The sequence below is a fragment of the Phycicoccus mangrovi genome (genome assembly GCF_018729305.1).
GTDB lineage: Bacteria > Actinomycetota > Actinomycetes > Actinomycetales > Dermatophilaceae > Phycicoccus > Phycicoccus jejuensis.
Genome location: NZ_JAHHWP010000016.1, coordinates 56,429 through 170,185 on the forward strand (window position 1 = coordinate 56,429; position 113,757 = coordinate 170,185).

Below are 113,757 nucleotides of genomic sequence, written 5' to 3' on the forward strand. Positions count from 1 at the left end.
CTTCTTGAGGGCGGGGCGCTGGGGGCGCGGGGCGTCGGACGCGACGCGCAGGCGCGGGTTGATGCCGTGCGGCTTGCTCGAGCCGTGGGCGGGGGTGCGCTCGGGGGCGAGGGTCATGGGGTGGTCCTTCCGTGGAGGGGTCGGGAGGGCGGTCGGGTGGTCAGAGGTCGAGCTCGCAGGAGCCGGCGACGGCGTTGACGCACGTCTGGACCGGCAGCGGCTCGTCGGACTCGTGGACGGTGACCTCGCCGGTGCGCAGGTCACGGATCGCGCCGGAGCGCATCGGCACGACGCAGCCGAAGCAGATACCCATCCGGCAGCCGCTCGGCATGAGGACGCCGGCGTCCTCGCCGGCGTCGAGGATGGCGGTGGCGCCGTCGGCCTCCACGATGCGGCTGCTGCGGGCGAAGGTGACGGTGCCGCCCTCGCCGGGCTCGACGACGCTCGGGCGGAAGCGCTCGACGTGGAGGCGCTCGGGCACACCGGCGTTCGCCCAGTGCTTCTCGACGGCGTCGAGCAGCGCGGTCGGGCCGCACAGCCAGGTCTCGCGCTCGCGCCAGTCCGGGACGAGGGTGTCGAGGCGGGCGAGGTCGAGGACGCCGTGGACGTCGTCGAGGTTGAGGCTGAGGGCGAGCCGGCCGGCGGCGTGGTGCCCGGCGAGCTCGCGGTGGAAGATCACGTCGCGCTCGGAGGGGGCGCAGTGGACGTGCGCGACGTCGGCGAGCTCGCCGAGGTGGTTGCGCAGCATCCCCATGACCGGCGTGATGCCGCTGCCGGCGGTGAGGAAGAGGACCTTCGCGGGGGCGGGCGTCGGCAGCGTGAAGTCACCGGTCGCCTGGTCGAGCATCACGAGGGTGCCCGGGGTCGCGTGGCGCACGAGGTGGCTGCTGACCTTGCCCTCGGGGATCGCCTTGGTCGTGATGGCGATGCATCCCGCGGGGAGGCCGGCCGCGGCGGTGCCGTCGGCGCGGTGGGTCAGGCTGTAGGCGCGCCAGTGGCGGACGCCGTCGATGTCGACGCCGATCCGGATGTACTGGCCGGGCACGTGCCCGCGCCAGCCACGGCCCGGGCGGATGACGACCGTCGCGGCGTCGTCGGTCTCGGGACGGACCTCGACGATGCGCCCGCGCAGGTCGGCGCCGGCCCGCATCGGGTCGAGGAGGTCGAGGTAGTCGGCGGGGACGAGCGGGGTGGCGAGGGCCTCGGCGACCCGACGGGCGCCGCGGGCGAGGCCGCCCAGGGGTCCGTCGGTGTGTGCCCCGAGGCGCGGCCGCGTGGCCCCGCGGGGGGTCGCTCGGTCGGCGGTGGAGGTGCTCACTACGCCAGCGTAACCTACGCATCCGTAAGTTACGACACCGTAGGGTCACTTCTCAGGAAGCGATCAGCCACGACCCCCCGACCTGCACTTCTTGCGAGTTGCGCCGCTCGACACGCCCGCCAGCGGCGCGTCGAGCGGCGGAACTCGCAATCAGTCGAGATGAGGGGAGCGTCAGATGGTGGCGCGCGGCGTCGCATCGGGTCGAGGTGAAACAGGACCCTCCCGTGGTCGGGTGTCACCTCGAACCCCCATGCCGCTCGCCGGTCGAGGTGAAGAGGGACCTTCTCGTGGTCGGGTTCCACCTCGACCGGACGCGCGCGACCCCCGTCGGCCGGGCCGACGGGGGTCGTCGTGGTGCCTGTCGTCAGGGTGTTGCGTGTGGTCGGCGCTGCGGGTCAGTGGTCGCCGGCCATGAGGCGGCCGATCTCCGTCCGGTCCGCGTCCTTCGCGTCCATCTCGGCGACGACCGCGCCGCCGTGGACGACGGCGATCCGGTCCGAGAGCGAGAGGATCTCGTCGAGCTCGGCCGAGACGAGGAGGACCGCGGCGCCCGCGTCCCGGGCCTCGACGATCCGCCGGTGGATGAACTCGATCGACCCGACGTCGACGCCGCGGGTGGGCTGGGCCGCCATGAGCAGCTTCGGCTCGAAGGACATCTCGCGCGCGACGACGACCTTCTGCTTGTTGCCGCCCGAGAGCGACCCCGCGCTCTGCCCGACGCCGCTGGAGCGGATGTCGAACTCCTCGCGCAGCCGCTCGGCGTTCTCGCGGACGGCGTCGAACTGGCGCACCCCGCCCTTGGCGTACGGCGCCTGGTCGAACTCGTTGAGGACGAGGTTGTCGGCGATCGAGTACGACCCGACGATGCCGTGCTTCTCGCGGTCCTCCGGGACGTGGCCGACGCCCGCGTGGTGGGTCTGGTGCGGGTTCGCCTTCGTGAGGTCGAGTGAGCCCAGCGCCATCCGTCCGGAGACGACCTTGCGCATCCCGGCGAGGGCCTCGACGAGCTCGCGCTGTCCGTTGCCCTCGACGCCGGCGACCCCGACGATCTCGCCGGCCCGCACCGAGAGGGTGAAGCCGTTGACGGCGCCGAGCCCGCGGTCGTCGCGGACGTGGAGGTCCTCGACCTCGAGCACGGTCTCGCCGGGTGTGGCCGCCGCCTTGTCGATGGACAGGACGACCTCGCGGCCGACCATCATCGTCGCGAGCCCGCGGGCGTCGGTGTCCTTCGTTGCGACCTCGCCGACGACCTGGCCCTGGCGCAGGACGTAGACGCGGTCGGCGACGGCGAGCACCTCGCGCAGCTTGTGCGTGATGAAGACGATGGAGGTGCCGGAGTCGGCGAGCTCCTTCATGACGCCGAGCAGCTCGTCGGTCTCCTGCGGCGTGAGCACCGCGGTCGGCTCGTCGAGGATGAGCAGGTCGACCTTGCGCGAGAGCGCCTTGAGGATCTCGACGCGCTGCTGGGTGCCGACCGGCAGGTCCTCGACGGCGGCGTCGGGGTCGACGGCGAGGCCGTGGCGCTCCGAGAGCTCGCGAACCATCCGCCGCGCCGCCTCGAGGTCGAGCACCCCGCCGCCGCGGGTCGTCTCGTGGCCGAGGACCATGTTCTCGGCGACCGTCATGACGGGCACGAGCTGGAAGTGCTGGTGCACCATCCCGATGCCGCGCGCGATGGCGTCCTTCGGGTCCTTGATCGGCGTCGTGTCGCCCTTGACCGCGACTGTGCCCGTGTCGGGCGTGATGAGGCCGAAGATCTGGTTGACGAGGGTCGACTTGCCGGCGCCGTTCTCGCCGAGCAGCGCGACGATCTCGCCGCGCCGGACGCGGAGGCTGATGTCGCGGTTGGCGCGGACCGACCCGAAGGACTTCGAGAGTCCCTCGATGTCGAGCAGCACCTCGCCGACGTTGCCCTCGCCGAAGCCGGACTGCTCCGGCGGCAGGTCGAGGATCGCCTCGTTCGTCACGTGGGCGGCCAGGTGCTCGCGCGAGGTGTCGTGCCCGACCGGCCGCGGGGTGCCCTCCGTGGGCGTGGGGTCGCTCATCACTGGTCCTTCTTGACGTAGGGCTGCCCGGCCGCCGCCGGCCCGCGGACCCGGCCCGCGGCCAGCGCCAGGACGACGAGCGTCGCGACGTAGGGGAGGGTGCCGAGGATCTGCGGCGCGGTGATGGCGCCGACGATCCCGTGGAAGAAGCCGGTGCCCTCGCCCTGGCCGAGCCCGGACTGCTGGAGCTGGCTGGCGATCGCGTTGACGAAGCCGAAGAACAGGGCCATGACGAAGGCCCGCAGCGGCCGCCACGCGCCCATGATCATGATCGCGAGGGCGAGGAAGCCGCGCCCGGCGGTGATGCCGCGCTCGAACGAGCTCGAGGCGTCCATCGACAGGTAGACCCCGGCGAGGCCGGCGAGCGAGCCGGCGAGCGTGACGTTGACGATCCGCAGCCGCTCGACGTTGATGCCGGCGGTGTCGGCGGCCGACGGGTACTCGCCGACCGCGCGGGTGCGCAGGCCCCAGCGGGTGTGGAACAGCGAGAGGTGCACGAGCACCGCGGCGGCGATGGCGACGAGGGCGATGGCGCTGCGGCCGCTGAAGAACGTCTCGCCGATGAGCGGGATGCTGCCGAGCACCGGCACGTCGACGTTGGGGATGACGCCCGGCAGGGTCTGCCCCGACTTGAGGTAGAAGGACGTGATGCCGGTGGCGATGATGTTGAGCACGACACCCGCGATGATCTGGTCCATCCGCCAGCGCACGGTCGTCCAGGCGAGGAAGCCACCGGCGATGAGGCCGGTGCCGATGCCCGCGAGGATGCCGACGATCATCGAGCCGCTGTAGGCCGCCCCGAAGAAGCCGGCGAACGCGGCGAGGAGCATCTGCCCCTCGATGCCGATGTTGACGACGCCGGAGCGCTCGCCGATGACACCGACGAGGGCGGCGAGGACGAGGGGGATGGCGTAGCCCCACGCGGCGCCGAACATCGACGGCGCGATGTCGTTCTTCGCGTAGTAGAAGACGTACGAGGCGACGAGGACGGCGGCTGCGATGGCCAGCGTCGTGCGGTTCTTCTGCACCCAGGCCATGCTCAGCTCCCCCAGCTCGTCGAGGCGACGCTCACCTTGGCGGCGCGGCTGCGGAAGAGCCACTTGCCGAGGACGGGGATCGACACCATGAGGAGGATGACGGCGAGGAGGACGTCGACGATCTCGGGCGTGATGCCGCTCGGGAGGTCGGGCGTCTGGGTCGCGAACTGCAGGCCGGCGGCGCCGGTGCGCAGGATGCCGACGAGGAACGCGGCCGGGATCGTCGCGAGCGGGTTGGCCCGGGCGAGTAGCGCGATGGTGATGCCGTCGAAGCCGAGCGTGCCGACGATGGCCGGCTCGAACCGGAAGAGCGTGCCCTCGGCCTCGAGCGCCCCACCGAGCCCGGCGAGGCCGGCGCCGAGCGCGAGCGAGAGGACGGTGATGGCCGGGATCGAGATGCCCGCGTAGCCGGCCGCGCTCTTGTTCGCGCCGACGGTGTTGAGCTTGAAGCCCAGGGTGGTGCGGGTGAGCATCCACCAGCACGCGACGGCGAGGACGACGGCGACGAGGAACCCGACCGGGACGCCGCCGACGGCGCCGATCTGGCTCGACTCGGGGATCGCCTCGGTCTGCGGGATGCCACTGGTCTTCGAGGACTCCGCCTGCAGCGGGCCGACGACGAGCCAGAAGGTGACGCCCGCGACGATGTAGTTGAGCATGATCGTCGAGATGACCTCGTGCACCCCGCGCCAGGCCTTGAGGACGCCGACGAGGACCCCGACGAGCGCCCCGGCCACGAGCCCGGCGAGCATGCCGAGGAGCGCGCCGAGCCAGCCCGCCCCGCCCGCGGCGTAGGCGACCCACGCGCCCGCGATGGCGCCGGTGGCGAACTGCCCCTGGCCGCCGATGTTGAACAGCCCGACCCGCAGCGGCAGGACGACCGCGAGCCCCGTGAGGACGAGCGGCGCCGTCTTCTGGAGCGTGCGCGTGTACGCGTCGTTCTGGAACGCCTCCTTGAACAGCGTCGTGTACGCGTACCAGGGGTCGACGCCCTGGTAGCGGATGAGCGCCGCGCCCACGAGGAGCGAGATGAGGAGGGCGACGACGATGACGACGCCGCTCTGGTGGCTGACGAGGAACGCGAGAGCCCCGCCCCGGTCGCGCTGCTGCGGATCCTCGGCGGGCGGCGGCGGAGTCTTCTCCGCCGTGCGGGTGTCGGACATGGGTCTCCAATGACTCGGGGTGCCCACAGTGTGGCCCGAGGGCCCGGTGGGCGGAAGTGCGGGGGTGCCCGACGCTCGGGCGCGCTCTGGGCAGGTTCTTCCGAGGGCGACCCGGCCGGGGGCGGGGGCGGCGCCGACGGCGACCGACGTGCCGAGGGGGCGGGCATCCGGTCGGGATGCCCGCCCCCTCGGGCGGGTGGTCAGCGGCGCTGACCGGTGACCGCGTCGGTCAGAGGGTGACGCCGGTCTGCAGCGTGCCGGCCTCCATCTGCTTGACGATGTCGGCGACCTTGGTCTTGACGTCCTCGGGGATCGTGGCGTCGAAGTCGTGGAACGACGACAGGCCCGCCTGGCCGAGGGTCTGGATGCCGGAGAACTCGCCGTCCTTGGCCGTCTTGATGGTGTCGGTGACGCCCTTCGAGATGAGCTTCTCGGCCGAGGTGATCAGGCACGGCTGCGCGGCCGGGACGGTGTCCCACTGGTCGGTGTCGACGCCGATGCAGAACTTGTCGGTGCCCGCGCCGGAGGCCTTCGCGACCTCCTGGAGCGCGCCGTTGCCGGTGTTGCCGCCGGCGCCGAAGATGATGTCCGCGTTCTGCGCGAGCATCTTGCGGGCCTCGCCGCCGCCCCACACCGGGTCGTTGAAGGCGTTGTCGCCGGCGGGGTGGTAGACGGTGGTGACCGAGACCGACGGGTTGGCGGCCTTGGCGCCCGCCTCGAAGCCCTTGGCGTACTTCTGGACCGGCGGGATCTCGAGGCCGAGGACCTGGCCGAGCTTGTTCGTCTTGGTCATCAGGCCCGCGAGGTAGCCCGCGCCGTAGCCGGCCTGGTCCTCGGGGAAGATCAGACCGGTGAGGTTCTTCTCGGTCGTGCCCTCGGGGTAGCCCTGGTCGACACCGATGAACTTGGTGTCGGGGGAGGCCTTGGCCGCGGCGACCGTGGCGTCCGTCATGAGGAAGCCGACCGTGACGACGACGTCGTACTTCTTGTTGGTGAACTGGGCCATGTTGGCCGCGTAGTCCTTGGCGTCCTGCGTCTCGATGTACTTGTAGAAGCCGTTGGTCTCGGCCTGAGCAGCCTTCGCGCCCTCGTGCGCCGACTGGTTGAACGACTTGTCGTCGACCTTGCCGGTGTCGGTGACCAGGCCGATGCAGAACACGTCGGCGCTCGCGCAGTTCGAGTCGTCGGTCGGGGCGCCGGCCGCGGCCGAGCCGGAGGCCGAGCTGCCGGACCCGGAGGTGCCGGTGCTGCCGCCACAGCCCGCGAGGGCCAGGGCGAGCGCCGCGGGGACCGCGACGAGGTAACGCGAAGACTTCATGGAGGATCTCCTCGAGAGGGCTGGACAGACGAGCAGATGCTACGGCCAGAAACGCCTCTCACCGCACGCCGCCGGGCTTCGTTGCGGGGTCGTTACCAGAGGTCCCGGTTCCTCACCACCCGGGCGCGGCGGACCACCCGGCGTCGACGGTGACGGTGGTGCCGGTGATGCCGGACGCGCCGGGTGAGGCGAGGAAGGCGACGGTGGCGGCGACCTCGTCGGGGCCCACGGGCCGCCCGAGCGCCGAGGCCGCCCGCCAGCGTTCGACGCCCTCGGGCCACGCCTCGGCGAGGCCCTCGCGGTCGACCAGGCCCGGCGCGACCCCGACGACGCGCACGCCGCGCGGCCCGACCTCGTGCGCGGCCGAACCGACGAGGTGGTGCAGCGCGGCCTTCGCGACGGCGTAGGGGGTGTGGGTCGGCATCGCCCGCAGCCCCTCGATCGAGCCGACGACGACGACCGCCCCGCCGGCGCCCATCCCGGCCGCCGCCTGGCGCAGCAGCACGGCGGTCGGGCGCAGGCCGGCCCGGTGGTAGCCGTCCCACGCGGCGGCGTCGAGGTCGTCCCACGCGAGGTGGTGCTGGGGGAAGGCGTTGAGCACGACGACGTCGGGGGCACCGAGGCCCTCGGTGCAGCGCGCGAGGAGGTCGGCGCAGGCGGCGTCGAGGTCGGCGGGGGCCTCGAGGTCGAGGTCGGCGTGGAGGGCCAGCGCCCGACGGCCCAGCTCCCCGACGTCGGCGACGACGGCGCGCGCTCCGGCCTCGTCGCCCCGGTAGTGGACCGCGACGTCGTGCCCGGCCCCCGCGAGGGCCCGGGCGACGGCCGCGCCGAGCCCGCCGCTCGCGCCGGTGACGAGCGCGGTCACCGCATCCGCCCGACCGGCTGCTCGCGGGTCAGGGTGCGGATCTCCTCACCGAACTGCGGGTACTGCTCCACGAGGTCCTCGCGGCGGCCGAGCTCGAAGTGCTCGGGACGGAAGGCCGGCGCGCACCAGCAGGACAGGAGCGTCCACCAGCCGAGGGTCGTCGCGCCCATCCACGTGTTCTTGCGGACGAGGACCTGCGAGTGCTCGCCCCCGACGTAGTTGAGGACGCCGGAACCACCGGGCCGCAGCCGCAGCAGGGCGGCGGGCGCCCCGCCGAGCCACTGCCAGCCCTCGTCGATCGTGAGCCGGTGCATCGCCGAGAACCCGTCGGGCCGGTTGGTCAGCAGCACGGTGATCGCGTTGAGGCCCTGGGTCCGGGGGCCGGCGACGTACCAGGCGCCCTCCTCCGGGATCGGGACCATGCCGAGCCGGTCGATGACCTCCTCGGCGCTCTCGTCCGGTGGCTCGACCTGGGGGATGCCCGCCGCCGCGCTCACGAGGCCTCCGCGGCCGCCCGGGCGCTCGCCCCGACCTCGCGGGCGCGCGCGAGAAGGGCAGGAGTGTCGACGCGGGTGCTGCGCCCGCCGCGCACGACGACCTCGCCGTCGACGAGGACGTCGGTGACGTCGGCGCGCCCGGCCGCGAAGACGAGGAGCGCGTGCACGTCGTGCACCGGTGTGAGGTGCGGCTTCTCGAGGTCGAGGAGGACGAGGTCGGCGCGCTTGCCGACCTCGACGGACCCGACCACGTCGCCGAGGCCGAGGGCCCGGGCCCCGTCGACCGTCGCCGCGCGCAGCACCGCGTGGGCGCTCGCGACGTCGGGACGGCCGCTCGTCAGCCGGGCCAGGAGCGCGGCCTGGCGCATCGCCTGCCACATGTCGAGGTCGTTCGAGCTCGAGCAGCCGTCGGTGCCGATGCCGAGGCGGACCCCGCTCTCGCGCACCTCCTCCCACGACAGCGCCCCGCTCGCGAGCTTCTGGTTCGAGCCCGCGCAGTGCGCGACGGCGGCGCCCGCGGCGGCCAGGCGCTCGCGGTCGCCCTCAGAGAGGTGCACCCCGTGGCCGACGACGAGCGGGAGGTCGCCGTCGAGCCAGCCGGCGCCGGCGAGGACCTCCGTGGGGGTCGCGCCGTAGCGGGCCGCGACGTCGTCGTTCTCGGCGGCGTTCTCCGAGACGTGGGTCGTCAGCAGGGCGGGCCCGGCGCCGCGCACGTCGCGCAGCGTGGCGAGCACCTCGGCGAGGTTCTCGGGGGAGCAGGTGTACGTCGCGTGCGGCATCGCCGAGACGGGCACGGCCGGGCCGCCGAGCGCCGCCATCGCCGCCGGCCAGGCCCGCATCAGGGCGATGCGCTCCTCCCAGGCGAGGCCGTCGGGGCCGGGGCCGTCCATGAACACCGGGCCGATGACGTGCCGGCTGCCCGCCGCGACCGCGCCCCGGTGCGCGGCCTCGTGGTGGAAGTACATGTCGAGCTGGGTCGTGCAGCCGCCGAGCAGCGACTCGAGCGCCCCGAGCGTCGCGCCGAGCTCGACGGTCGGCGGGTCCATCACCGCGCCCTCGGCCGCCCAGACGCGGGTGAGGAAGCCCTGGAGGTCGACGTCCTCGGCGAGGCCGCGCAGCAGCGTCATCGGCAGGTGGGTGTGGAGGTTGACCAGGCCCGGCATCAGCAGCCGGCCGCGGGCGTCGAGGACCTCGTCGCCGTCGACCGGGCCGTCGGCCACCGGCCGGACCTCGGTGACCGTGCCGTCCTCGACGACGACGGTCGTGTCCCGCAGGACGGTGTCGGTGTCGTCGACCGTGACGACGTACGCGGCGCCGTCGATGACCAGCCGGCTCATCCGGCGTCCTCCTCGCTGAACGTGGCCCGGGTGTGGACGAGCTCGTCGAGGACGGCGAGCACGGCGTCGCGGCTGCGGGCCAGCACCGCGTCGATCTCGGCCATGGTGATCGGCTCGTCGGCGTCGCCGACCCCCGTCGCGGGGTTGACGACGAGCGAGACCGCGGCGTAGCGCAGCCCGGCCTCGCGGGCGAGGGTGACCTCGGGGACGCCGGTCATCCCGGCCACGTCGCCGCCGGCCAGGCGCGCGAGCCGGATCTCGGCGGCGGTCTCGAAGCGCGGCCCCTCGAAGGCGGCGTAGACCCCGCCGTCGCGCATCGGTCGGCCCACCGCGGCGGCGGCGTCGAGCAGCTCGCGGCGCAGCGCCGGGTGGTACGGCGCCGAGACGTCGACGTGGACGACGCCCTCGGGCCCGGAGCCGTCGAAGAAGGTGAGCGGCCGCTGCTTCGTGAGGTCGAGGAAGTCGTCGAGGCAGACGAGGTCGCCGGGGGCGAGGTCGGGGTCGATCGAGCCGGTGACGTTGACGGCGACGACGTCCTCGACACCGAGGTCGGCGAGCGCGCGGATGTTCGCGCGGTAGTTGACGAGGTGCGGCGGCACCGAGTGGCCCGGGCCGTGCCGGGTGAGGAACACGACCGGCAGCCCGTGCCAGCGGCCGCGGGTGACCCGCGCCGGGCCCCACCGGGTGTCGACGGTCTCCTCGGTGCGGTCCTCGAGGGCCTCGAGGTCGTAGAAGCCGGTCCCGGCGACGACGGCGAGGGGCGGGCGGCTCATGCTCCCGAACGCTACCGCCCGGTCACGGACGGCGGCCACGCGAGCGGTCCGGGCGGTGGCAGGATGCCGCTCCATGGGTGAGGTGGCGCTGGCGGCGACCGGTCCGGTGTCGCTCGCGGCGGGCCGGGTCCTCGCCGACGCCGGGGGCAACGCCGTCGACGTCGCCGTCGCCGCGGCGCTCGCCGCGATGGCCACCGAGCCCGGCATCGTCTCGCTCGGCGGCGGGGCCTTCGTGTCGGTCTGGGGCGCCGACGGCGAGCCCGTCCTCGTCGACGGCACGGTCGAGATGCCGGGCCGCGGCCTCCCCCGCGAGGCCTTCGGGCAGGGCGTGCGCGAGGTCCACACCGAGTACGGGGGCGGCGTGACGATGTTCGCCGGGCACGGGTCGGTGGCGACCCCCGGCGCGGCGGCGGCGTGCGAGGACGTCGTGACCCGCTTCGGGCGGGCGGGATGGTCCGACGTCGTGGCCCCGGCGGCCGCCGCCTGCCGCGACGGGTACCCGATGGGGGGCGCCGCCGCCCGGTACCTCGGGTTCGTGGCGGGCAGCCTCTTCGGCACCGACCCGGAGGCGCACCGGGTCGTGACCCGCGACGACGGCTCGCCGCTGCGTGCGGGCGACGTCGCGACGAACCCGTTGCTGGCCGACGTCCTCGACCTCGTCGGGAGGGACGGCGCCTCGGTCCTCACGACGGGCGAGGTGGGTCGGGCGATGGTCGCCGACATGGCCGCGCACGACGGCCTCGTGACCGCCGACGACCTCGCGGCCTACCGGGTCCTCGAGCGCGACCCGGTCCGCCGGACGGTCGGCGACTGGGACCTCGCCGCGAACCCGCCTCCGTCGGTGGGCGGCCCGATGCTCGCGGTGATGCTCGGCGAGCTCGCGCGCCGCGGCTCCTACGACTGGGACGACGTGCTCGCCGTCCAGCTCGCCGTGCTGCGGTACCGGCTCGAGGTCCATGACGTCTCGCCCGACCTCGACGCCGCGGGGCACGCGCTCCTGGCCTCGGTCGACCGCCACGGCCTCGCCGGCCTGCCGACCTCCGCCTCGACCGCGCACGTCTCGGCCGTCGACGCCGACGGGCTCGCCTGCGCCGTCACGGTGTCCGCGGGCTACGGCGCCGGCATCACGGTGCCGGGCACCGGGATGCTCCTCAACAACGCGCTGGGGGAGCCGGAGCTCAACCGGCTCGGCCTCCACGCCCTGGCGCCCGGCACCCGGCTCGCGTCCAACATGGCGCCGACGACCGGCCGCACCGCCGACGGCCGCGTCATCGCCGTCGGGTCCCCCGGCGCCGACCGCATCACGACCGCCCTCATGCAGGTGCTCGGCCAGGGGTGCCTCCACGGCGCCGACCTGACGACCGCCATCGAGGCGCCGCGGCTGCACGTCCGCTTCGACGCCGGCGGCCGACCCGTCGTCGAGCACGAGTCCGACCCGGCCATCACCGCGGCCGTCCACCGGGCCGGCCTGGCCGCCACCGACCACGGCGCCCTCTCGATGTACTTCGGCGGGGTCGGCGCCGCGTACCGCTCCGAGGACGGCGTGCTGAGCGCCGCCGGCGACCCCCGGCGGGAGGCCGCGGTCGCCGTCCTCGGCGGCTCCTGAGGGGCCCGGGGACCCGTCGCGGGCCGGCGCGGTCGTGACCGGCAGGTCAGCAGTTGGCAAAGAAGTCCACGGGTTTCCCGGGACCTATTCCCAACGCGCGGAATCCGTGGTTGCCTTTCGCCACCGTTGCTCAGACGCAGGCAGAGTGCGTCGCGGGGAAGAACAGGACACCGATGAGACATCCCCTCTCTCACAGGTCGGGGCGCGTCGCGCTCGCCGGCCTGGCCGCCGCAGCCCTCACCACCGGGTCGCTCGGTGCGGCGGGCGCCGTCGCGAAGGGCCCCGGTGACCCGGGGACCCTGCGCGAGAAGGCCCCCCAGGCCACGCTCCAGAAGACCGAGGTCAAGGAGACCCCCTCGGCCTCCACGACCGAGAAGAAGCTCGGCCAGCACGACGTGCAGCTGCTCGAGAAGGCGCAGGCGGCCGGGACCAAGCGGGTCACGGTCATCCTCGCGGTCGACAAGGGCACGACCAAGCAGGTCGCCGCCTCGATCCGCGCGCAGGGCGGGTTCGTCGGCATGACCAACGACAAGGTCGGCTACGTGCGGGCGAGCGTGCCCACCAAGGCCGTCCCCGGTGTCGCCGCGCTGACCAAGGTCCGCGCCGTCGACCTCGACGAGTCGGTCAAGGTCCCCACGCCGGGGACCGAGGGCAAGGCCGGTGTCGCCAAGGCGGTCGCCGCCCCGGGCCGGTCCACGCCGGACGCCAACCCCTACATGCCGACGCGCGAGACGGGGTCCACGACGTTCAAGAAGGCCAACCCGAAGTGGGACGGCCGCGGCGTGACCATCGGTGTCCTCGACTCGGGTGTCGACCTCGACCACCCGGCGCTGGCCACGACGTCCACCGGTGAGCGCAAGATCGTCGACTGGGTGACGGCCACCGACCCGATCTTCGACGGGGACGCCACCTGGCGCCCGATGCTCACCGAGGTCGAGGCCGACCCGACGTTCGAGGTGCAGGGCATCACCGGCACCTGGACCGCCCCCAAGAGCGGGACGTTCATGTTCAGCCGGTTCTCCGAGTCGATCACCGCGGGCAGCGAGCCCGAGGGCGACGTCAACCGTGACGGCGACACCAGCGACCGCTTCGGGATCCTCTACGACGCCGACACCCACGACATCTGGGTCGACAGCAACCAGGACACCGAGTTCTCCGACGACGAGCTGATGCGCCCGTACAACGAGAAGTACGACGTGGGCCACTTCGGCACCGACGACCCCGACACGGACGTCGTCGAGAGCATGCCCTTCGTCGTCGAGTACCGCGAGGACGTCGACATGAGCCCGTACGGCGGGCCCTACGTCGGCACGACCGCGGACTTCGTCAACATCGGCATCGTCGAGGACGCGCACGGCTCGCACGTCGCGGGCATCGCGGCCGGCCACAGCCTCTTCGGCGGCGCGATGGACGGCCAGGCCCCCGGCGCGAAGATCGTCTCCTCGCGCGCCTGCACCTGGGGTGGCGGCTGCACCAACGCGGCCCTCACCGACGGCATGGTCGACCTCGTCGCCAACCGCGGCGTCGACGTCGTCAACATGTCGATCGGCGGCCTCCCGGCGCTCAACGACGGGGCGAACGCCCGCGCGGAGCTCTACAACCGCCTCATCGACGTCTACGGCGTCCAGCTGTTCATCTCCGCCGGCAACTCCGGTGCGGGCATCAACACGGTCGGTGACCCCTCGGTCGCGACCGACGTCGTGAGCGTCGCCTCGTCGGTCTCGAAGGAGACCTGGCTGGCGAACTACGGCTCGGAGGTCTCGAGCAAGCTCGCGCTGCACAACTACTCCTCGCGCGGTCCGCGTGAGGACGGCGGCTTCAAGCCGAACATCATGGCCCCGGGCTCGGCGATCTCGACCGTGCCGCAGTGGCTCAAGCAGCCCGACCTCGCCGAGGCCGGCTACGAGCTGCCCATCGGGTACGCGATGTTCAACGGCACGTCGATGGCCTCCCCGCAGGCCGCCGGCGCGGCGGCCCTCCTGCTCTCGGCCGGCTTCCAGACGCGGACGCCGATCACCCCGAAGCAGCTGCGTGAGTCGATGTACACCTCGGCCGACTACCAGAAGTCGCTCGAGGCCGTCGGCCAGGGCACGGGCCAGACCGACGTCCCCGGGGCGTGGAACCTGCTCAAGGGTCGGCCGGGCGTCCGTGGTGAGTACTCCACCTCGGCCAACGTCTGCACCGCCCTGTCGGACTTCCTCGTGACCCCCGACCGTGGCACCGGCCTCTACATCGACTGCCCCGCCGGCAAGGGTGGCCTCACGGTCAACAAGGCCCTGACCCGGACGATCAAGGTCACGCGGACGACGGGCTCCGGCTCGAAGATCAAGCACAACGTCCGGATCATCGGCAACGACGGCACCTTCTCGGCGCAGTCGAGCGTGACGATGAACCGCGGCACCGAGGCCCGCATCCCGGTGACGGTCAAGGCCCGCACCACCGGTCTGCACTCGGCGATCCTCGAGATCGACGACCCGACGACGAAGCTCGTCGACCACCGGATCATGCTCGCCGTCGTGGCGTCGCAGGACGTCGCGAAGCCGTCGTACTCCGTGGTCACCCGGGGCGCGGTGCAGCGCAACCTGTTCAAGCGCGTGTTCGTCACCGTCCCGGAGGGCGCCAAGGCGCTCCAGGTGAACCTGTCGGGCATCGCCACGAAGAGCCAGGTCCGCTGGATCGCGTTCAACCCGTACGGCGTCCCGGTCGACACCACGTCGACGCCGTTCTGCTACACGAACTACAGCGACCCGGCGGCCTGCAAGCCGCAGTCCCGGGCCTACGCCAACCCGATCCCGGGCGTGTGGGAGCTGCTCGTCGAGTCGCGGCGCACCTCGCCGTTCCTCGACAACCCGTTCGTGCTGACCGCGGCCGTCCAGGGCCTCACGGTCGACCCGGCGACCCAGACCGTCGACGCCCCCGTCGGTGAGTCGACCCCGGTCTCCTGGACGGTGAAGAACGACTTCGGCACCGCCTCGGTCACCCCGCGCGGCGGCTCGCTCGGCTCGGCCCACGCCGAGCGCGCGACCATCGCCGACGGTGACCAGGCCACGTACGAGGTCGTCGTGCCCGAGGGCGCAACCCGCCTCGACGCGGCGATCGGGAACACCTCGGACCTCAGCGCCGACCTGGACCTCACGGTCTACGACGCCGACGGCAACCAGGTGGCGCAGTCGGCCGACGGTGACTCCGAGGAGGCGGTCTCGATCGCCAACCCGGCACCGGGCACGTACACCGTCGTCATCGACGGCTACTCGGTCCCGGCGGGCTCGACGGAGTACGACTACCGTGACGTGTTCTTCAGCCCGGCCCTCGGCACGCTCGACGTGCCGTCGGGCGCGCTCACCCTCGCGGGTGGCGCCTCGGTCACGGTCAACGGGGCCATCTCGCCCGACGCCGCGGCCGAGAACGGCCGTCAGCTGTTCGGGGAGATGAACCTGCTCTCCTCGGAGGGTGCGGTCCTCGGGACGGGCTCGGTGCTCGTCTCGGCTCCGGCGCAGAGCTGACGCACGCGTCGCACGGAGGGCCCCGCGGGTACGTCCCGCGGGGCCCTTCCGCGTGCGGTGAACGCTGCGCCGCCCGGTGGGGGGCGGCGTGCGAGAGTGCCGGGGTGAGCGCGACGACCGAGGGCCCCTCCCCGTCCGAGCACCGTGAGGTCCTGCGCCTGGCCGTCCCGGCGTTCCTCGCGCTCGTCGCCGAGCCGCTCTTCCTCCTCGTCGACTCCGCGATCGTCGGACGGCTGGGGGTGGAGCCGCTGGCCGGGCTCGGCGTCGCGAGCGCGGTGCTGCTGACCGCCGCCAACGTGTTCGTCTTCCTCGCCTACGGCACGACGAGCGTCGTCGCGCGCCGGCTCGGTGCCGGCTCCCGGGAGGGTGCGGTCTCGGCCGGGCTCGACGGCACCTGGCTCGCGGTCGGGCTCGGGGTGCCGACGGCGGGTCTCGTCGCCCTCTTCGCCCGGGAGCTGTCGGGTGCCTTCGGGGCCTCCGCGGCCGTCGTCGACGAGGCCACCACCTACCTCGCCGTCTCGGCGGCGGGGCTCCCCGCCATGCTCGTCGTCCTCGCGACGACCGGCGTGCTGCGGGGCCTGCAGGACACCCGCACACCCCTGGTCGTCGCGGTCGGGGGGTTCGGCACCAACGCCCTGCTCAACCTCTGGTTCGTCCACGGGCTCGGGTGGGGCATCGCCGGGTCCGCCTGGGGCACCGTCGTCGCGCAGTGGGGCATGGCCCTCGTGCTCGGGACGGTGCTCGTCCGCGAGGCCCGGCGCGCCCGCTTGCCGCTGCGGGCCCATCCCGGGCGGGTGCTCGCCGCGGCGCGCGGAGGCGTTCCCCTGCTCGTCCGGACCCTGGCGCTGCGCGCCGTGCTGCTGCTCACGACGTGGGTCGGCGCCGGCTTCGGGGACGTGCCGCTCGCGGCCTACCAGGTCACCGCGACGCTCTGGTCCTTCCTCGTCTTCGCCCTCGACGCCCTCGCCATCGCGGCGCAGGCCATCACCGGTCGCACGCTCGGCGCGGGGGACGTGGCGCGGACGCGGGCGGCGACCCGGCTCATGGTCCGCTGGGGCGTGCTCGGCGGCGTCGTGCTCGGGCTGCTCGTCCTCGCGGTCCGGCCGTGGGTCGGGGCCTGGTTCACGCCGGACCCCGCGGTCCAGGCGGCGGTGGCGGCGGGCCTGACCGTGGTCGCGCTCCAGCAGCCGCTGTCGGGGTTCGTCTTCGTCGTCGACGGCGTGCTCATCGGGGCCGGGGACGGCCGGTGGCTCGCGGCCGCGATGGTCGGGACGCTCGTGGCCTACGTGCCGGTCGCGCTCGGCGTGCGGGCGGCGGCGGACTGGCTCCTCGAGGGGGGCAGCGTCCTCGGGCAGGAGCACGCGCTCATCTGGCTGTGGCTGGCCTTCACGGCGTTCATGGCCGTGCGCGGCACGCTGCTGTGGCTGCGCGTGCGCACCGACCGGTGGATGGTCACCGGCGCGGCCCGCTGACCCCCCTCCCGGACCCCTCTCGCGAACGCGTGTGGAACCGCCGGGGACGCCCGGCGGTTCCACACGCGTTCGCGGCCGGGGGGCGCGGCGGAGGAGGGGTGCGGCTGCGGTCGGTCAGGCGAGGCCGAGCGCGCGCGCCTCCTCCCACAGCTCGTCGCGGACGTCGGGGTGGGCGGCGTCGCGGATGATGTGCCGGCACTGCCCGCGCTGGTCGTACCCGAAGAGCTCGGCGGCGCCCTGCTCGGTGACGATCGCGGTCTGCTGCACGCTCGTCACGGGCTCGTCGAGGAGCGGGACGACGGTGGAGCAGTTCGCCTTCGGGTGCCACGAGCGCAGCGCGATGAAGGACTGGCCGCCCGGCGAGTGCAGCGCCCCGACGACGAAGTCGGTCTGCCCGCCGAAGCCCGAGTGGATGCGCGCGTCGATGCGCGAGGCGTTGGCCTGGCCGAAGAGGTCGACCTCGAGCGCGGAGTTGACCGAGGTCATCCGGCGCTGGTGGGCGATGAGCCCGGGGTCGTTGGTCGTCTCGGTCCGGGTCATCCGCACCCGCGGGTTGCCGTCGACCCAGTCGTAGAGGTCCTGCGAGCCGAAGAGGAACGACGTCGTCAGCGGGTGGTCCGCGTCGAGCGCACCGGCCCGGTCGAGGGCGACGACCCCGTCGGAGAACATCTCGGTCCACACGCGCAGCTCGCGTCGGTCGGTCAGCGCGGCGATCGTCGCGTCCGGGATGCCGCCGATGCCGGCCTGGATGGTCGCGCCGTCGGGCACGCGCGCCGCGATGCGCTCGCCGATGAGCCGGCTGTCGTCGTCGGGGAGGAGCGGCTGGTGGGTGGGCAGGGGTGCCGAGACCTCGACGGCGAGGTCGACGGCCTCGACCGGGAGCAGGGCGTCGCCGCCGGTGTACGGCATCCGGTCGTTGACGACCGCCACGACGAGTCCCGACCGGGCCCGGCAGGCGTCGATGGCCGCCGGGAGGACGTTGACCTCGATGCCGAGCGAGAGCATCCCGTCGCGCGACGGGGCGCAGTGGACGACGACGACGTCGGGGGCGAGCGGCCCGCCGTAGAGCACGGGGACGAGCGAGAGCCGGCTCGGGACGTACGAGAGGTTCGAGTGTCGGCGCATCCCCCCGCCGACGAAGCAGGTCTCGGCGGTGACCCCGGGCCGGTCCGGGATCCCCGGTGGCGCGTTGAGGGCATGGAGGACGTACTCCTGGCGTCCCTCGTCGAGGACCCGGACGGCCTCCCAGGGCACGGCCACGTTGCCGGAGACGACGACGCGGGGGACCCCCGGGAGGGCGGCGAGGTGACGGCCGAGCTGGTCGAGCGTGACTGTCCGCACGACACCCATCATGGCCCGTCCGGGGCGCGCGCACACGGCAGGTGAGGCTGTCCTGACCCCTTCCGGCGACGCCGGTGCGGGCCTAGCGTGGACGCCATGTGCCGCAACATCCGCCAGCTCCACAACTTCGAGCCGCCGGCGACGAGCGAGGAGGTGCGCGCCGCCGCGCTCCAGTACGTGCGCAAGGTGAGCGGGTCGACGCGGCCGTCCCAGGCCAACGAGGAGGCCTTCGCCCGGGCCGTCGACGAGGTCGCGCACGCCACCGCGCACCTGCTCGACGCGCTCGTCACGCAGGCCCCGCCCAAGGACCGCGAGGTCGAGGCGGCCAAGGCCCGCGCACGGGCGGCCGAGCGCTACGGCCGCACCGGCTGACACCGGTGTCCGGCGGGGTCGGGCCCGCCGCGACGTGATGCAGATGCCTCCCGTCGCCTGTGGACCGTGACACGCCCGAAACTTTCTGTCGCGCACAGGGGGTGGATGGCGAAGCCGCAGGTCAGAGGCTCGCGACGAGGGTCGTCGAGGTGTCGTCCACAGGGTTCTCCACCGACGGTGCACAACTCCGCCCGGCGTTTTCCCCAGCGTGTCCACACCCTGTCCACAGCCGTTCGGCGCCGGGGTTGGAGGTCGCCGCCCGCAGGTCCTACGGTGACTCGGACGTCCCGGTGTCGGTGCCTTCTGGTGGGGTGTGGACCAGGTCGACGGGCGTCGCGCAGGCGGTCCGCTCGGGGTCGCACGGACCGGTCCAGGAAGGGGCGCACGGGTGAGCATCGCGGAGCTGAGCGAGGCCTTCTCCCCTCCGAGCGACCGCCCGGACGAGCGGGTCCCCCCGCAGGACCTCCACGCCGAGCAGTCGGTCCTCGGCTCGATGCTCCTCGACAAGGACGCCATCGCCGACTGCCTCGAGGAGGTCAAGGCGCACGACTTCTACCGGCCGGCCCACGAGGCGATCTTCGACGCCGTCCTCGACCTGTTCGGCCGCGGCGAGCCGGCCGACGCCATCACCGTCGCCGACGAGCTCTCCAAGCGCGGGGACCTGACCCGCGTCGGCGGGCAGGCCTACCTCCACCAGCTGATTCAGTCGGTGCCGACCGCCGCCAACGCCGGCTACTACGCCGAGATCGTCCACGAGCGGGCGGTGCTGCGCCGCCTCGTCGAGGCCGGCACGCGCATCGTCCAGATGGGGTACGCGCAGGGCGAGGGCGACATCGACGACATCGTCAACCGGGCCCAGGCCGAGGTCTACTCCGTCGCCGAGAAGCGCGGCGGCGAGGACTACCACGCGCTCGGCGAGCTGCTCAACGAGACGATGGAGGAGATCGAGGCCGCCTCGGGCCGCACCGACGACCTCATCGGCGTCCCCACCGGGTTCATCGAGCTCGACGAGCTGACCCACGGCCTGCACCCCGGCCAGATGATCGTCGTCGCGGCGCGACCGGCCGTCGGCAAGTCGACGCTCGGCATCGACATCGTGCGGGCGGCGGCGATCAAGCACGGGATGGCCGCGGCCGTCTTCTCGCTCGAGATGAGCCGCACCGAGATCACGATGCGCATCCTGTCGGCCGAGGCGACCATCCAGCTCCAGGACCTGCGCCGCGGCCTGAAGAACCAGGAGCAGTGGACCAAGCTCGCGCGGATCATGGGCAAGATCTCCGACGCGCCGTTGTTCATCGACGACAGCCCGAACATGTCGCTCATGGAGATCCGGGCCAAGGCGCGCCGGCTCAAGCAGCAGCACAACCTCAAGCTCATCGTCATCGACTACCTCCAGCTGATGACGAGCGGCAAGAAGGTCGAGTCGCGCCAGCAGGAGGTCGCGGAGTTCTCGCGAGCGCTCAAGCTCCTCGCCAAGGAGCTCGAGGTGCCGGTCATCGCGGTCTCCCAGCTGAACCGTGGCCCCGAGCAGCGCACCGACAAGCGCCCGCAGATGTCGGACCTGCGTGAGTCGGGCTCGATCGAGCAGGACGCCGACGTCGTCATCCTCCTGCACCGTGACCGCTCGGACCCCGAGCGCGAGGGCGAGGCCGACGTCATCGTCGCCAAGCACCGCAACGGGCCGACCGCCGACATCGTCCTGGCCTTCCAGGGGCACTACTCGCGCTTCAACAACATGGCGCGCGACGGCGGCTTCTGACCCCCTGACCCGACGTGGGGTGGTTGGCTCTCACGTCGTCTGGTTGCTCGACTTCTTGCCCATCCGCCACCTGTGGGGGCGGGTTCCAGGGGCAACAAGGTGGCCGATGGGCAATCAGTCCCTGTCTCGCACGAAGTGGGGTGGGTGCGGGTCGGGGGCGTCGCGCGGACGGGGGAGCGGGCCGGCGTGGGACAGTGGGGCCCATGTCCCTGCGCCACGTCGACCGCGCCGTGGCGGGGTACACGGCCGCCCGCCCGCGGCTCGTCCCCGCGACCGAGCAGTTCGTCGCCGACGTCGCCGCGACGATCGACGAGGCCGGCATCAACTACCTCAGCGTCACCGGCCGCACGAAGTCGGTCGCGTCCTTCGCCGCCAAGGCCCGCGGGGTGCTCGCCGCCGACGGCGCGGCCGACCCGCTCGTCGCGGTGACCGACCAGGTCGGCGTCCGCGTCATCACCTACGTGCAGCGCGACATCGACGCCGTCGCCGACCTGCTCGCCGAGCACTTCACCGTCCTCGACGACCGCGACCTCGGGGTCGAGACCGCCGCCGCCGGCCGCTTCGGGTACGCGAGCCGCCACCTCCTCGTGACGCGCTCCACCGAGCCCGGGGCCGGCTACGAGCCGCTGCGGTGCGCGTCCGTCCAGCTGCGGACCGTGCTGCAGCACGCGTGGGCCGAGTTCGAGCACGACATCCGCTACAAGGGGACGGTCCCGCCCGAGCAGGTGCCCGACCTCGACCGCCGCTTCACGCTCGCGGCCGGCCTCCTCGAGCTCGCCGACCGCGAGTTCCAGACCATCCGCGACCGGCTCCAGGCGGGCTTCGGCACGAGCGGGGTCGACGCGGGCGACGAGCTCGACCCGCGGATCAGCGCCCAAGAGCTCGCGACCTTCCTCGCCGGCCGGTACTCGAGCGCCGGGTGGTCGCGCACCGACCACTACGAGTGGATCGCCGGCCTGCTCCTCGAGCTCGGCATCGCCTCCCTCGACGAGCTGAGCGAGGTCCTGCGCGACATCGACAGCGCCGCCGTGACGGCCGCGATGGACTACCGCTACCCGCCCGGGGCCGTCCGCCGGCTCGACGACGACCTCCTCGCGCGCTTCGGGGAGCGCTACCTCGCGCTCCACGGCAACGCCCACCGGCAGGACGCCCTCGCGGCGCGGGCCGCCCGCCTCAGCGGGTGATGCGCTGCACCGTGCCGTCGGTGCGGCTGGCGACCCACAGCGTGCGCGAGCCCGGTGCGACGGCCACGGTGTTCGGCTGCTGGACGGTCGGGTACCGGGCGGCCTCGCGCGGCGCCGACCCCGTGACGTCGACGCCGACGACCTCGTTGCGCGCGGTCAGGGTCACCCACACGAGGCCGCCCTTCGCGTCGGCGGCGAGGCCGTAGGGGCTGCCGGCGAGGGCCAGCGACCCGACCTGCCGCAGCGGGTCGACCGAGAACAGCAGCAGCGCGTCGCCCCGGGTGTCGGCGACGGCGACCAGCCCCGGCCGGGCGAGGATGCCGTGCGTCGGTCCCTCCCCGGCCGGCACCCGAGCGACGCGGGTCATCCGGTCGAGGTCGTAGCTCGTGAGCGACCAGTCGGCGACGTCGACGGCCAGGGCCGTGCGCCCGTCCGCGACGACGCCGCCCGGCTGGCGCAGGTCGTCGAAGGTGTGGACGACCCGGCCGTCACGCACGACGCTCATCGAGCCGCTGAACTCGTCGCCGACGAGGATGTCGCCGCCCTCGGCGCCTGTCGCGTCGTGGGGGACGTGGCCGACGGGGGTCGTGCGGGTGCGTCCGGTGTCGGTGTCGACCTCGACGAGCTCGTCGGCGGCCTCGTTGGCCACGAGCACCGTCCCGCCGCCCGCGGTGAGGCCGAGGTGGCGCACCGTGCCGGGCACGTCCACCGTGCGACGGACGGCGAGGGTGGTGGGGTCCAGCAGGACCAGCCGGTCGGGACGGCGGACACCCACGGCGAGGAGGCCGCTCGCGGGGTCGAGGACGATCCCCTCGGGGGAGTAGCCGACCGGCACGACCCGGCCGGCGGGCTCGACCGTCGGCGTCGGGGCCACGGCCGGCTCGGCGCCGGGGCCGCCGCCCGCGTGGTGGTCGCCGGCCGGGGCCGCCGGCTCGTCGCCGGAGCACGCGGCCAGGGCGGAGGCGGCGCCCACCAACCCCGCGCCGAGGACGAGGCGGCGGCCGACGGGGCGAGGAGGGGTCACCGGCCCGAGTCTGCCCGAGCCCGGCCCCCGGACGGCTCCGCACATCGACCGGGCCCGTCGTGCGTGCAGGCCCGCCGGGCCGGGTAGCCCTCCGGTGTCCCGTCCCCGACCCCACCGGAGGCCCTCCGTGCCCACCGCTCCCCGCGCCGTGCTCCTCGACGTCGACGGCACCCTCGTCGACACCTCCTACGCGCACACGACGTGCTGGTGGCAGGCCCTGCGCGAGCACGGGCACGTCGTGCCGATGCACCGCATCCACCGGGCCATCGGCCTCGGGTCGGACCGCATCGTCGGCCACCTCCTCGACGGGGACGACGAGGCCGTCGCCGACGAGGTGGTCGCCTCGCACGCGGCGCTGTTCGCGGCGTGGCACGAGCGGCTCGTCCCGCTGCCCGGCGCCCGCGACCTCGTGCGGCACTGCCACGAGGCGGGGATGGTCGTCGTCCTGTCGACGTCCGCGGGCCGGACCGACCTCGACGCCCTCCGGAGCGCGCTCGACGCCGACGACTGGGTCGACGAGAGCACGACGAGCTCCGACGCCGAGCGCAGCAAGCCCGACACGGACATCCTCGACGTCGCCCTCGAGCGCATCGGGCTCGGCGCCGGGGAGGCGGTGTTCGTCGGCGACTCCGTCTGGGACGCCGAGGCGGCCCGTCGCGCCGGGATGCCGTGCGTCGGCGTCGAGTGCGGCGGGACGAGCGCGGCCGAGCTGCGGGAGGCCGGCTGCGTCGAGACGTACGCGGACCCGGCCGACCTGCTGCGGCACTGGGAGGGGTCAGCCCTCGCCGGCGTCACCGGGGGATGACCACCCGGCCGCCCGCAGCCGTTCGAGGCCGTCGAGCAGCAGGTCGAGGGCGAAGCGGAACTCGAACTCGTCGTCGCACGAGGTCGCCCGCGGTCGGCGGGCCTGCGCATCGAGGGCCACGGCGAGGATGCCCGGGTAGTCGGCCGGGTCCGGGGCCGGCGCGGCCCGGCGGGTCGGTGCGGCGACGGACTCGTCGAAGAGCTCGGGGCTGAACCCCCAGATGCGGCTGCCGAGCGCGTGCATCCCGTGGTGAGCGAGGTCCGGGGTGAACCCGCCGTCGAGCAGGTGGCGCGTCACGGCGTCCATGTGGCGCAGGACGGCGGGCGTCCGCCGGCTGCGGGTCTCGAGGACCCGGCGCAGCCACGGGTGACGCTGCACGGCGGCGCGGGCCGAGAGGACGGTGGCGCGCACCGCGTCGGGCCAGTCGTCGGGCGTCCGCGGCCGCGGCGCGACCACCACCTCCCCGAGGACCTCCTCGACGACCCCGTCGAGGAGGTCCTCCTTGTCGGCCACGTGCTTGTAGAGCGCCATCGGCACGACCCCGAGCCGCTCCGCGAGGCGACGCATGCTCACCGCCTCGATGCCCTCGGCGTCCGCGAGCGCGACCGCGTCGGTGAGCACGCGCGGACGCGACAGCGGTGTGCGCTCGGTGCCGGGCACGGGGGTCTCCTCCGGGGGGCTTGACGAGGTGTACGCCGTAAACCTACCGTGGTGACCCTGAGGTGTACGCCGTACACCGCCGACGTCGGGGAGACCGATGACCACACGACAGCCCGGCGCCCGGACCGCCGGCGCCCTCTTCCTCCTGACCCACGTGACGTCCGTCGGGGCCCTCCTCCTCTACGGGCCGGGCGGCGTCGACCCCGGGCACGACCTCGCAGACCGCGGCGCGGTGCTGGCCGGCGCCGCCCTCGAGACGGTGCTCGCCGTGGCCGTCGTCGGCACCGCGCTCGCGCTCCACGGGCTCCTGCGCGACCGCGCCCCGGTGGCGTCGACCGCCTACGTGGCCCTGCGCGCGCTGGAGGCGGCCGTCATCCTCGCCGGGGTGCTCGCCGTCCTCGCGGCCGTGGCCGTGCCGGGGTCGGACGGCTCCCCGGCCGGTGGGGAGGGTGCGCGGGCCGCCCTCACCGGGCTGCACGCGTGGGCGTTCGTCGTCGGCCCGGGGCTCGTCTGCCCGGTCAACACGGTCGTCCTCGCGCTGGTCCTGCACCGCGAGCGGATGGTCGCGCGCTGGATCCCGCTGCTCGGGCTGGTCGGTGGCCCGCTCATCGGCGTGGTCAACCTCGCGGTGCTGGCCGGGGTCACCGGGCCGGTGGCCGTGGCCGCGCTCCCGATCTTCGCGTGGGAGGTCTCGCTCGCCGTCCACCTGCTGGTCCGCGGCGTCCGGACGGGGGTGCCCTCGGCGGCGGTGCTCCCGCGCGAGGTGGCGGCGACCGGCTAGGCCAGGCGGGTGACCCACTCGCGCAGCAGCCAGGCGAAGCGCTCGGGGTGGTCCATCGAGGGCAGGTGCGCGGCGTCCGGCCAGTCGACGCGGCCGACGTCCGGCGCGCCCGCGACGACCCGCTCCGCGGCGTCCTGGACCGTCGCGAGGTCGTGCCCGCCGACGAGGACCAGCACCGGCACCTCCAGCCGCGACAGGCGCTCGACCGCGGGCGGGTCCGGCTCGTCGACCTCGAGGTCCCCGAGCAGCGCCTCGACCTCGAAGGCGCGCCGCTGCATCGTCGCGACGGCCCGGCGCGTGCCCGGGTCGACGTCGGCCTCGGTGCGCCCGGGGCCGACGAGCCACGTCTCGACGTTCAGCGCGACGGCGCCGTCCAGGTCGCCGGCCCCGAGACACGCGCGCTCGGCCTCGACGAAGGCCCGCAGGTCCTCGGTCATCGTCACGAGGAGGCTGCCGCCCGGCGGGGCGAGGACGAGCGAGCGCACGAGGTCGGGCCGCTCGAGGGCGACCTCGGCCGCGACGCCGGCGCCGAACGACGCGCCGACGAGGTGGCACGAGCCGACGGCCAGCTCGTCGAGGAGCGCCGCGACGTCGCCGCGGTGGCACACGCTGCCGGCGGGTGCGGTGTCCGTGGCGCCGAAGCCGCGCAGGTCGAGCCGCACGACATCGAAAGCGTCGGTCAGGGTGTCCCACACCGGGTCCCACATCCGCCGGTCGGCGACCCCGGCGTGCAGGAGCACGACGGTGGGTGCCTCGGGCCGGCCGGCGCGCTCGTACGCGACGGACCGGTCGCTCAGCGGCACGCGGGACCCGGGACGGACGTCATGCGGCCAGTCAACGCCGCAGGACGCCGGCGCGACAAGCGAATAACGGGGATGTGCGGCTCAGGCGGCCCGCCACGGCATCCCGGCGAGGACCTCCTCGAGCACCCCGACGCCGTGGTCGACGTCCTCGGGGGTCGTGTAGGGCGCGACGGAGAGCCGCAGCACCGGGCCCTCGTCGGTCGAGGCGCACCAGAGGTCGACGCCGCGGGCGTGCATCCGGCGCAGGGCCTCCTCGGGGTCGACCGGGGGGAGGCCGACCGCGACCATCGCGGGGGCGCGCGGCGCCGGGGCGAGGACGCTCGTGCCGGGCAGCCCGAGCAGGAGGGTCTCGGCGTGCCCGGTCAGCTTCTCCCAGTGGTCGACCAGCCCGTCGTCGAGCAGGTCGCGGTGGTAGGCGAGGGCGGTCGGGGCGACGAGGTGGGCCACGACGTCGTCCGTCCCGCCCCAGGCGAACCGTTCCGGCAGCGACCCCGACTGCGAGTACCAGCTGGTGACGACCGGGCGCAGGTCGTCGGCGGCGTCGTCGGGCACGACGAGGAACCCCGCGCCCTTGGGCAGGTGGAGCCACTTGTGGAGGGTCAGGCAGACGAAGACCCCCGGCCGCCGCACCGGCATCGTCAGCTGGCCGGCGGTGTGGGCGCCGTCGACGACGGTGGCGACGCCGCGCGGCGAGAGCTCGGCGGAGAGCCGGTCGACCTCGTTGACCTGCGACCACGGCGAGGTGACGTGGCTGACGACCACCGCCCGCGTCCGCGGGCTGCAGGCGTCGAGCAGCCGCTCGACGAGCCCCTCGTGCCGACCGTCGACCACCTCGACGTCGACCCCCCGGGCAGCGAGCACACCCATGAGCGCGACGGTCGCCTCGTACTCGCGACTCGTGACGACCACCTGCTCGCCGGGGCGCAGCGCGAGGTGGTCGACCACCGTCTGCATCGCCGTCGTGGCGTTGCGGACGAACACGCCGCGGTCCTCGGGCACGCCGAGGTGCGCGCAGACGGCGCGGCGGCTGGCGTCCAGCTGCGGGAAGAGCCGGTGGTGGTAGAAGCCGGGGTAGTCGGCCTCGGCGTCGGCCCGCACTGCGCAGGCGGCGGCGAGCACCGTCGCGGGCGTGGCCCCGAACGAGCCGTGGTTGAGGAAGGTCCGGCCGCGCGCCAGCGCGTAGTCGTCCCGTCGGTCCATGACCGACATCCTCGCCCGTCCGACCCCCTCCCGCGCGTCCGAGCACCACGGATTCCACACCGGGACCGGGCGGAATACCCACGGCCCGCCGACCGCTGGACCCTGCATGACCGTTCCCAGCATCACGCTCAACGACGGCACGACCATCCTCCAGCTCGGCTTCGGGGTGTTCCAGATCGAGCCGTCGGACACCGCAGAGGCCGTCACGCGCGCCCTCGAGATCGGCTACCGCCACATCGACACCGCGGAGATGTACGGCAACGAGGCCGAGGTCGGCGAGGCCATCCGCACCTCCGGCATCCCGCGCGACGAGATCTACGTGACCTCCAAGCTCAACAACGGCTTCCACCGCCCGGACGACGCGAAGCGCGCCTTCGGCGAGACGATGGAGAAGCTCGGGCTCGACAAGATCGACCTCTTCCTCATCCACTGGCCGCTGCCGACGCTCTACGACGGCGACTACGTCTCGACGTGGCGCACGATGGCCTCGTTCGTCGAGGACGGGCGCGCCGCCTCCGTCGGCGTCTCGAACTTCCAGCCCGCGCACCTCGAGCGCATCGTCGCCGAGACCGGTGTGGTGCCGGCCGTCAACCAGGTCGAGGTCCACCCGTACTTCACGAACGAGGCCGTCCGCGCGGCCGACGCGGAGCACGGCATCGCGACCGAGGCGTGGTCGCCGATCGCCCAGGGCAAGGTCCTCGGCGACCCGGTCATCACGGAGATCGCGCAGGCCAAGGGCGTCTCCCCGGCGCAGGTCACGCTGCGTTGGCACATCGAGCGCGGTGACATCGTCTTCCCGAAGTCGGTGACCCCCGAGCGCATCCGCGAGAACTTCGAGATCTTCGGCTTCTCGCTGACCCCGGACGAGGTCTCGCGCATCTCGGCGCTGGACAAGGGCGAGGAGGGCCGCACCGGCCCCAACCCGGACGAGTTCGACTACGTCCCCGAGTGACCGCTCGCTGACCGCCCGAGGGCCCGGCTCCACCACGGAGCCGGGCCCTCGCGCATCCCCGGTCGTTTCCCCGCCGTCACCTGCGTCACCTGCGTCACCTGCGTATCGGGTGACCCGATACGACCGCGCTGAACCCGAGAACCGTTCCGGGGTGAAGCGCACCCGTATCGGGTGACCCGATACGCGTGAGGCCTGGGGCGGCGGCGCGCGTCAGGGGGAGGCGAGCAGGTCCCCGTGGAGGACGGTGAAGCAGCCGTCGGGTGCGTCGGCCCAGGCCCGCCAGTCCGCTGCGACGGCCTCGAGCTCGCCTGCGGTGCAGCGCTCCTCGCGCACCAGCTGCTCCGCCAGCCGCGACCCCGTCATCCGGTCCGCCCACGAGCCGCCCCACCAGTCGCGGTCCTCCGGGGTCGCGAAGCACCACGTCGAGGCCGTGACGCGTGGCGCCGGGAAGCCCGCCTCCAGGGCCCAGCCGAGCAGGCGCCGACCGGCGTCGGGCTCGCCGCCGTTCGCCCGGGCGACGTCGCGGTAGAGGTCGAGCCAGCGGTCGAGCCCGGGGGGCCGCGGCCACCAGGCGAAGGCGGCGTAGTCGGCGTCCCGAGCGGCGACGACCCCGCCGGGCCGGCAGACGCGCCGCATCTCGCCCAGGGCTTGCACGGGGTCGCCGACGTGCTGGAGCACCTGGTGGGCGTGGACGACGTCGAAGGAGCCGTCCGGGAAGGGCAGGTCGTGCACGTCGCCCACGACGAGGTCGGCCCCGACGCCACGCCGGCGCAGCTCCGCAGCGGTGAGGGCCAGGGAGGCGTCGTCCGCCTCGAGCGCCGTCACCCGGCCGGGGGCGACGAGCGCGGCGAGGTCGGCGGTGATGGTGCCCGGCCCCGAGCCGACGTCGAGCAGGCGCAGGCCCGGCCTCAGGTGCGGCAGGAGGTGCGCGGCCGAGTTCTCGGCCGTCCGCCACCGGTGCGAGCGCAGGACGGGCTCGGCGTGGCCGTGCGTGTAGGGGACCATCACCCCACCGTCGCGCCCGACGCGAGGGTGGGCAAGGGGGTGGTCGTGCCGTGGGCGGGCGGTGTCCGCGGGGTGGTCGGCGCGGCGGTCAGTACCAGTGGGGGGAGCGCGCCTGCCAGGCCCCCCAGGCCGCGCACGGCGAGCCGTACGCCCGCTGGATGTACTCCATCCCCCAGCGGACCTGCGTCGTCGGGTTGGTCAGCCAGTCCGACCCGGCGCTCGCCATCTTCCAGCTCGGGAGTGCCTGGGGGATGCCGTACGCGCCCGACGAGGGGTTGGTCGCGCTCCAGCTCCAGCCCGACTCGCCGTTCCAGAGGTCGACGAGGCAGCCGAACTGGTCGCCGCCCCAGCCGTGGGCACCGAGGAGGGAGCGGGCCGTGCGCTGGGCGCTCGCCGGCGAGCCGCCACCGCCGCCGACCACCGGGGTCGAGGCGCCGCCCTGCGCGGCGTGGTCGCGGGCGGCCCGGGCCTCGCGTTCGGCCCGGCGGCGGGCCTCGGCCTCGGCCCGGGCACGGGCCCGGGCGAGGGCTCGCAGGCCCGAGGCGCGCTGCGTCGCGAGCCGCGCGGCCCGGGCCCGCAGGGCGGCGACCCGGGCGTCGAGGGCCTCGGCGCGGGCGGCGAGGGCGGCGGCCTCTCGGGCCGCGTCGGCCTCGGCGCGCTCGGCCGCCTGCCGGGCCTCCTGCGCCTGCCGGGTGGCGGTGGCCTGGTCAGCGCGCGCCGCCTCGAGGTGCGCCGACTCCGCGGCGCCGGCGGCCGCCGCGCCCGCCGCGCGGGAGAGCGCCGCGCTCGTGCGCCGCCCCTGGAGGTCGAGCACCACCTGCGCGTCGGCCATCGACTCCGGCGACCCGGTGAGGGCCAGCTCGAGCGCGTTGACCTCGCCCGAGCTCGTCCAGGCCCGGACGGCGGCGTCCGCGACGTCGCGGTGGGCGGCCACCTGCTCGGCCCGGGCGTTGTCGAGCTCGTCGGCCGCCTTCGTCGCGAGGGCCTTCGCGCGGGCGAGCTCCTGCTCGGCGGCCCGCTGGGCGTCGACCGCCCGGGCAACCCCGAGCTGGAGGGCCGTGAGCCGATGGGCCACCGTGGCCTGCTCGGACGCCAGGCGCGTCGCCTGCCGGTCGGCGGTCGCCGCGGCGTCGCGCGCCGCCCGCACCTCGCCGGCCCCCGGGACGACCGGGCGGTCGGCGTGCGCGGCGGGTGCACCGGCCAGCCCGAGGACGAGGGCCGCGGCGAGCACGTGGGTTGTCGTGCGGGCACGCGCGAGGACGGTCACTCCCGCAGTGTCACACCGGCCTCACAGGCCACGGAAGCACCACCGGCCACGTCGTCCTCAGCGTGTGGACAGGTGCCGGGGGCGGTCACCGCGGCCGGACCTGGACGTCGTGCTCACCGGTCCGGGCCTCGATGTCGTGCTCGGTCGCCGCCATGACCCGGTCGGCGAGCACGCGCAGGGCCCGGGCCACCGCCACCGCGTCGCCGATGTGCGGGTCGGCCGGGTCGCGCGGCGAGCGGTGGCTGCGCCCGAGCGCCGTGAGGGCCTCCGGGGCGTCCGCGAGCAGCGCGACCGTCGCCGTCGTGTCGTCCCCGGTCTCGAAGAGGGTGACCCGCACGCTCCAGCGCCGCAGCGTGCCGGCGTCGGGGCCCGGGTCCGCCTCGGCGGGCGGGGCCTCGTCCTCCGTGAGGCGCAGGACCGAGCCGGCGCCGGGGTAGAGCGTGCTCGTGTGCCCGTCGTCCCACCGGACCGTCCACGGCGGCTCGCCGTCCGGCCCGCAGCCGAGGACCTCTCCGGCCCGGGCGGGCTGGTCGACCCGCTCTCCGGTGAGGACGATGTGGTGTCCGGGGTGCGCTCTCACGGCCGCCTCCTCGGTCGGTCGTCACCGGGACGGGCCGGGTGCCGGGGTGGTGGCGACGGTCCCCGGCACCCGAGCCCATCGTCCTCCTCCCGGCCCCGCCGCGGAAGACGTCCCGGCAGCGCCGCGGGCTACACCGCAGTAGATGTCGCTGTGGCAGCACGTACTGCGGTGTAGCCCGGGTTGCCCCGGGAGGCCCGGGGCCGGCTCGGTCAGACGGGACCCAGTGACAGACCGTCGCCGAACCGGAACAGGGCGTCGTCCCCGAAGCCGGGGACGTCCTCGGGGTGGCGCCGCACGGCGTCCATCGACGCCGGGACGTCGAAGGGCAGCCGGCCGACCGGCGGGATCGCCCCGGTCAGGGCGGCGAGGAGCGCGGCGCTGCTGCTGCCGTAGGTCCCGGTGAGCGCGGCGCACAGCGGGACGAGCGGCGTGAGCACCGCCGGGCGGTCGAGGGAGACGTCGACGACGAGCGGGCACTGCGCCGCGACGCGGGAGAGGCGGCTCACGAGGCCCGGCGGGAAGTCGAGCGAGCCCTGGTGGAACCACGCCTCGAGGAAGAGGTCGTCCCGGGCCTCGAACGGGGCCTGGAGCCGGACGAGCGCGACGTCGGCCTCCTCGGGGGAGGCGGCGACCGCGAGACCGGCCGCGCCGAGGTCGTCCGCACCCACGCCCTCGGCGTACACGCGCGTGCCCGGACGCAGCGGCAGGGTCGGCGCCGCAGCGCCGTCGACACCGGCGGCCGGCTCGTTGACGAGGACGGTGACCGAGCGGGCCTGCGCCTCGAAGCCCGCCGTGCGGAACTCGTCCTTGCCGAGCACGGTGGTCGCGGCGTCCTCGTCGACGAACGGGTCGTCGAACAGCCCGAGCCGGAACTTGACGCGCAGCAGCCGGCGGGCCGACTCGTCGACGCGCGACTCGGGGACGCGGCCGGAGCGCACGAGGTCGAGCAGCACCTCGACGCACTCCTCGCCGCCGAACTGGTCGGCGCCGGCGTGCAGCAGCAGCTCCATCCGGCCGGCGGGGTCGAGGTGCTCGACGCCCCAGGCGCGAGCGGGGAGGACCTGGTCGCCGACGTGGTTGTCGTTGACCAGCTCCCAGTCGGTGAGCACGACGCCGTCGAACCCGAGGCGCTCGCGCAGGAGGCCGGTGACCACCTGCCGGTTGTAGCCGAACCCGACCTCCTCGACCGGCTCGCCGTCGATCTCGAGGCCGACGGGCATCCCGTAGTACGGCATGATCGCCGCGGTCCCGGCCTCGATGGCGCGGGGGAACGGGTCGAGGTGGTCGGCGAACCGCCCTCCCTCGTAGACCTGCTCGCGGCCGTAGGGGAAGTGGGCGTCCTCGCCGTCCTTCTGCGGGCCGCCGCCGGGGAAGTGCTTCGTCACGCAGGCGACGGTGCCGGCGCCGAGCTCCGGGCCGCCCTGGAACCCCTCGAGGTAGGCGACGCCGAGGTCGCCGGCCAGGCGGGGGTCCTGCCCGAAGGTGCCGGCCTGCCGGGCCCAGCGCGGCTCGGTCGCGAGGTCGAGCGTCGGGTGCAGGGCCTCGCGGATGCCGACCGCCGCGTACTCCTGCCGCGCGATGTCGGCGAAGCGCCGGACGAGCGCGGGGTCGCGCAGCGCGGCGAGCCCGAGAGGCTCGGGCCACTGCGAGAAGGACCCCGCCGCGAACGAGACGCCGGCGTTCTCGATGAACGCGTGGCGCGGGTCGGTGCTGACCGTCACGGGGATGCCGTGCGGGGTGCGCTCGGCCATCCGCTGGAGGTTGTTGCTCCAGCGGGCGGCCTGCCGGGCGTCCTTCAGCGCGTGGACGTTGAAGTGCGAGAGGTGCTTCCGCAGCACGACCTCGCTCGTCGGCGACTTGCTGATGGCGCCTGGCGCCTCGAGCAGGTCGCCGTCGGGCCCGGCCTCGATGACCGTGTGGAACATCAAACCGGCCTTCTCCTCGAGGGAGAGCCGGCCGAGCAGGTCCTCGACGCGCTCGTCGACCGGGAGGCGCGGGTCCTCGTAGGGGTCGAGGACGCCGTTGCCGTTGAGGTCGCGCCAGGCCGGGGTGTCGTCGGTGGCCGCGTGGTGGACCGCCGGGGTGTCGGTCGAGGTGCTCACGCGAGACCCGCCCCGAACTCCTCGATCCCGATGACGGGACGCAGCCGTTTCTCGACCGCCTTGGTGGAGAACGCCTTCCGGACGACGTCGCGGCACAGGACGTTGCCGACCGCCCCCATGACCATCGCCTGGTCGAGGGAGAGGTAGCGGCGGGCGATCGTCCCGGAGCGCACCGCGACGGCGTCGAAGAAACCGCCGCGCCCGTACGCGCCGAGCTCCTTCTCGATGCCCGAGAGGTTGGCGAACGCCTCGCGCGGCTCGTGCATCATCGCGAGGAACGCGGCGTGCGGGGTGACGACGCCGTCGCCGAAGGTCGGGTTCGGGTTGGTCGCCTCGCGGCACGTGCCGAAGCCCGGGTCGTAGTTCGTGCTCTCCTGGTCGGAGCAGTAGCCGTCGGGGTTGAGGCCCAGGGCGTCGACGCCGTACTCGCGGTAGCCGCCCGCCGGGTTGGACGAGGGGGAGAAGCCCCAGTAGCCGTACTTCGCCTCGAGCAGGCCGTGCTCGCGCTGGGCACGGACGTGCAGCGGGTGGTTGCGGCCCCAGGAGCGGGGCGCCCACCGGGCCTCGGGGACGAAGACGTCGGGCATGAGCTCCTCGAACATCGACCCGCCCCAGCCGGGGACGACGTGCATCCCGCGGTAGGTGTAGGCGCCCTCGTAGACGTCGAGCCCGAGGTAGGTCCGGGTCTCGCCGACCGGCTGCATCTCGTGCCACGACCAGTCGCACGTGGCCGGGAAGGTGCGCCACGACGCGAACCAGTGCTTCGCCGGGACCTGCCCGGTGAGGATGCCGAGGTAGCTCGTGATGCGCGTCTCGGACACCGCGGTGTCGTAGTGGTGGTTGGTCAGCCAGACGTCGTCGCCGACGCCGAGGTGGTTCCCCTTGGTCACGCCGGAGGTGTCGGCCGGCTCGGTGACGTAGAAGCCGCCGTGCATGAGCCCGCCGGGGCGCGGGCCCGCCGGGTCGTAGAAGACGTCCCAGCGCATCCGCGAGAAGAGACGGTCGGCGTCGCGACGGGCGCCGGGCACGGCCTCGCGGACGACCATGAGGGCGGCGCCGAGCCAGCCGCTGTCGACGCTGGACACGAACGGCTGCACGGGGTCCCCCGAGTCCGGCCAGGTCGTGAGGACGGCCCCGGAGGTCTCGTCGTACCAGTTGAAGTACATGCCGCTCGGTTCGTGGTGCTCCATCCGCAGCAGTGTCGAGAGCGTCCGCCGCACCCGGCGGGTCGCCTCACCGGGCGTGATGATGCCCAGCTCGCGCGCGACGACCGCGCTCCACAGGTAGCCGCCGATGTTCGTCGGGGACGTGTACCCGCTGCGGTCACGCGCGGCGAGGGACTCCGTGATGTTGTCCGCGGGCAGGCCGGTGCGCTCGTCGGTCATCGCGACGAGGGAGCGCCACGTGTCGGCGGCCCAGCGACGCACCGCGCGCGGGTCCCAGGCGTGGTGGTGATCCGGTCCGTGCACGAGCGACGGTGCGCCGGAACGCGTCACGGCAGCGGCGGGCTGTGCCGCGGCGCCGCTGACGACGAGGCCACCGAGGGCGGCCGCGCCGCCGACGAGCAGCTGGCGGCGCGAGGCCGGGACGGAGGCGGAGGCGGGACGGGGGGTCATCGGGATCTCTCCTGACGGGGGTCGGTGGGTGGCGCCGGACGGTCCGGTCGTCACTTGATGCCGGTGGTCGCGATGCCCTCGATGAACCGGCGCTGGAAGACCATGAAGACGAGCAGCACCGGGAGGACGACGACGGTGGCGCCGGCGAGGAGCAGCCCGTACTGCGTGCTGTTCTGGCCGGTGCTGTAGAGCGCGAGGGCGACGGGCAGCGTGTAGGTGTCCTCGGTCTGCGCCACGACGAGCGGCCAGAGGAAGTTGTTCCAGCTGCCGAGGAAGGTGAGGATGCCGAGCGTCGCGAGGGCCGGCCCGCACAGGGGCAGGATGATCCGCGCGAAGATCCGCAGCTCGCCGGCGCCGTCGACACGGCCGGCGTCGATGAGGTCCTTGGGCAGCCCGAGGATGAACTGGCGCATGAGGAACACGCCGAACGGGCTGACGAGGAACGGCAGGAAGAGGCCCGGGAGGGTGTCGACGAGGCCGGCGTTCGCGACGAGCACGAACAGCGGCACGAAGGTGACGACGCCGGGGATCATCAGGGTCGTCATGACGATGACGAACAGCGCTCTCTTGCCGCGGAACTCGAGCATCGCCAGGGCGTAGCCGAGCATCGAGCAGAAGAGCAGGTTGCCCGCGGTGACGACGACGGCGACGACGACCGAGTTGGTGAAGTACCCACCGAAGTCGAGCCGGCTGAACAGCTGGGTGTAGTTGTCGAGCGAGGCGGTCTGCGGCCACCAGGTCGGCGGCGACTGGCGCAGCTCGCCCTCGGACTTGAACGAGCCGAGGACCATCCAGACGAACGGGGCGACGACGGCGACGAGGGCCACGGTGAGGGCCCCGTAGAGCCACCAGTTGGTGCGCTTGGCGGTGAGCATCGGGGTCAGCGCTCCTCTCGCAGGAGGCGGAACTGGATCGCGGTGACGACCGCGACGAGGACGAAGATGATGTAGCTGATCGCCGCCGCGTAGCCGTAGTTGCCGAACCCGAACTGCTTGTACGTGTACATCGACATCGAGATCGTCGAGTTCAGGGGTCCGCCGTTGGTCATGACGAACGGCTCCTCGAAGAACTGCAGGTAGCCGATGCCCGTCGTCACCGAGACGAAGAGGATCGTCGGACGCATGAGCGGCAGCGTGATGTGCCGGAACCGCTGCCACGCCGAGGCGCCGTCGATGGCGGCGGCCTCGTGCAGGTGCCACGGCACGGCCTGGAGGCCGGCGAGGAAGATGATCATCCCCGTCCCGAAGTTGCGCCAGGTCGCCATGAGGATGAGCGAGGGCATCGACCAGCTCGGGTCGCCGAGCCAGTTGGGGCCGTCGATGCCCACCCACCCGAGCACGGTGTTGATCAGTCCGTAGTCGGTCTGCAGCAGGAAGCGCCACACGACGGCGACGGCGACGATCGAGGTGATGACCGGTGTGTAGAAGCCGAGCCGGAAGACCGAGCGCAGCCGGTGGATGCCGCGGTTCAGCGCGACGGCCGCGGCGAGGGCGACGGTGAGGGTCAGCGGCACGCCGACGAGGACGAAGTACGCGGTGTTGCGCATCGACTGGAGGAACAGCGGGTCCGAGAGCGCCTTGGTGTAGTTCTCGAGGCCCGTGACGTCGACGGCGAACGGGGTGCGCAGGTCGCGCGAGCGGGTGTCGGTGATGCTCATGAAGAGCGACTGGAGCACCGGCCACGCGGTGAACGCGAGGAAGAGCAGGCTGAACGGGAGGGCGAGGATCCACGCGGCCCGCCCCTCGCGCCGGGCGGCGGCGCGGGTGCGCCGGCCGCCGCCCGGGGCGGTGGACTCGCCGGCGGGGGCCGGCGGGGCGGTCGTCGTGGTCATGTCACTGACCGGTGCCGATCGAGTCGGCCTGCTGCTGGACGGTCTTGAGCGCCGCGGCGGGGTCGGCGCCGGTCTTGGTGACCTTCTCGAGCTCGGAGTCGAGGGACGCGACGACCTGCTCCCACGTGGGGAACGACGGCGGCGCCTTGGCGGTCGTCAGCTGGTCGCCGAAGACGGCGAGCTTGTCGTCGCCCGAGAGGGCCGAGTCGTCCCATGCGGACTGGACCGAGGGGAGGTCGGTGGACATCCCGTACCACTTCGCCTGGGTTTCGGGATCGGCGAGGAACTGGACGAACTTCCACGCGGTGTCGCGCTGCTTGCTGTTCTTGAAGACGACGAAGTCCGAACCGCCGACGAACGAGGACGAGCCGGCGCTGCCCGCGGGGATCTTCGCGACGGCGTACTTGTCCTTGAAGCCCTCGCCGCCGACCTTCTCGACCGCGGACATCATCCAGGGGCCGGAGATGAACATCGGCACCTTGCCGCTCACGAAGTCGGGCTCGGTCGTCGGCTGGGCCGGGGCGGCCTTGTCGGAGATGCCGTCGGTGAAGAACGACTGGTAGTACTGCACGGCCTTGAGCAGCTGCGGGGTGTCGAAGCTGTACTTGCCGTCGGCGTCGAGCGAGGCGCCCTCGCCCCAGGCGAACGGCATGACCGTCTGCCACGAGCCGGTGCCGCCGGCCTGGAGGCCGATGCCCCACGTGGCGCCGGCCTTGTCCTGCATGGCCTTCGCCATCTCCTTGAGGCCGTCCCACGTGGTGGGGGCCTCGGTGTAGCCGGCCTTCTTCGCGAGGTCGGTGCGGTAGTAGACCAGGCGGGTCTCGACGTACCAGGGGATGCCGTAGCTCGTGCCGCCGACCTTCGTCGTCTCCTGCGCGCCGGGGAAGAAGCCCGCGGAGTCGATGTTGCCGGGCAGCGGGTCGAGCGCACCGAGGCCGGCGAACTCGCCCATCCACGTCGTGCCGACCATCGCGGCGTCCGGGGTGCTGTTCGCGGTGATGGCGGTGGTGAACTTGTCGTGCGCCGCGTCCCAGGGGATGGCGGTGACGTTCACCTTGGCGCCGGGGTTCTGGGCCTCGAAGTCCTTGGCGAGGTCGGGCAGCTTCTCGCCCTCGGCGCCCATCGCCCAGACGGTGATGGTGCCCGTGGCCTTGCCGGACGCGACGTCGGTGCCGGTCGTCGCGGCTCCGGCCCCGCTCTCGCTGCGGCCGCACGCGCTGAGGGCCAGCGCGGCGGTGGCCACGAGGACCAGGGCGGTCGTCGGGCGTCGTCTCATGTCGAACTCACTTCCTTGTGGGGTGGACGGGGCGAGGTGTGGCTCAGGGGGCCGTCGGGGACGGCTCGGGGCATCCGCAGGACCCGCGCAGGACGACGCGGGTGGCGAGCAGGCCGGGGTCACCCGGCTCGGCGCCGGTGATGCGCTCGTGCAGGCGGCGGGCGGCGAGGGCGCCGAGCTCGCGGACCGGCTGGCGGACCGTGGTCAGGCCGGGCCGGACGTAGCGGGCGGCCATGACGTCGTCCCAGCCGGTGACCGCGAGGTCCTCGGGGACGCGGACGCCGCCCGCGACGAGGCGGGTGGTCAGGGCGAGGGCGACCTCGTCGTTGGCGCAGACGACGGCGTCGGCGGTGACCTCGCCGGCGAGGAGGCGCTCGGCCGCCGCGGCGCCGTCGCTCTCGCGCAGGCCGCCGCCGAGCGGGGCGGGCACCTCGAGGCCACGCTCGAGCAGGGCGGTGGCGTACCCCTCGAAGCGCTGCCGGACGTCGGGGGCGACGGCGGGGTCGCCGGCGAACACCGGGCGGGTGCGGCCGTGCGCGTCGAGGAGGTGGGTGGTCAGCTCGTGGGAGCTCGCGACGTTCTCGGCCGCGAGGCGCTCGAACCCGGTCGTCGCCCCGCCGGCCACGACGAGCACCGGCTTCTGGCGGGCGGCCCGCTCGAGGACGTCGTCGGGGATGATCCCGCCGAGGACGGCGACGCCGTCGACGCCGGCGGCCAGGCGGGTGAAGCGCGGGGCGTCGAGGGGGCGGTCGGGCTCGACGAGGGCGAGGACGACGCTGAGGTCGAGCTCGGCCGCTGCCTGCTCGAAGCCCATGAGCAGCTCGGAGAAGTAGGGGCCGTGCAGCTCGGGCAGGACGAGGCCGACCGCCTCGTGGTGGCGCACGGCGAGCGAGCGGGCGGCGGCCAGCGGTACGTAGTCGAGCCGGTCGATGGCGTCGAGGACCTTGGCGCGGGTGCGCTCGGCGACGGCGGTGCTGCCCTGGATGACGCGGGAGACGGTGGCGATGGAGACGCCCGCGGCCTCGGCGACCGAGTAGATCGTCGTGCCCGCGTGTTCCGGCGTGCTCGTGCTGCGGCTCACCCGCGCCACCTCCTTGTAAGCGCTTACAATTGCGTGTGAGCGCTTACATTGCCACGGCCCCGCGCGGGCCGGCAACCCCTGGCGCGGGTGACAACGGTGTCGACGTGGGCGTCGACGACGGCCGCACAGGGCGCTGACCTGCGACGACGTGGCCAGTCCGACCGTTCGTCGATTTCCCCGCCGACGGGCGCGTCCATCAACTGACGAAGGTGTCAGTTTCTGTACACCGTCGGCCTCGTGGACGTGGACGAGCTGACGGGTGTGTCGACTCCTGCACCCGGTGCGGCCGTCAGGCGTGCAGGAATCGACCAAAGCGTCGATTCGTGCCCGCCGGGGCATCCGGCCGGGTCTCGACGTCGACGTCGGCGCCCGCCACACTGGCCCGCATGGGCACCCCGTACGTCGTCACCCGCTCGACCACGACGAGCGCCTCACCGGCCGCCGTCCACGCGCTGCTCGAGGACTTCCACGCCTGGCCGCGGTGGTCGCCGTGGGAGGAGCTGGACCCGGCGATGCGCCGCACGTACTCCGGCGCCGAGCGCGGCCCCGGCGCCCGCTACGCGTGGGAGGGCAACCGCAAGGCGGGTCGCGGCACGATGGAGGTCGTCATCTCCACCCCCGAGCAGGTCGACGTCGACCTCGCCTTCGAGAAGCCCTTCCCGTCGCGCTCGCGCGTCGAGTTCGTGCTCACTCCGCAGGCCACGGGCGGGACGGGCGTCGAGTGGCGGATGCGCGGCGAGCTCTCGCCGGTCATGCGCGTGTTCTCGCTCGTGAAGTCGATGGACTCGCTCGTCGGCCCCGACATGGAGCGCGGTCTCGCCCGGCTGCGCACCGCCGTGGAGGCGCCCGCCGGCTGAGCCGTCGTCAGGCGCGCCGGCGGGAGCGTCGGGTCAGCAGGGCGTCGACGCCCCAGAGGATGCTGGCCACGACGAGCCCGAAGACGAGGATGAGGACGAGCGTCGTCGCGACCGGGCCGTAGCCGAGCGTGACGACGTTGGTGAAGTCGTACGGGTAGGCGCCGACGACCGCCCCGCGCCCGAGCATCCACGCGACCCACGCGAGCGGCACGACGAGCGCGAAGGGGACGAGCCGACCGGTCACCCAGCCCCGCGGGCCGGCGACGAGCCAGACGAGGACCGTCAGCGCGGGCGTCACGACGTGGAGGATCGGGTCGGTCAGCCGCGACCAGCCGACGACGTCGGCGGTGGGGGCCAGGAGCACCTGGTAGACGATGGCCGTCACGGTGATCATCAACAGCGCGTCGAGCCGGATCACCCTGTCGAGGAAGCCCGTCCGGGTGGGGCGCAGGACGAGCAGGGTCGCCGACACCGCGACGACGACGTTGGACCAGATCGTGAAGTAGCTGAGGGTGTCGGCCAGCCGCGAGATGACGCCGGCCGCCCCGTCGGGGTGCAGCCCGTAGAGACCGCGCGGCGGCACCGACTCGGCGTACCCGCCGGCGCCGGAGATCACGAGGGTGAGCACGAGCCCCAGCCACGCGACGCCGGCGTTGAGGCCGAAGGCGGTGCGCGCCGCTCGGGACGGGGCGGGGGCTGCGACGTCGACCACGGGGCGAGTATGCCCGCAGGACAGGGCGATGCCCGCGCGGCGCGCGCCGTCAGAGCCGGTGGCGCCGGCCGCGACCCGGGAGCGCGTGCGTGGCCGCGGCGGCGAGGTCCCCGGCGACGACGCACCAGAGGAGCGGCACGGTCGGTGCGCCTCCGGGCACGAGCGCCAGGACGACGGCCGCCGCGCCGGCGCATCCCGCGACCCATCTCGTGGCCGGACGGCCGATCCGGCTGCGCGACAGGGCGACCGCGTGCGCAAGCAGCCCGATGCCCAGCACCCCGGCGCCTGCCGTCCACGCGCGCTGGGCGCCGAGGAGGTCCCCGGGGCCGAGCAGGCCCACGGCCGTGACGGTCAGCACCAGGGCGTAGGCCAGGCGACCCAGCAGTGCGGCACCCGCGGCGGGTCGTGCGGCGGTCCGGGTGCGCCGCCAGGCGGCGCGTGCGGCCACGGTCTGCAGGCCGGCGACGAGGACGAGGGACGCGGCGACGTCGACCGTCGCGGTCCCGGTCCGTCCGGCCGCCAGCAGCGCGGGGACCGTGAGGGCGGTCGCGGCCACGACCGGACCGAGCACCGTGAGACCCGTCGGCACCGCGCCCTGCGGCCCGGCGAGCGTGTCGTCCCGCGTCACGGACCGGCGGGGCGCGGCGGCGAGGCCCTCGACGGGGCGGGCGTCGCGCGCTGCGGTCGTCGTCATGGGTCGAGCGTGGCCCTGGTGCGGCCGGGCGTCTGTCGGGGGCGACCCTGACCCGACCCGGAGCGGAAAGCCCGCACGTGCGGGGTCGTCGTGGTGCGGGAGGGGACGGGATCGCGGAAAGCCCGCACGTGCGCGGTCGTCGCGGTGCGGGAGGGCACGGGATCGCGGGAAGCCCGCACGTGCGGGGTCGTCGTGGTGCGGGAGGGGACGGGATCGCGGAAAGCCCGCACGTGCCGGGTCGGCGCTGCGGTGGTCCCGGTCGCTCGCCGCCGGTTATGGTCACGGTGACTTCCCGAGGAGGCTCCGGTGACCCACGGCCCCGGCCTGCTGACCGACCGCTACGAGCTGACGATGCTCACGGCGTTCGTCCGCGACGGCAGCGTCGACCATCCCGCGGTGTTCGAGGCGTTCGCCCGACGCCTGCCCGAGGGACGCCGCTACGGCGTCGTCGCGGGCCTCGGGCGGCTGGCCGCGCTGGTCGAGGACTTCCGGTTCGACGCCGCGGAGGTCGCCTGGCTCGAGGCCGCGGGGGTCGTCGACGAGGCGACCTCCGCCTGGCTGCGCGACTTCCGGTTCACCGGTGAGGTCGACGCCTACCCCGAGGGCGACCTCTACTTCCCGGGCAGCCCGGTGCTCAGCGTCCGCGGCACGCTCGGCGAGTGCGTGATGCTCGAGACCCTCGTGCTGAGTGTCCTCAACCACGACACCGCCGTCGCCAGCGCGGCTGCGCGGATGGTCCTCGCGGCGCAGGGCCGGCCCCTCGTCGAGATGGGGAGCCGCCGCACCCACGAGGAGGCCGCCGTCGCCGCCGCCCGGGCCGCGTACCTCGCGGGGTTCGCCTCGACGAGCAACCTCGCCGCCGGCCACCGCCACGGCGTGCCGACCGTCGGGACGGCGGCCCACGCGTTCACGCTGGCGCACGCGACCGAGGCCGAGGCCTTCGCGAGCCAGGTCGCGGTCCAGGGCGTCGGCACGACGCTCCTCGTCGACACCTACGACGTGGAGCAGGGCATCCGTACCGCGGTCGAGGTCGCGGGGACGGGGCTCGGGGCCGTGCGCATCGACTCCGGCGACCTCGCCGAGACCTCGGCGGCGGCGCGGGCGCTGCTCGACGACCTCGGGGCCCGCGACACCCGCATCATCGCGACGAGCGACCTCGACGAGTTCGTCCTCACCGCCCTCGCCGACGCGCCGATCGACGGCTACGGCGTGGGCACGCGCGTCGTCACCGGCTCCGGCCACCCGACCGCGAGCCTGGTCTACAAGCTCGTCGCCGTGGCGTCGGAACCTGGTGGGGCGCTGCGACCGGTCGCGAAGAAGAGCCACGACAAGATCTCGGTCGGTGGCGGCAAGACCGCCTGGCGCGCCCACGACGAGCACGGGGTGCTGCGCCGCGAGTGGTACCGCACCGACGACGTCCAGGAGCCCGGCGCGTCCCGCGTCCAGGTGCCCGTCCTGCGCGGCGGGCGCCCGGTCGGGGTCCCCGACCTCGACGCCGTCCGCGAGCACTGCGCCGCGGCGCTCGCCACGCTGCCCCCGCACGCCCGGTCGGTGGCCGCCGGCCGCCCGTACCTCACCGTCGAGCAGGAAGGGGAGACCGATGGCTGACGCGCTCGTCGTCGTCGACGTCCAGACCGACTTCGTGGAGGGCGGGTCCCTCGGGGTCGAGGGGGGCCACGAGGTCGCCCGCCGCATCACCGAGCACCTCGCCGCACACCGTGACGACTACGCCGCCGTCGTCGCCTCCCGCGACTGGCACGAGCCGCACGGCACCAACGGTGGTCACTTCGCGGAGCCGGGCACCGAGCCGGACTTCGTGACGACCTGGCCGGCGCACTGCGTCTCGAGCGGCCCGGGCGCCGCCTACGCCGACGGGTTCGACACCTCCGCCGTCACCCACCACGTCCGCAAGGGCCGGGGGAGCGCCGCCTACAGCGCCTTCGAGGGCACGACCGAGGACGGGCGTCCGCTCGCCGCGCTGCTGCGCGACCTCGGCGTCACGCACCTCGACGTCACCGGCATCGCCACCGACCACTGCGTCCGCGCCACCGTCCTCGACGCGCGCCGGGAGGGCTTCTCGGTCCGGCTCCTGCCGGGGATGCACGCCGGCGTCGCCGCCGCGACGAGCGAGCGGGCCCTGGCCGAGATGGCGGCGGCCGGCGCGGAGGTGGCGCGGTGAGCGAGCACCCGCCCTTCGCCGTCACCGTCGACCTCGGCGTCTTCACCATCCGCGACGGGGTGTTCTCGGTGCTGCTCGTCGAGCGCGGGTCCGAGCCGTTCGCGGGGTCGTGGGCGCTGCCCGGCGGGTTCGTCGAGGCCGACGAGGACGCCGAGACCGCCGCATGGCGCGAGCTGCGGGAGGAGACGGGGGTCGAGCGCTTCGAGGGGCACCTCGAGCAGCTGCGCACCTACTCCGCGCCCGACCGCGACCCGCGGATGCGCGTGGTGTCGGTCGCCCACGTGGCCTTCGCTCCCGACCTGCCCGCGCCGAGCCCGGGCTCGGACGCCGCGAACGCCCGCTGGTGGTCGGTCGACGACGTCCTCGACGGTGGGCCGGACGCCCCGACCCTCGCGTTCGACCACGCCGAGATCCTCCACGACGCCCGCGAGCGCGTCCGCTCCAAGCTCGAGTACACCACCCTCGCACGCGAGTTCGTGGCCGAGCCGTTCACGCTGCCCGAGCTGCGCCGCGTCTACACCGCGGTGTGGGGCGCGCCCCCGGATCTCGGCAACTTCCGTCGCAAGGTCCTCGGCACCGACGGCTTCGTCGTCCCCACCGAGGCCCACGGCGTCTCGGCCGCGGGCGGGCGGCCGGCCCTGCTCTACCGCCGGGGCACCGCGACCGACATCCAGCCCCCGATGCTGCGCACGGCGACCCGCGGGGAGCGCTGACCCGCCGATGAGCCACCACCACGCGCTGCCGGACGCCGCGGCGCACGGAGCGCTGCCCGACGAGGCGACCGACCGCCTGCCGCCGACGCCCCTCGTGACGCGGGTCGTCGTCGTCGCCCTCGTCCTGCTCACGGCGGCAGCGACCGTGTTCGGCCTGGTCACCCTCTGGCCGCGCGGCGAGCTGCCGACCGACCCTCAGCTCGACTACGCGGTGCAGGGCGCGACCTTCCCGCAGGGAAGCGTCGTCTCGTTGACGGCCCCCTGCCCCGCCGTCGCCCCAGACTCGACGGACGACGTGCCGACCGGCGACCCCGACTGCGGGCAGCTGACGGTGCGACTCGACGACGGCTCGGAGCAGACGGTGCGCATCCAGCCGGAGGTCAGCCGCTCGGGGCTGCGGGCCGGCGACACGGTGACGCTGCTGAAGCTGCCGGACGCCGCGCTCGACTCGGCGCAGGAACAGGGGGCGATCCTCGACAGCGCGTACTCGTACGCCGGGGTCGAGCGCCAGCCGCCGCTGCTCGTCCTCGCCGCGGTCTTCGTCGTCCTCGTGCTGCTCGTCGCGCGCTGGCGGGGCCTCGCCGCGCTGGTCAGCCTCGGGGTCGGCGGGGCGATCCTCCTGTTCTTCGTGGCTCCGTCGCTGCTCGACGGCGCGAACCCGGTCGCGGTGGGGCTCACCGCCTCCGGCGCGACCATGCTCGTCGTCCTCTACCTGACGCACGGCCTGAGCCTGCGCACCTCGACGGCGCTGCTCGGGACCGTGCTCGGTCTCGGGCTGACCGCCGTCGCGGGCGTCCTCGGTTCCGACGCCGCCCGGCTGACCGGCGTCGGCGACGAGAACAGCGGTCTGCTGCAGGCGCTCGCGACCGACGTCAGGCTGCACGACCTCGTCGCGTGCGGCGTCCTCATCGCGGCGTTCGGCGTGCTCAACGACGTGACGATCAGCCAGACCTCGGCCGTCTGGGAGCTGCGCGCCGCCGACCCCCGGCGCAGCCGCCGGGCGCTGTTCGCCTCGGCGATGCGCATCGGTCGCGACCACCTCGCCTCGACCGTCTACACCATCGTGTTCGCCTACGCCGGAGCCGCGCTGCCGATCCTCCTGCTCATCGCGCTCTCCGGGCAGGGCGCCGACAAGCTGTTCCTCTCCGAGGACATCACGGCCGAGGTCGTCCGCACGCTGGCCAGCGCCGTCGGTCTGGTCCTGGCCATCCCCGCGACGACCGCGGTCGCCGTCGTCGTCGCCCCACCGCCGCGGGAGGACGCACCGGCCCCCGCGGGGGCCGAGGTCGCCGCGCCCGCCTGAGCCCGCACTGGTCGACGGGCCGGGCGGTGTGGTGGGATCGAGGTCCGGTCCGCGGGCACGACGGCGCGGCCGGGCCGCCCGTCCACCACCTGCGAGGAGCACGATGATCGACGCCAGCACGCTGGGGGTGCACTCCGAGGTCGGGCGCCTGCGCAAGGTCCTCGTCTGCCGGCCGGGCCTCGCGCACCGGCGGCTCACCCCGACCAACAGCGCCGACCTGCTCTTCGACGACGTCATGTGGGTCGGGCAGGCCGAGCGCGACCACGCCGACTTCGTCCAGAAGCTGCGCGGCCTCGGGGTCGAGGTGGTCGAGCTCCACGACGTCCTCGCCGAGACGATGGCCATCCCCGGCGCGCGCGACTGGCTGCTCGACCGCAAGATCGTGCCGAACCACGTCGGCCTCGGGCTCGTCGACTCCACGCGGGCCTTCCTCGAGACCCTCGAGCCGGCGCGGCTCGCGGAGTTCCTCATCGGCGGCCTCGCGATCCCCGACCTGCCCGACGACTTCCGCACCCCGTTCGTCATGCTGGCCCGCGAGCAGACCGGCGCGCGCGAGTACCTGCTGCCCCCGCTGCCCAACACCCTCTACACGCGGGACACGACGTGCTGGGTGTACGGCGGGCTGACGCTCAACCCGCTCTACTGGCCGGCCCGCCAGAACGAGACGATCATCTACAAGGCGATCTACCGCTTCCACCCCGACTTCGCCGGGGCGACGGTGTGGTGGGGCGACCCCGAGACCGACTGGGGCGAGGCGACCCTCGAGGGCGGTGACGTCATGCCGGTCGGCAACGGCGTCGTCCTCGTCGGGATGAGCGAGCGCACCTCGCGCCAGGCGATCACCCAGGTGGCGGCTTCCCTCTTCGCGCAGGGCGCGGCCGAGAAGGTCGTCGTCGCCGGCCTGCCGCAGCTGCGCGCCGCGATGCACCTCGACACCGTCTTCACGTTCGCCGACCGCGACGTCGTCACGCTCTACCCGAACGTCATGGACGGGGCGCACACCTTCGTCCTCCACCCCTCCGACACCGACCCCGGCGTGGAGGTCGAGGACCGCGGCGAGGGCACGTTCACCAAGGTCGTCGCCGAGGCGCTCGACCTCGACGGCCTGCGCGTCATCGAGACCGGCGGTGACGTGTACGCCTCCGAGCGACAGCAGTGGGACAGCGGCAACAACGCCGTCGCGGTCGAGCCGGGTGTCGTCTTCACCTACGACCGGAACACGACGACGAACGCCCTGCTGCGCGACGCCGGCATCGAGGTCGTCGAGATCGTCGGCTCGGAGCTGGGCCGGGGCCGCGGTGGCGGCCACTGCATGACCTGCCCGCTCGTGCGCGACCCCGTCGACTACTGACCGGTGCAGTCCCCGCCGCGTGACCTCCCGGACGCCGACGTCCTCGACGTCGTGCGGCGGGGCTGGGACGCGACGGCCCTCTCGCTCACCCACCTCCCGGTCGGCTACGGCAGCCACCACTGGGCGGCGACGGCGGCCGCGGGGCGGCGCTGGTTCGTCACGGCCGACGCGACCCCCGACGACGGTGCCGTCGAGGCGCTGGCGGCCGCGTACGGGGTGCCTGCGGCGGCCCGCGCCCACGGCGTCGACGGAGCACACGGCCCGGTCGCCGCGGCCGACGGGGCGCTGCTGCACCGTCACGGCGCGTGGTCGGTGTCCGTGCAGCCCTGGCTCGACGGTGGGGCCGGCGGGTTCTCCGACCGGTGGCCCGACGCCACCGCCGAGGCGGTCGTCCGCCTGCTCGCCGACCTCCACATGCTCCACGCCGCGAGCACCCCGGCGCGGCCCGAGGACCCCGCCCTGCCCGGGGTCGACGGGCTCGTGGCGGCGCTGGACCGCTGCGAGCGCGACGAGCCGCTCACCGGAGGGCCGCTGGCCGGGGTCGTCACCGGGCTCCTGCGCCGGCACGCCGCGGCCGTGCGCGAGGCGCTGCGCGAGGACGCCGCGGACCTGCCCGGCCCCGGCGCCACGGTGCTGACCCACGGCGAGCCGCACCCGGGCAACGTCGTCGTCACCGCCGACGGCCCGGTGCTCGTCGACTGGGACACCGCCCGCCGCGCCGAGCCCGAGCGAGACCTGTGGCTCGTCGCCGCCCGCACGGACCTCGACGTCGTCGCCCTCTACGCCGACCTCACGGGCCGCACGCCCTCCCGGGACCGGATGCGCCGGCGCGAGCGCCGCTGGGCCCTCGCCGACGTCGCCGCGTACGTCGTCGACCTCGCGGCCGCGCCCGCCGAGGACGCCGACACCGCGTGGCAGCTGCGCTCGCTGCGGGGCACCCTCGAGGAGCTCGGACGCTGACGTCGGCGCAGGTCGACGTCAGCGCAGGTCACCGGGCACCCCCGGCGCCCCGCCCCGTAGGCTCGGGCACCAGTGCTCGACCACCGGAGGGACCCCCCGATGAGCCCCGACCGCACGTTCCACCCGTCCGCGGGCCGCACCCTCGGTGTCGAGTGGGAGCTCGGCCTCGTCGACCCCGACACCCTCGACCTCGTCTCGCGCGCACCCGAGCTCATCGCGGCCCTCGACGACGGCGGGTCGCGCAGCGGGTCGGCCTCCGCCGGACGCTCGTCCGTCACGAACGAGCTGCTGACCAACACCCTCGAGATCGTCACCGGCATCTGCGACAACGCGGCCGCGGCCGCGGAGGACCTGCAGCACGGGCTCGACCAGGTCCGTCGCGCGGCCGACGAGCGCGGCCTCGCGCTGTTCGGCGGCGGCGCGCACCCCTTCAGCCGGTGGGAGGACCAGGAGGTCTCCTCCGGCGAGCGTTACGCGACGCTCATCGACCGCACCCAGTGGTGGGGCCGGCAGATGGTCATCTACGGCGTGCACGTCCACGTCGGCATCACGTCGGCCGCCAAGGTGTGGCCGCTCGTCAACGCACTGCTCACCTACCACCCGCACCTCACGGCGCTCTCCGCGTCGTCACCGTTCACCGGCGGCGTCGACACCGGGTACGCGAGCAACCGGACGATGCTCTTCCAGCAGCTGCCGACCGCCGGCCTGCCCTTCCAGTTCGAGTCCTGGGCGCAGTACCGCACCTACCTCCACGACGTGTTCACGACGGGGGTCGTCGACGACGTCAGCGAGCTGCGCTGGGACATCCGGCCCTCGCTCGGCCTCGGGACCATCGAGGTGCGGGCGTGCGACGGGCTGTCGAGCCCGGCCGACGTCGCGGCGGTCGCGGCGCTCGTGCACTGCCTCGTCGTGCACCTGGAGGAGCAGCTCGACGTCGGCCGGCTCCCCGCACCGCTGCCGCCCTGGCACGTGCAGGAGAACAAGTGGCGCGCAGCGCGGTACGGGCTCGAGGCCATCGTCATCGTGGATGCGGACAGCCGCGAGGTGCCGGTGGTCGACGACGTGCTCGAGCTCCTCGAGCGGTTGCAGCCGGTGGCGCGTCGGCTCGGCTGCGTCGACGAGCTCGCGGGTGTCGAGCGACTGGCGCGCGGCGGCGGGGGCTACACGCGGATGCGCGAGGCCGTGGCCGCGGCGGACGGCGATCTGCGGGCCGCCGTCCGCGCGGCGCTCGTCAGCGGCTGACGGCGTCGAGCTCGTCGGCGACCGGGGTGTCGCCGGTGTTGAACTCGACGACGGCGTGCGCCGTGCCCGGGCGCGCGAGCACCTCGGCGATGACGAGGGCGACGTCGGCGCGCGGCACCGACCCCTTGCCCGCACCGGTGCGCGAGGTCTCGATGCGGCCGGTTGACGGGTCGTCGGTCAGGGCGCTGGGGCGGACGAGGGTCCACGCGAGGCCCGAGGCCTGCAGGTGCTCGTCGGCCGCGGTCTTGGCGTCCGCGTAGGCGAAGAAGGCGTCGTCCTCCGGCACACCGTGGTCCGGCCCGGCGCCGTAGTAGGACACCATGACGTACCGCTCGACGCCGGCCTCGAGGGCGGCGTCCATCGAGCGGATGGCGGCGTCGCGGTCGACGGCGTAGGTGCGCTCGGGGTCGCCGCCGCCGGCGCCGGCGGACCAGACGACGGCGTCGTGGCCGCGGACGAGGTCGGCGAGCTCGGCGGTCGACATCGACTGGACGTCGGCGACCTTCGCGGTCGCGCCGTCGGCCTCGACGTCGGCCGTGTGCTCGGGGTTGCGGATCACCGCGGTGACCTCGTGGGAGCGCTCGGTGAGGAGGGGGGTCAGGTGGCGAGCGACCTTGCCGTGGCCGCCGATCGTGAGGATGCGCATGTCCGGGCCAACACCGGCGTCGTGGCCGCTGTTCCGGACCTTCGACAGTCCGGAGGGGCGTGGGGGGACGGTCAGGCGAGGGCGGCGACGGCGGCCACGAGCCCGGCGAGCGCCGTCACGGAGCGCGCGGCGTCGACGGCGCGCAGCCGCCGGGCGAGCGCCGGGGTGCGCCCCTCGCGCCCGAGCGCCCCGTGGGTCGGCGCGGCGAGGAGCGCGGTGAGGAGCAGCACGACCCCCTGGAGGGCGACCGCCAGCAGCACCGCGGGCGTGCGCGGCCCAGCGGCGACGGCCCACACGACGGCACCGAGCACGGCGGCGTACGTCGGGACGACGAGGACGAGCACGCGGCGCGAGTGCCGGTCGTGGGCGGCGGCGAAGCGGTCGACCGGCTGCTCGAGGAGGGTCGGGTAGGCGAGCGTGCTGACGGCCAGCTGGAACGCCGCGTGCCACGCGGCCACGGCGGCGAGGGCGACGAGCGGGGTCACCGGCCGGCGGTCCGCAGCCGGCGGGGCACCCCGAACGCGGTCCGCGTCCCGGCCGAGTGCAGGACGCTGTCCGGCGGGCGCGCGGCGAGGTCGTCGAACCCGGCGGCGCCGAGCAGCTCGTCGTCGAGATCGAGCAGCTCGGCCCGGCGCAGCGGCCACGGTGGGTGCTCGTTGGGGACCCACGCCGTCCGCCCGGCGACGCGCGTGTGCAGGCCGAAGCGCGCGGTGACGAACTCGGACACCGGGTCCGGCTCGGGCAGCTCCTCGCCGACACGGACCCGCATCGTCGAGCGGGCGCCGCGCGGGCCGGGCAGCCGGCGCGTCGAGGTGTAGCGGACCTCGTCGCCGGAGCGCTCCATCCGCATCCGGGCCCACGTGTACGGCGTGCCGAAGACGACGCGGGCACCGACGGCGACGAGGGTGCGCTCGCACTCCAGCGACCCGAAGACCACGCCGTGCCGTCCCTCGTCGTCGCGCGAGTAGAAGCGGACGTTGGTCTCGAGGAAGTCGCCGAGCCACGGCACGGCCGGCCCGCGGCCGAAGCCGGCCCGGTGCATCCGGAAGGGGATGAGGCCGACGTACGTCACGCCGTCGAGGACGTCGGGGTGGGCGCCGGCCGGCAGCAGGGGGGCCACGCGCTCGGGCTCGACCGCCCAGTGGACGAACGTGATGTCGCGCCACTGCTGGCGCATCGTCCGTGGGCCCGTCAGCGGAGGAGCCTCGACCCGTGCCTGCATGCTCCGAGTGTCGGTCGGCTGCAGGCGCACCGGGCGGCTCGGGGGCGCCGGTCGCGGGTCGCCGTCGAAGGAACCGGCCGGCCGTCAGTGCAGGCGGGAGCGCCGACGACGCAGCTCGCGGACGACCGCCGCCTGGCGCCGGACGACGCGCAGGTCGCGCTCCGAGAGGCCGTGGTGCGCTCGGCCGCGCAGGGCGTCCTCGGTCGAGGCGAGCTCCGCGATGAGGTCGCGGACCGACGCGGTCGTGGGGGCGGTGGTCGGGAGCGGAGCCGTCGTCGTCGTCATGGCTCCACCCTCCGGCGGGTGCCTCGGGATGGCCTCGGCCCCGCCTGTGGGGTCGCTGTCAGGGCGTCCCGGGCGTCACCGGACCCGCCGCGGGCACCCCTCAGGCCGAGGTGCGGTCCTCGTCGGCCACGGTGTGCCGCTCGCGGTGGCGGGCGTCGAGGTACTCGGCGAGGCGCCGGTCGGCGTCGTCCCCGAAGAGGATCCGGGCGACCTCGCGCAGCCCCTCGGACCCCTCGATGTCCTCGTCGCGCACGACGAGGTCGATCTTGGAGCGACGGCGCATGAAGTCGTCGAGGGTCACGACCATCTCGTGCTGCGCGGCCGTGTAGAGCTCGGCGCGCAGGTAGTCGGCCGAGCCCATGACGTCCTCGCCCATCGACGGGTCGGCGCGGATGGCCTCGAGCAGGTCGAAGGCGCGCCGGCCGTAGCGGCGCCACAGCCGGTCGGTCAGCGGCTCGGTGTCGGGCTTGGTCCGCAGCGCGTCCAGGCGCATCAGCCGGGCCTGCCGGTAGAACTCGGCGCGGGTCTGTGCGGCGGGCTCGCCGTACCAGTTGCCGAGGTCCTTCTCGAGCGGGATGCCGAGGCGCACGACCTCCTCCGCGACCTCCTCGCCGACGTTGAGGCAGTCCGTCAGCTTGCCGCCGAGGACGGTGACGACGCGCTGGTGGTCGTCGCGCTCGATCTCGTGCTTGCGCGACAGCGAGGTCCAGTCGGCCTGGTCCTGGTCGCCCGCGCCACGGCTGACGACGAGCGGGCGCACACCGCAGCGCTCGGCGATGACGTCGTCGGCGGTCAGCGGCTGCGCGAGGTCGAGGCGCTTGTTGATCTGCTCGAGGAGGAACTCACGGTCCTCGTCGGTCACCTCGGTGTACGGGCTGTCGACGCGGGTGTCGGTCGTGCCGATGACCGAGCGGCGGCCCATCGGGATGACGTAGAAGAGGCGTTGGGTGTCGTCGAAGAAGGCCAGCACGCGGTCGTGCGTGGTCGTCGTCAGGCGGGGGACGACGAGGTGGATGCCCTTGGAGTAGACGATGCGGTGCTCGGTGCGCAGGTCCCAGGACTCGTTGATCTCGTCGACGAACGGCCCGGCGGCGTTGACGACGACGCGCGCGGCGGTCGTCACCTCGCGGCCGGTGTCGGTGTCGCGCAGGCGGCAGACCCAGCGGTCGCCGATCCGCTCGGCCGAGACGAGCTCGACATAGTTGGCCACGGAGGCGCCGGCCTCGAGGGCGGAGCGGACGAAGGAGAAGACGAACCGGCTGTCGTTGTCGACGAGGAAGGCGTCGCGGTACTCGATGGCCCCGCGGACGTCGGTCGTGTCGATGGCCGGCTCCTGCTCCTTGACGTCGTCGGCGTCGTAGAGGTGCGGGCGCTTGGTGCCGAAGAGGCCGATGCCCCAGTACGCGGTGGCCCCCAGCCCGGCGAACCACGGCGCATACGGGGAGCCGTGGTCGAGCGCGGCGAGGAAGCCGATCTCGCGGATGTTGTCGGGGTAGGCCTTCATCAGCCGGTTGCGGCTGCGGCACAGGCCGAAGACGAGCGGCAGCTCGTAGTTCTCGAGGTACTTGAAGCCGCCCCACACGAGGTTGGACGACTCCTGGCTGACGAAGCCGCCGAAGTCGCCCCGGTCGATGAGCGCGACGGAGGCCCCACGGCCGGCCAGCGCCGCCGCGGAGACGGCGCCGTTGATGCCGGCGCCGACGACGAGGACGTCGAACAGGCCGCCGTCGATCCGCTCGATGTTCGCCGATCGCAGGCTCATGACCCCAGCCTAGGCGTCCCGCGGGGCGCACCGGCGCGGAGGTGGCGGGGCTGGACAAGCGCCCCCTCCCCGCCCGCCCCCACGACTTCTTGCGAGTTCTGCCGCTCGACACGCCGTCGGGCGGTGTGTCGAGCGGCGGAACTCGCAATCAGTGGGTGGTGCGGGGGTCAGCCGGCGCGGGGGTCGTCGAGGACGTCGCGCCAGGAGTGCTGCGGCTCGTAGCCGAGGAGGCGCTTGGCCTTGTCGATGCAGAAGAAGGTCTCGTGCTCGCCCATCTCGCGGCGGACCTCGACCCCGTCGTAGAACTGCTCGACGAGCTCGGCCGTCGTCGCGGCGACGGAGTGGTCGGCGTTGGCGATGTTGAAGACCTCGAACCCGAGGCCGTCGGTGGCCAGGCAGCGGTCGATCGCCTGCGCGAGGTCACGGACGTCGATGTAGGCGAAGATGTTGCGCCGCCGCTGGGCGGGGTCCTCGAGGAAGCCGGGGAAGCGCTCCGCGTACTCGTGCGGCTCGATGACGTTGTTGATCCGCAGCCCGTAGACGTCGGCCCCGGTGCGGCGCTGCAGCGAGCGTGCCGTCGTCTCGTTGACGACCTTGGAGGTCGCGTAGGCGTCCTCGGGCACCGTCGGGTGCTCCTCGTCGACCGGCAGATACTCGGGCTTGCGCTCGCCGCGCGCGAAGCAGATGCCGTACGTGGTCTCGGACGAGGCGAAGACGACCTTGCGGATGCCGAGGATCGAGGCGGCCTCGAGGACGTTCCACGTCGAGAGGACGTTGTTGGCGTAGGTCTCGTTGTCGGCCTTGAGCAGGATGGCGGGGACCGCGGCCAGGTGGACGATCGCGTCGTAGGCCCGCTCCTGCGGCTCGTCGAGCTCGTCGAAGGAGGCGGGCATCCGCAGCGTGGAGAGCAGCTGCCCGAGGTCGGTCAGCTCGACGTCGAGGTCGGTGACGCCGTCGAGGCCGAGCGGGGCGCGGTCGAGGTTGGTGACGGTGTGGCCGTGCTCGACGAGGTACGGGACGACGTGGCGGCCGGCCTTGCCGCTGCCACCGGTGAGGAGGATGCGCATCCCGTCATCCTCACACCCCGACCGATGACTTCGGCCCGGGTGCGCAGCCCGACCCGCTCCCACCGCGAACGTGTGTGAAGAACGGCGTCATGGCGACGTTCTTCACACACGTTCGGGCAAGGGAGGGGAGGGGTGGCGGGGGGTCAGAGGGCGAAGGAGACGCCCGTCAGCTCTTCGGAGCGGTCGAAGAGCGTGCGGCCGAGGGTCGCGTCCTGCGCCCAGCGCGAGCGGCGGGCCTCGCCGACCGGACCTCGCGTCTCGCCGATGCCGGTCGGGCCGGAGTAGGTCCCCCCGCCGGCGACCGTCGCGGCGTACAGCGGTCCCTCGGCGCCCTTCTCAGGACCGGGGAAGAGCAGGCGCACGCCGAGCTGGCCGATCGTGCCGACGACGGGGATCGCCCCCATGCCGTCCTTGCTCGCGACGAGGTTGGTCGCGGAGACGCCGGGGTGGGCGGCGTTCGAGGTGAGCGCGACGCCGGCGTCGCGGGCGCGTCGCTCGAGCTCGTCGGCGAAGAGGAGGTTGGCCAGCTTGGAGCGGCCGTAGGTCGTCTGCGGGTCGTAGCTCTCGCGCGGGTTGCCCTCGCACACCGCGCCGTCGCCCCGGTGGTGCGCGATCGAGGCCACGGTCGTCACGCGCGCGGCGGGGGCGTCGAGCAGGTGCGGCAGGAGGAGGCCGGTCAGCGCGAAGTGGCCGAGGTGGTTGGTGCCGAACTGCAGCTCGAAGCCGTCCTCGGTCTCGCGGTACCGGGGCGGGGTCATGACGCCGGCGTTGTTGAGCAGCAGGTCGAGCGGCCCGTCCCACGCCTCGGCGAACTCGCGCACCGACGCCTGGGAGGCGAGGTCGAGCCGCCGCACCGAGACCGCGCCGGGGGCTCCGGTGCGCCGGATGCGCTCGGCCGCCTGCTCGCCGGCCTGCGTGTTGCGGACGGCGAGGACGACGTCGGCGCCGTGCCGGGCGAGCTCGCGCGCCTCGACCAGCCCGATGCCGGAGTTCGCCCCGGTGACGACCGCGCGGCGTCCGGTGAGGTCGGGGATCTGCTCGAAGGTCCAGCGGCTCATGCGTGCTCCTCGGTGGTCGGGCTCTCGGGGGGTCAGCGCGCGGGGCGCCGGCGGGGTTCCGCCGCCGGCGCGGCACGGCGGGGTCAGCGGCGGCGCAGCTCGACGACGGGGATGACGCGCGTCGTCTTCTGCTCGTAGGACCGGAAGCCCTCGGACATCGCGGTGAAGCGGGCCCAGGCGGCGTCGCGCTCCTCCGGCGGGAGCACCCGCGCGGTCACCGGCACCGTGCCGTCGTTCGGTGTCTCGATCTCGGTCTCCGGGTGGGCGCGCAGGTTGTGGAACCAGTCGGGGTTGTCCGGCGCGCCGCCCTTGGAGGCGGCGACGAGCCAGACGTCCTCGCCGTCGCGGACGGTGGCGAGCGGCGACACGCGCGGGGTGCCGGTGCGCGCCCCCACGTGGTGCAGCAGGACGAGGCCGCGGCCGAAGCCCATGGTCCGGACCGTGCCGCCGTTGCTGCGGAACTCGTCGATGATGCTCTGGTTCCAGTCGGCCACGACGGCCACCTCCTGCTGCCTCCGGGGCGCCGCGCGCCCTCGTGTCGAGGGGGTCAGCGACGCCGCGCGCGACGCTATTCCGCCGGGCCCTTCGCGGCCTCGCGCTCCGCGTGGTTGCGCAGGATGCAGAACTCGTTGCCCTCGGGGTCGGCGAGCACGACCCAGCCGGTGCCCGGGCCGTACTTGCCACGCAGGTCGGCGACCTCGGTCGCGCCGTGCGCGAGCAGGCGCGCCAGCTCGTCGTCACGGCTGCCCTCGACGGGCTCGAGGTCGAGGTGGATGCGGTTCTTGACCGTCTTCTCCTCGGGCACCTCGATGAAGAGGATCCGGTGCGTGCGGTCGCGGCTGACGAGCATGCACTCCTCGTGGCCCGGCTCGTTCGGGTCGTCGGGCAGGTCGGTGTAGTCGAGGACGCCCTTCCACCACTCGGAGAGCTCGTAGGCGTTGCGGCAGTCGACGGAGGTGTGGGAGACGCGCGCGGTCATGCCGTCACCCTCCCACCGGCGGCGGGGGCCGGCCAACCGGGTTGCCCGCCGGGGGTGGCGGACGTCAGACGTGGATGGCCGCCGGGATGCCGTCCGAGAAGACCTCCGGCGGGTCCGGCAGGCGCTCGGACCCGCCGGCCGCGTGACGGGCGGCGGTCCAGGCGACGGCGCACGCGTCGAGGACGTCGTCGGCGGCGTAGCCCCGCCCCTCGAGCACCGACGGTCGGGGGACGCCGGCGGCCGCGAGGGCGTCGAGGCGTGCCCGGCGTCCCTCGTCGGTCTTCTTGCCGGGCCGGAGGGGGGCGCCGGACATCCGGGCGAAGCAGACCTCGGGATGGACCTCGAGCACCTCGACGGTGGGTCGCGAGCGGACCCACGCGTCCACCTCGAGGATCTTGGCGCGCAGGGCGAAGGCCTGCGCCCCGACGCCCTGCCCGCTCAGCGCGCGGTTGACGGTGTCCGCGGAGGCGCGGTCGGGAGCCCCGTAGGCCTCGCGGGTCAGCGTGGTGAACACCGACGACGCCTTGCCCGGCAGTGCGCGACGGGCCAGGGCGTCCGCGGCCCGGGTGGTGCTGTCGGGCAGCCCGATCGGGATGTCGATGCCGACGACCCGCACGTCGGCGACCTCGCGGACGGTCTCGACGAGCTCGGCGATCGTCGAGGCGACGACGACGCGCGGCCGGGGCGCGCCCGGCTCGAGCAGCGCGCCGACCCAGCCGGCCGTGCAGCCGTCGACGCCGAGGACCGGGACGTCGACCGTGACGGGGGGCGGGACCGTCGGCCCGGCCGGTGCGACGGGCTCGGCCGGCGCGAGGCCCTCGACCGCCCCGAGGACGAGGTCGAGCGTCACCTCGAACTCCGCCCCGAACGACCACCCGGGGCGCATCGTGTGGTCGCGGGCGAACTCGGTGAAGTGCGGGTGGGCCGCCGCCACCGCCTCGTCGATGATCTCGGCCTCGAGCTGCGCCAGCTCCTCCTGCCCGGCGAAGGGGAGCGACAGCTCCTGGACCATGAAGCCGTAGAGGTGCGCGTCGACGAGTGCGAAGACGTGGCCGACGGCGGCGAGCGAGAAGCCCTGCGCGCGAAGGCATCCGATGACGGCGTCGTGGTGCGCGACGGCCGCGGGCCCGGGGGAGCGGCGCGCGTCCATCAGCCCGATCGCCCAGCGGTGGCGCAGCAGGGCCGCCCGCCCGGACACCGAGCGGGCGCGCAGCTCCGGGCGCCAGGCGCCGCCCACGACCGGCGTGTGCAGCTCCGCGAAGACCGCGTCGACCATCGCGTCGAGGAGCGCGTCCTTGTTCGGCACGTGGTGGTAGAGCGACATCGCCTCGACCCCGAGCCGACCGGCGAGGGTGCGCATCGACAGCGCGCCGAGGCCGTCGGCGTCCGCGAGGGCCACCGCCTCCTCGACGATGCGGGCGCGGCTCAGCGGCGGGCGCGGGGTGCGGGGGTGGGGTGGCACGGCGTCTCCGGGGGTCGAGGGATCGGTCTTGCGCGATCTTACGACGTAAGGCTACGGTGCGGTCAGCCCGTTGTTCTTACGCTGTAAGGGAGAAGCCCGTGCGCGCCGTCGTCCAGGAGCAGTACGGAGGCCCCGAGCGCCTCCACCTCACCGACCGGCCGGACCCGGTCCCGCGCCGGGGCGAGGTGCTCGTGCGGGTCGCCGCCGCCGGCCTCGACCGCGGCACCGTGCACGTGATGACCGGACGGCCACTGCTCGCCCGCCTCGGCCTCGGCCTGCGTCGTCCCCGGTTCCCGGTCCCCGGCCGCGACCTCTGCGGCACGGTCGTCGGTCTCGGGCCCGGCGTCACGGGCGTCGCCGTCGGCGACCGGGTCGTCGGGACGGCCGACGGGTCCTGCGCGGAGCTGGCCGTCGTGCCGCTGGCCCGGCTCGCCGCCGCGCCGCGGACGCTCGACGAGGAGGAGGCCGCGGCCCTCCCGGTGTCGGGGCTCACCGCGCTCCAGGCGGTGCGCACGGCCGCGGTCGGGGCCGGGCAGCGCGTCCTCGTCGTCGGCGCGTCGGGCGGGGTCGGGACGTACGCCGTCCAGCTCGCCGTCGCGGCCGGGGCCCGGGTGACCGCCGTCTGCAGCCGGGAGAAGGCCGACCTCGTCCGGGAGCTCGGCGCCGCACACGTCGTCGCCCACGAGGACGCCGACGTCGACGCCGAGGGTGTCCGCTACGACGCGGTCGTCGACATCGGGGGCCACCGCAGCCTGCGCACCCTCCGGGCGGTGCTCGCGCCCCGGGGCACCCTCGTCGTCGTCGGCAGCGAGGCACCCGGCCGCTGGCTCGGTGGCCTCGAGCGGTCCGTCGGGGCCGCCCTGCTCTCGCCGTTCGTCCGCCAGCGGCTCGTCATGCACGTGTCCCGCGAGCGCGCCGCGGACCTCGCCGAGCTCGTGGCGCTCGTCGAGGCCGGCGCGGTGCGCCCGGTGCTCGACCACGTCGTCCCGCTGGCCGAGACCGCCCGGGCGCTCGAGCACGTCGCCGCCGGTCGGGCCCGCGGAAAGGTCGTCGTCCGCGTCGCCCCGCAGGGCGGGACGCCCCGCCCGGTCGCGCGGCCGTCAGCGCGCGCGGAGGCCCGCGAAGGGTGAGGCGACGACCCTGACCGTCACCGTCGCCGCCGGCTGCACGACGCCGCCGGACGAGACCGCCCGGACCCGCAGCGTGTGCCACCCGGCGCGCGCGGTCCCGGTCCAGGCGGTGGTCGTGACGCGCTCCGCCGGGCGGTCGTCGAGGGAGACGTCGTAGCCCTGCGGCGAGACGACCCCCGAGGGCGCCGTCCACCGGGCGGAGACGGTCGAGCCGCTCGCGGCGGCGACGAGGTCTGGGGCCGCCACCGCGGAGCCGATGCGCAGCGTCGCCCCGGAGCGCGACACCGACACGACGTCGATGCGTGCCCCGCTCAGGGCGTCGGTCACCGAGCCGCCGGGCAGCACGGGCGCGTCGGCGAAGGAGGAGGTCGACGGCTTGCCGTCGACGAGCCAGGTCTGGTGGGCCGGCCCGCGGTCGATGCGGAACGTCACGCCGCGGACCGCCGGGTCGGACGCGGTGAACGTGTCGAAGACACCGGTCGTGGACCGCAGCTCGGCGGTGAGCCAGGTGCCGTCCGGGCGGGGGACGCGCACCTCGCGCAGCCCCGAGGTCGAGTCCGAGGGGACGATGCGCAGGGTGCGGGCCTCGCCGGCCGCGACGGTCGTCGGCGGGAGGAGTTCGAAGTGGTCGCGTGCCGTGGCCGTGTGCAGGCGGGCGTTCGTGTTGCCCATGACCGAGAACGGGTCCGCGTACTCGAGCGCCGTCCCCGTCGGGTCGGAGCAGCCCGCCGGGGCGCCGAGCGTCACGTTCGTCGTGCCCGTCGTGCACCGGTACCCCGAGGCGTGGTGCTCACCGAGGTTGTGCCCCAGCTCGTGGGCCGTGACGAGCAGCGAGGGGCTGTTCTGGTTGATCCACGACCACGTCCCCGGCACCTCGGCGAGGCCGTCCCAGCCGCAGGAGGCCTGGCGGGGCACGACGACCATGATGTTCGTGTAGGCGCTCGTGTCGACCTTCGCGGCGGTCGCGGCGGCCAGGGCGCGCTGGCCCCACTCGCGGAAGTCGCAGCTCGACGGGTTGCTCCGGGTGACGGTGTAGGGGCCGACCGCCCGCCCGGTGACCGTCCAGCGGCCGTCGGTGCTGTCGGCGTAGTACGCCTTGACGCTGCCCGACCCGCTGAACAGGCGCGCCGACACCGTGCTGGGGCTCGCCGGGGCCTCGGCGGGCCGGTCGGCGAAACGGAGCGAGACCGCGAGCACGCGGTAGGTGCGCGGGCCGGTCCCCGACGGGGTCGCGAGCGCCGCCGTGCGGGACGCCGAGCCGGCCGCGGCGAGGGCGGCGTCGCTCGTCCGCAGCGCACCGGAGGGCGTGCGCGTGCCGCGGAGGGTGACGTGCGCGCCGACGAGCGGGTGCTCGTCCGTCGCCGTCACCCCGGTGAGCGGGACGAGCCCGCGGGGTGCGCCGTCCGGCACGACGGCGAGGGTCGTGCTCGTGCGGGCGTCCCGGAAGCCGTCGGCGACCAGCGCCGTCACCCTGCCGCTCACGGAGCCGCGCGGCGAGGCGGCCGCGGCCGCTCCCACCGGGGTGGCCCCGCCGGCGACGAGGGCCACGGCGGCGGTCGCCAGGACGGCGCCGAGGGCGAGCGGGCGGGGGCGCGGGCGCATGGAGGGTCCTCGGGGTGGGACGGAGGGGTGCTCTCGCAGGGTAGGGAGCGCCCGGTCGACCCTGCGGACGATCCGGGCGCAGAGGGGCCGTCCGGCCGATGCCGGGGACGCCGGAGGGCGGGTGGCCCGGTCGGGACCACCCGCCCTCCGGCGGTACGACGGTGCTCAGCGCCCGGCGGGCTCGAGCTCCTCGGCGGCCGGCGGGGCCGCCTCGTGGTCGTCGATCATGCGGGCCTCGTCGAACGGCCGCTGCCCGGCGAGGACGGCGGTCATCTGATCGCGGTCGATGGCGTTCACCCACGTGCCGATGAGGACGGTCGCGACCGAGTTGCCCGCGAAGTTGGTCAGCGCGCGCGCCTCGCTCATGAGGCGGTCGATGCCGACGATGAAGCCGACGCCGTCGACGAGGTCGGGGCGGTGCGACTGCAGACCGCCGGCGAGGGTCGCCAGGCCGGCGCCGGTGACGCCCGCGGCGCCCTTGCTCGCGATGATCATGAAGACGAGCAGGCCGATCTGCTGGCCGATGCTGAACGGCTTGTCGAGCGCCTCGGCGATGAAGAGCGAGGCCATCGTCAGGTAGATCGCGGTGCCGTCGAGGTTGAAGGAGTAGCCGGTCGGGACGGTGATGCCGACGACCGGGCGGGAGACCCCGAGGTGCTCCATCTTCGCGATGAGCCGCGGCAGGGCCGACTCCGAGGACGAGGTCGAGAGGATGAGGAGGAACTCGCGGCCGAGGTACTTCAGGAGCGACCAGATGCCGACACCCGCGACGACGCGGAGCATCGCCCCGAGCACGCCGAAGACGAAGAGGAAGCACGTCGCGTAGAAGGCGACCATGATGAGGCCGAGGCTCTTCAGTGCGTCGAGGCCGGTGGCACCGACGACCGCGGCCATCGCGCCGAACGCGCCGACGGGGGCGACCCACATGATCATCGCCATGAGGCGGAAGACGAGCTTCTCGAGGTGCTTGATGCCGCGCAGCACGGGCTCGCCGGCGGTCCCCAGCTTCTGCAGCGCGAACCCGACGAGGATCGCGACGAGGAGGGTCTGGAGCACCGACCCGGAGGTGAGCGCCGAGACGAGGGTGTCGGGGACGAGGCCGAGGAGGAACTCGGTCGTCGACTCCGCCTCCGCCGAGACCTGCGACTGGCCGGACTTCGCGAGCTCGTCGGTGAGGTTGAGCCCGGCGCCCGGCTGGACGATGTTGCCGACGACGAGGCCGATGGCCAGGGCGACCGTCGACATCGTGAGGAAGTAGCCGAGCGCGAGGCCGCCGACCTTGCCGACCTGCGCGGCGCGGCGGACCGACCCGATGCCGAGGACGATCGTCACGAAGATGATCGGGCTGATCATCATCTTGATGAGGTTGACGAAGAACGTCCCGAGCGGCTTGAGCTCCTTGCCGAACTCCGGGAACAGGAAGCCCACGGCGATGCCGAGGAGCATCGCGACGATGACCGCGATGTAGAGGAAGTGCGTTCTGTCGCGGCGCTTCGGGGCGGCGGTGTCGCCACCCGGCGCTGCGGGCGCGGATGCAGTCATGGCGTGAACTCCTTTGTCCGACGCAGTGGGCCTGCGCTGTCGTCGTCGAGGGTGCTCGACGACGCGGCTATCGTCACCGTTGTGTACGCAAAGTTCACGCGGGAGCGCGGGCCCCGGTCGTGAGCCGGGCGGGCGAGGGTGCCCCGGGCCGGCCCGCGCCGCCGGACGAGCCCGGGTCGCACGGGCTGAGCGTGGCGGGGCAGACGGCGCTGCTCGTCGTCGCCCTCGTCTTCGGGGTCATCGCGGCCGGGCTGGGGGCCGCCTACCTCCAGGCGCGCCAGGCGGTCACCGACCAGTCGACCGCGCAGGTCCTCGCCGTCGCGCAGTCGGTCGCCGCCGAGCCCGAGGTCGTCGACGCGGTCCGCGAGGGCGACCCCGACGGCGTGCTCCAGCCGCTCGCCGAGGGGGTGCGGCGCAGCACCGGCACCGACTTCGTCGTCGTCATGAGCCCGAGCGGCATCCGGTACTCCCACCCGAACCCCGACCAGGTCGGGAGGCAGTTCGTCGGGCACATCGCCGCCGCGCGCGCCGGCGGGGAGGTCGTCGAGGACTACACGGGGACCCTCGGGCCGAGTCGGCGCGCGGTCGTCCCGGTGCGCGACGGGGCAGGGGTCGTCGGGCTCGTCGCGGTCGGCATCGGCAAGCAGGCCGCGGACGAGCGGCTCGCCCGCGAGCTGCCGCCGCTGCTCGTCGCCGGCGCGGTGGCGGGCCTGCTCGCCGCCGTCGGCACGACGCTCATCACCCGGCGGGTCCGCCACCAGACCCGGGGGCTGCGGGCCGCGGAGCTCCAGGCGATGCACGACCACCACGACGCCGTCCTGCACTCGGTGACGGAGGGGCTGGTCCTCGTCGACCCCGGGGGCCGGGTGCGGCTGGCCAACGACGAGGCGCGCCGGCTGCTCGGGCTGCGCGAGGACCCCACCGGGCGCGACGTCGGCGAGCTCGGGCTCGCGCCACCGCTCGTCGCCGCGATGGCGGACCCCGACGTCCGCGAGGACGACCTGCACGTGACCGGCGGGCGGGTGCTCGTCCTCAACAAGGCGCGAGCACGCCGCGACGGCGAGGACCTCGGCGCGGTCGTCACCGTCCGCGACCGCACCGACCTCGAGGAGCTGACCGGCGAGCTCGGCGCGGCCCGGGGGCTCGCCGAGGCGCTGCGCTCGCAGGCGCACGAGTCGGGCAACCGGCTGCACACGATGGTCTCGCTCATCGAGCTCGGGCACCCCGACCGCGCGGTCGAGTTCGCGACCGACGAGCTCGAGCGGGCGCAGCGGCTCACCGACGTCGTCGTCACCGGCGTCGAGGACCCGACGCTGTCGGCGCTGCTGCTCGGCAAGGCCGCCGAGGCCCACGAGCGTGGGGTCGAGCTCGTCGTCGACCCCGGGCTGCGCTGGCCGGCGGACGTCGCGCCGGCCCGCGACGTCGTCACCGTCGTCGGCAACCTCGTCGACAACGCGATCGACGCGGTCACCGGGGTCGAGGGCGTCCGCCGCGTGACCCTCGGGGCGCACGACCTCGGCGACGGGGTCGAGCTCGTCGTCGCCGACACCGGCCCGGGCATCCCGTCGGCGCTGCGCGAGCGGGTGCTCGAGCGCGGCTTCTCGACGAAGTCGGTCGACGGGCCGGCCGGGTCGCGCGGCATCGGGCTGGCGCTCGTCGCCGACACCGTGCAGCGGCTCGGGGGCACGCTGCGCATCGACGAGCCGCCCGGCGCGACCGTCACGGTCCGCCTGCCGGTGCGCGCGGGGGTGGACGGGTGAGCACGGCCGAGCAGCCCATCCGCGTGCTCGTCGTCGAGGACGAGCCGGTGGCGGCGCAGGCCCACGCGACGTACGTCGGCCGCGTCGAGGGGTTCGTCGTGTCGGGGACGGTGCACACGGCCCGCGACGCGCTCCAGCACCTCGGGAGCAGCGCGGTCGACCTCGTGCTCCTCGACATGGGGCTGCCGGACCTGCCGGGGCTCGACGTCGTCCGGGCGATGCGGGCCGGCGGGCACCGCGCCGACGTCGTGGCGGTCACCTCGGCGCGCGACCTCGAGATGGTGCGCGCCGCCGTGTCGCTCGGGGTCGTCCAGTACGTCCTCAAGCCCTTCGTCTTCGGCACCCTCCGCGACCGGCTCGAGGCCTACCGCGCCTACCGGTCGGAGGCGGCGGGCGGCGCCGAGGCCGACACGCAGGCCGAGGTCGACACCCTGTTCTCGCGGCTGCGGCCCGCCGGCGGGTCGGCCGTGCCCAAGGGCATGACCGAGGACCTCCTCGCGCGCACGTCCGTCGCCCTGCGCGAGGCCGGGGGGCCGTGCTCGGCGGCCGAGCTCGGCGAGCGGCTCGGCGTCAGCCGGGTGACGGCGCGCCGGTACTGCGAGCACCTCGTCACGGCCGGGCGCGCGGCCCGCGGCAACCGGTACGCCGGCACCGGGCGCCCCGAGGTCACCTACGAGTGGGCCGGCTGACCCCACCACCCCCCCGGTCCAGGTGCCGGCTACACCGCAGTAACTGCTGCTGTGGCGACACGTACTGCGGTGTAGCGCGCGCCGGGGAGCGCGGCTGACCTGCGACGTCCTGACATTCGTCACGGACCCTGAGCCACTGCGGCGCGCCCGCGGGTGCGAGGGTGAGGACATGGCCGAGAACTCCCGCGTGACCCGGATGCTCGAGCCCTGGCGCGGTGCGCCGGAGGCCGACGTCGCCCCCACCGACGTCGACGTCCACCACCGGCGCAGGGCCGCGGCCGGGCTCGAGGCCGTCGCGGTCTCGATGAACCGGGGCATCGGGCAGATGGGACCGGTGCGCACCCTCAACACCCTGCGGCGCCTCAACCAGGCCGACGGCTTCGACTGCATGGGCTGCGCCTGGCCCGACCCCGACCCGGAGCACCGCAGCTTCGCCGAGTTCTGCGAGAACGGCGCCAAGGCGGTCGCCGAGGAGGCCACCAAGCGGCGCGCCGACCCCGCGTTCTTCGCGCGGTACCCGGTCTCCGAGCTCGCCACGTGGAGCGACTACCAGCTCGGGCAGCAGGGGCGCATCACCGAGCCGATGCTCCTGCGCGAGGGCGGCACGCACTACGAGCCGGTGTCCTGGGGCGAGGCGTTCGGCATCGTCGCCGAGGAGATGCAGGCACTCGACTCGCCCGACGAGGCGGTGCTGTACACGAGCGGACGCGCCTCCAACGAGGCCGCGTTCGTCTTCCAGCTGTTCGCCCGGGCCTTCGGCACCAACAACCTGCCGGACTGCTCGAACATGTGCCACGAGTCGACGTCGGTCGCGCTCGCCGAGACCATCGGCATCGGCAAGGGGTCGGTGACCCTCGAGGACGTCCACGAGGCCGAGCTCGTCATCATCGCCGGGCAGAACCCCGGCACCAACCACCCGCGGATGCTCTCCGCGCTCGAGAAGTGCGTCAAGGGCGGCGGCAGGATCGTCGCGGTCAACCCGCTGCCCGAGACCGGGCTCATGAAGTTCGACAACCCGCAGACGGTCCGTGGCCTGACCGGTGTCGGTACCGACCTCGCGGACGAGTACCTGCCGATCCGTCTCGGCGGCGACCTCGCGCTCTTCCAGGCCCTCGGCGCCCTCCTCGTCGAGCGCGGCGCCGTCGACCAGGACTTCGTCGACCGGTACACGACCGGGTTCGAGTCCTACAAGCAGCACGTGCGCGACCTCGACTGGGACCTCGTGCTGCGCGCGACCGGGTTGGAGCGCAGCCAGATCGAGCGGGTCGCCGACCTGCTGGTCGGCTCGTCGAAGACGGTCTTCTGCTGGGCGATGGGCGTGACGCAGCAGAAGCACGCGGTGTCGACCATCAAGGAGATCACCAACGTCGCTCTGCTGCAGGGCAACATCGGCAAGCCCGGCGCCGGCCTGTGCCCGGTGCGCGGCCACTCCAACGTCCAGGGCGACCGGACGATGGGCATCTGGGACAAGCTGCCCGCCCACTTCGCCGAGAAGCTGCGCCTGGAGTTCGGCTTCACGCCACCGAAGCAGCGCGGCCACGACGTGGTCAACAGCATCCGCGCGCTGCAGGAGGACCGGGTCAAGGTGCTCGTCGGCCTCGGGGGCAACCTCGCCGCCGCGACGCCCGACTCCGAGCTCGTGCACGAGGTCATCCGCTCGGTGAGCCTCGGGGTGCAGATCTCGACCAAGCTCAACCGCACGCACGTCCTGCCCGGGCGGCGGATGCTCATCCTGCCGTGCCTCGGGCGGACCGAGAAGGACATCACGACCGACGGTTGGCAGGGGCTGACCGTCGAGGACTCGATGTCGCAGGTGCACCTGTCGGTCGGGCGCAACGAGCCGGCCGGCCCGATGCTGCGCGGCGAGCCGTGGATCGTCTGCCGGATGGCCGAGGCCGTCCTCGGCGACGGGCCCGAGGGCTCGAGCATCGACTGGGCCGCGATGGCCGAGGACTACGCCGCCATCCGCCGGCACATCGGCCACGTCGTCCCCGGGTGCGACGCCTACGACGAGAAGGTGCAGCGGCCCGGCGGGTTCACCCTGCCGCACCCGCCGCGCGACTCCCGCGTCTTCGAGACCGCCTCGGGGAAGGCCGAGATCTCGTCGGTGCCGATCGAGCTGCTCGAGGCGCGCGAGGGCCGGCTCGTCCTGCAGACACTGCGCAGCCACGACCAGTTCAACACGACGATCTACGGCCACGACGACCGCTACCGCGGCCTCGCCGGCGGCCGCAACGTCGTCATGGTGCACCCCGACGACATCCGCGGGCTGGGCCTGCGCGAGGGCGAGCTCTACGACGTCGTCTCGGAGTGGGTCGACGGCTCGGAGCGGGTGGCCCACGGCTACCGCGTCGTGTCGTACCCGACGGCGCGCGGCTGCGCGGCGGCGTACTACCCCGAGTGCAACGTCCTCGTCCCGCTCGACCACGTCGCCGAGGGCAGCAACTGCCCGGTGTCGAAGGGGCTCGTCGTCCGGTTCGAGCCGCTCGGCTCGTGCGGCCGCGTCGACTGCGACCCCGAGAGCAGGGTCCGCTCCGGCAGCGACCAGGAGAACCGCAGCGACGTCGAGCCGCACCACCTGAGCTGACGCGGGGCCTCGCTCGCCCCCTCGCCGGGATGCTCCCGCGGCACCGCGCAGCTCGCGGGTGCCGCGGGAGCTTCCGGGAGAGCGGGGGTCAGAGCTCGACGGAGCGGTGGTCGACGGGGAACTCGTCGGGGTCGTCGCGGCGGATGGCCCGGGCCATGCCCAGCATCTGCTTGACCCGGCTCGTGGCCGCGTCCCAGTACTCGGCGGTCTCGCCGTGGACCTTGACGAGCGCGAGGCCGGGGGTCTCGAGGCCGTCGGGGAACCACGTCTCGAGCGGCTTGGCCCACAGCTCCTCGGCCTTGGCCCGGTCGTGGACCACTTCGGCGCGGCCGCTGATGGAGGTCCACTCGCTCTTGCGGTCGTTGGAGAAGGACACGTTGACGCGGGGGTTCTCGCGGATCTGGCGCACCTTGTCCGAGCCCTCGTCGACGAAGAACCACAGGTCCCCGTCGAACTCGGTCTCCTGCACGGCCATCGGTCGGCTCACGTGGTCGCCGTCGGGGGTCATCGTCGTGAGCATCGCCGACTGGGCGCGCCCCACGAGCTCGACCACCGTGGCCCGGTCGTCCTGGTCCTGTGCCATGGTCACTCCGTTCGTCCCGACGCGCCCGAGCGGCGCACCGCACACCGGGGCTACCCCGTCCGGCGCCGTGGCAACCCCGGCGTACACGTCGACCGGCCGTCGTCGTCCTCGCCGAAAGGCCCGGGCGCGCGCGGGTTAGCGTGGGAGCGTCCGACGGCGGAGCCTCCCCGAGGCGACGGCGAGCGTGGAGCCTCTCGCGGGTCCGCCGCATGCCCCGACCCACGGAGGACACCATGAACGGTCGTCGTGACCGACAGGCCTGGATCACGCTGGCAGCGTTCGCGCTGTCCGCCGCGGTCCTCATCGTGACGTTGCCGTCGCTCTTCGGTGCGCCGCAGGGGTGGCAGAAGGGTCTGGTCATCGCGTCCGGGGGGCTCACCCTGGTCCTCGGCGTCGCGCTGGTCGTGACCCGCCCACGGGAGCGCGACATCCGCCGCTGAGGGGGTCGCGGACCCGTCCGCACGACTCTGCGGTCAGGGCGGCCGCGGCCTCGGCTCCGGGATGCTCCCGCGCCACCGCAAAGGTTTCGGGAGGCGCGGGAGCATCCGCGAGGGCGGGGGGAGGCGGCCGTCAGTGGGCGGCCGGCGCGCCGGCCCCACCCTCCGCCCCGGCCGGCCGCGGCAGGCGGTTCGGCAGGAGCAGGGCGAGGCCGACGACGCCGACGGCGAGGACGGCCGCGACGGCGAAGGCCGCGCGCACCCCGCCGACGTACGCCGCGGCCTCGCCGGCGCCGCCCGCCGCCAGCTGCGCCGACCGCCACGAGAGCACGGTCACCGTCAGCGCCGTGCCGACGGCCGCCGACACCTGCTGGGCGGTGCCGAGCAGCGAGGACCCGTGGGCGTAGAGGTGCGGGGGCAGGGCGCCGAGGCCGAGGGTGAAGGCCGGCGTGAACAGCGCCGCGAGCGAGACCATGAGGAGCACCTGCACCGCGAGGAGCAGGACGTACGGCGTCCCCTCGGCGAGGCGGGAGAGCGCGGCGAGCGCGGCCAGCACCCCGAGAGAGCCCGGCACGTCGAGCGGCCGCGCCCCCACCCGGTCGAGGACCCGACCGACCACCGGCCCGAGCAGACCCATCGCGATGCCGCCCGGCGCGACGAGCAACCCGGTCTGCAGCGGCGAGAGGCCGCGCAGGTCCTGGAGGTAGAGCGGCAGGAGGATCATCGCGCCGAGCATCGTGAGGAAGGCCAGCGACTGCATCGCGAGCGAGACCGCGTACGTCCGGTGGGTCAGGGCGCGCAGGTCGAGGAGCGGCTCGGACCGCCGCGTCAGGGCGCGCTGGCGCAGGACGAACCCCACGACGACGAGGACGCCGCCGAGCGCCCAGCCCCACGCGGGCACCGCCCCGGGGTGCTCCTCGCCGACCCGACTCAGGCCGTAGACGAGCGCCCCGAAGCCGAGGGCCGAGAGGACGACGCTCGCCCAGTCGACACGGGATGCACGCACCTCGCCCACGTCGGTGAGGCGGCGCAGCCCGGCGACGGTGACGAGCACGACGGCCGGCAGGACGAGCCCGAACAGCCACCGCCACCCGGCCGCGGCGAGCACGACGCCCGAGAGCGCCGGCCCGAGCGCGGGGGCCACCGAGATGGCGAGCGTGACGTTGCCCATGACCCGGCCGCGGTCGCGCTCGTCGACGACCGTCATGAGCGTCGTCATGAGGAGCGGCATCATCACCGCGGTGCCGGCCGCCTGGACGACCCGGCCGCCGACGAGGACCGGGAAGGTCGGCGCGAGCGCGCAGACGAGCGTGCCCACACCGAACACCGACATCGCCACGGTGAAGGCCTGCCGGGTCGTGACCCGCTGCAGGAACCAGCCCGTGACCGGGATGACGACGGCCATCGTCAGCATGAACGCCGTCGAGAGCCACTGTGCCGCACGGGCGCCCACGTCGAACTGGGCCATGAGGCGGGGGATCGCGTTGACCATCACGGTCTCGTTGAGGATGACCGTGAAGGTCGCCGCGACGAGCCAGCGCAGCACCGGGTAGGTGCGTGCCGGGGCGTCCGGTGCCACCGCCGCGGGAGCCCCGCGGTCGTGGAGGGTGGTGGAGTCGGTGCTCGTCATGGTGGGATCGACCGGGACACCGGCCGGAAGTCATCGTCGCCGCGGCGATGAGTTCGGCGGCCGGTGCCGGTCGGTACGGCTGAGAGGCACCACGGGGGTGCCGGGAGGAGGACCGCGATGACGTCCACGGGCTCACCGACCCGGGCCGCGGTCGACGGGGGCACCCGCGCCGACGCCGACACCGACTTCGACGCCGCCGTCGGGCGCTACCGTCGCGAGCTGCTCGCGCACTGCTACCGGATGACGGGGTCGCCGAGCGACGCCGAGGACCTCGTGCAGGAGGTCTACCTGCGTGCGTGGCGGGCCTACGGCTCGTTCGAGGGGCGCTCGTCCCTGCGCACGTGGCTGCACCGCATCGCGACCAACGTCTGCCTCACAGCGCTCGAGGGCAAGGACCGCCGCCCGCTGCCGTCCGGCCTCGGCACCGCCTCCTCCGAGGGCGCCGACCCGCTCGACGAGCGCACCGAGGTGCCGTGGCTCGGCCCGATGCCGGACGCCGCGCTCCTCGGGACCGCCGACCCGGCCGACGTCGTCGCCGAGCGCGACACCGTCCGGCTGGCCTTCGTCGCGGCGCTGCAGCACCTGCCGGCGCGCCAGCGGGCCGTCCTCGTCCTGCGCGACGTCCTGCGGTGGAGCGCGGCCGAGGTCGCAGAGGCCACCGGCTCGTCGGTCGCGTCGGTCAACAGCGCGCTCCAGCGGGCCCGCGCGACCCTCGGCGACGTCGCCCCCACGCCGGACGCCCCCCGCGCCGAGCTCGACGACGAGCAGCGCGCCCTCCTCGACCGCTACGTGGATGCGTTCTGGCGCAAGGACCCCGACGCCATCGCGCGCCTGTTCACGCAGGACGCCGTCTGGGAGATGCCGCCCTTCACCGGGTGGTACCAGGGGCCGCGCACCATCGCCGAGCTCGTCGACACCCAGTGCCCCGGTGGCACCTACGACATGCCGATGCTGCCGACGACGTGCAACGGCCAGCCGGCGTTCGGCCTCTACATGCGCGAGGACGGCCCCGACGGTGACGTCTTCCGGCCCTTCCAGCTGCAGGTGCTCGAGCTCGAGGGAGCGCTCGTCAAGCACGCCGTCGTGTTCTTCGACCCCGCGTACTTCGCGCTCGCCGGGCTGCCGGAGCAGCTCGGGCCGGACGACGTCCCCGCCCGACCGGGGGAGTGAGCGTGCACCCCGCGGACTGCCGTCCGGGGGTCGACGTCGAGCTGCTGGACCGGTCGCTGGCCTGGACCCGCGGTGCCCTCGCCGGGGTCACCGACGCCGCCGCCGACCGTCCCACCCCGTGCGCCGCCTGGACGCTCGCCGACCTCCTCGTCCACATGGTCGACTCCCTCGAGGTCGTCACCGAGCTCTCGCTCGGCCGGATGGCGCCCGTCGGGCCGCCGCCGACCTCCCACCGGCCGACGGTGCTCGCCGATCACCTGCGGGTGCTGGGCTGCGCGCTCCTCGAGGGGTGGGTGCGCGACGGCGGCCCCGGGCCGGTGCTCGTCGGCGACCGGCGCCTCGAGCCGGACGTCGCGCTCGAGGTCTCGTCGCTGGAGGTCGCGGTGCACGGGTGGGACGTCGCGGCCGCGCTCGGGTCGCCGCCGCCGTTCCCGCCGCTGCTGGCGGCCGCCCTGCTGCCCGTGGCCCTGCGCCGCGTGCCGGCCGGGGTGCGCCATCCGCGGTTCGCGCCGCCGGTGCCGCCGCGGGCGACCGATCCCGCCTCCCTCCTCCTCGCCCACCTCGGCCGGGTGCACCCCGTCGAGTGAGCAGGACGCGCCGCCTGCGGGCCGGCGCACACGGCGTGTCCTGTTCACTCGACGGGTGGGAGGGGCGTGGCGTCACCGGGCCGGGGCGGGGACCGCGCGCAGGCGCACGGCCTGGCCGGGGCGCAGCTGGGCGGCGCGGTCGACGGAGGCCTCGGTCAGCACGGCCACGACCGGGTAGCCGCCGGTCACCGGGTGGTCGGCCAGGAACACGACGGCCTCGCCGCCGAGTGGCAGCTGGACGGCGCCGCGCACCATCCCCTCGCTCGGCAGCTCGTCGCCGGCGTGCTCCGGGAGGCGCTCGACCGGGGCGTCGACCGGCCGCAGCCGCACCCCGACCCGGTCGCTGTCCGGGCCGACGACCCATCCGCCCCGGGCCACCGCCGCGAGACCCCCGACCCACGCGGTGCGCGGCCCCGGCAGCACGTCGAGGACGACCTCGCCCGGACCCGGGGGCGGCACGACGGCGTGGTCGACGTGGGGGAAGGTCGCCGGCGCCGGTCCGACCGGCACGACGTCGCCGGGCCGCACCGGGGCCGGGCCGATCCCGGACAGGACATCGGTCGAGCGTGAGCCCAGCACCGCCGGCACGTCGAGGCCACCGCGCACCGCGAGGTAGGAGCGCAGGCCGGCGGTGGGCGGGCCGAGGGCCAGCTCGGCGCCGTCGCGCAGCTCCAGCACGGCGGCGTGGGGCGCGGGCCGGCCGTCGACCGTGAGCGGTCCCACCGCCCCGGTGACGGCGGCGATCACGCGGCCGCGCGCCCGGACGACGAGCCCGCCGAGCAGCACCTCGAGCGCCGTCGGGGCATCCGCGTGCCCGACGAGGCGGCAGGCCAGCCGGTACGCGCCGCGGTCGGCGGCCCCGGAGCGGCCCACCCCGACCGCCGCGAGCCCCGGCCGCCCGGCGTCCTCGAGCAGCACCTGCGCCCCCGTGCGCACGACCTCGAGCGCTGACGTCATCCGTCCACCGCCACGAAGCGGACGAGCCCGCCGGGGCGCAGCAGCGCGGGCGGCTCGCGGTCGGCGGCCCACAGCACGACGTCCGTCGTGCCGATCAGCCGCCAGCCGCCGGGCGAGGCGCGCGGGTAGACACCGGAGAACTCCCCGGCCAGGCCGACCGACCCCGCCGGCACCGAGGGTCGGGGGGTGTCGCGACGCGGCACGCGCAGCCGCGGGTCGCCGCCGACGAGGTAGGCGAACCCCGGTGCGAACCCGCCGAAGGCGACGCGCCAGGGCGTGCCGGTGTGCGCGGCGACGACCTCCCAGGCGGACAGGCCGGTCAGGCGGGCGACCTCGTCGAGGTCCGGGCCGTCGTAGCGCGCCGGCACCTCGACGACGTCACCGTGGGCCGGTGCCGACGCGTCGGCGGACACTCCCGCGGCCAGCCGGCGGACGGCGTCCGCGACGACGGTCGGGTCGAGCCGGTCGCCGACGAGGAGCAGCGTGCGGGCGGCGGGGACGACGTCGGTGACCTCCGACCAGGGTGCGCCGCCGCGGGCGACCGCGGACCGGACCGCGTCGGCCAGCGCGAGGACCTCGGCCAGGCCGGGCGCCTCGACGAGGACGGCGTGCTCCCCGGCGGGCAGGACCTGCACGGGGACGCCGCTCACGGCTCGACGACCGCCCGCAGGCCGATGCCGGCCGCCGCGAGCGCGTCGCGGACGGCCTGCGCGACGACGACCGCGCCGGGGGTGTCGCCGTGGACGCACACGGAGTCGGCGGCGACGGGGACGAGCGTGCCGTCGACGGCCTCGACGACGCCGTCGCGCACCATCCGCACGACCCGCGCGGCGACGAGAACGGGGTCGGTGACGAGCGCGCCGGGGTCACGGCGCGACACGAGCCGGCCCGTGGCGTCGTAGCCGCGGTCGGCGAAGGCCTCGGCGACGGTCGCCAGCCCGGCGTCCGCCGCGGCCGCGAGCAGGACCGAGCCGGGCAGCCCCATCACCGGGAGCGAGGCGTCCCACGCGACGACGGCCCCGACGACCGCCCGCGCCTGCCCCTCGTCCACCGCGGCGGTCGTGTAGAGCGCGCCGTGCGGCTTGACGTACCGCACGCGCGTGCCCGCGACCCGGCACATCGCCTCGAGCGCGCCCAGCTGGTAGAGCACGTCGGCGGTGAGGTCCTCCGGCGCGACGTCGATGCGCCGCCGCCCGAACCCCGCGAGGTCGCGGTAGCCGACCTGCGCGCCGACGACCACGCCGGCGGCCGCGGCCTGCGCGACGGTCCGGCGGATGGTCGTGGGGTCGCCCGCGTGGAAGCCGCAGGCGACGTTCGCGCTCGTCACGACCCGGAGCATCGCGGCGTCGTCGCCGAGCGTCCACGCCCCGAAGGACTCGCCGAGGTCGGCGTTGAGGTCGATGACGGCTGCCACGGCGCCGACGCTACCGGCCGCCCGGCGCCGCGAGCCCAAGGCAACCCCAAGGTCGGGACGGGACCCTGCCCGGATCGGCGTGCAGGGACGCCGGGGAAGCGGGACGACCATGCGTGGGCGCAGCAGCAGGCGACAGGGGCTCCGAGGGCCCGGACTTCGGGCGGCGGGCCGGCCCCGCCGGGGATGGCGGGGCGTGGTCGTCGCCGTCGTGGCGGCGACCGTGGCGGGGGGCGCCGTCCCGGCGCTGGCCGGCCCCGCGTCCGCAGCCACGACGGTGGGCGCCGGGTTCACCGTGACCAAGGGCGACCTCGCGTTCATCCTCAAGCAGATCAGGATCGCCGAGCGGCACAGCACGACCTTCACCGCCGCCGACCCGTGCGGGACCCTGGTGGCGCGGCCCGGGGACGGCATCCCCGACGCCGAGCAGGTCCCCGACATCCTCACCGCCTACGGCCTGCGCACCGTCGACGGCTCGTGCAACAACCTCAAGGCCGCCGGCACCTTCCGCGTCGCCGCGGCGGACGAGCTCTTCCCGCGCCTCACGACCCCGGTCTTCCGGGACGCCGACCCCATCACCCCGAGCCTGCCGGTCGGCGCGCCCGGCCCGACGAGCTACGCGCAGAAGACCGGCAACGTCGTCGACGCACAGCCGCGCGTCATCAGCAACCTCGTCGCCGACCAGACGGTGACCAACCCGGCCGCCGTCGCGGCCGCCGGCCACCCCGTGCGCTCGCAGAGCACGAACCCGACGGCGGTGCCCTGCACGACGGACCCCGACCCGTCGACCGACCCGCCGATCGTCGCGGACCCGCCCGGCTGCACCCCGAGCCACCAGACGCTCTTCATCCCGAACATCACGACCGACGTCGGCCTCTCGCCGCCCTACAACAGCCTGTTCACCTTCTTCGGGCAGTTCTTCGACCACGGCATCGACCAGACGGTCAAGGGCGGCGCCACCGTCTTCGTGCCGTTGAAGGCCGACGACCCCCTCGTCACGGTCGGCCCCGACGGCCGGGCGGGCACGGGTGACGAGGTCCCGCCGTCGCGCCGGTTCATGGTCCTCACCCGGGCGCGTAACCAGAAGGGCGACGACGGTGTGCTCGGCACCTCGGACGACGTCCAGGAGGCGGCGAACACCGACACCCCCTGGATCGACCAGAGCCAGACCTACACCTCGCACGCCTCGCACCAGGTCTTCCTGCGCGAGTACCGCGCTGCCACCGGCCCGGTCGGCCCGACCAGCCCCGCGGCGGTCGCCACGGGCCGGCTGCTCGACGGGCTCCCCGCCGGTCAGACCTACGCCGGCTCCCCGGACATGACCGGCGGCGAGTCGACCTGGGCCGCGGTCAAGCGCCAGGCCCGGGAGCTGCTCGGCCTCGAGCTGTCCGACCGCGACGCCCTCGACGTGCCCATGCTGGCCACCGACCCCTACGGCAACTTCCTCCCGGGCCCGGCCCGCGGCCTGCCCCAGTACGTGACGGCGAATGGGCTCGTGGAGGGCGACCTCACGAACCCCGTGCCGGTGCCGGCGGACGTCGCGCACTTCGACACCCCCTTCCTCACGGACATCGCGCACGCCGCCGACCCGTCGCAGGTCGACACCGACCACGACGGCGCACCGGACTCCTGGCCGACGCCGGACGCCGACGACGTCGTGACCGTCGGGCCGACCGCGCCCGGAACGTACGACGACGAGCTGCTCGCGTCGCACGCCGCCTGCGGCGACGGCCGCTGCAACGAGAACATCGCGCTCACCGCGGTGCACCAGGTCTTCCACTCGGAGCACAACCGGCTCGTCGACGACATCCGCGCCACCCTCGAGGGCGACACGACCGCCGCCGGGCGCGCCGCGCTCGCGCAGTGGCAGGCGGTCGGCGTCGCCGGCGAGAACGGCACGGGGTCGTGGACCTACGGCCAGCGTCTCTTCCAGGCCGCGCGCTTCGTCGACGAGATGGAGTACCAGCACCTCGTCTTCGAGGAGTTCGGCCGCAAGGTGCAGCCGGCCATCCGTCCGTTCCACGTCTACTCGCCGGACGTGAACCCGGCCATCAGCGCCGAGTTCGCCCACGCCGTGTACCGGTTCGGCCACTCGATGCTCGACGAGACCGTGTCGCGGCACGTCGTCGCGGCCGACGGGTCGACGACGGATGCCTCGCTGCCGCTGCTCGACGCCTTCCTCTCGCCGCCGACGCTGTACGACGGCGGCCCGGCCGGTGCGCTGAGCGCGGAGGCCGGGGCCGGCGCGGTGTTCATGGGCTCCTCGGACCAGACGGGCAACGAGATCGACGAGTTCGTCACCGAGACCCTGCGCAACAACCTCCTCGGGCTGCCGCTCGACCTCGCGACGCTCAACATCACCCGGGCCCGCGATGCCGGTGTCCCCCCGCTCAACGACGTGCGCCGGCAGGTCTTCGACCGCACCCACGACGCGGCGATGACCCCGTACGAGAGCTGGAGCGACCTCGGCCAGCACCTCAAGCACCCGGAGTCGCTCGTCAACTTCGTCGCGGCCTACGGCACGCACCCGACGATCACCGCAGCGGCAACGACGGCGGCGCGTCGCGACGCCGCCCGCGCGATCGTCGACCCCACGCCGACCGACGTCCCCCCGGCCGATGCCGCGGACTTCATGTTCGGCACCGGCGACTGGGCCAGCACGTCGTCCGGCGTGACGACGACCGGTCTCGACGACGTCGACCTCTGGATCGGTGGCCTCGCCGAGCTGACCAACCTCAACGGAGGCATGCTCGGCAGCACGTTCAACTACGTCTTCCAGAACCAGATGGAGGACCTGCAGGACCACGACCGGCTCTACTACCTGGCCCGGACCCCCGGGATGAACCTGCGCACGCAGCTCGAGGGGAACTCGTTCTCCGAGATCATCATCCGCAACACCGAGGGCACCCGGACGCTCAAGGCCGACGCCTTCGCCCGGGCGGACTGCAAGTTCGAGCTGGCCAACCTCGCGGGGACGCCGGCCGGCTACGCCGCCAGCGGTGCCACGGTGGCCGACGACCCGTCCTCCGAGTGCAACGAGACCAAGCTGCTCCTGCGCCGTCCCGACGGGACGATCGCGTACCGCACGACGAACACCGTCGACCCGCCCGGCATCAACGGCCAGGCCGTCTACGACGGCACCGCGGGGGCCGACCGCATCGCCGGTGGTGTCGACAACGACACCTTCTGGGGGGGCGACGGGGCCGACGTCATCGAGGGCGGCGGCGGCGACGACGTGGCGCTCGGCGGTGACGGCAACGACGTCATCACCGACCTCGACGGCGCGGACGTCCCCAAGGGCGGTCCGGGCAACGACGCCATCGACGCCGGCCCCGGGGACGACATCGTCCACGGCAACGACGGCGACGACCTGCTCAACGGCGGAGCCAACGACAACGAGATCTTCGCCGGACCCGGCAACGACCTCGTCATCGCCGGCCAGGGCGCCGACGCCGTCTTCGGTGGCGGTGGCGACGACTGGATCCAGGGCGGCACCGGGCAGGACCTGCTCCAGGGCGACCACGGCGCGCCGTTCTTCGACGACCCGGCCGAGACCGCTCCCGGCAACGACGTCTTCGTCGGCCAGGTCGGCGAGAACGACTACGACGCCGAGGGCGGCGACGACATCATGGCCCAGAACGCCGCCATCGACCGCAACGCCGGTGCGGGAGGCTTCGACTGGGCCATCCACCAGTACGACACCGTCGCCGCCGACGACGACCTGATGATCAACAACAACCTCGGTGGCCTGCCCATCCAGGTCATCACCAACCGCGACCGGTGGGCGGAGACCGAGGCGGTCTCCGGAGGCCCGCTCAACGACAGGATCAAGGGCACGACGAACGTCCTCGCGTTCCCGCGGCTCGTCGGCGGTGGCGGCTTCACCGGCTGCGACGCCATCGACCGCGACGGCCTCGCGCGCATCGACGGCCTGGCCGACGTCCTCCCGCCGGTGTCCTCCTGGGTCGGCACGGCCGAGGAGACGGCCGCGCTGTCGGCGAGCGGCAGCTGCCCGCTCACCGGCCCCGTCTGGGGCGAGGGCGACATCCTGCTCGGTGGCGGTGGCAACGACACCTTCACCGGCCGCGCCGGTGACGACGTCATCGACGGTGACAAGGAGCTGCGGGTGGCCCTCAGCGTCCGGACGGACCCGGCCGACCCCGCGACCGAGCTCGGGACGACCGACCTCATCGAGGGCGTCGCGAAGACCGGCACCTTCGGGCCCGGCACCAGCGGGATGACGCTCCAGACGGCGATCTTCAAGGGTCTCGTCGACCCCGGGAAGGTCGTGGCGGTCCGTCGGATCACGACGCCCGCGACCCCGGCCCCCGATTGCGGGACGACCGCACCCCGCAACTGCGACGTCGCGACGTTCCTGGCGGCCCGGAGCCAGTACGTCATCACGGCCAACGCCGACGGCACGATCAGCGTCCGCGACACCCTGAGCACGCCGCCCGCCGTGGGTGGGGCGACCCGGGGCGACGGCACGGACCGGCTGCGGAACATCGAGGCGCTCCAGTTCAGCGACCAGCGGGTCCTCGTCCGGACCCCCGCCGCGCCGGCGAGCGTCACGGCCGTCGCCGGGACCAACCGCAACGCGACCGTGTCGTGGACGGCGGCCCCGCCGAGCGGCGGCCCGACGTTCACGAGCTACACGCTCGTCGTGAAGTCCGACGGCGCCGAGGTCAGCCGGGTCACCGGCATCGGCACCGGCATCCGGGCGCGCACGGTCACCGGGCTCACCGCGGGGCAGTCGTACACGTTCACCGTCCAGGCCGTGAACCTCTTCGGCCCCGGACCGGCGACGGAGTCGACCGCCGTGACGGCCGTGGGGCCGCCGCTCACCCCGACCGCGCTCGTCGCGGCGCGCGCCGACGGGTCGGCCCTGCTCACCTGGACGCCCCCGAGCGACACCGGCGGGCAACCGATCACGGGCTACCAGCTGCAGGTCCGCACCGGGACGACCGTCGTCGAGACCCGCACGCTGACGGGCGCGCCGACGAGCACGACGGTCACCGGGCTGACGAACGGGACGGCGTACACGTTCCGGCTCGCGGCGGTCAACGCCCTCGGAGCCAGCGCCTTCTCGACCGCCTCGAACGCCGTCACCCCGGCCGGGGTGCCCGGGGCCGCGGTGATCCTCGCCCCGACCCAGGGCGCGGCCGGTGGTGCCCTGACGGCGAGCGCGAACTGGTCTCCACCCGCGAGCACCGGCGGCTCGGCCATCACGGGCTACCGGGTGACGGCGCTGCGGATGGACGCCGACGGCGTCACGCCGGTCGGGTCGCCGACCGTCATCGTCGTCGGGGCGAACGCCCGCACCCGGTCCTTCACCCTCCCCGCGGGGTCGTACCGCTTCGAGGTCGTCGCCTTCAACAGCGTCGGCGACGGGCCGGCCTCCGCACGGTCGGCGGCGGTGTCACCCCGCTGAGCCCCCGACCACCCCGCCGGCGACCGGATGCTCCTCGGTCGCCGGCGGGGCCTTGCGCTCGCCCGGTCCCTACGCTGGGCGCATGAGCGCCGCCGACCACCCCCTCGCGTCCGCGAAGTACGTCTCGCTGACGACCTTCCGCCGCGACGGGCGGGCGGTGTCGACCCCGGTGTGGGTCGCGCCCGCCGTCGACGGCACCGACCGGCTCGCCGTCATCACCGTCGACGCGACCGGCAAGACCAAGCGCCTCGGCCACACCCGCCGGGTCGAGCTGCGGCCGTGCTCGGTGCGCGGCGCGGTCGAGGAGGGGGCGCCGACCTACCGCGGCGAGGGCGTCGTCGTCCGCTCGCCCGAGGAGGTCGCACAGGTCCGGGCGGCGGTCGTCGCGAAGTACGGCCTGCCGGCGCGGATGTCCGACCTCGTCGAGAAGGTCACCGGGCTCGTGGGTGTCCGCCGCAACCCGCGGGCCGGCATCCTCCTCGAGGTCGAGCGCACCCCGGTCGCCTGACCCACCCCCGAGCGCGGGGGTGTGCAGGAATCGCCGAATGTGTCAGTTCGTGCACGGTGGGTGACCCGACCCCGGGCCGGGGGTGTGCAGGAATCGTCGAATGTGTCAGTTCGTGCACGGTGGGTGACCCGACCCCGGGCCGGGGGTGTGCAGGAATCGTCGAATGTGTCAGTTGTTGCCCGGGTCCGGACGCGCGAACGCCGCCCGGCGGTGCCGGGCGGCGTTGCGTGGTGCGCCTCGCGGCGCGAAGGTGGCGAACGTCAGCCGATGACGGTGATGTTCGACGCCTGCGGGCCCTTCTGGCCCTGCGTGGTCTCGTACTCGACCTTGGCGTTCTCGTCGAGCGAGCGGTAGCCGCTGGAGTTGATGGCCGAGTAGTGGGCGAAGACGTCGGCGGAGCCGTCGTCGGGGGCGATGAAGCCGAAGCCCTTCTCGGCGTTGAACCACTTCACGGTGCCAGTAGCCATGGGATGGCCTTTCTCTCTGAGCGAGGACCCCACGACTGCCGTGGGGCCCGGCGTTGGTGATGCCTGGTGCGTACCTCTGCTCAGAAAGCTGCTCGGTCCCGTGAGGACCGGTTCTGCCACTACTTCACAAACGGAAAGCTCAACAACGAGACCAGCGTAGCCCCAACCGGCCGGGATCTCGCAGCCCGCGCCCGTCGGGCCGCTCGGTGCGGGGCGCGGAAAGCCCGCACGTGCGGGGTTATTGCTGTCGGGTTCCGGTGCGGGGCGCGGAAAGCCCGCACGTGCGGGGTTGTTGCTGTCGGGTTCCGGTGCGGGGCGCGGAAAGCCCGCACGTGCGGGGTTGTCGCTGTCGGGTTCCGGTCCGGGGCGCGGAAAGCCCGCACGTGCGGGGGCGTCGCCGGGCGTCAGGGGGTGACGAGGCGGCCGAGGGCCCAGCGGGCGACCGGGGCGTAGCCGACGACCACCGGCCACAGGGCGTGGACCTCGGCCCACGCCGTGCTCCCGCCCGCGGCCTTCTCGACGCCGTGGTGCAGCCGCACCCGCAGCGGCCCGGAGCGCACCGACCACGACCACGTCCGGGTCGCGTGGTCGACCTCGTCGACGGTGAAGACGGCGACGACCCCGCCCACGCCGCGGACCCGGCCGTGCGTCCCCGGCTCGATGACGGCGAGCGGGTAGTCGACCTCGCGGATCTGCGGCGACCACACCGACCAGCGGCGCGGCTCGGTGTAGCGGGCCCACGCGTGCTCGGGCGCGAGCGGGCCGGTGGCCGAGAGCCGGAGCGAGCCGTCGAGCAGGGACATGCCGCCATCGTCCCAGACGACGCCGCGTCCGGGTCGCGCGCGAGCGTTCCCCCACGGCGGCAGGCCGGTTAGCGTGGGTGGATGAGCCTGTTCCGCACGGACCGACCGGCCCGCCCCGACCGTACGGTGGCCGGGGCCGTCCGCGAGCGGGTCCCGGTGCGCTACCTGCCGCAGACCACGCCGGACCACCTGCGCGGCACGTGGCGCGAGGCCCGGCCGGCCCGCATCGACGCCTCGCTCGCCGCGGCGCTGCGGCGTCCGACGCACGGCTGGCTCGTCGCCGGCGCGTCGAGCGAGGTCCCGCGCGGCCGCTCGCTCGTGCGGACGGTCGCCGGCCGCGAGGTCGTCCTCTGGCGCGACGCCGACGGTGGCCTGCTCGCCGGGCCCGGTGCCTGCCCGCACCTCGGGGCCCGGCTGCACGACTGCGACGTCGTCGACGGCGACGTCCTGTGCCGGTGGCACGGGATGCCGCTCGGCCGCGACACCTCGCCGCCCTGGAACACCTACGCCGCCCACGACGACGGCGTCCTCGTCTGGGTGCGCGTCGGCACGGTCGAGGACGGCGTCGGGCCGAGCGAGCGCCCGGTGCTCGGCGAGCGTCCCGACCCCGCCGGGGCCGTCGCGTCCGTCGTCTCCCTCGTCGCCGACTGCGAGCCGCGCGACATCGTCGCCAACCGGCTCGACCCCTGGCACGGGGCGTGGCTGCACCCTTACGCCTTCAGCGACCTCACGGTCGACGACGACGCCTCGAGCGACGACGTCCTCGTCCTCGACGTCGCCTACCGGCTCGGGCGGACCTTCGCCGTGCCCGTGCGCGCCGAGTTCACCTGCCCCGACTCGCACACCGTCCTCATGACGATCACCGACGGCGAGGGCACCGGCAGCGTCGTCGAGACCCACGCGACGCCGCTCACCGCACCCGGCGAGCACCCCGCCCGCACGGTGATGACCGAGGCGGTCGTCGCCACGTCCGAGCGCGTCGGCTTTCGCGCCGCCCGCTCGCTCTCGCGGCTCGTGCAGGTCGGGATGCGCGCCTCCCAGCGGCAGCTGTGGGCCGACGACCTCGAGTACGCGGCCCGGCGCTACGCCCTGCGCCGGCGCGGCTGGTCCGGGTGAGGCCGGAGCTCGAGCCCGGGCACGTCGCGGTCGTCACCGGGGGAGCCCGCGGCATCGGGCTGGCGGTCGTCGAGGCGCTCGCGGCCCGCGGGGTCGGCGTCCTCTGCGTCGACCACCCGGACGCCGACCCCTCGGCGTTCGTCGCGGCGTGCGAAGCGGCCGGGGTCGCGCACGCGGTCGCCCCCCTCGACGTGCGCGACCGCGACGCCGTGCGGGCGGGCGTCGCGGCCGCGGCCGACCTCGGGCCGGTGTCCTACGCGGTCAACTGCGCGGGGGTGGACGGCCTCCACCCGGCGTCGGGCATGACCGCGCAGGAGTGGCGTCGGGTCGTCCAGGTCGACCTCGACGGCGTGATGTTCGCCTGTCAGGCCGAGCACGACCTCATGGTCGGCCGCGGTGGCTCGATCGTCAACATCGCCTCGATGAGCGGGCACGTCGTCAACCGCGGCGTCACCCACGCGGCGTACTCGGCGGCCAAGGCCGGGGTCATCCACCTCGGGCGCTCGCTCGCGGTCGAGTGGGCGCCGCTCGGCATCCGGGTCAACTCGGTGAGCCCGGGCTACACGATGACCGCGATGACGGCGACGAACCCGCCCGAGGTCAACGCCGGCTTCGCCGCGCAGACGCCGATGGGCCGCCTCGCCGAGGTCGAGGAGGTCGCCGAGCCCGTCGTCTTCCTCCTCGGGCGCCGGGCCTCGTTCGTCACCGGCACCGACCTCCTCGTCGACGGCGGCTTCACCGCCTGGTGACGGACGCCGCGGCCCGCAGGCCGCGCCGGACGAGCCCGGGCACGGGCCCGAGCCGGGAGCCGAGCGGCACCGACCAGACGCCGTGTCCCGGCAGGCCCCAGCCGGTCAGCAGGGCGTCGGCGGCCTGCCAGCCCGTCGTCGCCGCCCGCTCCATGAGGGCCACGGGCAGGTCGCAGCGCACGGAGTCGCCGGCGAGGACCAGCCGCGGGTCGGGGGTCGTGACGCCCGGGCGCGACGCCCACGGCTCGAGGCCGACGAGCAGACAGTCGCCGCGGACGAGCCACTCCTCGTGGACGACGCCGAGCCGGGCGGTCTCGGGCCACACGTCGTGGAGGGCCGTGCGCAGCGCGGCGCGGACCTCGTCGTCGCCGGCGTCATCGGGCAGGGCGTAGGCGTGCAGCTCGACGACCGACCCGCCGTGCTCGCGGCTCCACTCCGCGGCGTGGTCCTCGAAGCGCTCGAGCACCGAGACGTTGTCGAGCGGCCCGTACCCGCTCGTCCCGAGGAACGGCGGGCGCTCGGGGTCGACGAGACCGTCGAGCCAGAGGCGCCACACGGCGAAGCGGGGGGCCGAGCGGACGGCGCCCACCCGCTCGCGCCACGTGGGGTCGCCGAGCCCCGGCGAGGCCGCGACGACCTCGCGCAGCCCCACCGGGTCGAGGGAGAGGACCACGGCGTCGGCGTCGAGGACCTCCTCGGACGTGCCCGCGTCGGCCCCGCGGTGGTGCACCGCGAGCCGGCCGTCCGTGCCCTCGTGGACCTCCGTCACCGCGCGACCGACGCGGACCTGCACCCCGAGGCCGTGAAGGTGAGCACCGAGCGGCCCCCAGAGGGTGCTGTCGTAGTCGTCGCGCGGCACGTCGAAGAGCAGGCCTTCGGACGAGCCGACGAAGTACATGTGGAACATCGCGAGGAGCTCCGCGCCGGAGAACTCCCGGGGGTCGGCGAAGAAACTGCGGGCGAAGACCTCAAGGGCCAGATGGCGTGCGGCGGTGGGGAACCGGAGGCGGTCGAGCACCTCGGACGCGCTGACGCCATCGAGGTCGGTGAACGACCCGGGGAAGCGCAGGTCGAGCAGGCCGAGCGCCTGCTCGACGTCGACGCCGCGCAGGCCGGCGAGGTCGAAGCTGGGGGAGCGGGCGACGAAGGCCGCGAGGTTGGCGGGGGGCGTCCGCGGGATGCCGGCGAACGAGTCGGCACCGCCGTCCTTGCGGACGAGCGGGTAGTCGGCCAGGGGCCGCAGCCCGGAGAGCGTGGGGTCCGTGCGGCGCAGCACCGCCCGCAGGTTGTAGTACTGCCGGAAGAAGGCGTGGAAGCCCCGGCTCATGACCGACCCGGACCCGTCGGGCAGGCCCACCGGCCACGCCGAGACGCGACCCCCGAGCCGCTCGTCACGCTCGAGCAGCGTGACGCGGACGCCGCGCTCGGCCAGCCCGAGCGCCGCCGTCAGCCCGGCGATGCCGCCGCCGACGACGACGACGTGCCGGTCCGCCGGCGCCCGGCCGTCACCGGCCGAGGGCTGCGGCGGGGCGTGGAAGACCGCCCGGCGGTCGAGCCCCGGCCGCCAGGACCGGTTGCGGCGCAGGGCGGCCGGCCGCAGCGACGTCGGACGGCGGGGGCTCACGCGGCGCGCCGGCCCACGACCGTGTGGACGAGACCGTCCTGCCAGCCGGGGTAGGAGCGGTGGCGCACGTCGGTCATCCCGGCCTCCTGGAGCCGGCCGCACATCCGGTCGACGGAGTCGAAGTCGCGCACGCTCTCGTAGAGGTAGCGGTGCAGCGGCACGTCGGAGCGCTTGACCGCGGCGAGCGGGATGATGATGCCGTGGCACACTGCGGCCCAGATGGCCTGCGCGCGACGGCTGCCCGCGACGGAGTAGTCGTGCAGGACGAAACCGCCGGTCGGTCGCAGGACCCGCGCGACCTCGGCGACGAGCGCCTGCCGGTCCGGGACGTTGCGCAGGAGGTAGGCCCCGAGGACGCCGTCGACGGAGGCGTCCGGCAGTCCGCGCAGGTAGGTCACGGCGTCCGACACGACGAGCTCGACCCCGTCCGGCCACTCCTTCTGCCGCGCCTGCTCGACCATCCCCTCCGAGGCGTCGACGCCGGTGACGTGCAGCGGCCCGCGGCCGCCGTCGCGCCACGCGTCGAGGAGCGCGCGGGTCGAGGCGCCCGAGCCGCAGCCGAGGTCGAGGACCACGGGGGCGACCCCGGTGCGCCGGGGCAGCCGCTCGACGAGCGCGTCGGCGGCCGTCCGGAGCTGGTCGTGGTACCCCGGCGACAGGGCGACCATCGCGTCGTAGGTCGGTGCGGCACGGTCGAACGCGTCGGCGAGCACCCAGTCGCGCGGGCTCATCGGTCCACCTCCTCGCGGGACCGGCCGAGCCGGACCCACAGCAGAATCGTCAGGGTCACCATGCTGAACCCGAAGAGGTAGTCCTCGACGGGGACGTCCCAGGGGATGCGCAGGCCGGTGGTCTGCGACTCGTCGTAGATGACGATCGGCGCCGACAGCTTGGTCAGCCAGCCGTCGACGAGCACCTGGAAGAAGAAGACGATGGCCATCGCCAGCCAGTACTTCGCGGTGCGGAACACCCCGGTGCGCAGCCAGAACCGCTCGACGAGGACGGTCAGCACGACCGACACCACCGCGAGCGCCGTGTACTCAGGCATCCCGTCGCCGCCGCTCGCGCAGGACCGAGAGCACGGTCCCGACCGCCTCGTAGGTCAGCAGCCCGCAGATCGGGATGACGACGAAGAAGACGAGCTCCTCGAGCGGGACGTCGAGCGGCAGGATGACGCCGGTCGTGTAGAGCTCGCTGTAGGTCCAGTGGCCGCGCCGGATGCCGAGGACGTCCCAGGCGACGAAGAGCACGACGACCGGCAGGAGCGCGGCGAGCAGCCGTAGGGGGCGCCGGTAGACGCGGGCGCGCAGCACGACCTCGAGCGGCAGCGTGACGATGAGGCACCCGGCCATGAGCAGCAGGTACTGGTAGCGGTCGTCCACGGTCACCCGGCCCCGACGGTGTCACCGGCGCGGGCCGCCGCGGGCAGCTGCTCGCGCGGGGCGGTGGGCCACTGCAGCGGGTCGGGGCCGAGCGCGGCGAGCAGGGGCACCTGCTCGGCGCACCAGCGGGAGACCTCGCGCGTGCCGGCCAGCACCTCATCCGAGAACCGCTGCCACGCAACCCAGTCGACCCGCCCGACCTCGACCGGGTCGGGGCTGGTGGCGGGGGAGGCGGCGCGGGCGACGAGCACCGGGCAGAGCTCGTTCTCGGCGAGCGTGCGGGCCCGGGCGCGGTAGCGGAAGGCCGGGAGCACGAGGCGGACCTCGGCCAGCTCGACGCCGAGCTCGTCGCGCGCCCGGCGGCGCACGGCGTCCTCGAGTGGCTCGCCGGGCCGGGGGTGGCCGCAGACCGAGTTGGTCTCGACGCCGGGGAAGCTCGGCTTGTCGTCGGCGCGGTGGGTGACGAGCAGGCGTCCGTCGTCGTCGACGACGTAGCAGGAGAAGCCGAGGTGCAGCGGGGTCGCGTCGTGGTGGACCTCGGCCTTGCGCGCGGTGCCGAGGGGGCGGCCGTCGTCGGCGACGAGCACGACGTCGTCGTCGACCCACGCGGGGTCGGGGTCGCGGCGGGTCGAGCGCTCGCGGGCGACGAGCCGGCGCGGGTCGCGCGCCGTGACCATCCGGGCCGCGAGGCCGGCCTTGACCGGGGTGGGCACACGGACGCGCCCGGAGAACACGTCGTGGTCGGCGGCCTCGATGCGCTCGAGGATGCGGGCGTAGAGGACCCGGGCCGTCGCGACGCAGCGCCGCGAGGCCGGTGGGAGGGCGGACAGGCCCGCATCGGCCTCGCGGTACAGGCGGCGGTTGCGCTCGATCTCGAAGGCCATGAGCGCGCGCCACTCCGGCGTCACGGTGCGCGCCCACGGGTCGGCGCCGAAGTGGCGCAGGTCCTCCTGGGGCACGTAGACGCGGCCGCGGTCGAGGTCCTCGCCGACGTCGCGCAGGAAGTTCGTCAGCTGGAAGGCCAGCCCGAGCGCCCGGGCCGGGGTGCGCGCCTCGCTCGTCGGGTGCAGGACGGGCAGCATCATCTCGCCGATGACTGCGGCGCTGCCGTCCATGTAGCCGAGCAGGTCCTCCCACGTCTCGTAGGTGCGCTGCGTGAGGTCGGCACGCATCGCCCCGAAGAACCGGTCGAAGCACTCGTCGGGGATGCGGCGCTCGCGGACCGTGGCGGCGACGGCGGCGAGCACCGGGTCCTCGGAGGTGCCGGTGGCCACGGCCTCGTGGAAGCGGGCCTCGAAGGCGTCGAGCTCGGCCGCGGTCGCGGGGCCCGGCTCGGGCCCTGCGAGGTCGACGATGTCGTCGGCGAGGCGGGCGAGGGTGTAGACCGCGAACACGTGCCGCCGCTCGGCCCGCGGGAGCAGGCGCGCGCCCCAGTAGTACGTCGTGCCGTGCTCGCGCGTCACGGCCGCGCACCGGGCGTAGCCCTCCTCGAGGTGGGCCGCGGGGGGTCCGCTCATGCAGGCAAGCCTGCCGCACGCGGACGGGGGGTGGGAACGGCGCCCCCCGCGTACTGCTGCACCCGCTCGGCGGCCAGCTTGCCGCTGACGAGCACCATCGGGATGCCCACGCCGGGCGTGGTGCCCGAGCCGGCGAACACCAGGCCCGGCACGCGCCGGTCGACGTTGGCGGGCCGGAACGGTCCGGACTGGAGGAAGGTGTGCGCCAAGGCGAACGGGGTGCCGAGGTGCATCCCCTGGGCCAGCCAGTCGTCGGGGGTGACGAGCCGGTCGACGACGACGTCGGTCGGGTAGCCGTGGGCGTCGAGGAACCCGAGCAGGCGCTCCTTCATCGGCCCGCTCTCGCGGCTCCAGTCGATGCCGGAGCCGGTGTGCGGCACCGGCTCGAGGACGTACAGGGTCGAGTGGCCGTCGGGGGCCACCGACGGCTCGCTGAGCGACGGCACGGTGACCAGGCGCGACGGGTCGGGCATCAGCTCGCCGCGGTCGATGAGCGCCTCGAACGCGCTGTCCCACGCGTCGCCGAAGTGGATGTTGTGGTGGTGCACGCCGGGCGCGGGTGTGCCCTTGATGCCGAGGTGCCACACCACGGCCGACGGCGAGTAGTCGCCGCGCCGGACGACGCGCGGCGGGGTGACCTCCGGCAGCAGGCGGGCGTAGGCGACCGGCAGGTCGACGGTGCAGACGACCGCGTCGGCCGAGATCCGGGTGCCGTCGGCGGTCGCGACGCCGGCCACGGCCCCGTCGCCGCGCCGCAGCACCGAGGTCACCTCCACGCCCAGCTGGATCGGCACGCCGGCGTCCTCGAGCGCCCGGGCCATCCCGGCCGGGACGGCGTGCATGCCGCCCTCGGGGTGGAAGACGCCGCGGACGCTGTCCATGTACGTGATGACGGCGAAGACCGCGCGGGCCTGCGCCGGGGCCACGCCGGCGTAGAGGGACTGGAAGCCGAAGATGCGGTGCAGCCGCTCGTCCTCGAAGAAGGAGCCGACGCGGGGCCCGAGCGCCCGCAGCCCGCCGAGCCCCAGCAGGCGCGCCGCGGTGACCGGGTTGCGGACGAGGTCGAGGACGGAGTCGAGGTTGCGGTCGATGAAGGTGTCGAACTCGACGTCGTAGAGCTCCTCGAGCCACGCGAGGAAGCGGTCGAAGCCCGCGGCGTCGCGCTCGCCCGAGAGCCGACGCACCTCCTCGCGCAGGTCGACCATGTCGGCGCGGACGTGCAGCTCGGAGCCGTCGGCGTAGACGGCGCGGTAGGCGGGGTCGAGCCGGCGCATCGGGACGAGCGCCCCCGGGTCGCCGCCGACCGCACGGATCGGAGCGTGCAGCAGCTCGGGCATCGTCATGACGACGGGCCCGGGGTCGAAGCGGAAGTCGCCCATCCGCAGCAGGCCGGCGCGGCCGCCGACGACGTCGTCGCGCTCGAGGACGGTGACGTCGTGCCCGGCGGCGGTCAGGTGGCAGGCGGCGGCCAGGCCGGAGAGGCCGGCGCCGACGACGAGGACCCTCACGCCGACCTCCAGCCGATGGCGTGGGCCAGCTCGCGCAGGGCAGCCCGCGTCTCGTCGTCGGTGTCGATGCGCTCGACGGCCTCGTGCGAGCGCTCGACGAGGTCGGCGATGGCGGCCTCGGCGCGCTCCCGGACGCCGCACGAGCGCATCGCCTTGCGCAGCGCGAGCACGCCGTCGGCGTCGAGGGTGCCGGCGTCGCAGGCCTCGAGGAGGTGGCGGTGGCGCTCGGGGAGCATCTCGGCGGCCCAGACGAGGAGGACGGTCGGCTTGCCGCAGCGCAGGTCGTCCCCGGCGGGCTTGCCGGTGAGCCCCGGGTCGCCCCAGACCCCCAGCAGGTCGTCGCGCAGGGCGAAGGCGTCGCCGACGAGGTCCCCCCAGGCCACGAGGCTCGCGACGACCTCGGGGGCGGCCCCGGCGACGAGCGCCCCGAGCTCGAGGGGGCGGGTGATCGTGTAGCGGCCGCTCTTGAGGCGCCCGATCCGCCGCGACACGGCGAGGTCGCGCCCGCGGCCGGCCGTGTGCGTGACGTCGAGCAGCTGCCCCTCGACCAGCTCGGTGGCCATGACCCGCCAGGCGCGAGCCACCCGGCGCGTCCCGGCGGACGCGAGGAGCGTCGCCTCGGACAGGGCGAGGTCGGCGACGAGCACGGCGACGCTGTCGCCGAAGAGCTGGGCGTCGCCGAGGCCCTCCTCCGCCAGGTGCCGCTCGGTGGCGACGACGTGGAGGGCCGGACGCCCTCGCCGCTCGTCGCTGCGGTCCATCACGTCGTCCTGGACGAGCGCGAAGAGCTGGAGCAGCTCGAGCGCGGCCGCAACCCGGACGAGCTCCTCGCGGGTGTCGGAGCGTCCGCCGGCGACGGCCCAGCCCCAGCCGGTGAGGAGCGGGCGCAGGCGCTTGCCGGGATGGCGCAGCCGCTGGGCCAGCTCGTCGACGAGGTCGACGGCCAGCGAGCCGACGCTGGTGTCGACGAGGTCGCCCCCGACCTCGTGGAGGATGCTGCCCAGCTCCTCGAGGACCTGCTCCAGGGTGTCGTCGACGTCGGCCAGCAGCAGCTCGGTCTCGGGGTCGCGGCGCAGCACGTCCAACGTTCCGGTGGTGGTCGGGTGGGTGGTCATCGTGAGGTGGTCCGCCCCTCGTCGCGTCGGTCGCTCGTGGTGTGCTCGGGCCCCGGCGGGTTCGACGATTCAACCATCCGTCCCCGACGGACCGCTGTTCGCTGTCGAACCCTAGACGGCCCCACCGACGCCTCCTACCCACTGCACGGGCTCGTACTACGGTGCGGGAGTGGATGCGGACGTCGTCGTCGTGGGGGCAGGACTGGCCGGGCTGCGCTGTGCGGACCGGCTCGCCGAGGCGGGCCGCGCGGTGGTCGTCGTCGAGCGGGAGGCGGTCGTCGGGGGCCGTCAGCGCACCGACGAGGTCGACGGGTTCCTCCTCGACCGCGGCTTCCAGGTCCTCAACCCGGCCTACCCCGCGGTGCGCCGCTGGGTCGACGTCCACGACCTCGCGCTGCGGCCGTTCGGCGCCGGGTTGCTGGTGCGCCGCGAGCGCGGGCTCGTCGAGCTCGCCCACCCGCTGCGCGAGCCGGCGCGGCTGGCGGCCACGCTGCGCAGCGGCCTCCTCGACCCGCGCGGGCTGGCGGCGCTCGGGCGCTGGGCCGCCCCGGCCCTCACCGCGCCCGGCCGGGTCAAGCGCGGCGCCGACCGCAGCCTGGGCGAGGGACTCGACGCCGCCGGTGTGTCCGGGCCGCTGCGCACCGAGGTGCTCGAGGCCTTCCTCGCGGGGGTCGTCGCCGAGGACCGCGCCGAGACGTCCGAGGCCTTCGTGCGCCTCCTCGTGCGGATGTTCGCGCTCGGCGTGCCCGGGCTGCCCGCGCGCGGCATCCGGGCCCTGCCGGAGTGGATCGCCGACCGTGCCGTGCGCCGCCGCACCCCGGTGGACCTGCGCCTGTCCACGCCGGTGATCGGGCTGCGACCCGGCGCCGAGCCCTCCGTCGAGTGCGCCGACGGCACGTCGCTCGCGGCGCGGGCGGTCGTCGTCGCCGTCGGCCCCGAGGCCGTCGCGGGGCTGGTCGACGTGCCGGCTCCGGTGACCCGCGGGCTGCGGACCTGGTGGTTCGCGGCGGACGAGGCGCCGACCCGCTCCGACAAGGTCGTCGTCGACGGCCGCCGCCGCGGCCCGATGGTCAACGCCGCCGTCGTGAGCAACGCCGTGCCGTCGTACGCGCCCCCGGACGCCCACCTCGTCGAGGTGACCACGCTGCTCGGGCTCGGGCACGACGCGGCGGAGGACGACGTGCGCCGCCAGGCCGCGGAGGTCTTCGGCTGCTCGACCTCCTCGTGGCGCACCGTGCGCCGCGACGACGTCCACGACGCGCTCCCCGCGCAGCCGGCGCCGCTGCGCCTCACCTCGCCGGCCCGCGTGGCCGACGGCGTCCTCGTCGCCGGCGACCACCGCGACACCGCCTCCATCCAGGGGGCGCTCGTCTCGGGCCACCGGGTGGCCGGCGCCGTCCTCGACCTGCTCGCGACCGCCTGATGGCGGCCCGCCGGCGGCTGCGCGTCGTCTTCCCGCACCAGCTGTTCGAGTCGCTGCTCGACGAGCCGACGGGCACGCGCTTCGTCCTCGTCGAGGACGACCTGCTCTTCCGCCAGCAGCCCTTCCACGCGCAGAAGCTGGTCCTGCACCGGGCCTCGATGCGGCTCTTCGCGGACCGCCTGCGCGAGAAGGGGTTCGACGTCGACGTCATCGAGACCTCGGCCCGCCGCAAGACCCGCACCCGGCTGGCGGAGGCGATCGCCGACGCCGCCCCGGACGAGGTGCGGCTGCACGACGTCGTCGACGACTGGCTGCTGCGGGACGTGCGGCGCGCCTTCCGCGAGGCGAAGGTCGAGCTGGCGCCCGAGGACGTCGAGGAGACGCCCAACTTCCTCACGACGCGCCCGGAGCTGACCGAGTGGTTCGGGTCGCACCGGGCCCGGATGCAGACCTTCTACCAGTGGCAGCGGCAGCGGTTCGACGTGCTCGTCGAGGGCAGGGAGCACGACCAGCCGGTCGGGGGTCGCTGGTCGTTCGACACCGAGAACCGCAAGAAGCTGCCGAAGAAGCACGAGGTGCCCGACCGGACGTCGCCCGAGCGGCTGCCGGAGGTCGAGGAGGCCATCGCGTGGGTCGGCGAGGAGTTCCCCGACGCACCGGGGAACGCCGACACCTTCGACTGGCCGGTCACCCATGAGCAGGCGCGGGAGGGCCTGCGCGAGTTCGTCGCCGAGCGCCTCGCGCAGTTCGGCCCGTACGAGGACGCGGTCGCCACCGAGCACCCGTTCGTGTTCCACTCCGCCATCACCCCGGCGCTCAACTGCGGCCTGCTCGACCCCCGCGAGGTCCTGCGCACGGTGCTCGAGGGCGCCGAGGACCAGGGCGTCGACCTGCCCTCGCTCGAGGGCTTCGTGCGCCAGCTCATCGGGTGGCGCGAGTACATGCGCGCCACGTACCAGCTGTACGGCCGGCGGATGCGGACCTCGAACCACCTGCGGCACACCCGGTCCCTCGCCGACGGCTGGTGGGACGGCACGACCGGCCTCGACCCCGTCGACCACGTCGTCCGTGGGGTCATCGAGCGCGGGTACGCCCACCACATCGAGCGGCTCATGGTCCTCGGCAACGCGATGTGCCTGCTGCGCACCGACCCCGACGAGGTCTACGAGTGGTTCACGGCCTTCTTCGTCGACGCCTACGACTGGGTGATGGTCCCCAACGTCTACGCGATGTCGCAGTTCGCCGCCGGCACCGGCATCACGACCAAGCCCTACGTCTCGGGCAGCAACTACCTGCGGAAGATGACCGACTTCGGGCCCGGCGAGTGGCGCGAGGACTGGGACGCCCTCTACTGGGGGTTCGTCGACCACCACCGCGACGTCTTCGAGTCCAACGTCCGCGCCCGGATGGTCACCCGCACCTGGGACGGGATGGACCCCGACCGCCGCGAGGAGCTGCTCGCCCGCAGCCGCCGCGTCGTCCGTCGCCTCTGACCCCGCCCACCCCGCCCCAGCCCGAACCCCACGCGTATCGGGTGACCCGATACCGCTGCGCTTCACCCGAGAACGGTTCCGGGGTACAGCGCGGTCGTATCGGGTGACCCGATACGCGGGTGACGCCTGGGGCGACGGGGTGGGCGCGGGGGGGGTGAGCAGGCCGCCCGTCCTGTCGAGGGCGGGAAGAGCGGGGCGCCCGCGCGGGTTGGCCCGAAGAGCACGTGCCGCCCGCCCGCCGGTCGGCATCCCACCCCCTCGACGACGGGAGACCCCGGTGAGCACGGACCACGCGGAGACGACGGACACGAGCACGGACGGCGGCGGGGGCGCCGGGCACGCGCAGATCGGCGTCACCGGCCTCGCGGTGATGGGCCGCAACCTCGCCCGCAACCTGGCCCGTCACGGCTTCCGGGTCGCGGTGCACAACCGGACGACGGCCAAGGCCGAGGCGCTCGTCGACGAGTTCGGGGACGAGGGCGACTTCACCCTCGCCCGCTCGCTCGAGGACCTCGTCCACTCGCTGGAGCGCCCGCGCCGGATCATCGTCATGGTCAAGGCCGGCGAGGGCACGGACGCCGTCATCGACGAGCTCGTACCGCTGCTCGACGAGGGCGACGTCGTCGCCGACGCGGGCAACGCGCACTGGCGCGACACCGCGCGGCGCCACGACGCGCTGGCGGAGAAGGGCATCCGCTTCGCCGGGGTCGGGGTCTCCGGCGGCGAGGTCGGCGCGCTCGAGGGCCCGTCGATCATGCCCGGGTGCGACGGCAACACCTACGCCGAGATCGGGCCGTTCCTCGAGGTCATCTCCGCCCACGTCGACGACGAGCCGTGCTGCACCCTCATCGGTCCCGACGGCGCCGGCCACTTCGTCAAGATGGTCCACAACGGCATCGAGTACTCGGACATGCAGCTGATCGCCGAGACCTACGACCTGATGCGCCACGTTTTCGGCCTCGAGCCGTCCGCGGTCGCCGACACCTTCCGCGAGTGGAACGGCACCGAGCTCGAGTCCTACCTGGTCGAGATCACCGCCGAGGTGCTCAGCCACACCGACGCCGACACCGGCCGCCCGTTCGTCGACGTCGTCCGCGACGCCGCCGAGCAGAAGGGCACCGGCCGCTGGACCGTGCAGACCGCCCTCGACCTGGGGGTGCCGGTCACCGGCATCGCCGAGGCGACGATGGCCCGCGCCGTGTCCGGCGACACCGCGCGGCGCGCGGCCGTCCGCGAGGCGCTGGGGGGCGAGGCCGCACCGGGTGTCGGCGTGACCGTGACGACCGACGACCTGCGCCAGGCCCTCTACGCCGCCAAGGTCGTCTCCTACGCGCAGGGCCTCGACATGGTGCGCGACGGCTCGGCCGAGCACGGCTGGGACGTCGAGCTCGCCGACCTCCCGCGCATCTGGCGCGACGGCTGCATCATCCGGGCCCGCCTGCTCTCGGACATCACCGAGGCGCTCGAGGAGCACGCCGACGCGCCGTCGCTGCTCGCGACCCCGGCCTTCGCCGCGGCCGTCGGCGAGCGGCTGCCGGCGCTGCGCCGGGTCGTCACCGCCGCCGTCGCGGCCGGGCTCCCGGCGCCGGTCTTCTCGTCGGTGCTCGCCTACGTCGACGCCCTGCGGGCCGAGCGGCTGCCGGCCGCGCTCGTCCAGGGCCTGCGCGACTACTTCGGCGCGCACACCTACGAGCGCACCGACCGCGAGGGGTCGTTCCACACGCTGTGGGCCGAGGACCGCTCCGAGGTCGACGGCTGAGACCCGCCCCGCGGCGCCGTGTCACCGGTGCCGCGGGTGGGTAGCGACCAGGTACCGACCCGGAAGGAGACCGCACGATGACCCACCACGAGGGCGCCGCCCACGTCAAGGAGCTCGTCGAGGACCAGCGCACCGCGATGCTCACGACCGTGCACCGCGAGAGCGGGGCGCTGACCTCGCGCCCGATGACGCTGCAGGAGGTCGACGACGACGGCACGTTCTGGTTCCTCGCCCAGCGCGACAGCGCCGCGGCGTCCGAGATCGAGGCCGACCCGCAGGTCAACGTCGCCTTCACGAAGGAGGGCGCGTGGGTGTCGGTGGCCGGCCGGGCCAGCGTCCGCCACGACCCCGAGAAGGCCCGCGAGCTGTGGAACGAGTTCGCGAAGACCTGGTTCCAGAAGGAGCCCGAGGACCCGGAGGTCGCCGTCATCCGCGTCGACGGCGAGTCCGCGCAGTACTGGGACAGCCCCGGCAAGGCCGCGACCGTCGTCGAGATGGTCAAGGCGCGCCTGACCGGCGACCGCCCCGACGCGGGGGAGAGCCACACCGTCGAGCTCTGACCCCCCCACCGACCGACCGGCCCCTCCGACTCCCCCCTCCCGGAGGGGCTGGTCCGTGTCGGTGCCCCGGCGTAGCGTCGTCCAGCGTCACCGACGACCCGGCGCAGGAGGCCACCATGGCGAGCCAGCTCAACCCCTACCTCAACTTCCCCGGCACCGCCCGCGAGGCGATGACCTTCTACCAGCAGGTCCTCGGCGGCAGCCTCGACGTCATGACCTTCGGCCAGTACGGGATGGAGGGGGAGGGCGCCGACGGTGTGATGCACGCCTACCTCTCCACCCCCGACGGCTTCGTCCTCATGGCCTCCGACCTGCCGCCCGGGCAGGACGGCGCCGCCACCGCCGCCTCCAACGTCCACGTCTCGCTGAGCGGCGACGACGACGCCCTGCGCCGCTACTGGGACGGGCTCTCCGAGGGCGCCACCGTGACGATGCCCCTCGAGAAGCAGATGTGGGGCGACGAGTTCGGCGCCCTGACCGACCGTTTCGGCATCTCGTGGATGGTCAACATCGGGACCGGGGAGCCGCCGCAGGGCTGACCGACGCGTCAGGCGGTACCGGTGGCGGCCTCGAGCTCCTCGAGGGCGGCGCCGGTGTGCACGGCCAGCCGCTGGAGGTGCGGCAGGGCGTCGCGGTCGCCGATGAACCCGAGGTTGAGCGTGCCCGCGTACGACTGGGCGGTGATGTTCAGCGCCATCGAGTGCCCGGGGATCGACACCGGGTAGGTGGCGTCCAGCCGCGCCCCGCGCCAGTACAGCGGCTTCGTCGGGCCCGGCACGTTCGAGATGCACACGTTGAGCGTCAGCGGCCCGGGCAGCGGCAGCCCGCTCATCGCCCGCAGCACCTGGAGGCCGGCCGGCGCCAGGAGCATCGCGCTGTAGGCGATGACCGCGTCGCCGCCCATCCCGCGCATCCGGGCCTTGGCGGCGCGTGACGACGAGGTGATCGCGGCGAGCCGGGCGACCGGGTCCTCGATGTCGGTGGCCAGCGAGACCAGCGTCGCCCCGACGTAGTTGCCCCCGCCCTCGCTCTCGGGGGCGCGGACGTTGACCGGCACGAACGCGACGAGGGGCCGGTCCGGCAGGCTCGCGAGGTCGTCGAGGAAGCGGCGCAGCCCCCCGGCGCAGACGGCCATGAGCACGTCGTTGAGCGTCGCGTTGCGGGCACGGGCGACGGCCCGCAGCCGCTCGAGCTCGTACTGCTGCGTCGCGAACCGGCGGGCCCGGCCGGTGCGCCCGTTGAGGATGCTCACCGGCGCCTGGTACGACGCCACCGCCCGGGTGCTCGGGCCGCCGCGCCGCAGCTGGGTGCCGACGAGGGTGCGCGCGACCTCCGGCATCGAGGTCACCGCGTTCCCGATGCTGCGCAGGATGGCCGTCACGTCACCGACCGGCTCGCGCGGCTCGCCCTCGGCGCGCGGCGGGCGGGTCAGCCCGAGGAAGTGCGGGTGGGTGCGGTCGTCCGGGTCCTCGGTCAGCCCGCGCTGCAGCAGGCGGTTTCCCGTGTAGCCGTCGACGAGGCTGTGGTGGATCTTCGTGTAGACGGCGAACTGCCCGGGGGCGACGCCCTCGATGAACGTCAGCTCCCACGGCGGGCGGCGGAAGTCGAGCTGGTTGGAGTGCAGCCGCGACACGAGCACGCCGAGCTCGCGCTCGCCGCCGCCGCTCGGCAGCGCCGAGTGCCGCACGTGGTAGTCGATGTCGAAGGCGTCGTCCTCGACCCAGCGGTGCACCGGCTGGCGCAGCAGCCGCCGGGTCTGCAGGCGGTAGGTCCACGGCGTCCGGACGGGGGAGGCGCGCACGTCGGCGACGAGGTCGCGCAGCCAGGCGTCGTCGGCGTCCGCCGGCATCGAGAAGTGCAGCAGCGACCCGACGTGCATGAGCGTCTCGGGGGTCTCCCCGATGAGGAAAACGGCGTCCAGCGGCGAGGCCCAGCGCGAGCGCGGCACCCGCCTCAGCCCGCCACGTCGTGGAGCGGGTCGCCGTCGTCGGGGTGCTCGGGCGCTGCGGCGGCGGTGGGCGGGGCCCACGGTCGCCAGGCGCCCTCCTCCTGCGCGAGCCGGTCGGCGACGACGCGGAGGGTGTCGAGGTGGTGGCCGTAGCCGAGGTGCGTCGCGTCGACCTCGACGTTCTCGGCGAGGGGGCCGGGGTCGAGGACGCAGCACTCCCACGCGACGATCCCGTCGGTGCGCGACCAGATGCTCGTCGTCGGCACCTCGAGGGGCGCCGCGCGCAGGGCCAGGGCCTCCTCGGTGAACATCTGGTCGAGGTGGTGGCGGTTCATCACGCGGTACATCGCCCACGCGCGGGTCGCGGCCGGGTGGTGGCGGAACGGGCTGCCGAGCGTGACGACGGAGCGGGTGTAGTGCGGCAGGGCACGGGCCATCTCGCGGGCGTAGATGCCTCCCGCGCTCCAGCCGACGAGGCTGACCCGGCGGCCGTAGCGGTCGTAGACCTCGAGGAGGAGGTCCTCGAGGCGGGCGGCGAGCTCGGGGCTCGCGCCGAGGTTGCGGCCCTGGCGCCAGTCGTGGACCCGGTAGCCGAGGCGGCGCAGGTGCGAGCGGAGGAAGACGGTCGACTCGGGGCCGGCGAGGAAGCCCGGCAGGACGATGACGGGGTGCCCGTCGCCGACCGGCCAGCCGGCGATGTCGCGGGTACGGACGGCCGACGACGCGAGCTCGAGGGCGGCGCGCCACTCGCGGCGGGCCATCCAGAGCGTCGGCGCGGACGGGGCACCGCTGGTCGCATCGAGCCTCGGCATCCTCGCTCCTTCCGTGCGGCGCACCGCCGAGGACCCGGACCCGGGCTCGCGACGCTGCGAATGGGCAGAGGACGAGTGTGGCAGAGCGCGGCTCGGCACGGGAGTCTGTCGGCGGACCCGTGTCCGGACCGTCACCTGCCGCTCCCCGCGTGCATCGATCGTCGCTTTCGTCGATTGCCGCACGGTCGGTCCGGGGTCGGGTGTGCATCGATCGTCGCTTTCGTCGATTGCTGCACGGTCGGGGCGTCGGCGTGTCACACCGTGTGACACGCGCGCGCTGACGTGGCGTGGGCCGCGCCTACCGTGGAGGGATGAGCACGCAGCCCGAGGCCGTCGACGGGTCCACCCGCACCGAGCGCGACACGATGGGGCCGGTCGAGGTGCCGGCCGACCGCTACTGGGGGGCGCAGACCCAGCGCAGCCTCGAGCACTTCGACATCGGCCGCGACACCTTCGTCTGGGGGCGCCCCGTCGTCCGCGGGCTCGGGCTGCTCAAGAAGGCCGCGGCCCTCGCCAACGCCGAGCTCGGGCTGCTGCCGCAGGAGGTCGCGGATGCGGTGGTGCGGGCCGCGGACGAGGTCGCGCGCGGCGAGCTCGACGACCACTTCCCGCTCGTCGTCTTCCAGACCGGCTCGGGCACGCAGTCGAACATGAACGCCAACGAGGTCGTCGCCAACCGGGCGGTCGAGCTGCTCGGCGGCGAGCTCGGCTCCAAGGACCCCGTCCACCCGAACGACCACGTCAACCGCAGCCAGTCGAGCAACGACACCTTCCCGACGGCGGTCCACGTCGCCGTCGCCCTCGAGCTGGCCGAGCGGCTGCACCCGGCGGTCGACGCCCTCTGCGCGGCCCTCGACGGCAAGGCCGCGGAGCTCGGCGACGTCGTCAAGGTCGGGCGCACGCACCTCCAGGACGCGACGCCGGTCACGCTCGGCCAGGAGATCGGCGCGTGGGCCGGGCAGCTGCGCGAGGCGCAGGCCGACGTCCGGTACGCCGGCGAGCGCGTCCTGGCGCTGGCCATCGGCGGCACCGCGGTCGGCACCGGGCTCAACGCCCCGGCCGCGTTCGGCCCCACCGTCGCCCGTCACCTCGAGGCCGAGACCGGGCTCGCGTTCCGGCAGGCCGACAACCTCTTCGTCCAGCTCGCCGCGCACGACGCGCTCGTCGCGGTCTCGTCGTCGCTGCGGACGCTCGCGGGCGGGCTCATGAAGCTGGCCAACGACGTCCGCTGGCTGGCGTCGGGGCCGCGCACCGGCATCGGCGAGCTGCGCATCCCCGAGAACGAGCCGGGGTCCTCGATCATGCCGGGCAAGGTCAACCCCACCCAGTCCGAGGCGATGACGATGGTCGTCACGCGGGTGTTCGGCAACGACGCGACGGTCGGGTTCGCCGGCACGCAGGGCAACTTCCAGCTCAACGTCTTCACGCCGGTCATGGCGCACGCCGTGCTCGAGTCGGTGCGGCTCGCCGCGGACGCCTGCCGCTCCTTCCGCGAGCACTGCGTCGAGGGCCTCGAGGCCGACCGCGAGCGCATCGCCGAGCACCTCGACGCCGACCTCATGCTCGTCACCGCGCTCGCGCCGCACATCGGCTACGACGCCGCGGCGGCCATCGCCAAGCAGGCGCACCGCGACGGCTCGACGCTGCGCGAGGCGGCGCTCGCCTCCGGGCACGTCACCGACGAGGACTACGACCGGTGGGTCGACCCCGCCGCGATGACCCGCCCCGACTGACCCCGCATCTCCCTCTCTCTCACCGCGAACGTGTGTGAAGAACGTCGGTATGCCGACGTTCTTCACACACGTTCGTGGAGAGGTGGGTTCAGCCGGAGAGGAGGCCGCGCAGGTCGTCGGCGGTGAGGGCCCGGCTCATCGCGGCGCCCTCGTCGACGACCCGCGTGAAGAGGTCGCGCTTGCGCTCCTGGAGCGCGACGACCTTCTCCTCGACGGTGCCGCGCGAGACGAGCCGGTAGACGTTGACCGGCCGGGTCTGCCCGATGCGGTGGGCGCGGTCGATGGCCTGCGCCTCGGCGGCCGGGTTCCACCACGGGTCGAGGACGAAGACGTAGTCGGCCTCGGTGAGCGTCAGGCCGAACCCGCCGGCCTTGAGCGAGATGAGGAACACCGGGGCGTCGCCGTCGCGGAAGGCGGCGATCCGGTCGGCGCGGTCGCGGGTGCGGCCGTCGAGGTACTCGTAGGCGATGCCCTCGGCCTCCAGCCGGCGCCGGACGATCGCGAGGAAGCCGGTGAACTGCGAGAACACCAGCGCCCGGTGACCTTCGCCGGCGAGCTCGGTGACGTGCTCGACGAGGGTGTCGACCTTGGCGGACTCGGCGAGGCCGGCGTACTCCTCGTCGACGAGCGAGGGGTCGAGGGACATCTGCCGCAGCGCGGTGAGCGCCCGCAGCACCGCCATCCGATTGCCGTCGAGGTCGTCGATGAGGCCGAGCAGCCGCTGGCGCTCGCGCTGGAGGTGCCGGTCGTAGACGGCGCGGTGGCGGGGGTGGAGGTCGACGGTGAGGACCTGCTCCTGCTTGGGCGGCAGCTCGCGGGCCACGGCCTCCTTGGTGCGCCGCAGCATGAGCGGGCGCACGCGGCGGCGCAGCAGGGCGAGGCGCTCGGTGTCGCCGTCACGCTCGATGGGGGTGGCCCACTGCTCCTTGAACGCCCCCGGCCGCGGGTGCAGCCCCGGCGCGACGATCGACAGCAGGGACCACAGGTCCATCAGCGAGTTCTCGAGCGGGGTGCCGGTGATGGCGAACTTCGCCCGCGCGCTGAGCCGCCGCACCGCCTGGTAGGTCTTGGCCTGGTGGTTCTTGACGAACTGCGCCTCGTCGAGGACGACCGCCGACCACTCGCGCGAGCGCCACGACTCACCGTCGATGCGCGCGACGGTGTACGAGGTGATGACGACCTGCGCGTCCCCGACGGCCGCCGCGAGCGAGCGCCCGTCCTTGCCGCGGGTGCGGTCGACGACGACGGTGCGCAACGACGGCGCGAAGCGCGCGGCCTCGCCCGCCCACGTCGAGAGCACCGACGTCGGCGCGACGACGAGCACGGGGTGCTCGAGCTCGCCGCGCTCGTGGGCCCGCAGGACGAGCGCGAGCATCTGCATCGTCTTGCCGAGGCCCATGTCGTCGGCGAGGACGCCGCCGAGGCCGCAGTCCCACAGGAGCGACAGCCAGCGGAAGCCGTCGACCTGGTACGGGCGCAGCGTCGCCTGGAGGGCCGCCGGCACCTCGGCCGGCTCGACGCCCTCGCCGTCGACGAGCCGGCCGACGGTGCGCCGCCAGCGCTCGCTCTGCTCGTCGACGACCCCGAGCGCCGCGAGCTCCTCCCACAGGCCGACGTGCACCGCCGAGATGCGCAGCGGGTCGGTCGGCTTGTCCTGCAACGAGCGTGCCTCGTCGACGAGCCGGCGCAGCGTCTCGAGCTCGGGGCGGGCGAGCGAGAACCACGTGCCGGAGTCGAGGATGAGGTGCTCGTGGCCGCGGGCGATCGCCTCGATGAGCGGCGCGAGCGGGACGTCCTCGCCGGCGACCGTCACCGAGATGTCGAGGTCGAACCAGTCCGTGGAGGCGCCACCGCCGCCGCCGCCCGGGCCGTCGCTCGTCGACACCTGGATGAGCGGCGCCTCGTCGACCTCGGTGTACTCGGCGACCTCGCCGTGCACCTCGACGTCGAGGAACGGCAGCTCCTCGAGCACCGGCAGCAGACGGCTGAAGGCGATGGTCGTGAAGGCGTGCAGGCGCAGCTCGGGCACGAGGCGCGGGTGCTGCGCGACGACCTGCCAGAGGACGTCGAGGTCGGCGACCTCCGGGACGGCGCGCAGCTCGTCGACGAGCCGGCGCTCGGCGCCGTGGTCGCGCATCGGGTCCGGCTCGTCGGAGCCGAGCGGCACGTGGACGCCGGTCGGGCCGCCGTAGCGGTAGCCCCAGCGCAGGTGGGTGCGGTGCCCGGGCTCGACGGTGACGTCGAGGGCGAGGCGCGGCGGCACGGCGTCCGGCAGGTCGAGCTCGTCGGAGAGGCTGCGGACCCGGGCCTTGCGCCGCAGCGCCGGGAGGTGCGTGACGGTGAAGCGGGCCCAGTCGGCCTCGGGGACGTCGACGACGCCGAGGTCGAGCAGGCGCTGGCGGGAGCCGTCGAGCGGCTCGGTCAGCGCGCCGAGGACGAGGGTGCCGTCGTCACGCAGCCAGAAGCCGGTGGCCGGCGAGCCGACGAGGTGCGTGTCGGTGCCGGGCTCGACGGGCAGGTCGAGGCGCGGGTGCAGCGTGGCGCCGTCGGCGGTGCGCTCGATGTCGACGACGAGCTCGGCGGGGTCGGAGGCGAAGGCGACGTGCCCCTCGCCGGTGAGGTCGGTGAGCAGCCGGACGCCGGCGCGGTCGGCCGAGCGCAGCAGCGACACCCAGCCGCTGCCGAGGTGGTCGAGGAGGATGGCGTCGGGCATCCGGCCGTAGCCGAAGGCCCGGACCGACCGGCGGTGCGCGTCGGCGATGGCGGTGAGCGCGTCGACGTGGTCGTCGGAGTAGGTGACCCGCCCGTAGCCGTAGTAGCCGCCAGCGAAGCTCTCCCAGGAGACTCCGGTGCGGATCCAGGCGCCGCGCACGCCCGGGACGACCGGGCGCAGCCGCAGCTGGGCGCGTCCCGTGTCGTCGGCGACCCGGGCCCGTCCGCCGCGCGCCGCGGCGTCCTCGATGAGCAGGCCGACGGGGGTGACGTGGCGGGGGACGTCGTCGGTGAGGACGCCGCCGAGGGCGCGCTCCCACGCCGGCCGGGGCTCGTCGCCGGGGGCGGCGGGGGTGGGGTCGAGCTCGCGGACGCGGGCGGCGACCGCGACGGCGTGCTTGCAGTCGCTGGCGACCGGGCACGAGCACTCGCTGTGCCAGCGGCGCACCGAACGGGTGCCCACCGACTCGCTGGGCCGCAGCGCGACCTCGGTCGTGTACGTCTCGCCCCGGCTGCCACCGACCCATCCGGTGGCGTGGGCGCCGTCGGAGGACACGTGGACGTCGACGACGCGGCCCTCGCGCGCGTACGCGAGCCCGCGCGCGACGGTGACGGTGCCGCAGACGTCGCCGAGCTCGCGGTTGGTCAGCTCGGCGAGCCGTCCGGCGGTGACGACCCGGGCCACGGGCACCCTCCTCCCACGGGAACGGTCCGTCCCCTGGCGCGACGGACCCGAACACCCCACCGTACGTCGGCGGACCGACATCCGCCGACTCCGTCCACAGGGTCAGGCCGGTCGGTCGGGGAGGTCCAGGACGAACGTCGTGCCCACCCCCGGCGTCGACGCGACCGACACAGTGCCGCCGTGCGCGCGCGCCACGGCGTCGACGACGGCGAGCCCGAGCCCGGACCCCCCGCTGCCGGAGCTGCGGGAGCGGTCGACCCGGTAGAACCGCTCGAGCAGGTGCGGCAGGTGCTCGACGGGGATGCCGGGCCCCGCGTCCGAGACCTCGATGCGCACCCACCCCGGCACGGCGTGCAGCCGCAGCGCGACCGGGGTGCCCGCGGGCGTGTGCCGGACGGCGTTCGACGTCAGCCCGACCACGGCCTGGGTGACGCGGTCGCGGTCCGCGGCGACGACGAGCCGGTCGGGTGCCTCGAGGGTGACGACGCGGTCCGGCGCGACGACCCGCAGGTCCGAGGCGACGTCGCGCAGCACGGCCGCGAGGTCGACCGGCTCGCGGCGGAGCGCGTCCGGCGACTCGAGCCCGGTGAGGTCGAGCAGGCCGTCGACGAGCCGGCGCATCCGGCCGGCCTCGTCGCCGATGCGCCGCATCGCGTCGTCGACCTCGGCGCGGCCCGCCGTGTCGAGCGGGCCGGGCGGGCGGGCGGCGTGCAGCGCGGCGTAGCCCCCGACGGTCGTCAGCGGAGTGCGCAGCTCGTGCGAGGCGTCGGCGACGAAGCGGCGCATCCGCTCGTTGGTGGCCGTCGTCGTGTCGATCATCGTGTTGAGCGCCTCGCCGAGCCGGGCGGCCTCGGTGCCGGGCGGTCCCGGGGGGACGCGGCGGGCGGTGTCGCCGGCGGTGATGGCGCCGGCGGCCTCGGTCATCGCGGCGATGGGCCGCAGCCCGAGCCGGTCGACCCACCACAGCAGCAGCCCGACGAGCACCGCCGCGACGAGGCCGGTCAGCCCGAGCGTCACGGCGAGGCGGCGCGTCGCGACGTCGGCCGGCGTGGTCGGCACGGCGATGACGGCCTGCGCGCGGCCGTTGGGCAGCGTCACCGTCACCACGCGCACGCGCTGGGCGGTGCCGGCCTCCGTCGCGCGACCCTCGGGCGTGGGCACCTGCTCGCCGGGGCCGAGCGCGGGGACGAGGTCGGGGTCGTCCTGGGGCGCGAGCACGGTCGTGAGTCGGCCGTCGGCGGTCATCCGGCCGACGTAGACGTCGCTGAGGGCCGCGGTCGCGACGGCCCCCTCGGCGCGCTGCGACGCGAGGAGGACGGCGCGGGGATTCTGGGCGAGGGCCGCGATCTCGGCGTCGAGCCGCCCGAGGAGGAAGGCGCGCTGCACGACGACGACCGCGCTGCCGGCGACGGCCGCGACGACCGCCAGCACGGCCGCGGCGACGAGCAGCCGGCGGCGCAGCGTCATCAGGGCTCCCGGACGCTGTAGCCGACCCCGCGGACGGTGTGGAGGAGCTTGGGCTCGACGGTGTCGACCTTCTTGCGCAGCGTCGAGACGAACGACTCGATGATGGCGCTCTCACCCGCGAAGTCGTACTGCCACACGTGGTCGAGGATCTGCGCTCGGGTGACGACCCGGCCGGCGTTGACGAGCAGGAGCCGCAGCAGGCTGAACTCGGTCGCCGTGAGGTGGACCTCGGTGTCACCACGCCACACCCGGTGCTGGTCCTCGTCGAGCACGAGGTCGTGGACCCGGTGGCGGGCGCTCGGGGCGGCCGCGGTGCCGGCGCGGCGCAGCGCGACGTGCACGCGGGCCACGAGCTCCTCGAGGGCGAAGGGCTTGGTCACGTAGTCGTCGCCGCCGCTCGTCAGGCCGCGCACCCGGTCGGCGGTGTCGCTGCGGGCGGTGAGGAAGAGGACGGGGGTCGTGCTGCCCGTCGCGCGCAGCCGCCGCAGCACCTCGAACCCGTCGAGGTCGGGGAGCATCACGTCGAGGACGACGACGTCGGGGTCGGTGCGCGCGGCGGCGGCCAGGGCCTCCTCGCCGCTCGCCGCGGCGGTCACGTCCATCCCGGCGAGGCGCAGTGCTGACGTGACGAGGTAGGCGATGTTCTCCTCGTCGTCGACGACGAGGACGCGCGGGGCGGGGGTGGGGTCGGCCACGGGGCCACCGTCCCACGGCGGGGTCGCGCCCGTCTGGAGGAAACCTCGGGACTTCCTGAAGACGCTCGTCCCTCGCCCCCTCCCCGACTTCTTGCGAGTTCCGCCGCTCGACACGCCGCGCCACGGCGGGTCGAGCGGCGGAACTCGCAATCAGTGCGGTCCTCCCGACCTCGGTCTTCAGGAAGTCGCGAGGTCGGCCTGCGGTGGCCGCGAGGGTCGGCGCGCATCGTCGTCACCGTCAGCCCAGGACCCACCCCGCAAGGAGCCCCCGATGCCCGCCCTCCGCACCTCCCTCGTCGCGCTCGCCGTCGGCGGCGCCGCCGTCGCGACCGGCGTCGTCGCGACGACCGCCGCCACCGCCGCCCCCGCGCCCGTGGCCGCCGTCGATGCCGTGAGCGCCGCGAACGCCGACGACGCCGCCCCGCAGGCTCGCATCCACCCCGGCCGCGCCTGGTGGAAGAAGCTGAGCGACACCCAGCGCCAGTGCCTCGAGGACGCGAAGGTCACCCGACCGGTCGGCCCGCTCGACGACGCCGAGAAGGCCGCGCTGCGCGAGCAGGTGACCGCGGCCGCTCAGACGTGCGGCGTCGAGCTGCCCTTCCCCAAGGCGCGCGCCTTCTGGGGCAGCCTGAGCGACACCCAGAAGCAGTGCCTCGACGACGCGAAGGTCACCCGCCCCTGGGGGCCGATGACCAAGGACCAGCGCCGCGAGGTGCGCGCCGACCTCGAGGCGGCCGCGGAGAAGTGCGGCGTCGAGCTGCCCCAGAAGCCGGCCAACCGCGTGCCGGCCACCTCCCCCACCCCGGCGCCCACCGCCTCCTGACGCACGACGCGGGCTACACCGCAGTACGTGACGCTCCAGCGACACGTACTGCGGTGTAGCCCGCGCTGCGGTGCCTCGGGGTCAGGCCGTGACGTGCGCGTCCGTGACGGCGAGGGCACGGTCGAGGATGTCGAGGCCCTCGGTCAGCTCCTCGGCGGTCGTCGTGCACGGCGGCACGACGTGCAGCCGGTTGAAGTGGGTCATCGGCCACAGGCCCTCGGCCTTGCACGCGGCCATCAGCTCGCCCATCGGCTTCGCGGCCTCGCCCGAGGCGTTGTAGGGCACGAGCGCCTCGTTCGTCGTCGCGTCCTTGACGAGGTCGAGCGCCCAGAACATCCCGAGGCCGCGAACCTCACCGACCGAGGGGTGCGCGGCGCGGATCTCCTCCAGGCGCGGCCCGATGACGGTGTCGGCCATCTTCCGGACGTGCTCGAGGATGCCCTCCTCCTCGAAGATCCGCATCGACGCGACGGCCGAGGCGCAGGCCAGCGGGTGGCCGGAGTAGGTGAGGCCGCCGGGGTAGGGGCGGTCGTCGAACGTGGCCGCGACCTTGCTCGACATGACGACGCCGCCGAGCGGCACGTAGCCGCTGTTCACTCCCTTCGCGAAGCAGATGAGGTCGGGCGCGAGGTCCCAGTGGTCGACGGCGAACCACTCGCCGCAGCGCCCGAAGCCGGCCATCACCTCGTCGGCGATCCAGAGGATGCCGAACTCGTCGCACAGCTCGCGGACGCCGGCGAGGTAGCCGTCCGGCGGCACGAGGATCCCGTTGGTACCGACGACGGTCTCGAGCATGATCGCCGCGATCGTCTGCGGACCCTCGACCATGACCGTGTCGCGCAGGTGCTGCAGCGCGCGCTCACACTCCTGCTCCGGCGAGGTGGAGTGGAACGCCGACCGGAAGGGGTACGGGCCCCAGAAGTGCACGAACCCCGGTGCGCCGGGCTCGGACCCCCAGCGGCGCGGCTCGCCGGTCGCGAGGATCGAGCCGCTCGTCGCGCCGTGGTAGCTGCGGTACGTCGTGAGGATCTTGTGGCGGCCGGTGTGGATGCGCGCCATCCGCATCGCGTTCTCGGTGGCCTCCGCGCCGCCGTTGGTGAAGAAGACCTTGTCGAGGCCCTCGGGGGCGCGCTCGGCGATCATCCGCGCGGCCTCGGAGCGCGACTCGTCGGCGAAGCTCGGCGCGATGGTGCACTGCCGGGCCGCGGCCTCCTGGATGGCGGCGACGAGCTTCGGGTGCTGGTAGCCGATGTTGACGTTGACGAGCTGGCTCGAGAAGTCGAGGTAGCGCTTGCCCTCGAAGTCCCAGAAGTACGAGCCCGACGCGCCGGCGATCGGCAGCGGCGCGATCTGGGCCTGCGCGGACCACGAGTGGAAGACGTGGGCGCGGTCGTCGCGCGCGACCTGGGCGCCCTTCTCGCTGTCGGGCTGGACGTCGGGGGAGGCGAACTCGGTCATCGGGCGGCCTTTCGGGGTCGGGCTGAGGCGAACTGGTCGGGGTCGGTGCGTCAGGCGGTGGGGCGGTACGGACGTGTCGTGCGGGTGGTCCAGTCGGCGACGAGCAGCGGGTCGAGGTAGAAGCCCTGCTCCTCCGCCCAGGCCAGGTGTGCCTCGACCGCCGGTGTGCCCCAGGCGTGCTCGTCGCGGGCGAGCATCCAGAGGGCGGAACGGTCGGGCGTGCCGACGAGCGCGGTGGAGTAGTCGTCGGCCAGGCGCATCACCCAGTAGTTGCCCTCGGACGACACCGGGACGAAGCGGACGAGTCCGCCGAAGCGCACCCGCAGCCGGTCCTTGCTCTCCTCGGCGCCCTCCGCCGGGGTGGCCGAGCCGTCGATGGAGTGCTCGAGCTCGTCGCCGCGGTGGCTCTCGTTGTGCACGCCGACCGAGCCGTCGACGTGCAGCGTGTACTCGGCGATGCTCACCGTCGCGTCGTCCTGGAAGGTCATCGGCAGGCGGGCGAGCTCGTACCAGCGGCCGGCGTACCGGGCGAGGTCGACGGACCCGGCCGTGGGCGGCGGCGGACGGTCGTCGCCGCGGACGAGGTCGACGACGCGGTCGACCGCACCGCTGACGATGTTCGCGGCGGTACGCAGGGGATCGCCGGGCAGCAGCTCGCTCATCCCCTCACGGTAGGCGAGGAGACCCGGCGCGCGCCCGCCCGGAGCGGACGGCGCCACGTCAGCCCGGCAGCGTGAAGATCGTGCGGTGCCACGGCTTGTGCGCCTCGCCGGTGATGTCGTGCATGACGTGCTTGACGTTCGTGTACTCGTCGAACGAGTACGCCGACATGTCCTTGCCGAAGCCCGAGGACTTGTACCCGCCGTGCGGCATCTCGCTGATGATCGGGATGTGGTCGTTGACCCACACGCAGCCGGCGGCGATCTCGCGGGTCGCGCGGCCGGCGCGGTAGGTGTCGCGGGTCCAGGCCGAGGCGGCCAGCCCGAACTCGGTGTCGTTCGCCAGGCGGATGGCCTCGTCGTCGTCGTCGAACGGGACGACGACGAGCACCGGGCCGAAGACCTCGTCGCGCCAGATCTCCGAGTCCAGCGGCACGTCGGCGACGACGGTCGGCGCGTAGTAGCAGCCCCGGGCGAGGTCGCCGCCGGGGGTCGCGCCGCCGCGGACGACGCGGGCGTACCCGCGGGCGCGCTCGACCATCCCGGCGACCTTGTCGAGGTGCGCGCGCGAGGACAGCGGGCCGAGGTCGGTGGCCGGGTCCGCCGTCGGGCCCATCCGCACGGAGCCGTAGAGGTCGGCGACGCCCCGGACGAACTCGTCGTACACGGAGCGGTGGACGATGGCCCGCGCCGCAGCGGTGCAGTCCTGCCCGGCGTTGATGAGGTTGCCGGCGACGGCGCCGTGGACCGCGGCCTCGAGGTCGGCGTCGTCGAACACGACGAACGGCGCCTTGCCCCCGAGCTCGAGGTGGACGCGCTTGCCGGTGGCCGCGGCCGTGCCCATGACCCGGCGGCCGACGGCGGTCGAGCCGGTGAACGACGTCATCGCGACGCCGGGGTGGGCGACGAGGTGCTCGCCGGCGACCGGCCCGGTGCCGGTGACGACGTTGACGACCCCGGGGGGCGCGCCGGCCTCCGTGAAGGCCTCGGCGAAGGGGAGCGAGGTCAGCGGCGTGATCTCGGCCGGCTTGAGGACGATCGTGTTGCCCGCGGCGATGGCCGGCAGCACCTTCCAGGCGGCCATCTGAAGGGGGTAGTTCCACGGGGCGATCGAGCCGACGACGCCGATCGGCTCCCGGCGGATCGTGCTCGTGTGGTCGGCGGAGTACTCGCCGGTGGCCATGCCGTCGAGGCGGCGGGCGGCAGCGCCGAAGAACGCGGTGTTGTCGACGGTGCCCGGCACGTCGAACTCGCGCGCGAGGCGGATCGGCTTGCCGGCCTGGCGCGACTCGAGCTGTGCGAGCTCCTCCGCGCGCTCATCGAGGATGGCCGCGGCCTTGAGCAGGACGGCGGAGCGCTCGGCCGGGGTCGCGCGCGACCAGTCGGCGTACGCGGCGGTGGCGGCGTCGACGGCGGCGTCGACGTCGTCGGTGCCGGCGAGGACGACGGACTCGACCACCTCGTCCGTGCCGGGGTCGAGGACGTCGAAGCGCTCGCCCGTGCTGCCGGTCCGCCGCTCACCGGCGATGTACTGGTGCATGCCGGCGAGCATACGGGTGCGCCCCCGCTGCCGGAAAGGGCAGCGGGGGCGCGATGAGACGACGGATTCCGTCGCGGTGGGGCGCGACGGCTGGTCGCATCAGTGCTGGTAGGTCCCGTGGATGACTGCTCGGCCGAGGGTCTTGAAGGCGAGGTTGAACGAGACGACGGCCGGCGAGGCGTCGGCGTCGACCCCGAGCGTGGGCTCGGAGACGGCGTGGACGACGAGGTAGTAGCGGTGCGGCACGTCGCCCTCGGGCGGGGCGGCGCCCGTGAAGCCGTGCTCGCCGCCGTCGTTGCGGACGTGGAAGGCCTTGCCGGGCAGCTCGCCCGCCGCGGCGCCGGCCGGCAGCGACGTGACGTCGGCGGGCACGTCGACGAGCACCCAGTGCCAGAAGCCCGACGGGGTGGGGGCGTCCGGGTCGAAGACGGTGACGACGTAGCTCTGCGTGCCCTCGGGGGCGCCGCTCCAGGAGACCTGCGGTGAGGTGTTGCCCTGGTCGGCGACCTGGTCGTCCTTGAGGGGCGCGCCGTCGGTCACGTCCTCGCTGGTCACCGTGAAGGACGGGACGGCGGGCAGCATCTCGTACGGGTTCGGGGCGGTGGGGCGCTCGAGGCTCATGCGGTCATCTCCTGCGACGTCGGGGGGGTGCGGTCCCTGTGGCCAACCCCGCGGTGCCCCCACTTATTGCGAGTTCGACCGCCAGGCACGCCTGGGGACGGTGTGTCGAGCGGCCGAACTCGCAATGAGTCGGGAAGGGGGCGGGGGTCACCAGGAGCTCTTGGTGACCCCCGGCAGCTCGCCACGGTGGGCCATCTCGCGCAGCCGGACCCGCGAGAGCCCGAACCGGCGGTACACCGCCCGCGGCCGGCCGTCGACGACGTCCCGGCTCACGAGACGGGTCGGGGAGGCGTCGCGGGGGAGGCGCTGCAGCCCGAGCCGGGCCGCAGCGCGCTCCTCCTTGCTCGCGCGCGGGTCGCTGGCCGCCCGCTTGAGGGCGGCCCGTCGCTCCGCGAACCGGGCGACGACCGCGCGCCGTCGCTCGTCGGCGACGCGCAGGCTCCGCTTGGCCATCAGCGCGACTCGCGGAACTCGACGTGCCGGCGGACCTTCGGGTCGTACTTGCGCAGGACGAGCCGCTCGGGGTCGTTGCGCCGGTTCTTCTCGGTGACGTAGCTCGTGCCCGTCCCCGCGCTCGAGCGCAGGATCACCTTCGGGCGGACGTCGGCGGACTTCTTCGCCATCAGAGCTTCACTCCCTTCCGGAGCAGGTCGGTGACGACCGCGTCGATGCCGCGGGCGTCGATGGTCTTGATGCCCCGGGCGGACACCGTGAGCCGCACGAACCGGCCCAGGCTCGGCACCCAGTAGCGCTTGTGCTGGACGTTGACGTCGAACCGGCGCTTGGTGCGGCGGTGCGAGTGCGAGATGCGGTGGCCGAAGCCGGGGGTGGCTCCGGTGACCATGCACGTGCGGGACACGGGTGGGACCTCCTGGGTGGTTGCGGTGGCGCGGCCACCTTGACATATAATGAGAACCGTTATCAAACTATTCCCGACCCGGAAGGAGGGGCGCGTGCGTCCCGGCATCCACCCGCGCTACGAGCAGGTCGTCTTCCGCGACCGCTCGACCGGCGCGATGTTCCTCACCCGCTCGACCCGCGTGCCCGAGGCGACGGTCGAGCTCGACGGCGCGACCTACCCGGTCATCGACGTCGAGGTCTCGGCCGACTCCCACCCGTTCTGGACCGGACGGGCCCGCACCCTCGACAGCGAGGGCCGTGTCGAGCGGTTCAACCGTCGCTACGGCCGGCGCGGGAGCGCGTCGTGAGCCGCGTCCCCGTCTTCCTCGTCACCGGCCTCGACGCCGACTCGATGGCCGCCGCGACCATCGGCCTGCAGTTCGACCTGCCGGACGCCGTCGTCGTCCGGCACGACCTCGACGCCGCGGCCGGGCACCTCGTGCGGACCGTCTCGGACCTCACCGGGCTGCTCGAGCGCGAGGTCGTGCCGCTCGAGCACGCCTGCTCCAGCTGCGCCGTGCGCGAGGACGTCCTGCCGACCCTGGAGCGCCTCGGCTCCCTCGGGCGCTGGGGCGCCGTCGTCGCCCACCTGCCGGTGGCCGCGGACGGGCTCTCGGTCTGCCGCGTCCTCGGCTGGGACCCCGCGGTCGCCCCGAGCGTGCGCATCGCCGGGGTCGTCGCGGCCCTCGACGGTGCCCGCGTCCTCGACGACGTCCTCGGCGACGAGATCCTCCCCGAGCGCGACCTCGGGACGCTCGGGACCGACCGGCGCGGGGTGGGCGAGGTGCTCGGCGGGATGGTCGAGTACGCCGACCTCGTGGCCCTCTTCGGCGAGACGCCCGATGCCGGGGTCCAGCTGGTCACCCACCTCGTGCGCCCCGGCGCCCTCGTGACCCGCGACTGGCCCGGGCTGCGGGCCGAGCAGCTGCTGCCGGGCCTGCACGACCACGACGCCACCGAGGCGTGGGTCGGCGAGGTCCACGACGGCCCGAGCCGCGCCGCCGAGGGGCGCCACGTGTGGAGCCTCGAGCTCATCGCCGACCGGCCCTTCCACCCGCAGCGCCTCCACGACCGCGTCGACGTCCTCGGCGGCGGCCCGTTCCGTTCGCGCGGGTGCTTCTGGCTGGCCAGCCGGCCGGGCGCCATCGGCGTCTGGGACGGCGCGGGCGGGCAGCTGAGCGTCGGCCTCCAGGGGGAGTGGGGGCGCTCCCGGCCGATGACGCGCCTGCTCGTCACGGGCCTGCGGGAAGACGACGCGCGCGAGGAGCTGCGCCGCGTCTTCGTCGAGTGCCTGCTCACCGATGCCGAGCTCGCGGCGCGCGGCCCGTACTGGGACGTCGCCGACGACGGTCTCGAGCCCTGGCTCGGCCCCATCCGCCGGGTCGCCTGACCCGGTCGACCACCCACCCGAGAGAAGGAGGCCCGCCGTGGCCGTCCCCAAGCGCCGCACGTCGCGCAGCAACACCCGTCACCGCCGGGCGAACTGGAAGGCCGCCGTGCCCGACCTCGTCCCCGTCACGGTCGACGGCCGCGAGGTCGTCGTCCCCCGTCGCCTCGTCCGGGCCGTCGCCGAGGGGCGGGTGGAGGTGCGATGAAGGTGCGCGCGAGCATCCGGTCGCTCAAGAACGCGCCCGGGTCCCAGGTCGTGCGTCGGCGCGGCCGGGTCTACGTCATCAACCGCCAGAACCCGCGCTTCAAGGCGCGCCAGGGCTGAGGGCCGTCGGCGGCGGCCCGCGCGCCGCCCGACACAGGGGTTCGTCCACGAGACCCCGGCTCCGAGCCGGGGTCTCGTGGACATTTCGGGGTGACCCCGAAAAGGGGAGGCGCGAGGGGCGCGTGGGGCGGGGACGCGAACGGGGCGCCGACCGGACGGTCGGCGCCCCGTTCGGGCGTGTGCTGCTGCGTCAGCCGTTGACGGCGCGCTTGAGCTGCGCGGCGGCCTTGAAGCCGACCGACGTCGACGCGGCGATCTGGATCTCGTCGCCGGTCTGCGGGTTGCGGCCGGTGCGGGCGGCGCGCTCGCGGGTCTCGAAGCTGCCGAAACCGGCCAGCTTGACGTCCTCGCCCTTGGCGAGGTGCTCGACGACCACGTCGAGGGCCGCGTTGATGATCTCCTCGGCGGCGGACGCGGAGACGTCCGTGCGCTGCGAGACGGCCTGGGCGATGTCCTTCTTGGTCGACATGGGACCTTTCCTCGTTGTCGTGTGGTGCTGAAGTTCCGACGCTACCGCCGGGGTGTGTCCGGCGGCGTCAACGGTCAGTCTGCCGGGTCCGTTCCCCCATCGGGCCACTGGTCCCCCCACCCGGCGTGGCGCGCGGCCCGGTAGCGCGGGCCCTGACGCCTGCTGACGACCTCCGCGGAGGCGCTCCCGTCGGCACGGCAGAGCTCCAGCCGGACCAGTCCCTTGCGGGTCTGCGGATGCCGCAGCACCCGTCCCGCGGGCAGGTCGGCGAGGGCCGGGCCGCGCCGCGCGACGACGTACGACACCTTCTCGTCCTCGTGCCCGAGCGCCGCCCCCTTGAGACGGCGGTGCAGCGCCGTGCGGTCGAGCCGGACGGCCAGGTGGCACCAGTCGCCGGCGGCGGCGAGGGGGCAGGCGAGCTCGTGCGGGCACGGGGCGAGGACGTGCCAGCCGGCCGCGAGCAGCCGGTCGCGCGCCGCGACGACGGCCGCGAACCCCCGCGGCGTCCCGGGCTCGACGACGGCGACGACGTCCGCGGCGTCCGCGGCGGCGTCGACGACCCGCTCCTGCAGCCCGGCGTCGAGCTCGCCCAGCAGGTAGGCGACGGTCGCGAGGTCGGCCGCCGGCAGTGCGGCGCCGTCCCCGAGGTCCCGCCGCGTCCAGCGGGCGCCGCTCACCGCGGGCGGCCCGTGGTGCCCCACCGCCTTCCCCACCGCCAGCGCGTCGGCGGAGCCGTCGACGACCTCCACCGACGCCAGCCCCTCGAACGCCTCCGACACCGCCCACGCCGCGGCGCCGGTGCCACCCCCGACGTCGACGAGCGAGCGCGGGGCGAGGTCGGGGGCGACCTCGAGCGCGTACCGCAGGACGCGCGCGACGGCGGCGTGCGTCGCCGGCATCCGGTAGGCGGCGTAGG

At 74.5% G+C, this 113,757-nt stretch carries 105 protein-coding genes (2 of these 105 only partly in view); 39 read left to right on the forward strand and 66 right to left on the reverse strand.

Going from position 1 to position 113,757, the window contains the following annotated elements:
- The 10 genes from KMZ30_RS14785 to KMZ30_RS14830 all read right to left on the reverse strand — a co-directional run.
- Nucleotides 1–117, reverse strand: partial view of a fatty acid desaturase family protein gene (locus tag KMZ30_RS14785; protein ID WP_215513273.1) — the 5' end (the start) only. Its footprint begins 1,179 nt before the window's first position; the window shows 117 of its 1,296 coding nt (coding positions 1–117); its start codon is at nt 115–117; the stop codon falls past the left edge of the window.
- Nucleotides 118–160: 43 nt separating this feature from the next.
- A complete protein-coding gene (locus KMZ30_RS14790) occupies nt 161–1,318 on the reverse strand; it encodes a ferredoxin reductase (RefSeq protein WP_308279782.1) in 1,158 nt (385 codons plus the stop codon).
- 395 nt (nt 1,319–1,713) lie between these two features.
- Nucleotides 1,714–3,363: an ABC transporter ATP-binding protein gene (locus KMZ30_RS14795; RefSeq protein ID WP_215513272.1), complete on the reverse strand. Its 1,650-nt coding sequence runs from the start codon at nt 3,361–3,363 to the stop codon at nt 1,714–1,716.
- Nucleotides 3,363–4,400: an ABC transporter permease gene (locus KMZ30_RS14800; protein WP_215513271.1), complete on the reverse strand. Its 1,038-nt coding sequence runs from the start codon at nt 4,398–4,400 to the stop codon at nt 3,363–3,365. The genes KMZ30_RS14795 and KMZ30_RS14800 overlap by 1 nt, the downstream gene beginning before the upstream one ends.
- Before the next feature lie 2 nt (nt 4,401–4,402).
- Nucleotides 4,403–5,563 carry an ABC transporter permease gene (locus KMZ30_RS14805; RefSeq protein WP_051749954.1) on the reverse strand — a complete coding sequence of 387 codons (1,161 nt, stop codon included), beginning with the start codon at nt 5,561–5,563 and terminating at the stop codon, nt 4,403–4,405.
- 229 nt (nt 5,564–5,792) lie between these two features.
- On the reverse strand, nt 5,793–6,881 hold the full coding sequence (locus KMZ30_RS14810) for a BMP family ABC transporter substrate-binding protein (protein WP_215513270.1): 1,089 nt from the start codon (nt 6,879–6,881) through the stop codon (nt 5,793–5,795).
- A gap of 112 nt (nt 6,882–6,993) precedes the next feature.
- Nucleotides 6,994–7,746 carry an SDR family NAD(P)-dependent oxidoreductase gene (locus tag KMZ30_RS14815; protein WP_215513269.1) on the reverse strand — a complete coding sequence of 251 codons (753 nt, stop codon included), beginning with the start codon at nt 7,744–7,746 and terminating at the stop codon, nt 6,994–6,996.
- Nucleotides 7,743–8,243: a cupin domain-containing protein gene (locus tag KMZ30_RS14820; RefSeq protein WP_308279781.1), complete on the reverse strand. Its 501-nt coding sequence runs from the start codon at nt 8,241–8,243 to the stop codon at nt 7,743–7,745. Before KMZ30_RS14820 ends, KMZ30_RS14815 begins: the two co-directional genes overlap by 4 nt.
- Nucleotides 8,240–9,580, reverse strand: coding sequence for an amidohydrolase family protein (locus KMZ30_RS14825; protein ID WP_215513268.1), 1,341 nt, complete (start codon nt 9,578–9,580; stop codon nt 8,240–8,242). The genes KMZ30_RS14820 and KMZ30_RS14825 overlap by 4 nt, the downstream gene beginning before the upstream one ends.
- Entirely contained in the window at nt 9,577–10,353 is a 777-nt protein-coding gene (locus tag KMZ30_RS14830) for an S-methyl-5'-thioinosine phosphorylase (RefSeq protein ID WP_036828595.1), read from the reverse strand. The genes KMZ30_RS14825 and KMZ30_RS14830 overlap by 4 nt, the downstream gene beginning before the upstream one ends.
- 73 nt (nt 10,354–10,426) lie before the next feature.
- Between KMZ30_RS14830 and KMZ30_RS14835 the strand changes: the two genes are divergently transcribed.
- The 3 genes from KMZ30_RS14835 to KMZ30_RS14845 all read left to right on the forward strand — a co-directional run bounded on the left by KMZ30_RS14835 (nt 10,427) and on the right by KMZ30_RS14845 (nt 16,934).
- Nucleotides 10,427–11,959 carry a gamma-glutamyltransferase gene (locus KMZ30_RS14835; protein WP_215513267.1) on the forward strand — a complete coding sequence of 511 codons (1,533 nt, stop codon included), beginning with the start codon at nt 10,427–10,429 and terminating at the stop codon, nt 11,957–11,959.
- 173 nt (nt 11,960–12,132) lie between these two features.
- Nucleotides 12,133–15,462: a S8 family serine peptidase gene (locus KMZ30_RS14840; RefSeq protein ID WP_215513266.1), complete on the forward strand. Its 3,330-nt coding sequence runs from the start codon at nt 12,133–12,135 to the stop codon at nt 15,460–15,462.
- Between the two features lie 104 nt (nt 15,463–15,566).
- A complete protein-coding gene (locus KMZ30_RS14845; RefSeq protein ID WP_215513265.1) occupies nt 15,567–16,934 on the forward strand; it encodes an MATE family efflux transporter in 1,368 nt (455 codons plus the stop codon).
- Between the two features lie 114 nt (nt 16,935–17,048).
- On the opposite strand, the gene KMZ30_RS22405 is transcribed toward KMZ30_RS14845, so the two are convergent.
- A complete protein-coding gene (locus KMZ30_RS22405; protein WP_215513264.1) occupies nt 17,049–18,275 on the reverse strand; it encodes an acetyl-CoA hydrolase/transferase family protein in 1,227 nt (408 codons plus the stop codon).
- A gap of 96 nt (nt 18,276–18,371) precedes the next feature.
- Here KMZ30_RS22405 and KMZ30_RS14855 point away from each other — a divergent pair, with 96 nt between their 5' ends.
- The 3 genes from KMZ30_RS14855 to KMZ30_RS14865 all read left to right on the forward strand — a co-directional run bounded on the left by KMZ30_RS14855 (nt 18,372) and on the right by KMZ30_RS14865 (nt 21,590).
- Nucleotides 18,372–18,647, forward strand: coding sequence for a DUF2277 domain-containing protein (locus tag KMZ30_RS14855; RefSeq protein ID WP_030526196.1), 276 nt, complete (start codon nt 18,372–18,374; stop codon nt 18,645–18,647).
- A gap of 388 nt (nt 18,648–19,035) precedes the next feature.
- Nucleotides 19,036–20,406, forward strand: coding sequence for a replicative DNA helicase (gene dnaB, locus KMZ30_RS14860; RefSeq protein ID WP_215513263.1), 1,371 nt, complete (start codon nt 19,036–19,038; stop codon nt 20,404–20,406).
- A gap of 203 nt (nt 20,407–20,609) precedes the next feature.
- Nucleotides 20,610–21,590 carry a GTP pyrophosphokinase gene (locus KMZ30_RS14865; RefSeq protein ID WP_215513262.1) on the forward strand — a complete coding sequence of 327 codons (981 nt, stop codon included), beginning with the start codon at nt 20,610–20,612 and terminating at the stop codon, nt 21,588–21,590.
- Here KMZ30_RS14865 and KMZ30_RS14870 read toward each other — a convergent pair.
- Entirely contained in the window at nt 21,580–22,614 is a 1,035-nt protein-coding gene (locus KMZ30_RS14870; RefSeq protein WP_215513261.1) for a YncE family protein, read from the reverse strand. The genes KMZ30_RS14865 and KMZ30_RS14870 overlap by 11 nt on opposite strands.
- Before the next feature lie 127 nt (nt 22,615–22,741).
- Between KMZ30_RS14870 and KMZ30_RS14875 the strand changes: the two genes are divergently transcribed.
- A complete protein-coding gene (locus tag KMZ30_RS14875) occupies nt 22,742–23,419 on the forward strand; it encodes an HAD family hydrolase (protein ID WP_207022102.1) in 678 nt (225 codons plus the stop codon).
- Here KMZ30_RS14875 and KMZ30_RS14880 read toward each other — a convergent pair.
- Complete coding sequence (locus KMZ30_RS14880) at nt 23,390–24,079, reverse strand: TetR/AcrR family transcriptional regulator (RefSeq protein WP_215513260.1); 690 nt, start codon at nt 24,077–24,079, stop codon at nt 23,390–23,392. The two genes, KMZ30_RS14875 and KMZ30_RS14880, sit on opposite strands and share 30 nt — an antisense overlap.
- A gap of 97 nt (nt 24,080–24,176) precedes the next feature.
- Here KMZ30_RS14880 and KMZ30_RS14885 point away from each other — a divergent pair, with 97 nt between their 5' ends.
- Nucleotides 24,177–24,860: a DUF4386 domain-containing protein gene (locus tag KMZ30_RS14885; RefSeq protein WP_215513259.1), complete on the forward strand. Its 684-nt coding sequence runs from the start codon at nt 24,177–24,179 to the stop codon at nt 24,858–24,860.
- Here KMZ30_RS14885 and KMZ30_RS14890 read toward each other — a convergent pair.
- Both KMZ30_RS14890 and KMZ30_RS14895 read right to left on the reverse strand, forming a co-directional pair.
- A complete protein-coding gene (locus KMZ30_RS14890; protein ID WP_215513258.1) occupies nt 24,857–25,663 on the reverse strand; it encodes an alpha/beta fold hydrolase in 807 nt (268 codons plus the stop codon). The two genes, KMZ30_RS14885 and KMZ30_RS14890, sit on opposite strands and share 4 nt — an antisense overlap.
- Nucleotides 25,664–25,744: 81 nt before the next feature.
- Nucleotides 25,745–26,863 carry an aminotransferase class V-fold PLP-dependent enzyme gene (locus KMZ30_RS14895; RefSeq protein WP_215513257.1) on the reverse strand — a complete coding sequence of 373 codons (1,119 nt, stop codon included), beginning with the start codon at nt 26,861–26,863 and terminating at the stop codon, nt 25,745–25,747.
- Between the two features lie 106 nt (nt 26,864–26,969).
- On the opposite strand from KMZ30_RS14895, the gene KMZ30_RS14900 reads away from it, so the two are divergent.
- Complete coding sequence (locus tag KMZ30_RS14900) at nt 26,970–27,815, forward strand: aldo/keto reductase (RefSeq protein ID WP_215520055.1); 846 nt, start codon at nt 26,970–26,972, stop codon at nt 27,813–27,815.
- A 210-nt stretch (nt 27,816–28,025) separates the two neighbouring features.
- Here the strand turns inward: KMZ30_RS14900 and KMZ30_RS14905 are convergent, their stop codons facing one another.
- The 9 genes from KMZ30_RS14905 to KMZ30_RS14945 form a co-directional block, all read right to left on the reverse strand.
- Nucleotides 28,026–28,820: a class I SAM-dependent methyltransferase gene (locus KMZ30_RS14905; protein WP_215513255.1), complete on the reverse strand. Its 795-nt coding sequence runs from the start codon at nt 28,818–28,820 to the stop codon at nt 28,026–28,028.
- An 88-nt stretch (nt 28,821–28,908) separates the two neighbouring features.
- Nucleotides 28,909–30,087, reverse strand: a complete 1,179-nt coding sequence (locus KMZ30_RS14910) for an aggregation-promoting factor C-terminal-like domain-containing protein (protein WP_215513254.1) — start codon at nt 30,085–30,087, stop codon at nt 28,909–28,911.
- 85 nt (nt 30,088–30,172) lie between these two features.
- Nucleotides 30,173–30,667 (reverse strand): dsRBD fold-containing protein, encoded by a 495-nt coding sequence (locus KMZ30_RS22410; protein ID WP_215513253.1) that lies wholly within the window; start codon nt 30,665–30,667, stop codon nt 30,173–30,175.
- A gap of 209 nt (nt 30,668–30,876) precedes the next feature.
- Nucleotides 30,877–32,769, reverse strand: a complete 1,893-nt coding sequence (locus tag KMZ30_RS14920) for a glycoside hydrolase family 3 protein (RefSeq protein WP_215513252.1) — start codon at nt 32,767–32,769, stop codon at nt 30,877–30,879.
- Entirely contained in the window at nt 32,766–34,385 is a 1,620-nt protein-coding gene (locus KMZ30_RS14925) for a glucoamylase family protein (RefSeq protein ID WP_215513251.1), read from the reverse strand. The genes KMZ30_RS14920 and KMZ30_RS14925 overlap by 4 nt, the downstream gene beginning before the upstream one ends.
- Nucleotides 34,386–34,435: 50 nt before the next feature.
- Complete coding sequence (locus KMZ30_RS14930) at nt 34,436–35,260, reverse strand: carbohydrate ABC transporter permease (protein WP_215513250.1); 825 nt, start codon at nt 35,258–35,260, stop codon at nt 34,436–34,438.
- Between the two features lie 5 nt (nt 35,261–35,265).
- Entirely contained in the window at nt 35,266–36,216 is a 951-nt protein-coding gene (locus KMZ30_RS14935) for a carbohydrate ABC transporter permease (protein ID WP_207022110.1), read from the reverse strand.
- 1 nt (nt 36,217) lies between these two features.
- Nucleotides 36,218–37,492, reverse strand: coding sequence for a sugar ABC transporter substrate-binding protein (locus KMZ30_RS14940; RefSeq protein WP_215513249.1), 1,275 nt, complete (start codon nt 37,490–37,492; stop codon nt 36,218–36,220).
- A gap of 43 nt (nt 37,493–37,535) precedes the next feature.
- The gene (locus KMZ30_RS14945) at nt 37,536–38,573 is read right to left on the reverse strand and encodes a LacI family DNA-binding transcriptional regulator (RefSeq protein WP_308279780.1); all 1,038 of its coding nucleotides are present in this window, start codon (nt 38,571–38,573) and stop codon (nt 37,536–37,538) included.
- 386 nt (nt 38,574–38,959) lie between these two features.
- On the opposite strand from KMZ30_RS14945, the gene KMZ30_RS14950 reads away from it, so the two are divergent.
- Entirely contained in the window at nt 38,960–39,430 is a 471-nt protein-coding gene (locus KMZ30_RS14950) for an SRPBCC family protein (RefSeq protein WP_215513247.1), read from the forward strand.
- Between the two features lie 7 nt (nt 39,431–39,437).
- Here the strand turns inward: KMZ30_RS14950 and KMZ30_RS14955 are convergent, their stop codons facing one another.
- Complete coding sequence (locus tag KMZ30_RS14955; RefSeq protein WP_215513246.1) at nt 39,438–40,142, reverse strand: Pr6Pr family membrane protein; 705 nt, start codon at nt 40,140–40,142, stop codon at nt 39,438–39,440.
- 49 nt (nt 40,143–40,191) lie between these two features.
- Nucleotides 40,192–40,836: a hypothetical protein gene (locus KMZ30_RS14960; protein WP_215513245.1), complete on the reverse strand. Its 645-nt coding sequence runs from the start codon at nt 40,834–40,836 to the stop codon at nt 40,192–40,194.
- A gap of 306 nt (nt 40,837–41,142) precedes the next feature.
- Here KMZ30_RS14960 and KMZ30_RS14965 point away from each other — a divergent pair, with 306 nt between their 5' ends.
- From KMZ30_RS14965 to KMZ30_RS14995, 7 genes are all read left to right on the forward strand, one after another.
- The gene (locus KMZ30_RS14965; RefSeq protein ID WP_308279778.1) at nt 41,143–42,444 is read left to right on the forward strand and encodes a nicotinate phosphoribosyltransferase; all 1,302 of its coding nucleotides are present in this window, start codon (nt 41,143–41,145) and stop codon (nt 42,442–42,444) included.
- Entirely contained in the window at nt 42,437–43,015 is a 579-nt protein-coding gene (locus KMZ30_RS14970) for an isochorismatase family protein (protein ID WP_215513244.1), read from the forward strand. The genes KMZ30_RS14965 and KMZ30_RS14970 overlap by 8 nt, the downstream gene beginning before the upstream one ends.
- Nucleotides 43,012–43,728 carry an NUDIX hydrolase gene (locus KMZ30_RS14975; RefSeq protein WP_030526211.1) on the forward strand — a complete coding sequence of 239 codons (717 nt, stop codon included), beginning with the start codon at nt 43,012–43,014 and terminating at the stop codon, nt 43,726–43,728. The genes KMZ30_RS14970 and KMZ30_RS14975 overlap by 4 nt, the downstream gene beginning before the upstream one ends.
- A 7-nt stretch (nt 43,729–43,735) precedes the next feature.
- Nucleotides 43,736–45,031: a YibE/F family protein gene (locus KMZ30_RS14980; protein WP_215513243.1), complete on the forward strand. Its 1,296-nt coding sequence runs from the start codon at nt 43,736–43,738 to the stop codon at nt 45,029–45,031.
- Nucleotides 45,032–45,134: 103 nt separating this feature from the next.
- A complete protein-coding gene (locus tag KMZ30_RS14985) occupies nt 45,135–46,382 on the forward strand; it encodes an arginine deiminase (protein ID WP_215513242.1) in 1,248 nt (415 codons plus the stop codon).
- A gap of 3 nt (nt 46,383–46,385) precedes the next feature.
- Nucleotides 46,386–47,342, forward strand: a complete 957-nt coding sequence (locus KMZ30_RS14990; RefSeq protein ID WP_215513241.1) for a phosphotransferase — start codon at nt 46,386–46,388, stop codon at nt 47,340–47,342.
- 99 nt (nt 47,343–47,441) lie between these two features.
- Nucleotides 47,442–48,584 (forward strand): glutamate--cysteine ligase, encoded by a 1,143-nt coding sequence (locus tag KMZ30_RS14995; protein ID WP_215513240.1) that lies wholly within the window; start codon nt 47,442–47,444, stop codon nt 48,582–48,584.
- On the opposite strand, the gene KMZ30_RS15000 is transcribed toward KMZ30_RS14995, so the two are convergent.
- From KMZ30_RS15000 to KMZ30_RS15045, 10 genes are all read right to left on the reverse strand, one after another.
- A complete protein-coding gene (locus KMZ30_RS15000) occupies nt 48,574–49,230 on the reverse strand; it encodes an SDR family oxidoreductase (protein WP_215513239.1) in 657 nt (218 codons plus the stop codon). The genes KMZ30_RS14995 and KMZ30_RS15000 overlap by 11 nt on opposite strands.
- Nucleotides 49,231–49,301: 71 nt before the next feature.
- The gene (locus KMZ30_RS15005; RefSeq protein WP_215513238.1) at nt 49,302–49,715 is read right to left on the reverse strand and encodes a hypothetical protein; all 414 of its coding nucleotides are present in this window, start codon (nt 49,713–49,715) and stop codon (nt 49,302–49,304) included.
- Nucleotides 49,712–50,452 (reverse strand): YqjF family protein, encoded by a 741-nt coding sequence (locus tag KMZ30_RS15010; RefSeq protein ID WP_215513237.1) that lies wholly within the window; start codon nt 50,450–50,452, stop codon nt 49,712–49,714. The genes KMZ30_RS15005 and KMZ30_RS15010 overlap by 4 nt, the downstream gene beginning before the upstream one ends.
- Nucleotides 50,453–50,536: 84 nt before the next feature.
- Nucleotides 50,537–50,737, reverse strand: a complete 201-nt coding sequence (locus tag KMZ30_RS15015) for a hypothetical protein (protein WP_215513236.1) — start codon at nt 50,735–50,737, stop codon at nt 50,537–50,539.
- 100 nt (nt 50,738–50,837) lie between these two features.
- Entirely contained in the window at nt 50,838–52,499 is a 1,662-nt protein-coding gene (locus tag KMZ30_RS15020) for a glycerol-3-phosphate dehydrogenase/oxidase (RefSeq protein WP_215513235.1), read from the reverse strand.
- A gap of 167 nt (nt 52,500–52,666) precedes the next feature.
- Nucleotides 52,667–53,566, reverse strand: a complete 900-nt coding sequence (locus KMZ30_RS15025; protein WP_215513234.1) for an NAD-dependent epimerase/dehydratase family protein — start codon at nt 53,564–53,566, stop codon at nt 52,667–52,669.
- A 143-nt stretch (nt 53,567–53,709) separates the two neighbouring features.
- The gene (locus KMZ30_RS15030; protein ID WP_215513233.1) at nt 53,710–54,624 is read right to left on the reverse strand and encodes an SDR family oxidoreductase; all 915 of its coding nucleotides are present in this window, start codon (nt 54,622–54,624) and stop codon (nt 53,710–53,712) included.
- 83 nt (nt 54,625–54,707) lie between these two features.
- On the reverse strand, nt 54,708–55,118 hold the full coding sequence (locus KMZ30_RS15035; protein ID WP_215513232.1) for a nitroreductase/quinone reductase family protein: 411 nt from the start codon (nt 55,116–55,118) through the stop codon (nt 54,708–54,710).
- Between the two features lie 74 nt (nt 55,119–55,192).
- Nucleotides 55,193–55,603, reverse strand: coding sequence for a VOC family protein (locus tag KMZ30_RS15040; RefSeq protein WP_215513231.1), 411 nt, complete (start codon nt 55,601–55,603; stop codon nt 55,193–55,195).
- Between the two features lie 64 nt (nt 55,604–55,667).
- Nucleotides 55,668–57,065 carry a DUF429 domain-containing protein gene (locus KMZ30_RS15045; protein WP_215513230.1) on the reverse strand — a complete coding sequence of 466 codons (1,398 nt, stop codon included), beginning with the start codon at nt 57,063–57,065 and terminating at the stop codon, nt 55,668–55,670.
- Between the two features lie 98 nt (nt 57,066–57,163).
- Between KMZ30_RS15045 and KMZ30_RS15050 the strand changes: the two genes are divergently transcribed.
- Nucleotides 57,164–58,195: an NAD(P)-dependent alcohol dehydrogenase gene (locus KMZ30_RS15050; RefSeq protein ID WP_215513229.1), complete on the forward strand. Its 1,032-nt coding sequence runs from the start codon at nt 57,164–57,166 to the stop codon at nt 58,193–58,195.
- Here the strand turns inward: KMZ30_RS15050 and KMZ30_RS15055 are convergent.
- Both KMZ30_RS15055 and KMZ30_RS15060 read right to left on the reverse strand, forming a co-directional pair.
- Nucleotides 58,166–59,797 carry a hypothetical protein gene (locus KMZ30_RS15055; RefSeq protein WP_215513228.1) on the reverse strand — a complete coding sequence of 544 codons (1,632 nt, stop codon included), beginning with the start codon at nt 59,795–59,797 and terminating at the stop codon, nt 58,166–58,168. The two genes, KMZ30_RS15050 and KMZ30_RS15055, sit on opposite strands and share 30 nt — an antisense overlap.
- A gap of 165 nt (nt 59,798–59,962) precedes the next feature.
- On the reverse strand, nt 59,963–61,339 hold the full coding sequence (locus KMZ30_RS15060; protein WP_215513227.1) for a cation:dicarboxylate symporter family transporter: 1,377 nt from the start codon (nt 61,337–61,339) through the stop codon (nt 59,963–59,965).
- Nucleotides 61,340–61,530: 191 nt separating this feature from the next.
- Between KMZ30_RS15060 and KMZ30_RS15065 the strand changes: the two genes are divergently transcribed.
- From KMZ30_RS15065 to KMZ30_RS15075, 3 genes are all read left to right on the forward strand, one after another.
- On the forward strand, nt 61,531–63,099 hold the full coding sequence (locus KMZ30_RS15065) for a sensor histidine kinase (protein ID WP_308279776.1): 1,569 nt from the start codon (nt 61,531–61,533) through the stop codon (nt 63,097–63,099).
- Entirely contained in the window at nt 63,096–63,788 is a 693-nt protein-coding gene (locus tag KMZ30_RS15070) for a response regulator (protein ID WP_215513225.1), read from the forward strand. Before KMZ30_RS15065 ends, KMZ30_RS15070 begins: the two co-directional genes overlap by 4 nt.
- 169 nt (nt 63,789–63,957) lie before the next feature.
- Entirely contained in the window at nt 63,958–66,375 is a 2,418-nt protein-coding gene (locus KMZ30_RS15075; RefSeq protein ID WP_215513224.1) for an FdhF/YdeP family oxidoreductase, read from the forward strand.
- A gap of 88 nt (nt 66,376–66,463) precedes the next feature.
- Here KMZ30_RS15075 and KMZ30_RS15080 read toward each other — a convergent pair whose 3' ends face one another.
- Nucleotides 66,464–66,958 carry a pyridoxamine 5'-phosphate oxidase family protein gene (locus tag KMZ30_RS15080; RefSeq protein ID WP_215513223.1) on the reverse strand — a complete coding sequence of 165 codons (495 nt, stop codon included), beginning with the start codon at nt 66,956–66,958 and terminating at the stop codon, nt 66,464–66,466.
- A gap of 209 nt (nt 66,959–67,167) precedes the next feature.
- Between KMZ30_RS15080 and KMZ30_RS15085 the strand changes: the two genes are divergently transcribed.
- The gene (locus tag KMZ30_RS15085; protein WP_215513222.1) at nt 67,168–67,398 is read left to right on the forward strand and encodes a hypothetical protein; all 231 of its coding nucleotides are present in this window, start codon (nt 67,168–67,170) and stop codon (nt 67,396–67,398) included.
- Between the two features lie 130 nt (nt 67,399–67,528).
- Here KMZ30_RS15085 and KMZ30_RS15090 read toward each other — a convergent pair whose 3' ends face one another.
- Nucleotides 67,529–69,025, reverse strand: a complete 1,497-nt coding sequence (locus tag KMZ30_RS15090) for an MDR family MFS transporter (protein WP_215513221.1) — start codon at nt 69,023–69,025, stop codon at nt 67,529–67,531.
- Nucleotides 69,026–69,142: 117 nt separating this feature from the next.
- On the opposite strand from KMZ30_RS15090, the gene KMZ30_RS15095 reads away from it, so the two are divergent.
- Together KMZ30_RS15095 and KMZ30_RS15100 are read left to right on the forward strand one after the other, a co-directional pair.
- Nucleotides 69,143–70,195, forward strand: coding sequence for a sigma-70 family RNA polymerase sigma factor (locus tag KMZ30_RS15095; protein ID WP_215513220.1), 1,053 nt, complete (start codon nt 69,143–69,145; stop codon nt 70,193–70,195).
- Between the two features lie 2 nt (nt 70,196–70,197).
- Nucleotides 70,198–70,782, forward strand: coding sequence for a maleylpyruvate isomerase family mycothiol-dependent enzyme (locus KMZ30_RS15100; protein ID WP_215513219.1), 585 nt, complete (start codon nt 70,198–70,200; stop codon nt 70,780–70,782).
- 72 nt (nt 70,783–70,854) lie between these two features.
- Here the strand turns inward: KMZ30_RS15100 and KMZ30_RS15105 are convergent, their stop codons facing one another.
- Genes KMZ30_RS15105 through KMZ30_RS15115 form a run of 3 tightly spaced genes read right to left on the reverse strand, consistent with a single transcriptional unit; the run spans nt 70,855 to nt 73,153 of the window.
- A complete protein-coding gene (locus tag KMZ30_RS15105) occupies nt 70,855–71,739 on the reverse strand; it encodes a 5-oxoprolinase subunit C family protein (RefSeq protein WP_215513218.1) in 885 nt (294 codons plus the stop codon).
- Nucleotides 71,736–72,389 carry a 5-oxoprolinase subunit B family protein gene (locus KMZ30_RS15110; RefSeq protein WP_308284330.1) on the reverse strand — a complete coding sequence of 218 codons (654 nt, stop codon included), beginning with the start codon at nt 72,387–72,389 and terminating at the stop codon, nt 71,736–71,738. The genes KMZ30_RS15105 and KMZ30_RS15110 overlap by 4 nt, the downstream gene beginning before the upstream one ends.
- On the reverse strand, nt 72,386–73,153 hold the full coding sequence (locus tag KMZ30_RS15115) for a LamB/YcsF family protein (RefSeq protein ID WP_308279773.1): 768 nt from the start codon (nt 73,151–73,153) through the stop codon (nt 72,386–72,388). The genes KMZ30_RS15110 and KMZ30_RS15115 overlap by 4 nt, the downstream gene beginning before the upstream one ends.
- 193 nt (nt 73,154–73,346) lie before the next feature.
- Between KMZ30_RS15115 and KMZ30_RS15120 the strand changes: the two genes are divergently transcribed.
- Nucleotides 73,347–78,581 carry a peroxidase family protein gene (locus KMZ30_RS15120; RefSeq protein ID WP_308279772.1) on the forward strand — a complete coding sequence of 1,745 codons (5,235 nt, stop codon included), beginning with the start codon at nt 73,347–73,349 and terminating at the stop codon, nt 78,579–78,581.
- A gap of 82 nt (nt 78,582–78,663) precedes the next feature.
- A complete protein-coding gene (locus KMZ30_RS15125) occupies nt 78,664–79,089 on the forward strand; it encodes a PPOX class F420-dependent oxidoreductase (RefSeq protein WP_215513215.1) in 426 nt (141 codons plus the stop codon).
- A gap of 260 nt (nt 79,090–79,349) precedes the next feature.
- On the opposite strand, the gene KMZ30_RS15130 is transcribed toward KMZ30_RS15125, so the two are convergent.
- Nucleotides 79,350–79,556 (reverse strand): cold-shock protein, encoded by a 207-nt coding sequence (locus KMZ30_RS15130; RefSeq protein ID WP_030526243.1) that lies wholly within the window; start codon nt 79,554–79,556, stop codon nt 79,350–79,352.
- 404 nt (nt 79,557–79,960) lie between these two features.
- The gene (locus tag KMZ30_RS15135) at nt 79,961–80,359 is read right to left on the reverse strand and encodes an SRPBCC family protein (RefSeq protein WP_215513214.1); all 399 of its coding nucleotides are present in this window, start codon (nt 80,357–80,359) and stop codon (nt 79,961–79,963) included.
- A gap of 81 nt (nt 80,360–80,440) precedes the next feature.
- On the opposite strand from KMZ30_RS15135, the gene KMZ30_RS15140 reads away from it, so the two are divergent.
- Together KMZ30_RS15140 and KMZ30_RS15145 are read left to right on the forward strand one after the other, a co-directional pair.
- The gene (locus tag KMZ30_RS15140; protein WP_215513213.1) at nt 80,441–81,475 is read left to right on the forward strand and encodes a DUF5914 domain-containing protein; all 1,035 of its coding nucleotides are present in this window, start codon (nt 80,441–80,443) and stop codon (nt 81,473–81,475) included.
- A complete protein-coding gene (locus tag KMZ30_RS15145; protein WP_215513212.1) occupies nt 81,472–82,224 on the forward strand; it encodes an SDR family oxidoreductase in 753 nt (250 codons plus the stop codon). The genes KMZ30_RS15140 and KMZ30_RS15145 overlap by 4 nt, the downstream gene beginning before the upstream one ends.
- On the opposite strand, the gene KMZ30_RS15150 is transcribed toward KMZ30_RS15145, so the two are convergent.
- Genes KMZ30_RS15150 through KMZ30_RS15185 form a run of 7 tightly spaced genes read right to left on the reverse strand, consistent with a single transcriptional unit; the run spans nt 82,211 to nt 89,370 of the window.
- A complete protein-coding gene (locus KMZ30_RS15150) occupies nt 82,211–83,848 on the reverse strand; it encodes an FAD-dependent oxidoreductase (protein ID WP_308279771.1) in 1,638 nt (545 codons plus the stop codon). The two genes, KMZ30_RS15145 and KMZ30_RS15150, sit on opposite strands and share 14 nt — an antisense overlap.
- On the reverse strand, nt 83,845–84,579 hold the full coding sequence (locus KMZ30_RS15155; protein WP_215513211.1) for a class I SAM-dependent methyltransferase: 735 nt from the start codon (nt 84,577–84,579) through the stop codon (nt 83,845–83,847). The genes KMZ30_RS15150 and KMZ30_RS15155 overlap by 4 nt, the downstream gene beginning before the upstream one ends.
- Entirely contained in the window at nt 84,576–84,896 is a 321-nt protein-coding gene (locus KMZ30_RS15160) for a lycopene cyclase domain-containing protein (protein ID WP_030526249.1), read from the reverse strand. Before KMZ30_RS15160 ends, KMZ30_RS15155 begins: the two co-directional genes overlap by 4 nt.
- Complete coding sequence (locus KMZ30_RS15165) at nt 84,889–85,236, reverse strand: lycopene cyclase domain-containing protein (protein ID WP_308284331.1); 348 nt, start codon at nt 85,234–85,236, stop codon at nt 84,889–84,891. The genes KMZ30_RS15160 and KMZ30_RS15165 overlap by 8 nt, the downstream gene beginning before the upstream one ends.
- Nucleotides 85,233–86,747 carry an isopentenyl-diphosphate Delta-isomerase gene (gene idi, locus KMZ30_RS21740; RefSeq protein WP_226902660.1) on the reverse strand — a complete coding sequence of 505 codons (1,515 nt, stop codon included), beginning with the start codon at nt 86,745–86,747 and terminating at the stop codon, nt 85,233–85,235. The genes KMZ30_RS15165 and idi overlap by 4 nt, the downstream gene beginning before the upstream one ends.
- On the reverse strand, nt 86,744–88,255 hold the full coding sequence (gene crtI, locus KMZ30_RS15180; protein ID WP_215513210.1) for a phytoene desaturase family protein: 1,512 nt from the start codon (nt 88,253–88,255) through the stop codon (nt 86,744–86,746). Before crtI ends, idi begins: the two co-directional genes overlap by 4 nt.
- Nucleotides 88,252–89,370: a polyprenyl synthetase family protein gene (locus KMZ30_RS15185; RefSeq protein WP_215513209.1), complete on the reverse strand. Its 1,119-nt coding sequence runs from the start codon at nt 89,368–89,370 to the stop codon at nt 88,252–88,254. The genes crtI and KMZ30_RS15185 overlap by 4 nt, the downstream gene beginning before the upstream one ends.
- Nucleotides 89,371–89,539: 169 nt before the next feature.
- Between KMZ30_RS15185 and KMZ30_RS15190 the strand changes: the two genes are divergently transcribed.
- From KMZ30_RS15190 to KMZ30_RS15210, 5 genes are all read left to right on the forward strand, one after another.
- Nucleotides 89,540–90,793, forward strand: coding sequence for an FAD-dependent oxidoreductase (locus KMZ30_RS15190; RefSeq protein ID WP_215513208.1), 1,254 nt, complete (start codon nt 89,540–89,542; stop codon nt 90,791–90,793).
- Entirely contained in the window at nt 90,793–92,286 is a 1,494-nt protein-coding gene (locus KMZ30_RS15195) for a cryptochrome/photolyase family protein (protein WP_215513207.1), read from the forward strand. Before KMZ30_RS15190 ends, KMZ30_RS15195 begins: the two co-directional genes overlap by 1 nt.
- A 277-nt stretch (nt 92,287–92,563) precedes the next feature.
- A complete protein-coding gene (gnd, locus tag KMZ30_RS15200; RefSeq protein ID WP_372447517.1) occupies nt 92,564–94,045 on the forward strand; it encodes an NADP-dependent phosphogluconate dehydrogenase in 1,482 nt (493 codons plus the stop codon).
- 77 nt (nt 94,046–94,122) lie between these two features.
- Nucleotides 94,123–94,605 (forward strand): pyridoxamine 5'-phosphate oxidase family protein, encoded by a 483-nt coding sequence (locus KMZ30_RS15205; RefSeq protein WP_030526256.1) that lies wholly within the window; start codon nt 94,123–94,125, stop codon nt 94,603–94,605.
- 116 nt (nt 94,606–94,721) lie between these two features.
- Nucleotides 94,722–95,144, forward strand: a complete 423-nt coding sequence (locus KMZ30_RS15210) for a VOC family protein (protein ID WP_215513206.1) — start codon at nt 94,722–94,724, stop codon at nt 95,142–95,144.
- 8 nt (nt 95,145–95,152) lie between these two features.
- Here the strand turns inward: KMZ30_RS15210 and KMZ30_RS15215 are convergent, their stop codons facing one another.
- Together KMZ30_RS15215 and KMZ30_RS15220 are read right to left on the reverse strand one after the other, a co-directional pair.
- A complete protein-coding gene (locus tag KMZ30_RS15215) occupies nt 95,153–96,553 on the reverse strand; it encodes a WS/DGAT/MGAT family O-acyltransferase (RefSeq protein ID WP_215513205.1) in 1,401 nt (466 codons plus the stop codon).
- A 5-nt stretch (nt 96,554–96,558) separates the two neighbouring features.
- Nucleotides 96,559–97,365 (reverse strand): esterase/lipase family protein, encoded by an 807-nt coding sequence (locus KMZ30_RS15220; RefSeq protein WP_215513204.1) that lies wholly within the window; start codon nt 97,363–97,365, stop codon nt 96,559–96,561.
- A 311-nt stretch (nt 97,366–97,676) separates the two neighbouring features.
- Here KMZ30_RS15220 and fumC point away from each other — a divergent pair, with 311 nt between their 5' ends.
- Entirely contained in the window at nt 97,677–99,098 is a 1,422-nt protein-coding gene (gene fumC, locus KMZ30_RS15225; RefSeq protein ID WP_215513203.1) for a class II fumarate hydratase, read from the forward strand.
- Nucleotides 99,099–99,186: 88 nt separating this feature from the next.
- Here the strand turns inward: fumC and KMZ30_RS15230 are convergent, their stop codons facing one another.
- From KMZ30_RS15230 to KMZ30_RS15240, 3 genes are all read right to left on the reverse strand, one after another.
- Complete coding sequence (locus KMZ30_RS15230; RefSeq protein WP_308279769.1) at nt 99,187–102,495, reverse strand: DEAD/DEAH box helicase; 3,309 nt, start codon at nt 102,493–102,495, stop codon at nt 99,187–99,189.
- Nucleotides 102,496–102,597: 102 nt separating this feature from the next.
- Entirely contained in the window at nt 102,598–103,962 is a 1,365-nt protein-coding gene (locus KMZ30_RS15235; RefSeq protein ID WP_215513201.1) for a sensor histidine kinase, read from the reverse strand.
- Entirely contained in the window at nt 103,962–104,657 is a 696-nt protein-coding gene (locus KMZ30_RS15240) for a response regulator transcription factor (RefSeq protein ID WP_215513200.1), read from the reverse strand. The genes KMZ30_RS15235 and KMZ30_RS15240 overlap by 1 nt, the downstream gene beginning before the upstream one ends.
- Before the next feature lie 271 nt (nt 104,658–104,928).
- On the opposite strand from KMZ30_RS15240, the gene KMZ30_RS15245 reads away from it, so the two are divergent.
- Entirely contained in the window at nt 104,929–105,480 is a 552-nt protein-coding gene (locus KMZ30_RS15245) for a hypothetical protein (RefSeq protein WP_215513194.1), read from the forward strand.
- Between the two features lie 81 nt (nt 105,481–105,561).
- On the opposite strand, the gene KMZ30_RS15250 is transcribed toward KMZ30_RS15245, so the two are convergent.
- The 7 genes from KMZ30_RS15250 to rpmB all read right to left on the reverse strand — a co-directional run bounded on the left by KMZ30_RS15250 (nt 105,562) and on the right by rpmB (nt 110,602).
- Nucleotides 105,562–106,938, reverse strand: a complete 1,377-nt coding sequence (locus KMZ30_RS15250) for an aspartate aminotransferase family protein (RefSeq protein ID WP_215513193.1) — start codon at nt 106,936–106,938, stop codon at nt 105,562–105,564.
- Between the two features lie 50 nt (nt 106,939–106,988).
- Nucleotides 106,989–107,600 (reverse strand): lipocalin family protein, encoded by a 612-nt coding sequence (locus tag KMZ30_RS15255; protein WP_215513192.1) that lies wholly within the window; start codon nt 107,598–107,600, stop codon nt 106,989–106,991.
- A gap of 58 nt (nt 107,601–107,658) precedes the next feature.
- Nucleotides 107,659–109,137, reverse strand: coding sequence for a gamma-aminobutyraldehyde dehydrogenase (locus KMZ30_RS15260; RefSeq protein WP_215513191.1), 1,479 nt, complete (start codon nt 109,135–109,137; stop codon nt 107,659–107,661).
- 99 nt (nt 109,138–109,236) lie between these two features.
- Nucleotides 109,237–109,758 carry a YbhB/YbcL family Raf kinase inhibitor-like protein gene (locus tag KMZ30_RS15265; RefSeq protein WP_215513190.1) on the reverse strand — a complete coding sequence of 174 codons (522 nt, stop codon included), beginning with the start codon at nt 109,756–109,758 and terminating at the stop codon, nt 109,237–109,239.
- A 147-nt stretch (nt 109,759–109,905) separates the two neighbouring features.
- Nucleotides 109,906–110,211, reverse strand: a complete 306-nt coding sequence (rpsN, locus tag KMZ30_RS15270) for a 30S ribosomal protein S14 (RefSeq protein ID WP_215513189.1) — start codon at nt 110,209–110,211, stop codon at nt 109,906–109,908.
- Entirely contained in the window at nt 110,211–110,381 is a 171-nt protein-coding gene (gene rpmG / locus KMZ30_RS15275) for a 50S ribosomal protein L33 (RefSeq protein ID WP_173027316.1), read from the reverse strand. Before rpmG ends, rpsN begins: the two co-directional genes overlap by 1 nt.
- A complete protein-coding gene (rpmB, locus tag KMZ30_RS15280; protein WP_226902657.1) occupies nt 110,381–110,602 on the reverse strand; it encodes a 50S ribosomal protein L28 in 222 nt (73 codons plus the stop codon). The genes rpmG and rpmB overlap by 1 nt, the downstream gene beginning before the upstream one ends.
- Before the next feature lie 109 nt (nt 110,603–110,711).
- Here rpmB and KMZ30_RS15285 point away from each other — a divergent pair, with 109 nt between their 5' ends.
- Genes KMZ30_RS15285 through ykgO form a run of 4 tightly spaced genes read left to right on the forward strand, consistent with a single transcriptional unit; the run spans nt 110,712 to nt 112,372 of the window.
- Complete coding sequence (locus KMZ30_RS15285; RefSeq protein ID WP_215513188.1) at nt 110,712–110,966, forward strand: type B 50S ribosomal protein L31; 255 nt, start codon at nt 110,712–110,714, stop codon at nt 110,964–110,966.
- Nucleotides 110,963–112,048: a CobW family GTP-binding protein gene (locus tag KMZ30_RS22415; RefSeq protein WP_215513187.1), complete on the forward strand. Its 1,086-nt coding sequence runs from the start codon at nt 110,963–110,965 to the stop codon at nt 112,046–112,048. Before KMZ30_RS15285 ends, KMZ30_RS22415 begins: the two co-directional genes overlap by 4 nt.
- Nucleotides 112,049–112,085: 37 nt before the next feature.
- Nucleotides 112,086–112,253: a 50S ribosomal protein L32 gene (rpmF, locus tag KMZ30_RS15295; RefSeq protein ID WP_215513186.1), complete on the forward strand. Its 168-nt coding sequence runs from the start codon at nt 112,086–112,088 to the stop codon at nt 112,251–112,253.
- On the forward strand, nt 112,250–112,372 hold the full coding sequence (gene ykgO, locus KMZ30_RS15300) for a type B 50S ribosomal protein L36 (RefSeq protein WP_207022169.1): 123 nt from the start codon (nt 112,250–112,252) through the stop codon (nt 112,370–112,372). The genes rpmF and ykgO overlap by 4 nt, the downstream gene beginning before the upstream one ends.
- Nucleotides 112,373–112,562: 190 nt before the next feature.
- Here the strand turns inward: ykgO and KMZ30_RS15305 are convergent, their stop codons facing one another.
- Together KMZ30_RS15305 and KMZ30_RS15310 are read right to left on the reverse strand one after the other, a co-directional pair.
- On the reverse strand, nt 112,563–112,841 hold the full coding sequence (locus KMZ30_RS15305; protein ID WP_030526270.1) for an HU family DNA-binding protein: 279 nt from the start codon (nt 112,839–112,841) through the stop codon (nt 112,563–112,565).
- A gap of 74 nt (nt 112,842–112,915) precedes the next feature.
- On the reverse strand, nt 112,916–113,757 hold the 3' portion of the coding sequence (locus KMZ30_RS15310; protein ID WP_308279767.1) for a small ribosomal subunit Rsm22 family protein. The gene runs 151 nt beyond the window's last position; the window shows 842 of its 993 coding nt (coding positions 152–993); its start codon lies beyond the right edge, outside the window; it ends in the stop codon at nt 112,916–112,918.

Coding starts and splice junctions, on each gene's coding strand:
- KMZ30_RS14895 (WP_215513257.1), bottom strand. CDS start 26,863: ATGGACCGACGGGACGACTACGCGCTGGCGCGCGGCCGGACCTTCCTC.
- KMZ30_RS14795 (WP_215513272.1), bottom strand. CDS start 3,363: ATGAGCGACCCCACGCCCACGGAGGGCACCCCGCGGCCGGTCGGGCAC.
- KMZ30_RS15250 (WP_215513193.1), bottom strand. CDS start 106,938: ATGACCGAGTTCGCCTCCCCCGACGTCCAGCCCGACAGCGAGAAGGGC.
- KMZ30_RS14865 (WP_215513262.1), top strand. CDS start 20,610: ATGTCCCTGCGCCACGTCGACCGCGCCGTGGCGGGGTACACGGCCGCC.
- KMZ30_RS15220 (WP_215513204.1), bottom strand. CDS start 97,365: ATGCCGAGGCTCGATGCGACCAGCGGTGCCCCGTCCGCGCCGACGCTC.
- KMZ30_RS14950 (WP_215513247.1), top strand. CDS start 38,960: ATGGGCACCCCGTACGTCGTCACCCGCTCGACCACGACGAGCGCCTCA.
- KMZ30_RS14980 (WP_215513243.1), top strand. CDS start 43,736: ATGAGCCACCACCACGCGCTGCCGGACGCCGCGGCGCACGGAGCGCTG.
- KMZ30_RS15080 (WP_215513223.1), bottom strand. CDS start 66,958: ATGGCACAGGACCAGGACGACCGGGCCACGGTGGTCGAGCTCGTGGGG.
- KMZ30_RS15195 (WP_215513207.1), top strand. CDS start 90,793: ATGGCGGCCCGCCGGCGGCTGCGCGTCGTCTTCCCGCACCAGCTGTTC.
- KMZ30_RS15000 (WP_215513239.1), bottom strand. CDS start 49,230: ATGCGCATCCTCACGATCGGCGGCCACGGCAAGGTCGCTCGCCACCTG.
- KMZ30_RS15160 (WP_030526249.1), bottom strand. CDS start 84,896: ATGCCTGAGTACACGGCGCTCGCGGTGGTGTCGGTCGTGCTGACCGTC.
- KMZ30_RS15260 (WP_215513191.1), bottom strand. CDS start 109,137: ATGCACCAGTACATCGCCGGTGAGCGGCGGACCGGCAGCACGGGCGAG.
- KMZ30_RS14925 (WP_215513251.1), bottom strand. CDS start 34,385: ATGACCCCCCGTCCCGCCTCCGCCTCCGTCCCGGCCTCGCGCCGCCAG.
- KMZ30_RS15125 (WP_215513215.1), top strand. CDS start 78,664: ATGAGCGCCGCCGACCACCCCCTCGCGTCCGCGAAGTACGTCTCGCTG.
- KMZ30_RS15130 (WP_030526243.1), bottom strand. CDS start 79,556: ATGGCTACTGGCACCGTGAAGTGGTTCAACGCCGAGAAGGGCTTCGGC.
- rpsN (WP_215513189.1), bottom strand. CDS start 110,211: ATGGCCAAGCGGAGCCTGCGCGTCGCCGACGAGCGACGGCGCGCGGTC.
- KMZ30_RS14905 (WP_215513255.1), bottom strand. CDS start 28,820: ATGGTCCCCTACACGCACGGCCACGCCGAGCCCGTCCTGCGCTCGCAC.
- KMZ30_RS15245 (WP_215513194.1), top strand. CDS start 104,929: ATGCCCGCCCTCCGCACCTCCCTCGTCGCGCTCGCCGTCGGCGGCGCC.
- KMZ30_RS15040 (WP_215513231.1), bottom strand. CDS start 55,603: ATGACCGCGCGCGTCTCCCACACCTCCGTCGACTGCCGCAACGCCTAC.
- KMZ30_RS15010 (WP_215513237.1), bottom strand. CDS start 50,452: ATGCAGGCACGGGTCGAGGCTCCTCCGCTGACGGGCCCACGGACGATG.
- fumC (WP_215513203.1), top strand. CDS start 97,677: ATGAGCACGCAGCCCGAGGCCGTCGACGGGTCCACCCGCACCGAGCGC.
- KMZ30_RS14830 (WP_036828595.1), bottom strand. CDS start 10,353: ATGAGCCGCCCGCCCCTCGCCGTCGTCGCCGGGACCGGCTTCTACGAC.
- KMZ30_RS15020 (WP_215513235.1), bottom strand. CDS start 52,499: ATGAGCCTGCGATCGGCGAACATCGAGCGGATCGACGGCGGCCTGTTC.
- KMZ30_RS15105 (WP_215513218.1), bottom strand. CDS start 71,739: ATGACGTCAGCGCTCGAGGTCGTGCGCACGGGGGCGCAGGTGCTGCTC.
- KMZ30_RS15060 (WP_215513227.1), bottom strand. CDS start 61,339: ATGACTGCATCCGCGCCCGCAGCGCCGGGTGGCGACACCGCCGCCCCG.
- KMZ30_RS14995 (WP_215513240.1), top strand. CDS start 47,442: ATGAGCCCCGACCGCACGTTCCACCCGTCCGCGGGCCGCACCCTCGGT.
- KMZ30_RS15155 (WP_215513211.1), bottom strand. CDS start 84,579: ATGAGCCCGCGCGACTGGGTGCTCGCCGACGCGTTCGACCGTGCCGCA.
- KMZ30_RS14985 (WP_215513242.1), top strand. CDS start 45,135: ATGATCGACGCCAGCACGCTGGGGGTGCACTCCGAGGTCGGGCGCCTG.
- KMZ30_RS15205 (WP_030526256.1), top strand. CDS start 94,123: ATGACCCACCACGAGGGCGCCGCCCACGTCAAGGAGCTCGTCGAGGAC.
- KMZ30_RS15075 (WP_215513224.1), top strand. CDS start 63,958: ATGGCCGAGAACTCCCGCGTGACCCGGATGCTCGAGCCCTGGCGCGGT.
- KMZ30_RS15210 (WP_215513206.1), top strand. CDS start 94,722: ATGGCGAGCCAGCTCAACCCCTACCTCAACTTCCCCGGCACCGCCCGC.
- rpmB (WP_226902657.1), bottom strand. CDS start 110,602: ATGGTCACCGGAGCCACCCCCGGCTTCGGCCACCGCATCTCGCACTCG.
- KMZ30_RS14940 (WP_215513249.1), bottom strand. CDS start 37,492: ATGAGACGACGCCCGACGACCGCCCTGGTCCTCGTGGCCACCGCCGCG.
- KMZ30_RS15140 (WP_215513213.1), top strand. CDS start 80,441: ATGAGCCTGTTCCGCACGGACCGACCGGCCCGCCCCGACCGTACGGTG.
- KMZ30_RS14900 (WP_215520055.1), top strand. CDS start 26,970: ATGACCGTTCCCAGCATCACGCTCAACGACGGCACGACCATCCTCCAG.
- KMZ30_RS14935 (WP_207022110.1), bottom strand. CDS start 36,216: ATGACCACGACGACCGCCCCGCCGGCCCCCGCCGGCGAGTCCACCGCC.
- KMZ30_RS14800 (WP_215513271.1), bottom strand. CDS start 4,400: ATGGCCTGGGTGCAGAAGAACCGCACGACGCTGGCCATCGCAGCCGCC.
- ykgO (WP_207022169.1), top strand. CDS start 112,250: ATGAAGGTGCGCGCGAGCATCCGGTCGCTCAAGAACGCGCCCGGGTCC.
- KMZ30_RS15135 (WP_215513214.1), bottom strand. CDS start 80,359: ATGTCCCTGCTCGACGGCTCGCTCCGGCTCTCGGCCACCGGCCCGCTC.
- KMZ30_RS15265 (WP_215513190.1), bottom strand. CDS start 109,758: ATGAGCCTCGAGCGCCCCACCGCCCCGAACCCGTACGAGATGCTGCCC.
- KMZ30_RS15030 (WP_215513233.1), bottom strand. CDS start 54,624: ATGAGCCGCTGGACCTTCGAGCAGATCCCCGACCTCACCGGACGCCGC.
- KMZ30_RS14960 (WP_215513245.1), bottom strand. CDS start 40,836: ATGACGACGACCGCAGCGCGCGACGCCCGCCCCGTCGAGGGCCTCGCC.
- KMZ30_RS15025 (WP_215513234.1), bottom strand. CDS start 53,566: ATGCGCATCCTCCTCACCGGTGGCAGCGGCAAGGCCGGCCGCCACGTC.
- KMZ30_RS15085 (WP_215513222.1), top strand. CDS start 67,168: ATGCCCCGACCCACGGAGGACACCATGAACGGTCGTCGTGACCGACAG.
- KMZ30_RS14855 (WP_030526196.1), top strand. CDS start 18,372: ATGTGCCGCAACATCCGCCAGCTCCACAACTTCGAGCCGCCGGCGACG.
- KMZ30_RS14825 (WP_215513268.1), bottom strand. CDS start 9,580: ATGAGCCGGCTGGTCATCGACGGCGCCGCGTACGTCGTCACGGTCGAC.
- KMZ30_RS14810 (WP_215513270.1), bottom strand. CDS start 6,881: ATGAAGTCTTCGCGTTACCTCGTCGCGGTCCCCGCGGCGCTCGCCCTG.
- KMZ30_RS14835 (WP_215513267.1), top strand. CDS start 10,427: ATGGGTGAGGTGGCGCTGGCGGCGACCGGTCCGGTGTCGCTCGCGGCG.
- rpmG (WP_173027316.1), bottom strand. CDS start 110,381: ATGGCGAAGAAGTCCGCCGACGTCCGCCCGAAGGTGATCCTGCGCTCG.
- KMZ30_RS15055 (WP_215513228.1), bottom strand. CDS start 59,797: ATGCGCCCGCGCCCCCGCCCGCTCGCCCTCGGCGCCGTCCTGGCGACC.
- KMZ30_RS15015 (WP_215513236.1), bottom strand. CDS start 50,737: ATGACGACGACGACGGCTCCGCTCCCGACCACCGCCCCCACGACCGCG.
- KMZ30_RS14805 (WP_051749954.1), bottom strand. CDS start 5,563: ATGTCCGACACCCGCACGGCGGAGAAGACTCCGCCGCCGCCCGCCGAG.
- KMZ30_RS15095 (WP_215513220.1), top strand. CDS start 69,143: ATGACGTCCACGGGCTCACCGACCCGGGCCGCGGTCGACGGGGGCACC.
- KMZ30_RS15090 (WP_215513221.1), bottom strand. CDS start 69,025: ATGACGAGCACCGACTCCACCACCCTCCACGACCGCGGGGCTCCCGCG.
- KMZ30_RS15255 (WP_215513192.1), bottom strand. CDS start 107,600: ATGAGCGAGCTGCTGCCCGGCGATCCCCTGCGTACCGCCGCGAACATC.
- KMZ30_RS14885 (WP_215513259.1), top strand. CDS start 24,177: ATGACCACACGACAGCCCGGCGCCCGGACCGCCGGCGCCCTCTTCCTC.
- KMZ30_RS15235 (WP_215513201.1), bottom strand. CDS start 103,962: ATGACGCTGCGCCGCCGGCTGCTCGTCGCCGCGGCCGTGCTGGCGGTC.
- KMZ30_RS15185 (WP_215513209.1), bottom strand. CDS start 89,370: ATGACCACCCACCCGACCACCACCGGAACGTTGGACGTGCTGCGCCGC.
- idi (WP_226902660.1), bottom strand. CDS start 86,747: ATGAGCGGACCCCCCGCGGCCCACCTCGAGGAGGGCTACGCCCGGTGC.
- KMZ30_RS15305 (WP_030526270.1), bottom strand. CDS start 112,841: ATGTCGACCAAGAAGGACATCGCCCAGGCCGTCTCGCAGCGCACGGAC.
- KMZ30_RS14930 (WP_215513250.1), bottom strand. CDS start 35,260: ATGCTCACCGCCAAGCGCACCAACTGGTGGCTCTACGGGGCCCTCACC.
- KMZ30_RS14970 (WP_215513244.1), top strand. CDS start 42,437: ATGGCTGACGCGCTCGTCGTCGTCGACGTCCAGACCGACTTCGTGGAG.
- KMZ30_RS14840 (WP_215513266.1), top strand. CDS start 12,133: ATGAGACATCCCCTCTCTCACAGGTCGGGGCGCGTCGCGCTCGCCGGC.